The following is a 106,570-nucleotide window of genomic DNA, read 5'->3' on the forward strand; positions in this document are numbered from 1 at the left end:
TGCCCTTCAGGCACATACAGGGTATGTTTTTGGCCTTTAGCCAATTTACCATCCCATACGTTTAATGGGCTAAAGGTCGTTGCTGCACCTTTTGCATCTGCATATTCACCTGCAATCACACGTAAATGACTACCGTGCTCGTCTAGCGCGATGTCTGGAATATCTTTGGCTTCAATCGCTTGATATTTTCCCGGGGTCATTTTTGAATGTGAAGGTAAATTTACCCACAATTGCACCATTTCAAACAGACCGCCATGCTCTGCAAATTCAGGAGAATGGAACTCTTCATGTAACACCCCTGCACCCGCAGTCATCCATTGTACGTCACCAGTTTTAATGGTTCCGCCGCCGCCACTTGAGTCTTTATGTGTTACTTCACCTTGATAGGCAATAGTCACAGTTTCAAAGCCACGGTGAGGATGTGAACCTACACCTTGTTGTTCGGTGGTTGGTGAGAAGTTATAAGGCGCTGCATAATCCAGTAACAAAAATGGGCTTAGGGTTTGGCCTAAACGGTCATAAGAGAACAGGTTATATACAGGGAAACCATCACCAACCCAATGCATGTGGTTATTTTGATATGCACCAAGAAATTTCTTCATCTGATCTCTCCTATATATGTAGGATTTTCTTGAACTGAGATTGATTTTACGCCTCAATAATTGCAGTTTATAGATGAGGATTAGCAACACATTATTTCATATATGAGACAATCTTAAAGTTTGAGGTATTCTTTAAAAGATCGTCCTATTTTTAAAATTCTTAATCCTATTTTTTAGACTTAATCACGACAACAAACTCAACTAGCATAATTTTAGGCACTAACGACCTACTTATTAATTTTTGATTATTTATTTTGATAACATGAGGATATAAAAATGGCTCAAGATTACGTACGTTTAGACAAGGATAATGCTGCGGTTCTTTTAGTTGACCACCAAGCAGGTTTACTTTCTTTAGTTCGAGATATCGATCCAGATAAATTTAAAAATAACGTTTTAGCGCTTGCAGATGCAGCAAAATATTTTAATTTACCGACTATTTTAACGACCAGTTTTGAAAATGGCCCAAACGGTCCTTTAGTTCCAGAATTAAAAGAACTTTTTCCAGATGCACCATTTATTCCACGTCCTGGTCAAATCAATGCATGGGACAATGAAGACTTCGTAAAAGCGGTTAAAGCGACAGGTAAAAAACAACTGATTATTGCTGGTGTAGTCACTGAGGTTTGTGTGGCATTCCCTGCACTATCTGCACTCGCAGAAGGCTTTGAAGTGTTTGTGATTACTGATGCATCTGGTACTTTCAATGAATTAACACGTGATGCTGCTTGGGACCGTATGTCAAAAGCAGGTGCTCAGCTGATGACTTGGTTCGGTATGGCATGTGAGTTACACCGTGACTGGCGTAATGACGTAGAAGGCTTAGGTGCCCTCTTCTCAAATCATATTCCTGATTACCGCAACCTGATGACCAGCTATAGCTTTAATACATCGCAAAAATAAGCTGCATTGCTAAGATTAGAGTGCTTAAGCGCTCTAATCTTAAATTTAAATGGATTGATCGGACATTGATAAGCTCTTTTGATGATTTTTATTATTTCTATTTGGTCGTAAAGCACGGCGGCTTTAGTGCGGCCAGTGAAGCTGAAAATATTAGTAAATCTAAGCTCAGCCGACGCATTATTGACCTTGAAAATAAATTTAATGTCAGCCTCATTCAAAGAACAACCCGTCATTTTAAAGTGACCGATTTAGGCCAAGAGTTTTACGAGGAATGCTGCAAAGTCATTGCTCAGGTTGAATGTGCAGAAAACGTTTTGTTAAAACAAAAAAGTGAGCCTCAAGGGCTAGTAAAAGTAAGCTGCCCACCGCTCATGATGCATTTTCAAATTAGAAAAATTTTAAATCAGTTTTTAAAAACCTACCCTAAAGTTGAAATATCGCTTGAGCTGACCAGCCGTCGAGTCGATATCTTGCATGATGACATCGACCTTGCGATTCGAACCAATTTTGAACCGAATGAAGATTCAAATTTAATTGTTCGTGATGTGATTAAAACCGACCACTGTCTGGTAGCTTCGCCTGAATTACTGCAAGGTCGCACCATTAAGCATTATTCAGAGTTACAGGACTTTCCAAGTATTAGCTTAGGCACACAAAAGCAAAATTATATTTGGCATTTATGCAATATTCGTAACGGTGAATCGGTTGATGTGCCTTATCAACCACGAATTAAAAGTAATGACTTGGCAGGTGTTTACTATGCCGTGATGGACGGTTTAGGTATTGCCGACCTTCCCTTTTTAACAGTTGAATCGGAAATTCGTAAAGGCACACTGGTGCATATTCTTCCTGACTGGAAGTCGAACATTGGCATGCTACAACTGGTTTATGTGTCTAGAAAAGGCCAACGTCTGGTGGTCGAGAAACTGATTGAAACGCTGATAGAAGAACTCAGACGTTTACCCGAAAGCCATGAAGGGTATTTGCCGACTTAAAATAAAAAACCGGTCATGAATGGGCATGACCGGTTTTTGTGAAACATCACATACAGCATAACTGTATGTTTTCGTTCAGAACAAAACGAACTCGCTTTGCTCCTTACTCAGATAAGTCTACGCAGAGGTATTTCATTTCGACATATTCTTCGATGCCGAATTTTGAACCTTCACGGCCTAGACCTGATTGTTTTACGCCACCAAACGGAGCAACTTCATTTGAAATTGCGCCTGTGTTAATGCCGACCATTCCATACTCAAGTGCTTCACCTACTCGCCATTGACGCGCTGTGCTTTGAGTAAATAAATAAGCAGCTAAACCAAACTCGGTATCGTTCGCCATTGCCACTGCTTCGTCTTCAGTTTTAAAGCGGAACAGTGGTGCAAGCGGACCAAAAGTTTCTTCTTTAGACACTTTCATGTCTTGCGTTACGCCAGTTAAAACTGTTGGCTCAAAGAATGTACCGCCAAGTGCCGAACGCTTACCACCAATACGAACTGTTGCGCCTTTCTCAGTTGCATCTGCAATATGAGACTGAACTTTTGCAATCGCATCTTCATCAATTAAAGGTCCTTGAGTTGAACCTTCTTGACGGCCATCGCCAACTTTCAGCTTAGACACAGCTTCAACCAAACGGTCTGCCAGCGCATCGTAAATACCGTCTTGAACATAAATACGGTTCGCACATACACAAGTTTGACCGCTGTTACGATATTTACTTGCCATAATGCCCTGAACTGCTTGTTCAAGATTGGCATCGTCAAATACCACAACTGGCGCGTTACCACCAAGTTCAAGCGAAAGTTTCTTAATGGTTGGCGCACATTGTTGCATCAAGATACGGCCCACTTGGGTTGAACCTGTAAAGCTTAACTTACGAACAATATCGCTTTCGCATAAGATTTTGCCGACTTCAACCGCATCACCACTAATGTTAATTAAAACATCTGCTGGTAAGCCTGCCTGTAACGCCAATACTTCAAGTGCATAGGCAGTTAACGGTGTTTGTTCTGCCGGTTTAACCAACATTGAACAACCCGCAGCAATCGCTGGACCTGCTTTACGCGTAATCATGGCAGCAGGGAAGTTCCACGGCGTAATTGCAGCAGTTACCCCAATCGCTTGTTTAATCACGAGCAAACGTTGGTTTGGCAACGTAGGTGTTAGGACTTCACCATCAATACGGCGCGCTTGCTCGGCAAACCACCGAATGAAAGATGCTGCATAACCAATTTCACCACGTGCTTCTGCCAATGGTTTACCTTGCTCAGCCGTTAAGATTTGAGCCAGATTTTCTTTGTGCTCAAGCATGAGGTTGTACCATGCCAATAGCACATCAGCACGCGCCAAGGCAGTTTGCTTTTTCCAAGCAGCCTGCGCTTTTGCTGAACGGTTAATTGCGGCTTCAACTCCTGCACGGTCATAGGTTTTTACCCATGCCAAAGTTTCACCCGTAGCAGCATCCTTCACCTCGATATAGTCATTTGATGCAGGTGCTTCTAATGAAATATCAGGATGTTTTAATAAATACTGCAAATTATTTTGAATCATGCAGATTGCTCCATTGCTTTTGCACTACCTGCTTTTAGAGTTGCAAAACCTTGTTTCAAGATATCAAGACCTTGGCGGAATTGCTCAGCAGGAATGGTTAATGGATATAAGAAACGAATTACATTACCGTATTTACCACAAGTAAGAAGTAACAACCCGTTTTCCATTGCATAGTTTTGTACAACTTTTGCTTGTTCAGCCGTTTCAAGCTCTACTGCAACCATTGAACCTAATGCACGAATATCAGTTACGACGTCGCCTGTTGCTTGCTGAATATCTTTAAGGGTAGCGACTAACTCTGCACCTAATTCATTTGCACGGTCGCATAGGTTTTCTTCTTCAATTGCATCAATTACCGCGTGCGCAGCAGCAACCGCAATCGGGCTACCTGCGTATGTACCACCTAGTCCACCTGGGTTTGGTGCATCCATCACTTCTGCACGGCCTACAACACCCGAAATAGGGAAACCGCCACCTAAGCTTTTCGCCATCGTAATTAAGTCTGCTTTAGTCTCGTAATAGTTCATTGCGAATAATTTACCAGTACGGGCAAAACCTGATTGCACTTCGTCAGCAACCAGTAAAATGCCATGTTTATCGCAAATTGAACGTAAACGTTTTAAGAACTCAGCTGGCACAACATTGAAACCGCCCTCACCTTGTACTGGCTCAAGCACAATTGCTGCAACATCATGTGGTGCAATATCTTCACTGAAAATATCTTCAACGCTTTCAATTGCCGCGTCTACTGAAATACCTTTAGCAGGCACAGGGTAACGTGCGTGGAACACACCTGCTGGCATCACACCGAAATCACGTTTGTAAGGTGCAGTTTTACCTGTCATTGCCATAGTCATAAATGAACGACCGTGGAAACCGTTACCAAAAGTAATAATGCCGTGACGACCTGTATAAGAGCGAGCAATCTTCACAGCATTTTCAACTGCTTCTGCACCTGTTGTGAAAAACGCTGACTTTGCAGGACCAGCAATTGGCGCACGCTCATTAATACGTTCAGCCAAAGCCACATAGCTTTCATAAGGTGTTACTTGATAGGCAGTGTGAGTAAATTTAGTAAGTTGTTCAGTTACTGCTGCAATCACTTTAGGGTGGCGATGGCCTGTGTTTAAAACCGCGATACCACCAGCAAAATCGATAAATTGGTTGCCTTCCTTGTCCCAAAGCGTGGCATTTTCAGCCTTTTCCGCGTACCACTGGCACATCACGCCTACACCACGTGGAGTTGCTTGCTGTTTACGTGCGTTAAGTGCAGAATGTTGATTATCCATTTGATTCCCTCATATTTTCATCATCAGTTGTAGCTTTGGTTTCTTGCATCCTGTGCTTAATTTTCAGGGTGCTTTACAACGATTGCCTATGCATGTAATTTCGCTCGTCTGACGCCAACTGACGAGAGCCACTTTTTAACTGTAGGAGAGAGCCAATTGCGTAGTTTACTTGGAGATCATTTGCTACAACGACTCCAACAGGACACTGAAGGGAAACTACATCAACGCCTTTTCCGTTGCCTGCGTGGTGCCATTATTGATGGAGTCATCCAACCCAAGACTCGTCTACCTGCGTCACGCGACTTAGCCAGTGAAATTCATGTTTCAAGAAATACAGTGCTTAGTGCCTATGAACAGCTACAAGCTGAAGGCTACTTAGAAGCCCGTACGGGGCACGGCACATGGGTTGCCGAAAAATTACCAGAGAGTTTTTTAAATACACAAAACAAGAAAAAAGTAGTTTCAAGCCCGAAAGTTCAAAATTCTTATGCGCTATCACAGCGTGGTTCCAACTTATTGGGCTATGCCGCAGCCTCGCCACACCAATGGGGAGCTTTCGTGCCGGGAGCACCAGATGTGACTGAGTTCCCACATCATATTTTTAGTCGTATTCAAGCACGTTTAAGCCGAGAGCCTGACATTAACCGCCTGATTTATAGCAATGCTGGTGGATGTATTGAGCTTCGAAGTGCATTAGCAGATTACTTACGTGTTGCGCGTTCAGTCCAGTGCGATGCAGACCAGATTATTATTACCGAAGGCATCCACCAAGCGATTGACTTAGTTTCGCGTGCGCTTAGTGATATTGGTGATCGCGTCTGGATTGAAGATCCGGGCTATTGGGGAATGCGCAACACTTTACGTATTAATGGCGTAGACATTCAACCCATGCCAGTCGATGCCGAAGGCATTATTCCCGAAGAAAATCCAGTTAAACCACCCAAATTAATTTTTGTCACGCCATCACACCAATATCCACTGGGTTCACATTTAAGCCTAGATCGTCGACGCAAACTGATTGAAATTGCACGCCAGCATAATAGCTGGATTGTAGAAGATGACTATGACAGTGAGTTTCGTTTCTCAGGCCAGCCTTATCCATCTTTGCAAGGCTTAGAAAATGATGCGCCTGTGCTGTACATGGGCACATTTAGTAAAACCATTTATCCATCTTTAAGAATTGGTTATTTGGTCGTACCTAAGCCGTTATTTTCACCATTACGCATTGTGGCAGCCGAGCTTTATCGTGGCGGCCATTTGCTTGAGCAAAAAGCCTTAGCTGAATTTATTCGTGAAGGCCATTACGAAGCGCATATTCGCCGTATGCGCCTACTTTATGGCAAGCGCCGCGACTACTTAGTTAGCCTAATTCAACGCTACCTTGGCCCCGAATTTATTCATGAATATGATGAAGCCGCAGGGTTACATCTGGTTTTAAAACTACCGAACGCTTGTGATGATGTCGCGATTGCGGCGACTGCGCTTGAACGTGGTGTCAAAGTTCGACCACTGTCACAATACTACATGCAGTCGCATGCACATGCCGAACGTGGATTGCTCATGGGCTTTGCCTGTGTAAATGAAAAAGATATGGTGATGGCTTTTGGTGTCTTGCTTCAATGCTTACGTGAAGCAGGTGTACCTACGCTAAATTAACTATTCTCTCGTATCAAAACAAACAAAAAGAGCCTCGCAGTGAGGCTCTTTTTTATTTAAAAATTTAAACTAACTTTTCTTCATGGCTATGAGTTAAATGAGTCGCTCTACGCTCTTTACCCCAACCTAGTTTTTCAGACAGCAAACCGAAGAACACAATAATGCCGAATAGAGCTGTAGTGTAAATCACTTCTTTAAAATAGGTGCCTTCAATCAACATGGTAAGAATTGCACCAATAATTGCAAAGATCACCACGTAAGTTAAGTAAGGGAACATCCACATTTTAAAGTCAATTTTCACGCCTTCAGCTTCTAACTTTTTACGCATACGAAGCTGAGAATAAGCAATCGTCAGGTATACATACAGTGTTGCTGCACCTGTTGTTAGCATAAAAAAGTCATACACATCCATACTCTTGGTTGCAGTTAAAATCACGGCAATTACAGAGAAGAAGCATGACACAATCACGCCCACCCACGGACTACTTTTACTGTTTACAGAGCCAAAGCTTTTCGGTGCATCACCACGTTTAGATAATGAGAACAACATACGTGAACACGTATAAAGCGCTGAGTTAAAGCAACTACATACCGAGGTTAGAACCACAAAGTTTACGATATGGCGCGCACCCGGAATACCAAGCGCAGATAACGTAACGCTATAAGTACCCCAAGTCGAATCTTTCAAAAGTTCATTGTTATGAGGAATGAGACATACCGCCACAAACATTGAGCCTACATAGAATAAAATAATTCGCCAAACCACCGAGTTTGATGCTTTACGAATTTCTTTAGATGGGTTTGCAGACTCTGCCGCTGCTACAGTCACAATTTCAGCGCCAATATAGGCAAACATGACACCAAGCAAGGCGGTAATAACGGATGAACCACCATTAGGCATAAAACCTTGAGAGGTTAGATTACTGATACCAGATGCAGCTGGATTACCCCAAGGCCACAAATGCATGATGGCTAAGCTACCAATCACCAAGAAGATCACAATCGCAATGACTTTGATGAGTGCAAACCAGAACTCGAATTCACCATAGTTCTTTACGTTCTGCAAATTGACTGCAACCAGTGCACCAATCACAACGGTCATATAGACCCAAATCGGTATAAACGGGAACCAATTATTTAAAATTTTACCTGCCACATAAGCTTCCCAGCCCATGAGCATTGCGAGCGTACACCAATACAACCAGCCAATTGAGAAACCTGCCCAACGACCAATCGCACGGTCAGCATATGTTGAAAAAGAGCCACTGTCGGGATTTAAAACGGCCATCTCGCCTAGCATACGCATGATGAACCAAACGAGTAGTCCACCTAAAGCATAGGTTAAGAAAACCACAGGACCTGTGTTGTAGATGATACTGCCTGAGCCAACAAAGAGAGAGCCACCAATAACCCCTGCAATCGAGATCATGGTCAAGTGGCGTGATTTAAGTCCATGTTTTAAACTTTGGGAGTGATTGGCTTCAGAACCATTTTGATGAGCTGCCATATCATTTTCCTTAATATATGGAGGATATCGGCTAGACTCGGAAATCCTCCGAAGCCAAAAAATATCCCCTAAAAATTTAGCCGTTTTGCTCAATTCCTAAAACAGAAAATTCACTGAGCTTATCCGGCGCTTCCGTATGCATACTTCCAATGGCTTTAATTTGTCGTTTCGGCACTCAAGAAACGAGAGCCATTTTTGTAATAAAAGAGAGAGCCAATTGCAAAATTTATACGCAAAATTGGCCCTTTTTATAGGGGAAGCTGGTAAATGGCTTTTTGTTTTTATTTTAATGAGCTTGAAATTCTTTAATTTTGTTCAGAAATTAATAACGCCTTTGTGCCTGTTTCTAAGGCTCTAAATATATGCTTTTCATCGGCTGGATAACAAATATAGTCTCCAACACCAAGCTCAACCGCCTCATCAATTAAGCCAACCAAAGCTTTACCTTCGACCACAATAATATGTTCTACAGAACCAACTGGATGTGGTTCTGAAAGTCGGTCTTCTCCCGGCTCCACAATCAATAAATACACATCTCGGCGTGCATGGGGTGGACAGGTCGCCAACAAAATTGCTTTGTAATTGGCAATCTCAGAACTCACCGTTGGCCCATCGCCACAGCGAATGACTTGTACCTGATTGCTCGGTTCTTCCATCAACCTTGCAAATGGAATATTGAGCGCCACACAAAGTGCCCATAAGGTTTCAATACTGGGGTTACCTTGCCCTGCCTCTAATTGAGAAAGAGTCGATTTGGCAACGCCCGCACGGCGCGCAACCTCTGCCAAAGAAAGCCCTGCTCTTTGGCGTTCACGCGTTAAACCTTTGGCAATAATTTCAATTGGCTGAGACATTCACCACATCCGTTCTATAAAAAAAACGATCGTTCGTTTTGACAAAACAATCAGACTTATTCATTATAATGGAAAATCGTTCGTTATATCATGCTATGTCTACATACTCTCTGATTAAAAAACTTAGTAAAGACACAACCCGCTCGATTTTCTTTGTGTGTCTAGCAACCAGTGTCGTTGGTATGTCTTTAGGTTCACTCGCTGCAAGTTATGGGTTAGCACTCTGGATCCCGCTTTGCCTATCTGTCTTTGTGCTCGCAGGAACTGCCGAATTTATTTTTATTGGTTTCTTGGCTGTAGGTGGTAGCCCAATTGCAGCGGCGATTGCAGGACTACTCGTCAATTTAAGGCACTTGCCTTTTGGTATTGCGGTCAATGAACTAATCCGAGGTAAATTCTCTCGATATTTCGGAGCTCATATCATGAATGATGAAAGCGTTTTGTTTGGTATGGCGCAGCCTGATTTTGAGACAAAAAAAGCCGCTTATTGGTTATGTGGTATAGGCATCATGCTGACTTGGCCACTCGGTGTCACTGCGGGTTATTTTATTGGAAGTGCTATTCCAGACCCAAAAACATTTGGTTTAGATGCCATTTTCCCAGCGATTTTAATTGCACTTACTTTTAATGCTTTAAAGAATAAATCTACTCGGAAAGCTGCATTTGCAGGGTCAACTTTAGCGCTGATAACTACACCCTTTTTGGCCTCAGGACTTCCGATTCTGATTTCGCTTTTTGGCTTGATATGGGGTAGAAAGAAATGAGTCAACAGTTACTTATTATTTTAGGTATAGCCCTACTCGCATTAGGTACGTACAGTATCCGTTTTGCTGGTTTCCACTTAGGTGCCAAGTTTTCATTTTCTGAAAAATACCAAGTTATACTCTCAAACGGCGCAACCGTTTTGCTCTGTGCCATTGCTGTGACCACTACATTTTTTGAAGGCCAACATTTTGCAGGTTTCGCACGTATATTTGGGGTGGCACTAGCGCTGTTCTTGGTTTGGAAAAAAGTTCCGCTTTTATTGGTGATTTGTCTGGCAGCGGCTGGCACAGCACTGGTACGTTTGCTAGGCATTGAGTAATAAAAAAGGCGAGATAAACTCGCCTTTTTTTGAAAATTTGATTAGAACGGTAAATCGTCGTCTAAATCAGCTGGTGCAGATGCTGGTTGTTGTGGCGCTTTAGGAGCGAAACCACCACCTTGTGGGCTATTGCCACCATTACCGAACCCACCTTGGCCACCATAACCACCGCCATTGTTTTGACCGTAGCCGCCACCTTGGTTGTTGTTTTGATAACCGCCACCTTGTTGAGGTGCGTTAAACCGTGGTTGGTTAAAATCATTACCGCCAGCGAAACCTTGTTCACCTTGTTGACGAGCATCTAACATTTGCATCTGGTCGCCACGAATTTCTGTCGTGTAACGTTCTTGACCATTTTGGTCTGTCCACTGACGTGTACGTAATGAACCTTCGATATAAACCTTAGAACCTTTACGCAAAAATTGCTGAGCAATTTCCCCTAAACGGTTATGCAAAACAATACGGTGCCATTCTGTTTGTTCTTTACGTTCACCTGACGTTTTATCGGTCCAAACTTCACTTGTCGCGATTGAAAACTGGGTTAACGAGCCCCCATTTGGAAAAGTTTTTGTTTCAGGATCACGACCCAAAGTACCAACCAAAATAACCTTATTTACACCACGCATTAGCTGTCTTCATCCTATTCATTTCTATGTTTTACTTTATAAGAGTTATGCTTAAATGGCTACCTCTTTACCAAACAACTGCGTTAAATCACGTCGTGCAGCATCATCAAGAGACTGTTTATCGACTTTAATATAAGCAACTTGCTGGTCAGGCATCACCACAACTTCTTCAATACCACGAATTGCCAATAGCTGTGTGGTCCACTCATTCACCTGTTGCACTTGCGGCAATGGCAACACAATCGATGACAAATACCGCGGCTGAGCTAAACCAAAACTAATTAGCAACCATATTATAGCAATCCCTGCTAAGACACTCCATCCAATCGCAGTATTATGTAACATCAATAATTGACCACCCAAGGTGCCACCAAAAAAAGCACCTAAGAACTGGCTACTGGCATTTACACCCATAGCGGTGGCCTTCGACTGAATTGGAGCTGACTTTGACAACCAAGAAGGCAATAAAGCTTCCATCACATTAAAAGCAATAAAGAAAATACCAAGGCCTGCAAGCAGGACATATTTAGACTGATAACCAAATATAAGTAATAGCAAACCCGCAATAATGCCTGTAATTGCCGTTAAGAAAATACCTCGCATTTTGCGGTATTTTTCAGCGAGGATAATGCTAGGAAATGCAAAAAATAAACTAATAACCAAAAGCGGCAAATACACTAAACCGTGGCTCGCTAAAGGAATATGTGCGAACTCGATAAGCTGTGAAGGCACATAAATAAACATAGCTGTCAACAATAAATGCAATGCAAAAACCGAAACATGTAAACGGTTTAAATCACCCATTTGAATGACTTGCTTAAGCTGTGCCATGTAGCCTTGCTGATAGTTACGATGATGGCGAGTTACTTTAGGTACAAGCAATAACATCGCAATCGCAATCAAGCCCATAATGGTCGTGACAAAAAACAGGCCAGAAATACCAACAATGCTGGTGAGCCAAGGTCCAAGACTAAAAGCAACTACAAAAGATAAGCCAATACTCATGCCCATGGCAGCCATGGCTTTAGTACGCTGCTCTTCACGTGTGACATCGGCTAAAAGTGCCATGACAACTGCTGAAACTGCACCAGCACCAGCGATGGCACGGCCAATAATCACGCCATAGATGGTGTCTGATAAACCCGCAATTGCACCACCAATCGCAAACAGTAACAGGCCAAATACCACAAGCGGTTTACGACTAAAACGGTCAGCCAGTAAGCTAAATGGAATTTGTAAAATAGCCTGACTTAAGCCATATACACCCACAGCTAAACCAATGAGTGCCGGAGTCGCATATTGATATGACTGCCCGACTACAGAAAAAACCGGAATAATCATGAACAAACCCAACATGCGTAGCGCAAAAATACTACTTAAAGCAAAAGTTGAGCGGCGTTCCAAAGCATTCATCATATCAATACACGTTATCAAACTAGGCAAATTATAAGCCGATTCGTTTCTAAAAATACGGGAGAGATGATTTAAAATAACGATTTCGGCTGAAAAAAATAAAGAGGCATTTAGCCTCTTTATTCTATCGAACTTTACTGAAAATTAGCTTAAGAGGACTCTTGTTCGCGTTTCGCATATTGAATAGATGCAATCACTGCCCATGCAATAAATGCAACACCAATGAGGCCTGTCACAACTTCCGGTATATGTAAACCTGTACCACTTGCAATCATAATGAAAGCCAAAGCACCAATCGCATAATGGGCACCATGCTCTAAAAACACATAAGCGTCTAAGGTGCCCTTTTCAACAAGATAAACCGTCATTGAACGAACGAACATCGCACCAATTGCAAGACCCAACATAATCACGACAACGTCGCTGGTAATTGCAAATGCACCAATTACACCATCAAAACTAAATGATGCATCTAACACTTCAAGGTATAAGAAACCGCCCAAACCGGCTTTAATCACACCAGAAGCAGCGCCTGAACCATCTTGCATGACTGCATTACCATCTTCATCAATTTCAGGTTCACCGCCCAATAAATGGCTAAGAACTTGCACACCAATGTAAACCACAATGCCCCAAACGCCAGCCATGGTTACAGCTAAACGTTCATGATCTTCAACATAGCCCGCCATTACAATTAAAGCGATGAGTGCAATAAAAACAGACATTGCCGGTACGTTTGCCAAGTCAGATAATTTGACTTCAAGCCATCTAAACCAATGCGTTTCTTTCTCTTCGTCAAAGAAGAAGTTTAAGAAAACCAACAATAAGAATGTTCCACCGAAAGCTGAGATTTCAGCATGGTGCGCCATTAAACGTTCCGAGTAAGTTTTTGGATCATTGAGTGCCATTTTAGCAACTTCAATAAAGCCCATATCTGCGGTTACAGCAACAATCACAACAGGGAAAATCAAACGCATACCAAAAACGGCGATTAAAATACCCACCGTTAAAAAGATCATTTTCCAGAACGGATCCCAATTACGCAAAACCGATGCATTCACGACAGCATTGTCAAAAGATAAAGAAACCTCCATTACAGCTAAAATTGCGGTAATGGTTAAAGCTTTAAGCATGGTAGACACGCCTGCTTCAGGTCCATGGGTAAAACCCCAGTAAGCGGCGAGTGCTAAACACACCACCGTAAAAAATATCGAAAATCGGAAATGCTTCATGGATCAGACCTATACCAAGAACTAAATTTAATCTTTCTTAAAAACCGCGGCTATTATATCGATAATTAACCACAAAACGATGTTGTTTTATGCCGTTATTACCTTTACTTTATCCCTATGTTTAATAAAGAAATTTATAATATTTAATTAACTTATTAATCGTATTAAATATTTTCTTGCGATATATCTACCATTATTATTTTTGTATTTTAAAATTGATTTAAAATCCGCTTCAGCTGTCTTATTTTAAATGGAATGATTTTATGCTTTTTTCTCAAGAACTCTGGCAACGTAATTTAAATTTATATCAAAAAATTCTCGACCTGCCTTTTAATCAGGAACTTGCTAACGGTACTTTAGATAAAGAAGCTTTTTGTCATTATGTCATTCAAGATGCTCAATACCTTGTGGCTTATGGCCGCGTACTGGCTGTTGCGGCAGCTAAGGCATTCGAGGCTGACGATATTATGCAATTCTCAGACGCAGCTAAAATTGCAATTGTGGTTGAACGCAGCTTGCATGATGACTTCATGAAGAACTTTGGTGTCACCAAAGAAGAATTTAAAAATACGCCTTTGACCTTGGCAGGCCATCATTACACTTCATTTTTAACAGCAACGGCTTGGTCTGAGAGCTACCCTGTTGTACTCGCTGCGCTGTTACCTTGCTTCTGGATTTATGCCGAAGTCGGTAAAGATATTGTAAGTAAATCAATACCAAATAATCCTTACCAAGCATGGATTGATACCTATGCAGGCGAAGAGTTCCATACTGCTGTTCGTAATGTGATTGCCACAGTAGACAAAGTCGCAGCACGTTGTGATGCAGACACTTTAGAGAAAATGCATGCCGCGTACACCATGGGTGCAAAACTTGAGTGGTTATTTTGGGATAGCGCCTACCACCAAAGACAATGGCTAGGTTTAGACCATATTTAAAACTTTAAAAGAATCGATCAGTATGTTCATACCTGATCGATTCTTAATAAATGCGAGATAAATATGTATATCGGCGAATTAGCATCTTTAACTGGAGCTACTCCTAAAGCCATTCGACATTATGAAAAATTAGGCTTGCTCCCAGTTGCAAAAAGAAAAGGAAATTATCGTGTTTATGAAGAGATTGATGTCAAATCCGTTAAGATGATTCGCCTTGCACAAGCTGTTGGATTTAGCCTTTCCGAGCTTTATGACTTGTCAGCTTTAAAATATAAAAATAATCGATTTCCGGTAGAAATCGCACAGCAGCTTATTCAAAAAAAGAATCAACAAATTATTGAGCAAAAAGAAGCATTAAATCGTTTACAAGAAGATTTAAAACAGCTGGAAGATGAGATTATTGAAACTTATATTACCAGTAAAATTTCTGCTTAAAATGATGCATAAAAATCTAAAAATAGCTTTTGAATTTAGCGCTTGACTCTGCCCTTAGGGACAAGGTTTATCGTAAGGACTTCATGTATTACGGATAAATAAAATGAGCGCTCATCTTTCTACATTTAAAAATTCAACAGCATTAATAACAGGAGCATCTTCAGGAATAGGCAAGGCCTATGCTCAAAAAATTGCATCTTTAGGAATTCACCTGATTTTAACAGCGCGCTCCGAACAAAAACTAAATGATTTAGCCGATGAACTCAGAAAAAAATATAGCGTAAATGTTGAGGTGATTGTTTTAGATTTAGCTCAACCCGATTCAGCTCAGACCTTATTTAATGAAGTGCAAGCTAGAAAATTATCGGTAGAAATTTTAATTAACAACGCAGGGTTTGGGAAATGGACTAAATTTCTAGATCAATCCATTTCTACCTATCAAGAAATGATCACGCTAAATATCAGCAGTGTAACGTCTTTGTGCTATTTATTTTTGCCACATATGCTTTCGAACAAAAAAGGCGTCATGATTAATATTTCGTCGACAGGTGCCTTCCAACCTCTCCCTTATATTGCTGTCTATGGCGCAACTAAATCTTATGTATTGCAGTTTACTGAAGCGCTTGCAGGGGAATATGGCTCTTCGGGTGTTAAGTTTATCGCTGTTTGCCCAGGCAATACCGAAACCAATTTTACTCAAGTCGCAAATGCCGATACCAGCGGTATGAAAAGCTCTACGGTAGATGACGTTGTCTCTGCAACAGTTAGAGCGTTAGATAAAAATAAAGCAACGGTTGTGGTGGGTTGTAGCAATTATTTAACGTCTCAATTGCCCCGCATTCTTTCCCGCAAAAAAATGATTAATTTAGTCGAAGGCATGCTCAGAACGCGTATTGTTGAGCAATCATAAAAAATGCTTCAATTTAAAAGATTAAGGGATTTCTCTTAATCTTTTAATGCTGAAATAGCTGCCAGCCATAAATTAAACCTGCCGCAGCGACCACCCAACAAAGGGTTGCCAACCCTAGACACGACCACATCGACATGCGTGTTGCCAGCACATAAACAGCCACTAAATAAATGGCATAAGGAATAAGTGACCATAGACCAAACAGAGCCGTTTTTTGTAATGCCTCGGCCCCTTTTTGCTGATAGACAATCACATGAGCAATCAAAGCAAAGGTAGGAAAAAGCGGGACTAAACCAGCAATATAAAATGCCTTACTTTTCGATAAAATCGAAATAATGAGGACAACCCCAGCCCCCAACATACATTTTAAAAATAACGCCCACATACACTGGTCCTACCTGATCATTTCCATTTCAAAACGCTGTATTTTGCGCTTTTTAAAGAAAATTAACAGCGACTAAAGCAATCAATGCAGGAACTGCCTGAATATAAATAATCTTTTTACTGGCAGTCAGCCCACCATAAATACCCGCAATCAGTACACAGCCTAAAAAGAAGTTGGCAATTGATGTCGCAAACGGTGCATCAGCCAATAAAGACCAAAATAAACCCGCCGCTAAAAAGCCATTATAAAGACCTTGATTTTGTGCCATCACTTTGGTGAGTTTTGCTTTTTCAGCATTATTCCCAAAGGCTTTCATGCCATAAGGCTTGTCCCAGAAAAACATCTCTAACACTAAAATATAGACATGTAATATGGCAATAAGCGCAATGAATATTTGTCCGATCATATAGTTTTCCTTTTTATTTTAAAGATATGAAAAAAGACCAGTCTCTCGACTGATCTTTTAATGTTTTACGGTTTTAACAATACTTTGCCTTGTCGAGCACCTTGTGTTGCTTTTTGAGCAGCTGTTTTAATCTCATCAAAACTAAATACACCTTCTACAGGCAAAATTAATTTTTTCTGAGTCGCTAGCGTTAATAACTCAACAATCAGTTCCTTTTTACGTTCTGCTGGCATTTCTTTATTGACCACACTCGCCCAGAAACCTTTTACTGTCGCTTGTTTGAAAATTAAATCGCCCGATGAAATCTGCATGGTTTCGCCAGTCATACTGCCAAACGAAACGAGCAAGCTATTTTCACTGAGTAAATTCAGCATTTCACCACTTGCGCTACCACCAATCGAGTCCACACCAGCAATCAGCGGTTGATCGCCATGAATCTGTTTAACTTGCTCTTTCCAGTTCGGCTGATCAGTTGCAACAACATGTTGAATACCTAAAGCTTGCATCTCTGCAACCGCATCAGTACGACGAACCAGATTAATCACAGGTAAGCCACGTGCCTGCGCAATCATCGCAACTGTTTTACCTACTGCACCATTTGCCGTGTTTTGAATGAGCCATTGACCTGGTTGAACATTTACAAAGTCTAATAGCATGAGGGCACTAATTGGCATACCAATCAGCTGTGCTGCTGTTTCGTCATCAATTTCATTATTGAGTGGAATAAGGCCTTGCGCTGGTGCAATAAAATATTCAGCCCAACTGCCATGCACAGATGCAACTGCGATACGTTGCCCTACCTGTACATGAGTAACGCCTTCGCCCAATGCATCTACAACACCAACCGCTTCACTACCACCAATCGCGGGTAAAGTTGGCTTGTAGCCATAGCTTCCACGTACTGTCCATACATCATGATTATGAATCGGAGACATGATGGTTTTAATACGCACTTCGCCTGCTTTTGGTTCCGGCTTTGGCATATCCGCCTGCTCTAAAACGTCTACAGGTTCGCCAAAATTACCATGGATAATACTTCGCATTCTTTATTCCTCTATCGGTTTTAAGAGTTGTTGGGTCGTTTCTAAAGCTAGATGTAAATGCGCTTTGTCTTGGGACAATTTTGTGAGTAAAGCAGCACCTAACCATAACTGATACATGACTTGCGCAGTTTTCAAAGGATCAATATGTTTTGGAATTGACCCTTCCTGTTGCCCTTCTTTGAGTAGCAAAGCTAGACGCCGCGTTAATTTGTACACACCGTCATTGAGAATTTGGCGCATATCTTCCGACAAATCAGAAACCTCTGCCGCCAACTTCACAATCAGGCAATTTTCAGCCCAGCTGCCATATACGGGATCATCAATCCACGCCTGCCACAACGCCATTAAACGGGCATGGGCACTTTGCTCAGTGTGTTGCCAAAGTTGTTCCATACGAACTTTATAGTCCGCCATGTACTGCTCTAGCAACGCACAGCCAAATGCCTCTTTTGAAGCAAAGTAGTGATAGAACGAACCTTTGGGTACGTCACAAGCCTTTAAAATTTCTTGCAAACCAACACCAACAAAGCCTTTATGTAATACCAGCTCAAAGCTAGTATCTAAAATGTGTTGTCGCGTGGTTTCGCTTTTGTTTAATCGTTTCATGAACACATCATAGACAACTATTAGACCAGTCGTCTAGTAAAATTATGTAGCTTGTAAAAATATGCGAGAGTAGAAATGTAGAGTGAGGAATGTTAAAAATACAATCTGCTTATTTAAACAAATTTTGTCGATTGTCGTTTAACCGTCACAATTTGTCGCTTTAAATCATTTTGTACTACTTGAACAATTTTAAATCGTTATCATATAGGGTCTGTTGTTTATAAATAGCCATATCTCCCTGTGACTAATCAAACAACACCTAAATTTTCATCAATACATAATTGAGATGTTTTATGAGCCAAAGTCATATCCGTATTCGAGGCGCACGTACCCATAACTTAAAAAATGTGTCACTCGATATTCCACGCGACAAATTTGTGGTGATTACGGGGCTATCAGGTTCAGGAAAATCTTCTCTTGCCTTTGATACCTTGTACGCCGAAGGACAACGCCGTTACGTCGAATCGCTTTCAGCGTATGCCCGCCAGTTTTTATCGCAAATGGAAAAGCCTGAAGTCGACTCGATTGAAGGTTTGTCACCAGCGATTGCCATTGAACAAAAATCTACCAGTCATAACCCACGTTCAACGGTGGGTACGATTACCGAAATTTATGACTATTTACGTTTGCTTTATGCACGTGTCGGCACGCCCTACTGCCCTGAACACGACTTGCCGATGGTTGCGCAAACCGTTTCTGAAATGGTCGATGCGGTAAAAAACCTTGAGGAAGGCACAGCACTCATGTTGCTTGCTCCAGTGGTACGTGAGCGTAAGGGTGAATACAGTAACCTGTTCGAACAACTACAAGGTCAAGGTTTTGTTCGTGCCCGTGTTGATGGTGAAATCATTGATATTGATACGCCACCAGAACTCGACAAAAAGAAAAAGCATACCATTGAAGTCGTTGTTGACCGCTTCAAAGTACGTGATGACTTAGGTAACCGTATTGCGGAATCATTTGAAACCGCACTACGTTTAGGTGGCGATATTGCTGTTTTATCATGGATGAATGGCGAACACCCAGATCGCGTTTTTTCTGCAAAACACTCGTGCCCTGAATGTGATCGCGCAGTCGCAGAGCTTGAGCCACGTTTGTTTTCATTTAACAACCCGTTCGGTGCCTGCCCTGTTTGTGATGGTTTAGGTACCCGTAGCCACTTTAGCTCTGAAAAGCTCATTCCAAATCCTGAGTTGGCAATTAGCGAAGGTGCTATTCGTGGATGGGATCGCCAGCGTCCTTATTATTATTCAATGCTACAAAAAGTTGCCGACCATTTTGGTTTTCAACTTGATACGCCTTGGAACCAGTTAGATAAAGATACACAAAAGAAATTCTTACAAGGTACTGGCAAAGAAAAAATCGATTTAAGCTATATCGATGAGCGTGGCCGTAAACATACTCGCGTACAACCGTTTGAAGGAATTTTACCTCACCTTGAACGCCGTTACCGTGAAACTGAAAGTAACTATGTACGTGATGATTTAGCTCAGTATTTATCTAATGCAGCGTGTGATGCATGCGGTGGTTCACGTCTAAATGAAATTTCACGTCATGTTCGTGTAAAAGATAAAACAATTGCCGACATTACCCGCATGTCGATTGGCGATGCGGAAAGCTACTATCAAGATTTAAACCTTGAAGGTGCTAAAGGCGAAATCGCAGATAAAATCTTTAAAGAAATCCGTGAGCGTCTACACTTCTTGGTGAGTGTTGGTCTGAACTATTTAAGTTTAGCTCGTTCTGCCGAAACGCTCTCTGGTGGTGAAGCACAACGTATCCGTTTAGCCTCACAAATTGGTGCAGGTTTGATGGGCGTCATGTATGTACTCGATGAACCATCAATTGGCCTACATCAACGCGATAACGATCGTTTATTACAAACCCTCATTCGCTTACGTGATTTAGGTAATACGGTATTAGTCGTTGAACACGACGAAGATGCCATTCGTGCGGCTGACCATATTATTGATATTGGTCCAGGTGCGGGTGTACATGGCGGCGTGATTATTGCTGAAGGAACTTATGATGAATTGGCTGAACATGCCGACTCACTCACAGGACAATACCTTTCTGGCAAACTCAAAATTGAAGTGCCAAAAAAACGTACTGAATCGCCACGTCCAGATGAAGTCATCAAACTTTCAGGTGCAGCAGGCCATAACTTAAAAAATGTCGATTTAACCATTCCACTTGGCATTATGACCTGTGTGACTGGTGTTTCAGGTTCGGGTAAATCAACACTAATCAACCGTACTTTACTTCCATTGGCTGCAACACAGCTCAACGGTGCAACGACTTTAACGGCTGAAAAGTTCGACTCAATTGATGGTCTACAACATCTAGATAAAGTCGTTGATATTGACCAAAGCCCGATTGGACGTACGCCACGTTCTAACCCTGCAACGTACACAGGGCTATTTACACCAATCCGTGAGTTATTTGCTCAAACGCCAGAAGCGAAAGCTCGTGGTTATAGTGCAGGCCGTTTCTCGTTTAACGTGAAAGGTGGACGCTGTGAAGCCTGCGAAGGCGACGGTATGATTAAAGTCGCAATGCACTTCTTACCAGACATGTATGTACCTTGCGATGCATGTCATGGCAAACGTTATAACCGTGAAACGCTTGAAGTGGGTTATAAGGGCAAAAACATTTCTGACGTTTTAGAAATGACGGTTGAAGATGCTGCCGAGTTCTTTAGTGCAATTCCAGTCATTCACCGCCGCTTAGAAACCTTAACTCAGGTCGGCTTAGGCTATATTCGTTTAGGTCAGGCTGCGACTACACTCTCTGGTGGTGAAGCGCAACGTGTAAAACTGGCACGTGAGTTAGCAAAACGAGATACGGGTAAAACCTTATATATCTTGGATGAACCTACAACAGGTCTACATTTCCACGATATTGCTAAGTTGCTCGATATTTTGCATGAACTACGCAACAAGGGTAATACCATTGTGGTGATTGAACATAACCTTGATGTCATTAAAACAGCGGACTGGGTTGTGGACTTAGGCCCTGAAGGTGGTTCGGGTGGTGGTATGATCATTGCCGAAGGTACACCTGAACAAGTCGCTGAGGTCGAGATTTCCCATACGGGACGTTTCTTAAAACCAATGTTGAAACAATAAAACAAAAAACCGGAAATCATTTTCCGGCTTTTTTTATCCCTCAACTACATTTCGTCCCCGAGCTTTAGCTTTTAAAAGTGAACGGTCTGCTTTTTCTAACAGTTCCATCCAGCTTGCTGCTCCAATCGCAAAACCAATACTGACCGATACATGCAATTTTTCATGTGTATTAGATAAATCGACTTCTTCTAAAGAAATCGCAATACGAATTTTTTCGGCCAAGAGACGTGCATCTAAAAATGGTATCTGCTCTAACAAGATTAAGAACTCATCGCCACCATAACGAACGATTAAATCCGAAGCGCGCACATTCACTTTTAATTGATCTGCAATACGTTTAATCACTTGATCACCGACAATATGACCATATTGATCATTCACATCTTTAAAGCGATCTATATCAATAATCATTAAACAAGTTTGTGAAAATTTTTGGGGGTAGCTCTCTACAATTTTTAAATATTCAGATAAAGCCAAACGATTGGATACACCTGTTAAAGGGTCTGTATTTGCAATATTTTTAAGTTGGAATTCGAAAGCATCTCGCTGCTTAAGCATTCTTTGTAAACGGTCAATCGCTTCAAACAGTGAAATAAACTCACCCTTTTTAGGGTTCAACTCATCTACCGGATAATCTTTGCTATGAGACAAATCAAGAATTAAGGTACGAGCCTGAATAAGAGGCTCAAATACCCTTCTCTTTGCATAAATTAAGGTAAGTAAAGCAGCCGCTAACGATATGCTAGAAATGAGTAAAGTCAGAAAGAATTTCTTTTTTGCCAAATAATTTTCTTGAGAAGCAATAAAGACACTTTTATTAAGTAGAAAGTTTTGTAAATCAATGACTGTTGTAAATTTATCAACAATTTGGTCTGTCAGTTCAGTTCCATTTAAATGATAAGCCTCATGCTTTTGGCTTTCTTCTAAAAGTTGACCGACAATAGGCACGCCTTTATCTAAAAATTCAGTTTTAACTCTCGCATAAAGGCGATGATATTCTGGGGTCTTGGCCTGCTCAGACTGTAACGTATCTACAAGTGCCCATAAGTACCGAGCTTGCTGTTGAGTCTGTAAAGAACGCGCCCGATTATCATTGGGTATAGTTTCTTTAAACGTCACTGGTGCAATAACATTAGATGCGGTGCGACCAGCTTGATCACGCATATCGGTTAATACAACAATCAAAGTAAAATAATTATTAATTTGGCTATCTTTACTTTTTAACTGCAACATGAGCTTTTGCAAAATTTCTCGGCAACTATCCCAAGCACCGAACATCCCCAAAATTGCATGATCGAATTGCATAGAGGTTCGTGCTTGTTCAGGTGTTGCAGCATAATAGTCGACGACAGCCCGCGCCTGCTTCAAATCATCTCTAAATTTAGTATCTAAAGTATTTGCTAAATCAGAGTAGCCTTCTTCCTTTAAAATACGAATAGTTTCATTAATTTGCTGATCGACAGTAAGTCGATATTCTTTTAGCTTCTTCTGATTTTTTAAAAAGTCGGCAGCGTTACTCGACATTAATTTATTTGCCGGTGCACGTTCTTTAGATACCTTATTTGCAACTTCAGCAATCGATTTTAAGCTTTTGATTTCGACCAAAGCTTGTTTAGTTTTTAAATACTCTTGATAACTGCTGACAATAAGAGGCACAGCCATAAACAGTAAGGACAGAATAATGACCAACATGAAGAAAAATAGTCGATTACTGATATGTTCTGAACGTAATCCTGACATTTCTAGCTGGTACTCCGTAAATGTCCTACCATCATCACTACTATAGAATGAAGTAATTAACTCGCATCCTAGCACTTTAATGAGCAGAAGTTCAGCAACAAAGTTTGAATAACGCAATATACGCATTCATTGTTGGTATTTCATAAAAATCTGATCGAAAGAGCAAATGATGGCTATAGCAAAACTCCATTTTACAGCTGAAGTAAATTTCGCAATCCTATAAAAAGATTCTTTTTCCTCTTGGATGCAACTCCCAGCATCCGAAACCCAGCGCTAAGCTGGGTTCTTTTTATACAAACTAAAAAGAAGAAATTTCATGTAATTTTTTTAACAAATGTTAATGTTTTCTTATAGATAAAAAAAAGCTCAACCTTGGGGAAAGCTGAGCTCGTAAAGTCTGATGTGATAACACATCGTATCTGGGAAAGCACTGCTAACTATAAAAATGTTAGATAGTGAACTTTGCAATTGAATTGTGTGACTTATCTCTAATTTTGTAAAGTTGATTAAATTGATCAGAATTAATTTTTTAATCGTTTTTTTTGATTTAAAAACGTATTTTTTTTGCCTTATTCAATTATATAATAATTCAAAATAGATAGATTATTTAGATAAACTTATCAAAATAATGTTAACTATTACTCAAAATATATAAAAATTGAAACAAAAATAATGTTTGAGAGACTATTTATTAATCAGATCGACAATTTTACTAACGTTAAATCCGATTAATAAGATCATTTTTTCCAATTGCGAATGTAATTATTTTTAAACTATTTATTGTCAAATCCTTAGGAAACTTAAGGTTTAGCTGCTTGTTAATGTTCATTTTTTTAGCAGGTTGACATAAAATACTTTAATTGGTGGTTTTTTAACCATTTTTAACATAAGTGTCAAATTTCCTTAACATTACGTTTCATCTATTATTGACTTCATAAATTGTTACAATACAATGACCCCAGCTTTATCTCTTGTTAATGCTGGAAATGATTATGAAAAAACTTGGTTTAGCCACTGCTGTATTATTAGCCATGACCGGTGCTCATGCTTATCAATTTGAAGTTCAAGGTCAATCTGAATATGTTGACACAACTGCAAACGATAAAAACTACACTGGTGACGTTGCTGGTACATTCTATTTGAAAAATGTTGATACAGCTAAGGGTCCTTTAGCTGAAGCAGCTTTCTTAAACCAAGCTTCTAGCGTGTCTTTAGGTTATAGCTATCAACAATATGACCAAAACAACGGTTTAAACTACCGTGTAGGTACATACGGCGTTAAAGGTGAGGCATACGTTCCAACTCCTTACCTTCCTGTATACGCTAGCGCTACTTATAACCACACTGACGTTGACGGTAAAAACGCGATTTCTCGTGATGACCAAGGCGACCGTTATGCTTTAGAAGTTGGTGCAATGTTGTTACCTAACTTCTTGATGGCTGTTGGTTACACAAGCGTAGCTAACCAATTTGCTTTAGATAACTTCGGTATCATGGGCAACGGTATCTACTCTGCTGTTAACCAAACTGCTGCTATCCAAAACGATCAAGATGCTGTTACAGCACGTGCTAAATATGTAGGTCCAATCGACGGAACTAACATGGCAATCGGTTTTGAAGCTGCTGGTGCTTTCGGTCAAGAAAACCAATACGGTTTAAAAACTGACCTTTACTTAACTCCTAAGTTAAGCGTTGGTGCTGCATTCATCGGTAACGACGGCGTAGCTAACATCAAAGGTAATGACCTTGGTGAATTCCGCCAAGCTTGGGGTGGTAACGTAAACTACTTCATCACTCCTGCTCTTGCAGTTGGTGCGTCTTACATGAAAGCTGACGTTAAAAAGTCTAGCTACGACACACAAACTATCGGCTTAAATGCTAAATTCCGTTTCTAATTTAATTTAGAAATTGAATTAAAAAAAAGGACTCAATTGAGTCCTTTTTTTATGGCTTTTAACTACGTACGATATTTAAGAAATGTAAGTGACGTTCGTACTGATCAATAATATCTTGGATCAAATCTTCCTGCGTCCAGTCCATTACATCATAGTTTTGTCCACCCTCTCTCAAAAACACCTCAGCTTGGAAATATTGACCATCTTCGGCTTCAGTACGCCCAATTAAAAAACTTGGTGGCACTGTTTCACGTGAAACAACTTTATAAATAAAATTAATTTCATGGTGATGATCGACTCGAAGTTGCATACCGTCCTCAACTTCACTAATTGAAACCTCAAGATGACGGCGTTTAAACTCATGCTGAATATTTTCAAAAGCACGTGAAACCTGCTTTTCAATATATTGCTTAACCTCTTCTTCGCTATGAGGATAGTGCATAATTAAGCCAAGACGTTGTTGCCAACTTCTAGGGTTATGAATAGCACGTGGAGTAATGCGAGCTTCCTGAATTGCTTGCATTTTCGTGACATCGAGATGTAAAGCTTTTATAAGTCCCCAGCTCATCAGCAGCATGACTACAGTAAATGGCAATGCACTCATAATGATTGAAGACTGAAGCGCGGCAAGGCCACCCACCAAGAGTAAAATAATAGCCAGCACCGCCATAAGCACTGTCCAGAACAGGCGTTGCCAAGTAGGTGAATTTTCAGTTTTTGCAGTTAAGTAGTCAGTAACGAGTGCCCCTGAGTCAGCAGAGGTCACGAAGAATAAAACCACTAAAATAGTAGCCAGAATATTCATGACACCTGACCATGGCAGGTGCCCTAAGAATTCAAACAGTGCAACTGATGAGTCTTGCTGAACAGCCTGAATGAGAGTGGTTTGATGTTCATGAATAATGCTAAATAACGCAGCATTTCCTAAAAAGCCCATCCAGATAATGGTAAAGCCTGTTGGAATAAGAAGAACGCCTACAATAAACTCTCGAATGGTACGACCACGTGAAACCCTCGCGATAAACATGCCCACAAATGGTGACCATGAAATCCACCAAGCCCAATATAAAATAGTCCATCCCCCAATCCATCCATTTGGCTGATAAGCATATAAATTGAATGTCATGGTAAAAAGGTTAGATATATATTGCCCAGTGTTTTGAATAGTGGTTTGAAGTAAATAAATACTAGGGCCAGCAATGAAGACAAATACTAATAATATTAAAGCTAAAACTAGATTTAGTTCTGATAAGCGTTTGACCCCTTTATCTAGGCCTAAGAACACAGATAATGAAGCTAAAATGCTCACAAAAATAATGAGCAAAACTTGGATATTGGTACTTTGCTCGACACCAAATAAGTAATGTAAACCAGAGTTAATCTGGGTGACACCAAATCCGAGAGAAGTCGCTACACCAAATACCGTACCAATGGTCGCAAATATATCGATGCTGTCGCCCCATGGCCCATAAATCTTTTTACCAATGAGTGGATAAAGAGCTGAACGGGTCTTTAGAGGCAAATTATGACGATAAGCAAAATAAGCTAATGCTAAACCGACCACAGCATAAATTGCCCATGCATGTAAGCCCCAATGGAAAAAGGTCACACGTAGAGCTTGTTGTGCTGCATCAATGGTCTGTGGCTCACCGCTTGGTGGGTTGACATAGTGCATGACAGGTTCAGCAACGCCAAAGAACATTAAGCCAATACCCATACCGGCAGTAAACAGCATGGCAAACCATGAACCGTTACTGTATTCGGGCTGGCTATGGTCAGGGCCTAATTTAATCCGACCTATCGAAGAACAGGCAATATAAATCAGTAGGATAAGAAAGAAAGCAACCGATAAAACATAAAACCAGCTAAATGAATCAGTGATCCACTGTTTTAACTGCTGCGTGAGAAGTTCAAAAGAACTCGGAGCGATCACAACAACTGCTAGGAATAAAGCAATAATGATGACCGTACCCAAAAAGACATTGGGATTAACATTTGCGAACCAACTCGATTGTTTGGAAGGCATAAATCCTCCATATTATTTTAATGAAAATGACAGGCTTAAAGCCAATAAAGACATTCAGGAATGAACAAAGTTATATCTTTCAATAGAGAAAGCCGATAATACTTTAAGTAAACTTAAATAATATTGCAGTTACAAAGGTGTAAATAAACTCAACACCTCCTTCTTTATTTATCAGAATTCTTTTTAGGTGCGTGTGAGATGTACTGTAAAGCGATTAAACGTGTAACAATTAATGCCAAGTACATAACGCCACAAAACATTTGTAACATCGCTAGAACACGTGCTGGTGGGCTAAGAGGCATGAGGTCAGACAGCCCTGTTGCTGACTGCAAACTAAAGCTTAAAAACAGTAAATCTAGCCAAGTTTGTATGTGATGGACATGGTTTGGATTTTGAAAGCTATTGGGAATTAATAGCTGACAAATGTTGTATAAAAATGCAAAACCCCAAGCGATTAGGGTAAAAACAGCTGCTGCTGCAAACAATTCATCCCGTGTTAGATATCGGTCGGCAAACATATAACGAAATAAACCATAAGCTGCCGAGAAATAAGCTAACGCTTCACAACTATGGGCAAAAATCTGGATCGTTAAATTGCTGTAGCCTAATAAAATAAAAACTGAAGATACAATTGCCCCACTTACAAATGTGAGGCCCAGAAAAGTGAACATGGGGGTCTGACGAATAACCTTAGCAATAATGAGTAAAGCGAGAACTCCTAATGCCCAAGTGAAGGTTCTATACGCCTCATTATCAAAAGTCAGCATGGCAAGAATAAGTAAAATGAACTGCACAAACAGCAACCATGCCGAAGGCAACAATCGAAAGCCTGCCCAAAACTCGATGATAGATCGCATTTAATTATTTTCCATTTTTTCTTTATGTTTTGAATTATAGAAAATCATACTGTACAAAAAATAGGATAAACAAGTTGTTCTTTATTAAGGAGCTTCTTTTGAGTAAGCCATACAAGAGAAACAAAAAAAGCCCCGTAGGGCTTTTTATGAGATGTTCAATATATTTTGATTAGTGATCCGATGCGCCAGAAGCCCCAATACCTGTCATTGAACGTACATATTGTGCATCGAAAGAAGCGCGTTCTTTTTTCGCACGTGCTGAGTTGTCAGTCACTGAGAAGAACCAGCAGCAAAGGAACGACAATGGCATCGCAAATAATGCAGGACCGTTAAATGGATTGATTGGTGTATCAGAGATTTTTAACGTATCAACCCACACTGCTTTAGACAAGATGATCAGTACAACCGCTGTTACCAAGCCAACCACACCACCGATAACTGCACCACGTGTAGTCAAACCTTTCCAGAACATTGAAAGAACAAGTACCGGGAAGTTTGCACAACATGCTACAGAGAATGCCAAACCTACCATGAATGCTACGTTTTGTTTTTCAAACAAAATACCCAAAATCATGGCAAAAACTGCTAAACCAAGTGTCGCGATTTTTGACATACGAAGTTCAGAAGCTGGAGTTGTTTGACCTTTCTTAAATACGTTAGCGTATAAGTCGTGCGAAATTGCAGATGCACCTGAAAGTGTTAAACCAGCAACAACAGCAAGAATCGTTGCGAACGCTACTGCTGAAATGAAGCCCATGAACAAGTCACCACCTAAAGCGTCACTTAGATGCACAGCCGCCATGTTGTTACCACCAACCAGCTCAAGCTTGCCTGACACTGCCATTTTTGCAACATCAAGGAATTGCGGGTTGTTTGATACGAACAAGATCGCACCAAAACCAATAATGAAAGTTAAAAGGTAGAAGTAACCAATGAAACCTGTTGCTACCACAACCGACTTACGTGCTTCTTTTGCATCTTTTACAGTGAAGAAACGCATAAGAATATGTGGAAGACCTGCGGTACCAAACATAAGCGCTAAACCAAGAGATAAAGCATCAATTGGATTTGCAGCAAGTTTACCTGGCCCCATAATTTTTGAAGCATCTTCAAAGCTTACGTTATGAACTTTACTAAACACTTCAATAGATTGGGTAAACATGTTGCTGAAGCTAAAACCAACCGCTTTCATTACCATGAATGCCATGAAGGTTGCACCGCTCAGTAACATCACCGCTTTAATGATTTGTACCCATGTGGTTGCCAACATGCCACCAAAAATTACATAGGCCATCATTAATAGACCAACGATGACTACAGCGATGTTGTAGTTCAAACCAAATAGCAATTTAATGAGCTGACCTGCACCCACCATTTGCGCAATCAAGTAAAACGCGACAACAACAAGCGAGCTAAAAGCAGCTAGAGTACGAACCGGTTTTTCTTCAAGGCGGAATGACACGACATCGGAAAGGTTATATTTACCGAGGTTACGTAAACGCTCTGCTACCAAGAATAAAACGATTGGCCAACCTACCATGAATCCGAGTGAATAGAGCAAGCCATCAAAACCTGAGCTAAATACCATTGCGGAAATACCAAGGAATGACGCCGCTGACATATAGTCACCCGCAATTGCCAAACCGTTTTGGAAACCGCTGATTCCACCACCCGCAGTATAGAAATCTTGTGCAGATTGGGTTTGCTTTGCAGCCCATTTAGTAATGAACAGTGTGAAACCAACAAAGATGACAAACATGATAATGGCATGCCAGTTGGTTGCTTGTTGCTCTGCTTCACCTAAATCTGGGCTTGCCATAGCAACTGTTGAATATAGCGATGCTGCACCCAATAGGGCTTTCGCTTTTAATGAGTTCCATTTCATATTAGTGTAATCCTTTCTCGTGCGTGATGGCTTCAACTTCCTTCAGCGCTTCTTCACTCAACTGGTCAAGGGTATTATTTGCGATATAGGAATAGACACCACAGAGTAGGAAAGATAAAACAATAATTCCTAAACCAAGCGGGATACCCCATGTCGTTACACCACCACTAAAGGAACTCATCAAAAATTCTTTGTTGTAGCCCACAAGTAGCATAAAGCCCACATACAGCACTAACATGATGATGGTGAGCGTCCAGCTTAATGCACTTTTTTTCTTGACCATTTTTTGAAACTTTGGATTGCGTAGAATCTGTTCTACTTGGCTCTGATCCATAACCAAACTCCTTACCTAGTGCCCAACCTTGGTCACTTTTTTTTAATGTATTTTTTCATAATTAAAGTTAGCAAGATTCCAGCTTAGTCGTAACTTAGACTTTGGTCGTTAAAATTTAATCAATTTATAGCTTTGTTTCGGCATAGGTTATGATAGACACAAGGTTTCACTTATGTAGGTCATATGAACAGCTGGCTGATTATTGGGGTTCTCACTCTTTATATTGCGCTTTTATTTGTCTGTGCTTTTTTTGGTGAGAAGCATGCCAGTCGTCTCGGCACACGTGGCCGCATGTTTTTATTTAGTTTAACTTTAGGTGTCTACTGTTCTTCATGGACATTTTATGGTGCAACCGGCGCTGCCGTACGTGAAGGCGTTATCTTTTTACCTATTTATTTAGGTCCACTTTTATTTGTCTGGTTTGGTTATGATATCTGGCGGCGTTTAGGTCGAGTTCGCCAGCATCATGCGATTTCCTCGATCGCTGACTTTGTCGCAGCACGCTATGGTAAAAGTGGTGTACTCGCCTCATTAGTGACTATTCTTGCCGTTATTGCGATTATTCCCTATCTCGCCTTACAGCTCCGTGCGATTGCTTTAAGTACCTCTGTCATTATGGAGCAAAGCTCGCATATTCATACGACGACTAACAGCGTGTTATTGCTCACCAGTGTACTCGCAATTTTGGCCATGATTTTTGGTACACGGCAAATTGCAAACACGGAACAACACGGCGGACTCATGCTAGCAGTTGCATTTGAGTCGTTCGTGAAGTTATTTGCTCTACTTTGTGTGGCTTTATTTTTTATTTTTGAATCGCCAGCTAACCTCAGCCAAATGACCTCTGATGTAAATCAGACTTTTCAAGAAGTACAACTCTTTGGTGTACCCGAAACTTTCTGGATTCAAACCTTACTGGCAGGCTTAGCCATTATTTGTTTACCACGTCAGTTCCACGTGGCAGTGGTTGAACTACGCGATGAAAAACATATTCGCGGTGCTCGTAAGTGGTTCGCGGTTTATCTCATTTTAACTATTCTTGCGATTATTCCAATCGCAAGTTGGGCTTTACATGCCGCACCAAAGTTCCTGACTGTGCCCGATGTGGCTGTACTGTCCTTGCCTTTAAGTTATAACCAAGAGTGGCTCGCCTTACTGGCCTTTTTAGGCGGGTTCTCTGCATCAACAGGTATGTTACTGGTGTCATCAGTTGCTTTGTCTATCATGCTCAGTAACGACCTAATTATGCCAGCCTTGTGGCGTTTTAAGTTGCTGTCACGTCACGACAAACATTTACCTAAAGTTCTTAAATTTAGCCGTCGTATCAGTATTGTTGCGGTGATGCTGCTTGGCTTTTTATTCTTCCATTTCTTTAATGACATTAACCAACTTTCAGTATTTGGATTATTAGCGTTTAGTGCGGTAGCTCAATTTGCACCTGCACTGATTGGGGGGTTGTATTGGCGAGGTGGAAGCCGCCAAGGTGTTTATGCAGGACTCATCATTGGATTTTTAATGTGGAGTTATACTTTACTATTTCCAACGATTTTACGTAGCTTGCCTGAAGCCTATCAGGATGCTGCTCAAAGTATTTTGCTTTTTGGTCCTTTTGGCATTAACGCCTTACGTCCAGAGTCTCTATTTGGTTTTGAGTCATTTGCACCTTTAACTCATGGCGTGATTTGGTCACTTGGTTTAAATATTCTTTTATATATCTGGATTTCTAAGCTTTACCGTCCAAGTGTGGCCGAACAAATTCAGGCAGAAAGCTTTTTTTATTATGAAACCAAGCCTCTACCTTCACCGCATACATCTACCGATTTAACCTACCTCCCCCATGATGCAGCTCGCTTAAAAGTGGGTGATTTATTTGCCTTAGCCAAAAGAATTACGGGTGAGCAACCCACTACACAAGCGTTCGAAAACTTTTGTGAGCAAAACCACCTCACCCTTAACCCGAATAGTATTGCCAATGGCATGTGGTGGCGTTTTACCGAGCAATATCTGGCAGGTATTATCGGTGCCGCTTCTGCACGTACATTGCTGACTACAGCAATGATTAATAACGGTCTCGCTTTAGGACAAGTCGCTAATATTTTAGACCAAGCCTCACAATGGCAACGTTTTAATCAGAACCTACTTATGACCATGATTGACCACATGACCCAAGGAGTAAGTGTGGTTGATAAAAATATGTGTCTGGTCGCGTGGAACAACCAATATTTAAAACTATTTGGTTATCCAAAAGACCTTGTTTATGTCGGCTGCCCAATTGCCGACCTGATTCGTTATAACGCTGAACGCGGCGAATGTGGCCCCGGTTCAGTCGAAGAGCATGTACGCAAACGTCTTCACTGGATGAAAGTCGGAAGTGCCCACGAGTTTGAACGTATCCGTAAAGATGGCCGTGTGATTCAAATGCGAGGCAATCCTATTTCAGGTGGAGGCTTTGTGACGACATTTGCTGATATTACCGCTTTCCGTGCGAACGAAGCAGTCCTAGAAGCTCGTGTAAAAGATCGAACCCAGCAGCTTGCCGATGCCTTAACAGAACAACAGCTTGCACGTGAACAAGCTGATATGGCCAATATGTCAAAAAGTCGATTTATTGCAGCGGCAAGTCACGACTTATTGCAACCTATGCATGCGGCTCGTCTGTTTAGTACTGTTCTTGAGCAAAGTATTTCGACAGAAGAAGACCGTCAAACCTTACAACAACTTGACCGAGCACTCTATGGTGCCGAAAGTATGCTGTCTGCCCTACTCGATATCGCTCGTTTAGAAGGGGGCAGTATCCAACCGAAAAGACAGCCTTATCCTCTACACGATTTATTAAGCGATCTCGAACTACAGTTTAAGTCGATCGCTGCACAGCGGAACATTTCACTAAAAGTTCATGATGTATCGTTCTGGATTGATACCGATCCACAGTGGATTCGTCGTATTATTCAAAACTTTGTCAGCAATGCTTTACGCTATACCGCCAAAGGTCGAGTGGTGGTTGGTGTACTCCGTTCCGCACAACAGCCGAATCATATTCGAATTGGCGTTTGGGATACCGGACCAGGTATTGCTGAAGAACAACGAATTAAGCTTTTCCAAGAATTTGAACGTTGTGGACATTTGTCACCTTGGGGTGAACAAGGTTTAGGATTAGGGCTCGCCATCGTCCAACGTATGACAGGTTTGCTAAATTACCCAGTTCATGTGTACTCAGAGTTGGGCAAAGGCTCATGCTTTATGATTGAGGTGCCTATTGTGGAGCCACCAAAAGTTGCAACTCCGACTGTACAAGCAGTGCCTTTAAAAACTAAAGCTTACCGTATTTTATGCTTAGACAACGATGAAACTATTTTAGAGGGTATGAGTAGTTTATTAGGTCGATGGGGTTATCAGGTGTTCAAAGCTACCGAACCTGAGCAGGCTTTAGAAATTATTCAAAAAGAAAATATTCAGGTTTGGCTCATTGACCAACACTTGAATAACAATCAGCTAGGCGTTGATTTTATTAATCAAAATCGTCAAGAAGATGTTCCAGTGGCTTTAATTACAGCAGATTCTCACCCAGAATTACCACAGCAACTCAAAGAGCTGAATATTGTTTTACTTAAAAAACCACTTAAACCTGCCTCATTAAGAGCTTGGTTATCTGGGCTTAAAATTGCCAGCACAGCAGACTAATCTTTTTTCGCTCCTCAACCTTTCATAGGTTTGGGAGCGATTCTTGGCAAAAATGTTTGGCTAAATTTAAGCCAATAGGCAGAACTGCTCAAAAAGTCTACTTTTACCTAATAAAGTATTGACCAAAATTTCCAAAGACTCTTTTTCTATGGCAAAGCCCACCTTTTTTGTAAGTGAACACGTGTACACCTAGTTACAATTTAATAAACCATTGTTTTTATAATTATTTATTTACTAAAAACCACCATATACGACTTTAGTCGTATTCTACTTGCTTTCTGCATGACACATAAATATTCAAAACGCATTTTATTTGTCTGAAAATTTATTTTGCCTTATCGCCCCCTGCTCATGAATTAACGCAAAGGACCACTGCCATGAATATTTCTGATAACAACCCGCAAGGGCAACTTTCGTCTCAACAATTTTATCGCCAATACAGTGCCAATGCCTTACTTCCAGAATTAGATTGGCAGAGTATTTTTCCACATAGCAAACTAAGCGAAGCACATATCAAAGCACTTAACACAATTTATCAGTGTGCTGTACCTCTCGCGCTTAATGTATTTCACGATCTAAATTTTGATGTATTTGCACCTGCTGCTTATCATCCACAAGGCTTGGGCTTATTCGACAAGTTAGCGCAACAAGAAGAAAACTTCTTAAAAGTCCTTACTGCTGAGAGTGAAAATCTTGATCACGACACACGCCATCAAATCTGGAGCATGCTTCTCCGTGGCGGTGCTGTTCTGGTTTTCAAGGCTTGGCTTGGTCATGTCAAACTTGGAGAAAACCAGTTAGATATGACTCAGTTTGATGAGCTTTCTGACTTGCTCTTTATTAAGACACCTCCACATCAACTTGCTGAACGTTTGCATGTAGATGAAAAAGCAAAACTTGACCATATCTTCTTAATGTATGGCAATGACATTTTCCTTGATCGATTCAATAGTCTGGAAACTGCTGCTCTGTTCGTTGATTTAGGTGTTTATGATGCAGCTTTCTTAAGCTTACGTGATGACCGGGTAGCTGAATATTTAAAAAGCAAAGGCTATGTGACCCAAGAACAAATTGATGATTTGCAATGTGCGCTTAACCCACTGTACTGCGACAGCCTAACACCAAAGCAAGATTGCCTTGCCTAAGTGGAACATATAAAAAAAGACCTCAATTGAGGTCTTTTTTTATTTTTAGATTTTCTTATCTTCAATATTTAATGCACTAATTGCCAATACAGCCTGAGTACGATTTTGCACACCTAATTTTCTAAAAATAGCAGTTACATGGGCTTTAATAGTGGCTTCTGAAACATCGAGCTCATAAGCGATTTGTTTATTTAACAAGCCTTCAGCAACCATCATCAAAACACGAAATTGCTGAGGCGTTAAAGACTGAATACGTTCAGCCAAAGCTGTTTCATCTGCTGCTCTCGGGTCAAGATTAATATTTGATGGTAGGTTTGGTGGTAACCAGATTTCGCCATCTAAAACTTGACGAATCGCTTCACCAATATGACTTGGATGAGCCGATTTAGGAATATAACCCATTGCACCATGTGCAATCGCACGTTGAATAATTGAAGCTTCTTCGTGTGCAGAAACAACAATAATAGGAATAGCTGGATATTGTGCTCTTACATAGACCAGAGCCGAAAAGCCTGAAGCACCCGGTAAATTTAAATCGAGTAATACCAGATCAGGTTCTGCCCCATTTTCCAAACGCTCATAAAACTCATCAACCGAAGCTGTTTCATGAATTTGTGCCTGTGGCAGGCTATAACGTACTGCTTGAATTAAAGCATGACGAAACAAAGGATGATCATCAACGATTAAAATATTCATAAGCGATTAAAGTAATCTTGAGCATAAGTATGGCCTATTGTAACCCTACTATTTAGATGAAAGATATGCTCATGTTATCCATTTTTATGCAAAATGTTGATAAATTCTGAACTTAGCCTCAATTTTCAGATGTTTTTACCTTTTAATCAAAATTAATCTGTTTTTTATATAAGCTTACTTTTTATTATAAAAAATATATCACCTATAATTATATGAAATAAAAACAGCAACTTAAATAAATTACAAAGTATAAAAATCAACTATTTAGGTTTTATATTTAAAACTGATAAGGTTGACCAATTTCGTTATTTTACAGTTTGCCGTCATTGTTGATTAATAAGTCCAATGTTGTTTTTTAGGCTTAGGAACCAAATCATGACTGGTATCGCATCATCAAAACCTTTAAATATTGTTGCCGTTTCTGGTGGCTTAAATACCCCATCTAAAACCGAAAGTCTGGTTCAGGCCATTCTTGATGAATTATCTGAAGCAATTGATATTAAAGTTCACTTTATTAAATTAAGTGAAATCGGACCATTATTAGGCGGTGCATTTTATCGCAACCAACTTCCACAGCGTGTACAAGATGACCTTGCAGCAGTTGAAGCAGCAGATGCTCTCATTGTGGGTACTCCTGTTTACCGCGCCTCTTTTACAGGTCTTTTCAAACACTTTTTCGATTTTGTTGAACAAACGGCATTGGTCGATGTGCCTGTACTTTTAGCTGCATCAGGCGGTAGTGATCGTCATGCGCTCGTACTCGAGCACCAACTCCGCCCATTGTTTAGCTTCTTCCAAGCGCAAACTTTACCAATTGGCGTATACGCGACAGATCGTGACTTTACCCCTGAATACACGGTGAAAAGTGAGCAATTAGCTGACCGTATTACACTAGCAGTAGCGCGTGCGTTGCCAATTTTAGAATGGGCGCCAGCAAAAGGTAAACGTGCCGAGGTGATCAAATCTAAGACCCAGCAAGCGAATCAAGAGCTAGGTATTAACAAGCAAATTGAACAAGAAGAAGTATTACCTTCAGCGGCTGTACCAAATCTTGATGCAGCAGAGTCTCGTTTGCATCACAAGTCTGGCAAATCATTAACGCATGTTGCCTAAGCTCAACATGGCTAAATAAAAATAACGAATGGGGAGAGCGTACCATGACGCAATTACAACAACCGATTAAATTTGCTTATTGGGTACCAAATGTAAGCGGTGGCCTTGTAGTAAGTAACATCGAACAGCGTACAGACTGGAGTTATGACTACAATGTTCGACTTGCACAGGCTGCCGAAAACAATGGTTTTGAATATGCGCTCACTCAAATTCGTTTTACGGCGGGCTATGGGGCAGAAAACCAGCATGAATCTGTGAGTTTCAGTCATGCATTACTTGCAAAAACTGAAAAACTTAAAGTGATTGCGGCGATTCTGCCCGGCCCTTGGAAACCGGCACTTGCAGCTAAACAGCTGGCTACAATTGACTATCTAACTCAAGGCCGTATTGCGATTAACGTGGTAAGTGGCTGGTTCAGAGGCGAGTTTGACGCGATTGGTGAAGAGTGGCCTGAGCATGATGAACGTTATGTCCGCTCCGAAGAATTTATTCGCACGCTAAAAGGAATCTGGACCACCGACAACTATAGTTTCGATGGTAAATACTACCAGTTCCAAAACTACACGCTTAAACCGAAACCTTTGCAAAAGCCTTACATTGAAGTTTTCCAAGGTGGTAGCTCACGTGCTGCACGTGATATGGCTTCTCGCGTTTCTGACTGGTATTTCACTAACGGCAATACCGTCGAAGAAATTCAAAAACAAGTAGAAGACATTCGTACCAAAGCAAAAGCCAATAACCATCAGGTTAAAATTGGTGTAAATGCGTTCATTATTGCTAGAGATACCGAAGAAGAAGCAAAAGCGGTACTGCAAGAAATTATTGATAAAGCCAACACTGAAGCCGTAAATGCGTTTGGCGATGCAACTCGTGAAGCAGGTGCAGCTTCTCCAGAGCAACAAGGTAACTGGGCAAAATCAACTTTTGAAGATTTAGTGCAATACAACGATGGCTTTAAAACCAATTTAATTGGTACACCTCAGCAAATTGCAGAGCGTATTGTGGCGCTTAAAAATGTAGGTGTCGATTTGGTACTTTCCGGATTCTTACACTTTATTGAAGAGGTGGAATATTTCGGAGAAAAAGTTCTGCCGCTCGTTCGTCAGTTAGAACTTCAACAGGAAAAGGAGGTAGAAATCCAAGCGAAATCAGCCTAAAAAACTCCAGTTAAAACAGCGCAAGATAATAAAAACAACAAATTAAAATAAAGTTTTATTGGCTCCAAGACTCGGCTTGGAGCTTTTATTTTTTAAGGTTTCTCAACTTCTCGAACGACTGTTTCAACCGAATATCGGCACCATTTTGAAAGAACCTCAATAAATTCATTTAATGCTGCAGGTTCAAAATGACTGACAATCATATAACAAGCATTGCCCATGACTTTAAAGCATTCATCGATTTGTTCGTATTGCTTCACTAAATTTTCAATTTCTTCAAAAGCGCGTTGTTCATTTAAATGCAAATGAATAAATTGTTTATACGAATAGTGAACGGCAATGGTGTAGTTTTTGATAACCCCAGCATCCATTAATTGAGCAATTCGAGCACCCACAGCCTGCCCCGTCCGGTGAACTCGCTGCCCGATTTCTTTATTTGTCAGACGAGAATCTTGTTTGAGTAATGCAATAATTTTTAGATCAATCGGGTCTAATTCAATATTCATTTTTCATGGCGAAAGAAAACTAGCGTTAATGCTTTCATAGGACTATAGCCGATTTTACTGACAGAGAATAACCTTGTTTTATCTTATATGAACAAGAGTGTTCTCATGAAACAAGCACTGTTAGTTATCGATGTTCAAAATGATTATTTTAAAAATGGCAAAATGGAATTGGTTGGGCCAGATCAAGCGCTCGATAAAATAAAGCAGCTGGAACAATATTTTAACGAGAAAAACTTACCCATTATTTATGTGCAGCATATTAACCCGCCACAAGCCAGCTTCTTTCAAGAAAATACAGATGGAGTGTTACTTCATCCTGAACTCAATGTTCACAATGACTCATTGGTTGTAACAAAGCATTATCCAAATAGTTTTTTAGAAACCAATTTAGATGAACTTTTAAAAGCACATCAAATTGAGCAACTCGTGATTACAGGTATGATGACTCATATGTGTATTGATTCAGGGACACGCGCAGCGAAAGAACTTGGCTATCAACCCATCTTAATTGCAGACGCTACCGCAACACGTGATTTAAGCTATGCTGGAAAGACTGCAAAAGCTGAAGATGTACAAACTGCGTTTTTAACTGCGCTTAGTACGTTTGCAAATGTACAAAATACTGCTGACTTTTTAGCAAACTATTAATCGAGCTTAATAAAAAAAGCCCCATTTGGGGCTTTTTAAAATTAGTTTTGCTTATCGGGATAAACCGTTGCAATTAACTGATCTACCACAGCAGGTTCCGCCAAGGTTGAAGTATCGCCTAAACTATCAAGCTCGTTTGCCGCGATCTTTCTTAAAATACGGCGCATAATTTTACCCGAACGGGTTTTTGGTAATGCTGGCGCCCAGTGCAAGGCATCTGGCGAAGCTACTGGCCCAAGTACTTTACGTACCCAGTTGATTAACTCTTTACGCAGCTCTTCCGACTCTGGAACTCCCGCTTGTAAGGTCACAAAAGTACAAATACCCTGACCTTTAATATCATGCGGCATACCTACTACGGCTGCTTCTGCTACCGATTCATGCGAAACAAGAGCACTTTCAATTTCAGCCGTACCTAAACGGTGGCCTGAAACGTTTAAGACATCGTCAACACGGCCTGTAATCCAGTAATAACCATCTTCATCACGGCGGGCGCCATCACCTGTAAAATAAGTATTTTTGAAGGTTGAGAAATACGCCTCAATAAAGCGGTCTGGATCACCCCAAATGGTACGCATCTGACCTGGCCATGAATCTTTAATCACAAGGTTACCTTCAGCTGCACCTTCTAACTCATTACCTTCACCATCTACAATGGCTGGTTGAATACCAAATAAAGGACGCGTTGCCGAACCTGGTTTTAAAGCTGTTGCACCCGGTAATGGCGCAATCAAAATACCACCTGTCTCAGTTTGCCACCATGTATCAACAATTGGGCAACGGCCTTCGCCGACAACATTGTAGTACCAGTTCCAAGCCTCTGGGTTAATAGGTTCACCCACTGAACCTAACAAACGCAGGCTACTACGGTTACTTTCACGTACATACGAATCGCCTTCTCGCATCATGGCACGAATCGCGGTTGGCGCTGTATATAGAATAGAGACTTTATGTTTATCGACCACATGACCAAGACGTGCCCATGTTGGATATTGAGGTACACCTTCGAACATTAAGGTGGTCGTACCATTTGCCAACGGACCATAAATCAGATAACTATGCCCTGTAATCCAACCAATATCGGCTGTACACCAATACACATCGTCTTGTTTTAAATCGAAGACTTCTTTAAAAGTACTGGTTACATAGACCAGATAACCGCCTGTGGTATGCAATACCCCTTTGGGTTTTCCTGTTGAGCCTGAGGTATAAAGAATAAATAAAGGGTCTTCTGCCTTCATTGGTTCTGGAGGACAGTCAGCGTCCACCTCCATAATAATAAGGTGATACCACAAATCACGGCCTGGCTTCATTTCAATTGGGTTTGCATTGCGGTAAACCACAATTACGTTTTCAACGCACTCGGTACCCGGCAATGCTAAAGCCAAATCGACGTTTTCTTTCAGGGGTAATAGTTTGCCAGCACGTAGACTTGAGTCTGCGGTAATCACCAGTTTAGCTTGGCTGTCTTCAATACGACTTGCCAATGAGTCTGGCGAAAAACCGCCAAATACCACGCAGTGCACCGCACCAATACGAGCACAGGCTAACATGGCAATTGCAGCTTCTGTCACCATTGGCATATACAACACAACGCGGTCACCTTTACCAATGCCATATTTCTTTAAAACGTTGGCAAAGCGGCAGACTTCATCATGTAATTCTTTATAAGAAACAATTTTATGACGAGAAGGATGGTCTCCTTCCCAAATAATTGCAGGTTTATGAGGATGTTCTTTAAGATGCCTGTCCAAGCAGTTTGCTGATACGTTCAACTCACCATCAGCAAACCATTCAATCTTGAAATTGTCTTTGTCAAAACTAGTATTTTTAACTTGGGTAAATGGCTTTATCCAATCGACAATTTTAGCTTGCTCTGCCCAGAATGCATCTGAGTTCTCGATAGAGTGTTGATAACGTTTAAAGTAGTCTGCTTCAACAGTACGAGCTGTTTTTTTAAATTCCTCTGGTACTGGATAGATCTCATTCATACGCAACTTCCTTGATCTTGTGCATCCCATCTCGAGACTGTGGCTATTATTTTACTGGATCTTATTTGTATGCCTTTTCAGTATGATGACTCTTTTAAAGCCTAGACAATCCGACTTTGGTCATATATTAACCACTTACTCAAGCATACGAAATTTTGAACATTTTTATAAAATTAAGTTGATTTAAAACATTTGTCTATAGCTTTTACTTTTATAATTTTTTTAAGTTTTGATGGTTTTGACCATCAACAAAGATTATTTTAACTTTTAGACGCAGCACAGGAATAAAATAATATGTTTGCCGAAACGCCCTCTTCACGTCCACCACAACTTCCATTTAAAGACAGCCCTTTTTCAATTCATGGTCGCTTTAACCGCATGAGTTATTTGGGTGGTTATGGCCTAATTTATTTAGTCACCCTTATAGGTTATTTCATTTTGGCTTCATTTCTTGGAAGTTTTCAGCTTTCAAGTAATCTATTTAATTTTGAGTTTTACAGTTCTCTTTCTGGCGTAAGTGCTTTAGTCGTCTGGGCTTTTTGGCTATTTTTGATTTATTTAAATATTGTTCTGGTTGTTAGACGTTTGCACGATTTAAATAAAAGTGGCTGGATGGGGCTGCTGCTATTTATTCCAGTCGTACAGTTCTTTTTCATGATCTATCTACTGCTTGCCTCTGGTACAGCAGGCGCCAATCAATATGGTCCAGCTCGACCTTCAACATTTATAGAAAAACTGATGGCTTGGCTTATTTTGTTAGCTATTTTAATTAGTCTCATTTCCACAGCAGGATTTTTTTATTATTTCTCTGGGACCGATACCCTAGAAACACCAACACAAATCTTACAAAAAGGAACGCAATACTTTTAATTAAAAAACACTTTATTATTTAGTTGAACTCATTATAGTAGGCGCACATTTTATCTCCTACTATGATGGAAGCTGAAAAATAGCTTTCATGAATTTATTCAATCGAGACTTGTCGTGGCTGATGAACAAAAATCCTTAACGGATGTTGCAAAAAATACAGGCGAACTGTTACAAGAAGCGGGTACTAAAACCACTCAAACGGTTTTAGCACATACCGAGAAATATCATGATGCCTATACCACTATCGACAAAATTGTAGATAGTTTCTGGGAACGTGTACCTTATATCTGCATTGCGATTACCGTTTTTATTATTTTTTGGCTACTGACCAAATTATTTAAGTTCTTTGTTCGTAAGACTTTAGAAAATCGCTCTTATACTCGCCAAAATCTGGTACTTGTTTTAAACCGTGTCGGCAGTACAACAATTTTATTCTTTGGTTTCTTAATTGCTCTCGTCATTATGATTCCAGGGTTCACACCGGGCCAACTCATGAGTGCCTTAGGTATTGGTTCGGTCGCAATTGGTTTTGCGTTTAAAGATATTTTCCAAAACTTGCTCTCGGGTATTTTGATTTTATTAAGCGAGCCATTCCGTATTGGTGATTCAATTGTTGTAAATTCGCTTGAAGGAACTGTTGAAGATATTCAGATTCGTGCAACCTTCTTACGCTCACCAGATGGCCGTCGTATTGTTATTCCAAACGCAACTGTTTATACAAGTGCCTTAACGGTAAATACAGCCTATCAACAACGACGCTGCGAGTTTGTGGTTGGAATTGGCTATGACGACGATGAGCAAAAAGCGAAGCAAATTATTTTAGATATTCTCAATAATGACCGAAATGTACTGAGTCAGCCTGCTTTTTCGGTTAACGTGACAGCTCTAGCCGACTTCTCGGTTAACCTTACGGTACGCTGGTGGATTAATACCACTGAGACAGATATTTCGTCATCTACAAGCACTATTCAAGCCGAAGTAAAACAAGCCTTCAATGCAAATGGCATTAATATTCCTTACCCTATTCAGGAATTAAAAATGGCTGCAAATCATTTGCCATTGAATGCTGATAACTCAGCTAAATAAACGCCCTAAAATATAAGAAATAGACGTTTCGGTTCTTAAAATACGGTTGCCTAAGCTCACAGCTTGGCAGCCGTTTTTTGTGAGTAAATCAATTTCATAGGGAATGAAGCCACCTTCGGGCCCCACGACAATACTGCAAGCATGGTCAATGTTACTTGGCATACTCTGCTCAGCATAAGGATGAGCCACATAGACAGGAGATTCTTCTGAAATGAGTGTTGGCAAAACGTCTTCAACAAAAGGTTTAAAACGTTTATACATCTGAACTTCAGGAACGATGGTGTCACCCGCTTGTTCAAGTCCAAGCGTAACGTATTGATCAATTTGTTGTAAAAAAGGGGTTTGCCAATAGCTTTTATCAACGCGATAACTATGAATTAGGCTTATCTTTTCAACACCTAAAGTCACGCTATCCATAATTAAACGGCGTAAAACCTTAGGTCTTGGCAAAGCCACAATTAAATGAACTGGAAGTTTTGCCGGTACTGCTTCTTTAAGAATGGGGCGTACACCAACTTTTTGCTCATCAATCGAAATAATTTCTGTGACATAACGAGCACCATTACGAATACCAACTTTCAGATTTTGGCCAACCGTAATATCAAGATGTTCACGTAAATGTTGTAATTGGCGCTTTGAATGAATCGACCAGATTTCTGACTGAGTATCTTCAGGTTCTAGTAAAACAATATTCATGGTTTTTCGGCCAAATACCGGTTAATTACCCCAATATGTTTTTGTAATGAACCTTGGTTACGCTGTAATACTTTATGCGCCTGTACCACTAACTGTTCAGTGGCTTCAGGTTCTGCCAGACAAGCCAACCAGATATCAACGACCTGCTGTGCATCTTGAGCAATCAGTACGCCATTTTCATCAATGAACTCATCAACAATTGTTTGAAAGTTGAAATAACGAGGTCCAACCACTGTAGGTACATTTAAAACCATAGGTTCTAAAATATTATGTCCACCACCCGGCTCATTTAAAGAACCCCCTACAAAGCACACCTGACTTAAGGCGTACCATAACCAAAGCTCCCCCATGCTATCGGCCAAGTAAACCTGCGTGCTGGCATGAATACTCTGCCCCATGCTTCTTCGATGAGTGACTAAATTTAAATTTTGGCAAACCTCAAATACTTCATCGAAGCGTTCAGGATGGCGCGGTACAACTATACATACCAACTCACGATCTGAATTTAAATGAGGTGCAAGTGCCTCCAAAATTTGTTGTTCTTCGGGTGCATGTGTACTGGCAATCGTCACAACCTGACGATTTGCCAAATACCACTGCTGATGCAATTGGGCAGCTTGCTTAATAAAAGCCTCAGGCGCATGAATATCAAACTTAATATTTCCAACAACCTGACTTTTATGCTCGTCTAAACCAAGCTCGACATAACGCTGACGGGTTGCACTATCTTGTGCTAATACCCAATCGATTTGCTTTAACATACCGGCAGTTAAACTTGAGACTTTGCTATAACCTTTTGCTGACTTTTCAGATAAGCGAGCATTAAGCAACAAACAAGGCACATGCTGCAACTTGGCTTGATCGATTAAATTTGGCCAAAGCTCTGTTTCAACTAGTGCTAAAAGTCTCGGTTGGTATGACTCGAAAAATTGTTTTAAAAGCGGTTTTTGGTCTACAGGCAAATAAACCGCTTGGAATAAATCTAGATAGGGTTCTTTTAAAAAAAGTGACTTGGCACGAGCCTGACCTGTTTTTGTAGTATTGGTCACTAAAACTGGCTGCCCAAGTTTGAGATAGTGCTCAATGAGTGGCTGTGCAGCATTGGTTTCCCCGACTGAAACAGCATGAAACCAGATGGCTTTTACATTCTTCGGATCTTCAAACGGCCCAAATCTTTCCAGACATTCCTGATGATATAATTCCAGACTTTCTGCACGTCTTTTTATCCGCCAGCGATAAAACGGTTTTAATAAATGGAGTGCTGTGTTGTACCAAAATGGGGTCGCCAAGCGGTTTGCCTCAAATAGTCAAAATTTAAAAACTGGGGAAAATATAACATAGATAAAAAAAATGGCAGAGTTTCGATACCTAAACTCTACCATATACAAAAAAAGTCACTGACTGAACTCACAAAAGAGTAAGTTCAGCAAATAATAAATTTAAATAAAATAATGATTTTATGAAGCTTCTAAAGCAGGATAGTCCGTATAACCTTCAGCTCCTTTAGCATATAAAGTCGTTGGTTGAAGTTCATTTAATGGTAGACCTTGCTCTAAACGTTGTAAAAGATCTGGGTTCGCAATATAAGCCTTACCAAAAGATACTGCATCTGCCTGCCCTTCACGCAAAATACGTTTTGCTGACTCTGGTGTCAGGTTCTCATTGGCAATCCATACACCATTAAATTTTTCGCGAAGTTTAGGGCTAATACTATCGGCAGCTTCATATTCACGAGAGAAAATGAAAGCTACATTACGTTGACTCAATTGCTCAACCACATAACCGAATGTTGCTAATGGGTTTTCATCACCCATATCGTGTGAATCGCCACGCGGTGCAATATGTACACCTACTCGGCCAGCGCCCCACACCTCAATAAAGGCATCAACTACTTCTAATAATAAACGAGCGCGGTTTTCAACCGGACCACCATACTCATCATCACGCTGGTTGGTATTACTTTGAAGGAACTGGTCAATTAAATAACCATTTGCAGCGTGTAACTCAACACCATCAAAACCTGCTGCTTTAGCCAGCTCTGCTGAATGTTTATACTGAGCAACAACTTCTTGAATTTCTTCAATTGAAAGCGCACGTGGTTTTACATATGGGCGCTTAGGACGTAATAAACTCACTTCACCCGCAGGTTGAATCGCACTTGGTGCAACAGGAATATCGCCATCCAAAAGTTCAGGATCTGAAATACGGCCCACATGCCAAAGTTGAACTACAATTTTTGAACCTTGCGCATGAACTGCTTCAATAATCTTGTTCCACGCTTGTGCCTGCTCTTGTGACCATAGTCCTGGAGTGTCTGCATAACCCACAGTTTTTGAACCAATCACTGTTGCTTCAGTGAGAATGAGACCAGCATTTGCACGTTGCTGATAATATTCCACCATTAAGTCGTTTGGAACACGGCTTTCGCCACTACGTGCACGTGTTAATGGGGCCATTACCAGTCGATTTTTAATTTCAAAATCACCAACTGTTAAGGGAGTATTGAGTTCAGCCATGATCGCCTCGACTTACACTTTATTTGTTTTAAAGTGTTTGTTTTAAATGTTCGATATATTGCTGAATCAAAGCTTCGTTACGTGAAAAATAAGACCATTGTCCATATTTTTGGACCTGAATGAGACCTGCCTGCTGTAATACAGACAAATGATTGGACATGGTAGACTGAGCTACTTTACCCAAACGTTCAATATGACCTGCGCAAACCCCTTTTTCAAAACTACCACCACACTCTTCTACCGGTAAATAATGCGCAGGTTCTTTTAACCATTGCAGAATCTGCCGACGCAGAGGATTGGCTAGGGCTTTGCTAATTGCATCAATATCCATAGGCTCAACACGTCTTTTAAACGAACAAAGCTTCGTTCAGCATTTCGAAAACATAATATCGCATTTTTTCGATATTCATATCCATTTTTTTCGATATTCATATCGTATTTTTCCGATTAACTTCCGATCACTGAACTGCTTTGCCGTTTTAATCGCTAAAAATTTAAGAGTATTAGAGAACTAAAAGTTCAAAAGACTCTTATAACCCCTGCTTTAAACTCGCTTCAATGAAACGATCAAGGTCACCGTCAAGAACTGCACCAGTGTTTGAGTTTTCAACACCTGTACGTAAGTCCTTAATACGAGAGTCATCAAGTACATAAGAACGAATTTGGCTACCCCAACCAATATCAGACTTCGAGTCTTCAAGTGCTTGAGCTGCTTCATTACGTTTTTGCATTTCTAGTTCATATAATTTTGCACGTAACTGTTTCCATGCATGATCACGGTTCGCATGTTGTGAACGTTGGTTCTGACATGCAACCACAATACCAGATGGAATGTGCGTCAAACGAACTGCTGAATCTGTTTTGTTAATGTGCTGACCACCTGCACCGGATGCACGGTAAGTATCAGTACGAACATCCGAAGGATTAATATCGATTTCGATATTGTCATCAACTTCTGGTGAAATAAATACCGCAGAGAATGAAGTATGACGACGGTTACCACTGTCAAATGGTGACTTACGCACTAAACGGTGTACACCAGATTCTGTACGTAACCAACCGTATGCATATTCACCTTCAACGCGAATCGTTGCAGATTTGATACCTGCTACATCACCATCAGATACTTCCATAAGTTCTGCTTTAAAACCGTGACGTTCAATCCAGCGCATATACATACGTAATAACATTGAAGCCCAATCTTGTGCTTCTGTACCGCCTGAACCTGCCTGAATCTCGACATAGCAAGGATTCGGGTCCATTGGGTTGCTAAACATACGGCGGAATTCAAGTTTTGCTAATTCTTCTTCGGCAGCGCCAAGCTCAGATTGCACATCTAACAGCAAGCTTTCATCATCAGCTTCAACAGCTAAATCGAGCATTGCTTTGGCATCTTCAAGCTGTGTAGATAAGCCATCTAATACATTAATAACGTTTTCTAGTTCGCCCTTTTCTTTTGCCATTGCCTGAGCACGGTTTTGATCATTCCAGATCGCAGGGTCTTCTAACTCACGTAAAACTTCTTCTAAACGTTCTTTTTTCAGATCGTAGTCAAAGATACCCCCGTAGTGTTTGGCTACGATCAGTTAAGTCTTTCAATTGGTTTAGATAAGGATTAATTTCCACGCGAGTGTTCCCATAAAAACAGATAAACAGTCGAATATTTTATCATAGCTTGTCAGTATCGAACAAAATCAACGAGACTTATTATTTTTTTATTATTAAACTAATAGTTAAAAATATAATATTATTGTTTAATTTTAAAAAATATATTAAAATTAATAACTTAAAATCTTTATAAATTTATAACACTTATTCTAAGAGTCTTATCATGAATAAATCAAATTTTTTACTTGCCCTCGTTACGACCATTTGTGCTTTCAATGCTAATGCCTATCAAACCGAAGTTGGTACTATGTATGAATTTACAGATATGGATGGTGGAGAAGTTAATAGCTTTGGAATTAATGGCAAATATTATTTTAATCCAGTTGAAACCAAAAATTATCCTTTAGCTGAAGCCGCATTTTTAAATAAAGCCTCTAATATTGGTGCTGGTTATACATATAGTAAAGTAGAAGATGATCAAGATTATGCAAAACTTGAATATAATTCTGTAGGGGTGGCAGGAGAATACTTTATTCCAAATAGCCAGTTCTACTTATCTGGAGCATTTAACCGGACAAAAAGAGAAGTTACTGTAAATAATTACGGTTCAGCTGATGAAAGCGGTAATGGTTACGCTCTAGAAGTTGGTTTCCTACCAATAGATGGCTTATTAGTGGCCGCTGGTGTAGCTGATCTTTCTGAAAGTTTTGACCCAATTCAAGCAGCTAAATATGGTTTCCTTACTTCTTTCACTAATGCAACAACAGTCACTGGTGAAGATGATGATAAAGCCGTAACACTGCGCGCAAAATATGTTACTCAAATTGGTAATTTTTATACTAACTTTGAAGGACAAACTTACATTGGCGATGAGACAACTTACCGTTTAGGTGCAGATATTTATCTAGATCCTACTTTAAGTATTGGTGCATCTTTTGCTAACTCAACGGCAGATGATTCAGATACCATTTTTAGTGTACGTGCCCAAAAATTCTTTACTCCACAAGTAGCAGTAGGTTTGTCTTATACAACAGTTGATGATGCAGATTCTTTTGGTATTAATGGAACCTTCCGTTTCTAATGAATAAGAATTTATAATTTTTAAATATAAAAGCTCAGATAGAATTTATCTGAGCTTTTTTTCATTTCATTTTAAGCTTTACTCGTAACATCCCCATACAAAATTGGGTACTTTTCCAGCATTTTTGAGTTTCTACACAAAATCTCCTCAATTTTAATAAAATAAAACATTATGTTTTTATATTTAAAAATCAATAAGTTAAATTAAATATATTTACAAAAAAAGCACATGGTTACAGTACGGTTACTTGTGCAAGATTGACGCTAAGTGATTTTGCTCTAGACTAAAAGTTGTAACAAAACATTTATAAAATCGTTTTTAGAGGGGAGAGATTCCATGAAAAAACTAGCAATTGCATCAGCTCTTTTATCTGCTCTTGCAGTAAGCGGCGCAGCAAACGCTTACCAAGCTGAAGTTGGTGGTTCTTACACTTATCTTGATCCAGATAACGGCAGCAGCGTAAGCAAATTCGGTGTTGATGGGACTTATTATTTCAACCCTGTTCAAACACGTAATTCACCGCTTGCTGAAGCAGCATTCTTAAACCGTGCAAGCAACGTTAACGCACACGTTAACTATGGCGATAACAGCGGTACTAAAGATACTCAATATGGCGTAGGTGTTGAATATTATGTTCCTAACACTGACTTCTACCTTAGCGGTGATGTAGGTCGAAATGAGCGTGAAGTCGACAACACCAATATTGACAGCAAAGTAACTACTTATGCTGCTGAGGTAGGTTACTTACCAGCACCAGGTTTGTTACTTGCTTTGGGTGTTAAAGGTTATGACGAAAAAGACGGTAAAGACGGCGCAGATCCTACCGTTCGTGCGAAATACGTAACTCAAGTTGGTCAACATGACGTAAACCTTGAAGCGTATGGCGCGTTTGGTGACCTTGACGAATATAAAGTTCGTGGTGACTACTATATCGATAAAACTTTAAGTTTAGGTGTGGACTACTACAACAATGACTTAACTGATAAAGACGAATGGGGCATTAATGCTAAAAAATTCTTGAATCAGCAAGTAAGTCTTGAAGGTCGTATTGGTTTCGGTGATAACGACAACACTTATGGTGTTCGTGCAGCATACCGCTTCTAATCTTACCTAGATTAAAAAAAATCCGCTCAATTGAGCGGATTTTTTTTATTGATTTAAATGCACAATTCGCAGCTGTAAGCTCACATTGCCATTAAAAACATTACGGTCTATTTCATAGACCAAATGTACATGGTCATGCATTGGATCAAACTCGAAGCGGCCTGCTGCGTTAAAAGCAATTGCATCGAAACTATATTGATCTAAAGCCAATTTAAGTTTTAAGTGTGTCTCTTTGAGCCAACGGAAATCGATAACTTTAAAATATCCTTCAAATTGAGGCAGTGGAAATTTTTGTCCCCACGGGCCTAACTGCTCAATCCAGTTTAAGGTATCTAACTGCAAAGCAGAGACAGGTAACTCACCATCGGTCCATAAAGTCGCTTGAAAGATTGATTCATCCATCGCAGCGACACAATCATTAAATACCGTTTTAAAGGCTTCAAAGTTTTCTTTACGTATAGTCAAGCCCGCTGCCGCCGCATGACCACCAAAATGGCTCACCAATTCAGGATGTTGTTCGGCAACTTGTTCAATGGTATCTCGAATGTGGACACCATCAATTGAACGTGCAGATCCTTTAATATGGACACCATCTTCATCGGGTGCAAAAACAATTGTAGGCCGATGGAACTGTTCTTTTAGACGGCCCGCGACTATACCAATGACGCCTTGGTGCCAATTTTCTTCAAATAGAACAAGCGCCGCAGGAATATCTTGCTGTGAAAGTTGCAGAGTGTCTAAGGCCGATAAAGCTTGTTGCTTCATCTCCCCTTCAATTTGGCGGCGATCTATATTTAACTGATTTAATTGCTGAGCAATCGGATATGCAGTTTCCATCGTCTCTGCTAATAAACACTCGATTCCGATGCGCATGCTCTCCATGCGCCCTGCTGCATTAATGCGTGGCCCAAGCACAAATCCTAAATCTTGCGCACGTATTGAAGTTGCTTCACGACCAGCAATATCCAGTAAGGCTAAAATTCCAACTCGACACTGATGTTGCTGAATGCGTTTTACACCTGCATCGACCAATATACGGTTGTTATAGTCTAGAACAGCAACATCTGCATAAGTTCCCAAAGCGACTAAATCTAAATATTGGGTGACTTTACTTGTGCTTTTGCCTTGTCTATTGCGTAGGCTCGCCAGATTGGCAAGCACATAAAAAGCAACGCCAACACCTGCAAGTGCCTTACTTGGAAACTCACAACCTAATTGATTTGGGTTCACCACCGCTTCAGCAAGCGGAGTTTCTTTAGTCGTTAAATGATGGTCGGTAATAATTACTTGCATGCCTAGGGCATGTGCTGCATCAACACCAGCATGGCTAGAAATTCCATTATCGACTGTAATTAATAGATCGGGTTGATAAGTTTGATGAGCAAGCTCAGCAATGGCTGGAGTAAGACCATAACCATATTTAAATCGGTCTGGAACCAAATAGTCGACTTGTGCTCCCATGTCGCGAAGCACGAGCATCATTAAAGCTGTGCTGGTTGCACCATCAGCATCATAGTCCCCCACAACCACAATTTTTTTCTGTTCATCAATGGCTTGATCCATTAATGCGACAGCAGCATCCAATCCTTTGAGCTCTGGAGCAAGCAGATTCTTAAGTTTTAGCTCTAGTTCTTGTTCAGACTGCACTCCACGTCTTGCCAAAATCTCGGCAATAAACGGAGGCACGCCCTGAAACTGTTCAGGGCGTGTCAATAAAGGTCTTTGTTTAATTTGTATTTTTGTCATTTAAGGCATCAGTCGGTGCAATGTCCATTGACCGTCGATTTTTTCATAACTCAAGCGGTCATGTAAACGATTTGGTCGTCCTTGCCAGAATTCATAATAATCCGGTTGCAGACGATATCCGCCCCAAAACTCTGGCTTATCGAGTACTTCACGGCTTTGAACTTGTTGTTGCAAGTCTTGGAAACGCTGCTGTAACAACTCTCGACTTTCGATCTTTCCGCTTTGAGGCGTACTGATATGAGCTGCAATCTGGCTATCGCGTGGACGTTTATGGTAATAGTCCGTAGATTCCTGTTCAGGAATCTTCACAACATACCCACCCACTCGTACCTGACGCTCTAGACTTGGCCAATAAAATAACAGCTCAGCATATGGATTTTCTGCCAAATCTGCCCCTTTCTGGCTGTCATAGTTGGTATAGAAATCATACCCTGCTTCTGTCGCACCACGTAACAATACAGTTCTGACATGCGGACGACCGTTAGCACTGGCAGTTGCCAACGACATCGCATATGGTTCGTGCAAGTTAGCAGCTAAGGCATGATTAAACCAACCTAAGAATTGCTCATGTGGATTGCTAGCTACTTGTGTCTCGTACAATTCACCTTGTTCATAGCTTAAGCGTAATTCACTTAAGTCTTTAATGACATCACTCATGCCATACACCTTATGCGACTTGTGCTTGTGAACGGACTGCATTTGCTAAATGTTCAGCCAAAGCATTCACTTCTTGTTCGTCATCACCTTCAACCATGACACGAATGACTGGCTCAGTTCCAGACTTACGAACTAAAATACGTCCACGACCTTTAAGTTGCTCTTCTGCTTTATTAAACTCAGTCACTAATGCTGGAATAGAATATGGATCAAGCATTTGTTCTAAACGTATATTTACAAGTACTTGTGGGAATAATTTAAAGCCCTGAACCAATTCATGGAGCGCTTTATTCTGCTCAACCATGACCGTTAACACTTGAAGTGCTGCAATAATCGCATCACCTGTTGTGCTCTTGTCTAACGTTAAAATATGACCAGATGGCTCACCACCTGTAACCCATCCATTTTCATCTAATGCTTGTAATACATAGCGGTCACCAACTTTTGCACGAACAAAGCCAACATTTGCTTTTTCAAGTGCCACTTCAAGTGCCATATTACTCATGACAGTACCGACAATACCTACTGGCTTATTTTTCGCCTGAGTCGCTAAAATATATAAGATATGGTCACCATCAATTAAGTTACCAAACTTATCAACCATTACGACACGGTCAGCATCACCATCAAAGGCAATTCCTAAATCGGCTTCTTGTTCAACCACTGCTTTTTGTAAGCTTTCTGGATGCGTAGAACCACAGTTTTCATTAATATTTAAACCATCTGGTTCGTTGTAGAGAGCCACAACTTTGGCACCTAACTCACGGAAAACTGAAGGCCCAACGCTATAAGCTGCACCATGTGCACAATCCACAACAATTTTTAAATTATTTAAATCGAAGTGGTATGGGAATGTAGATTTACAAAATTCGATGTAACGGCCATTTGCGTCATTTACACGAACACTTTTACCTAAATTCGCTGTGTCTTCAATAAACAAATCTTTTTCTAATTCTTTATTAATTTCTTCCTGCAATGAATCTGGTAATTTTTTACCTTCACTTGAGAAGAACTTAATCCCGTTATCAAAATATGGGTTGTGCGATGCAGAAATAACAATGCCTGCGTGTGCATGTAAGGCACGGGTAAGATGTGCAATTGCCGGAGTCGGTAATGGACCAAGCAAATGAACATATACGCCAGCCGCATTTAACCCCGCCTGTAAAGCAGACTCTAAAATATAGCCAGATAAACGAGTATCTTTTCCTAATACCACAAGCGGTTTATTTTTTGGACTCGTTCGTTTTAATACCTTCCCTGCGGCAAACCCGAGTTTTAAAGCAAACTCTGGTGTAATCGGCATTTGCCCAAATTTTCCACGAATACCATCCGTTCCAAAATAACTCATAGCTTATCTCATTTTACGCCACTTCAGCCGTGGCTCATTTCATATATGGCCATTCTGCCATATCTCTTTTCATTAGATTTACTTTACACCAAAAACAAAAAGCCGTCAGTGTACTGACGGCTTTCTTGATTGATTTGGTTACCAAAATCTAACCAACACGATAGTTCGGAGCTTCTTTAGTAATCGTTACATCATGGACATGTGACTCAGACATACCCGCTGAAGTAATTTTCACAAATTTCGCATTTTGACGAAGATCTTCAATCACTGATGAACCCGTATAACCCATAGATGAACGTAAACCACCCATCATTTGATGAACAATGTTACCCATTGGGCCTTTATATGGAACACGACCTTCAATTCCTTCTGGTACTAACTTTTCAGCGCCTGCTTTTGAGTCTTGGAAGTAACGGTCAGCAGAACCTGTTGCTCCAGCCATTGCACCTAATGAGCCCATACCACGATATGCTTTGTAGTAACGGCCTTGGAAGAATTCAACTTCACCTGGTGCTTCTTCAGTACCCGCTAGAAGTGAACCAACCATGATTGTGCTTGCGCCCGCACCGATCGCTTTTGCCATATCGCCAGAGAAACGGATACCGCCATCTGCAATTAAAGGAATTTGATCTTTCAGTGCATTAGCAACGCTGTCAATCGCAGAAATTTGCGGCATACCAATACCTGCCACAATACGTGTCGTACAGATAGAACCAGGGCCAATACCTACTTTTACAGCATCTGCGCCTGCATCTAATAATGCTAATGCAGCATCACCAGTTGCGATATTACCGCCAATCACTTGTACTTGAGGGAAGTTTTGTTTTACCCAACGTACACGTTCAATAACACCAGCAGAGTGACCGTGTGCTGTATCAACAACAATAACGTCAACACCAGCTTCAACCAACGCTTCCACACGACTTGGTGTTTCAACGCCTGTACCTACCGCAGCACCAACACGTAAACGACCAAGATCATCTTTACAACTGTTTGGATAACTCTCAGCTTTACGGAAGTCAGTTACCGTAATTAAACCTTTGAGTTCGTTGTTTTCGCCAACAACCAAAACTTTTTCAATGCGATGCTTTTGCAATAATGCTTGAATATTTTCTTTAGACTCGCCTTCACGCACTGTAACCAAACGATCTTGGCCTGTCATGATGTTACTAACAGGTTGTTCCAAGTTAGTTTCAAAACGCGTATCACGGCCTGTCACAATACCAACAACCTTGCCGTCTTTAACAACAGGTACACCGCTAATGTTATTAGCGCCGGTAATTGCAATAAGTTCACGTACTGTAGTTTCTGGGGTTACAGTGATTGGATCTTTCACCATACCCGCTTCGAATTTTTTCACACGGCGTACTTCTGCAGCTTGAGCAGCAATATCCATGTTTTTGTGCAAAATCCCGATACCACCATTTTGCGCCATTGCAATCGCCATACGTGACTCAGTCACTGTATCCATTGCAGCTGAAACTAATGGGATATTTAAATGAATGCCGCGAGTTAAACGTGTCTTTAGAGAGACATCTTTTGGGAGAACAGTAGAGTAGGCAGGAAGTAATAAGACATCATCGAAGGTTAGCGCTTCTTGAACGATGGTCAGCATAACAATCTCACTGGTAAATTCCGTGAGCTATTATAAACAAATTTCAATGCAATTTTCATATTATCTTTGCCTTTTTCAGCAATAGATATTCACCTACTCTAAATATTTCTCACTTATTATCGTGTTAGCTCATATTTAACTCACCTGATCATAGTCATGATCATTTTCTGAATCTGCTGGGCTTACCTCAATTAAAGGGATCAACTGGTGGGCTAGGCGCGCTTTGTTACACTGTTCATCAGCAATCTGTACCTCTCTACAGGTAGAACTACGCACCGCATATATAGAACAGCCCACCTCTTTACCAATTTCACCCGTCAAAGCCTGACATCGTGGCTGAGCCTGATTGGTTCCACGCATACACGAATAAACGGGTGTCAAAGGTTCAACGAGATGTTCATCTATTAACTCGGCCTCAGCCCAGTAAAATGAAACCCGAAAATGTGCACAACATGCCCCACAGCGAAGGCACTCATCTGGAGTCGCAACTTGAGATAACATTTTTATTCAAATTCTCGTCATCAAAAATTTTTCTGTGACGCAAAATCCTAAAAAAATTTCAAATTGGACTCAAGATATTGAACTTAATTTTTTTATGTTGGACAGCTGAAAATTTGTTCAGTCATTAAATCTACACCGCATGGCAAGGTCTCAATCCAGTCTAAAAACTGGTTAATCATTTCTTTGCCAATAAATGGAGTCCCATGCTGAGGCACAATCATCTCAATATCCATTTGACGAACCATGTTGACCCATAAACGGATGACTTTATTGGAACACATATAGCGTTGGTGAAAAGCTTTCATTTTCAGCACATGGGCATCGAAATCTTTGAGAGGCTGACTTGCATCTTCAACAATAGAAGCCCCCATATCACCAGAAAATAAAATTTTGGCAACTGGATCATAAAACTGAAAATTACCCACCGAATGTAGAAAATGTGCCGGAACCATGACAAGCTTTGATTCACCCAATTGAATCACTTGACCACGATCTGGCAACTCAATGAGACGGTCTTCCCAATTTCCTTTCATACGCTCACTCATAAATGATGAATTTAAGTGAGGTAAAAATCGCGCCCATAATTTAGAGGCAACCACTTTAGCATCGGTATAAACCAACCAACGAGGCATTGAAGTAATAATATCTGGGTCTTGATGTGAAGCGATTACATAGTCCAGATTTTTAAGACGAGTATATTTATTAAGTTCCATCGTCAATGGAACATAGGTCAAGTCACCACCTGGATCAATAACAGCTGCCCTTTCATGATCAATAATTAAAAATTGATTGGCTTGTATACCTTCCCCTTTCACCAAACTGGTAAAACTAATACATTTATGTACGCCATTATCAAATAGTATCTGCGATGTTGTTTTTTCAAACCCCATACAATTCCCCAAAAAAACTTTAAATATTAGATATTTTTATATCCCTACTAAAATAAAGGGATTCTAAAGCACTTGCAATGAATTGATTGATATTTCTCATAATATTTTAAAATTGATTTTACTTTTCTTATTCTATAAATGAATCATCAATAAATTGAGTAACCCTCTAGCATCTCCTTAAATAAACAGTATCGTGAAGTTTAACTACTTAAACACTCAATAAAAAACGCACTCTTAATGAATGCGTTTTTATATAAAGCGAAAAGTATTTTAGAAGAAATAATGTTGTACTAACGTAGAAACACCTACAATAAAGAAAATAGCTGCACCAATTTTATGAATGAGCGAGATAGATAAACGTTCAGCCAATTTATTACCAATAAATACAGCTGGTGCATTCGCGATCATCATCCCTAGTGTTGTACCCAGCATCACCCAGAAAATACTGTCATAGCGTGCAGCTAAAGCGACAGTTGCAATCTGGGTTTTATCACCAATTTCTGCCAAGAAAAATAAAATAAAGGTTGCACCAAAAACACCAAATTTTTGCCATTTATTAATACTATCAGTTTCATCATCGAGCTTATCTGGAATAAGCATCCAGAACGCCATACCAATGAAACCAATGGCGAGTACCCAAACTAAAATTTCAGGACTGAGCACGGTCGTAATCCACTGCCCAAGCACAGCAGAAATACCATGGTTAATGAGTGTTGCTAAAAGAATTGCAATGAGAATAGGAATTGGCTTACGGAAACGCGCAGACAATAAAAGTGCCAACAATTGAGTTTTATCACCCATTTCAGCGAGGGCAACAATCGAGGTAGAAATCAGAAATTCTTGCATGTCGGTTCTCTGGCTAGCATAAATGCCTATGACCTACCCCTCCTGCTAGCCAAATATCATAAAATGATTGCAGAGTGGTAAATCAAAGGTCTTGCCAACTCAGGAACGATGAGACGTTTAAGCTATGATGACCATGTTCTGTTGAACAATTATGTTGACCATCACCTATTCACATTTGCTGTGAATAGCGGCTACTCCCCAATGAAGTATGCGTTTATTATATTCAAGTCACTCTATTTTTCAAACATTCATGCAACAAATTTTACCCACGCCCACACCAATAAACGCGCAAGACCTAATAACACTGCAAAATAAGCACTTATATGAATGAAACCAATATGGCTACTGCTCGTTCCAGCCTGATATTCAAAGGGCAAAATCAAAGTAGCGACAAACACCTCAAAACCCATCACCACATAAGTCATCCATTCCCACGGGAAGTGTAAAATACTGACCCATATTCCCATCAATAAAAATACAATCAACAGTAAGGGCAACATAATTTTCAGGAAACCCAACATTTACTATTTCTCCTTTACCTGATAACGAGAAATTTCTCCTCACGCTCAATAAGCCTTGCTTAGCCTGTAGATTAACCCAAAATTTAATTAAGGAGATATCAAAAACAAAACCCCGCCGAAGCGAGGTTTTAGTTAATTATTTCAAAGTATTAGATTAATAAAGTACGAATATCTTTAAGAAGTTTCGTAAGTTTATTTGTAAAGCGAGCTGCATCTGCACCATTAATTACACGGTGGTCATAAGACAATGACAACGGCAACATTAAGCGTGGATCAAAGTCTTTACCATTCCAAACCGGTTGCATCGTTGCAGGTGAAATACCTAAAATTGCAACTTGTGGCCAGTTCACAAGAGGTGTAAATGCTGTGCCACCTATTGCGCCTAAGCTTGAAATGGTGAAATTCGCACCTTGCAAGTCTTTCGGTGATAATTTCTTATCACGCGCTTTTTGACCTAACACACCCAATTCAACTGCAATTTGCTTAATTGATTTTTGGTCTGGGTTACGAAGTACTGGCACAGTTAAACCATCAGGTGTTGCTACTGCAATTCCCATATGGATTTCATTGCGCAAGAGCACTGATTTACCGTCATCAGATAGATGACCTGCGAACTCACGCTCTTCTTTCAACAAATGCGCAACCGCTTTGATAATGAATGCCATAATCGTCAGGCTGATACCTTCTTTTTTGAAGTTGCCTTTCAGTTCATTACGCCAATCTTCTAACTCAGTAATATCAGCCAAATCAAACTGGGTGACTTGCGGAATAAAATTGTTCAGCGACAATTGCGGAATTGATACTTGCTGCAAACGCGTCAGTACTTTTTCTTCCACGCCACCAAATGCAGTAAAGTCAGGAAGCTTTGGCAAACCTGAAACCGCTGGTGCAGCCGCAGCAACTGGCGCCGCCGCTTGCGGTGCAGTTAAACGACTCTTCACATAAGCAAAGATATCTTCTTTAACAACACGGCCATGCTCACCAGAAGTTTTAACTTGTGACAAAATCACGCCAAGTTCACGAGCCAGCTTACGAACAGCAGGGCCTGCATATACTTTAGCATTTTCAGCTTCTTGCTCTTTCGTTAACTTATCAGCACCAGATGTTGACGCTACAGGTACAGACTGAGTCGCAGCAGGAGCTGCCGCTTTAGGTGCTGCTGTCTGCGGAGCCGGTGCAGCTTCTGCTTTTGCCGCTGGAGCTGCTGCAGGTGCTTGACCTTCAGCTTCAATTGTTGCGAGCAATACGCCTTGTGAAACCTGTTGGCCTGCTTGTAAGTGAATTGCTTTTACAACACCAGCAACAGTACTTGGAACTTCTACAGTCGCTTTATCAGATTCAACTACAACAAGGCTTTGGTCTACATCAACTTTATCGCCAACTTGTACTAAGATTTCAGCAACAACTGCTTTATCTACACCCAAGTCAGGAACATTGATATCAACTGGACCAGATTGAGTAGCAGCTGCCACTACAGTTTCTTGCTTTGCAGCAACTGGTTCAGCGGCCGCAGCTGGAGCTGCTGGAGAAACAGGAGCTTCTGCTTGTGCACTTGATGCAGACGTCGTTTTCACTTGAATAAGAACAACACCTTCTTTAACGGTATCGCCTTCTTTCACTTGAATACTTTCTACAGTACCAGCAACACTGCTTGGAACTTCTACAGTCGCTTTATCTGACTCTACAACAACAATACTTTGTTCAACATCAATTTGGTCACCCACTTTAACGAGGATTTCACCAACCAATGCTTTTTCAACACCGATGTCAGGTACAGTCACGTCAACAGTTGCAGTTGATGTAGCGGTAGCAGGTTGAGCTGAAGCTTGAGTTTGTTGTGCAGGTGCTGGAGCAGCTGGTTTTTCAGCCGCAGGAGCCGGTGTTGGCTCTGGTGCTGCTTGTGCTGCACCTTCTGCTTCGATCTCAATCAAAGCAACACCTTCAGTCACATCATCACCTTGGTTAATCAAGATGCTTTTTACCACACCTGCTGAAGTGCTAGGCACTTCAACAGTTGCTTTATCAGACTCAAGCACAACGATACTGTCGTCAACTTCAACGCGGTCGCCAACTTTTACTAAAATTTCAGCGACGTTTGCTTTATCTACACCAATATCAGGGGTCTTAATTTGCATGCTTAGTTCCCCTCACCTGTTTGCGTTTCATTGTATTCAGCAACTGGCTGAACTTCCGGATGTGCTTGTGGAGCCCATGCAACCGGACGGTCAGTATCTAACTCAAAGTTAGAAATTGCATCTTTCACTAAACGTGCATCTACTTCACCTTCGTCAGCTAGTTTTTTCAACGTAGCAACAACGATATGTGCAGCATCAACACCAAAGAAACTACGTAAGTTCGCACGTGTATCTGAACGGCCATAACCATCTGTACCCAATGCAACAAATGGACGACCATCTGGAAGGTACGCACGAATTTGTTCGCTATAAGCACGCATATGGTCTGTAGCAGAAACGACAATACCTTCTGTACCACGTAATTGCTTAGATACCCAAGATTCTTTCACTTCTTCAGCAAGTGGGTGTAGGCGGTTGTATTCTTCACATGCCATACCATCACGAGACAACTCATTGAAGCTTGTTACACTCCAAACGTTTGAATGGATTTGGTATTCATCACGTAAGATTTTCGCAGCTTTAATCACTTCACGAAGAATGACACCTGAACCAAGTAATTGAACAGTTGCTTTTTCATCTTTTTCGAACAAGTACATACCACGTTTAATACCTTCCTCAGCGCCTTCTGGCATTGCAGGATGCTCGTAGTTCTCGTTCATTACTGTTAAGTAATAGAACACACGTTCTTGGTTCACATACATACGTTTTAAACCGTCATGTACGATTACAGCTAACTCATAACCAAAACATGGATCATAAGATACGCAGTTTGGAATCGTGTTTGCCAAGATATGTGAATGACCATCTTGGTGCTGTAAACCTTCACCGTTCAATGTTGTGCGACCAGCAGTTGCACCTAACAAGAAACCTTGAGCTTGTGCATCACCAGCTGCCCATGCAATGTCACCAATACGTTGGAAACCAAACATTGAGTAGTACATGTACATTGGAATCATTGGCAAGTTATTCGTTGAATAACTTGTCGCTAACGCAGCCCATGCACTCATCGCACCAGCTTCGTTAATCCCTTCTTGAAGCATGTGACCGTCACTTGCTTCACGATAATGCATTAACTGTTCTTGGTCTTCTGGAGTATATTTTTGACCGTGAGCAGCATAAATACCAAGCTGACGGAACATACCTTCTAAACCAAAAGTACGTGCTTCATCTGGAACGATTGGCACTACGCGATCTTTAATTGCTTTTTCTTTAAGTAAAGCTGCAATTAAACGCACCATTACCATCGTAGTAGATTGTTCTTTACCACCTGAACCGTTTAATACAGCATCAAATACAGATAATTCAGGAATCGCTAAAGTTTCACTCTCACGACGACGTGCAGGTAGGTAACCACCTAATGCTTCACGACGCGCCTTCATGTACTTCATTTCTGGAGAGTTTTCACTTGGGCGGTAGAATGGAAGCTCTTCTAACTTATCATCTGTAAATGGCAGGTTAAAACGGTCACGTACATATTTCAAAGAGTCGATCTGCATTTTCTTGATTTGGTGAGTTTTGTTCACCGCTTCAATTTCTTCAGACAAACCGTAACCTTTAACAGTTTTCGCAAGAATAACTGTTGGTTGACCTTTAGCTTTCATTGCTTCTGCATATGCAGCAAAAACCTTGTACGGGTCATGACCACCACGGTTGAGATTATCGATGTCTTCATCGCTTAAGTCTTTTACAAGTTCCGCAGCTTCTGGGTACTTGCCAAAGAATTTCTCACGTGTATATGCGCCACCTTTTACTTGATAGCGTTGGTACTCACCATCAACAGTTTCTTCCATTACCGCTTTTAAAGCGCCTGTGCTGTCTTTTGCAAGTAGTGGATCCCAATGACGACCCCATACTACTTTAATGACACGCCAGCCTGCACCACGGAATAAAGATTCTAATTCTTGAATAATTTTACCGTTACCACGTACAGGACCATCTAGACGCTGTAAGTTACAGTTCACTACCCAAATGAGGTTATCTAACTTTTCACGACCAGCAAGTGAAATTGCACCAGTACTTTCTGGCTCATCCATTTCACCATCGCCGAGATATGCCCAGACTTTACGATCTTCTTCTTTGATCAAGCCACGGTTCATCAAATATTTTTGAATGTGTGCTTGATAAATCGACATGATTGGACCAAGACCCATTGATACAGTTGGGAATTGCCAATAGTCCGGCATTAAATATGGATGTGGATAGCTTGGTAAACCGTTACCGCCAACTTCACGGCGGAAATTACTTAACTGTTCTTCAGTTAAACGTCCTTCGAGGAATGAACGTGCATAAATACCAGGAGCACAATGCCCTTGGTAATAAATCATATCTCCGCCAAAGTTATCGCTGTTTGCGCGGAAGAAATGGTTAAAACCTACGTCATATAATGTTGCACTTGATGCGAAACTCGCCAAGTGACCACCTAAATCATCACCTGTTTTATTCGCGCGAAGTACCATTGCTAAGGCATTCCAACGAATCAATGCACGAATACGGCGTTCCATATCTTGGTCGCCTGGCATTGCAGGTTGTTCTTCAACAGAAATTGTATTTAAGTAAGGTGTATTGAGACGTTGAATTGGAACATGCTTAGCAATTGCTTGTTGGTAAAGTTTTTCCAACAAGAATGCCGCTCGCTCAGTTCCCATATGTTGTAAAACTGAATCGAATGCATCTTGCCATTCTTGGGTTTCTTGTGCGTCGGAGTCACCGTAAAACGCCATAATTCACCTGTTCCTTGTTCTCTAATCTACTTTGTATTTTTACCACGTTTTGCCCCTCTCAAGTTATTGCCACGGGTGAATGTGAGGGGGCCCTATTATTTTCTGAATGAATAGTCATTGACCGAGCATGAGTCAAAATAACAAAAAAACGCCAATATTGGCGTTTTTTTATACGATCATTGCGTTAAGAAAGGTTTATGTTCATTTTCAGATTCACAAATTCAATAACCTTGATCTTTTAAGAAATGTAATTAAGGCAACATTGCTAAGTAAGTTGATGGATTCTTACGTTGACCATCTTTAACTACTTCATAGTGTAAATGTGGTCCAGTACAACGACCTGTACAACCCACATTAGCAATATGGTCACCAGCAGAAACCTGATCACCCACACGAACCATTAAACGTGAAGCATGTGCATAGCGTGTTAAATAACCATTACCATGGTTAATTTCAACATATTGACCATAACCTGTCCCCCAACCTGATTTAGTTACAATACCAGGACCTGTTGCATAGATTGGTGTACCACTTGGCGCAGACATATCTAAACCACCGTGATGCTCTGCACGACCACCCATGGTACGGCCACCAAAGTTAGAAGAAACACGTACGCTATCCGGAAGAGGGTGAGAAACTAACCAAGAATAAGGATTTGAAGAAGAGGCATTGAAAGAGCTTTTAGCGGTCGTATGACCATATTTTTTTGCCAGTGAGTCATTGTTGAGCTCAACTGTTTTTGGGCGTAAAGTGACTGAAACTTTAGCACTTGCCGGAAGATCTAAATCATCAGGATGCGTATATGAACCTTGAGATAATGTTTTTGATAACTGTTCCAATCGATCTGAGTCAGTAGATTGGTTAATATTTTGATAATCTGCAAAAGCAACCGATGCTGCCGAAGCGGCAAGTGAAAACGCTAATAAAATACGACGCGTGTGCATAAAAACCTCTTGAAACTGTTCTTACTCAAGTTCCTTATGATCTCTTCCTTGATATCGGTTGAAATGAACGCTTAAGATTAGGACAAGAAACCATTCGAGAACGATCAATGTCTAAACCCGATAACGTTTTTCAACAATCCGGAAAACACATAAAAACAGGAAACCTTACGTTTCTAACAACGCAAGTCGCGCAATGGCAAAGACTTACGAAAATAATCCAACCCTTATTGCCCCAACCGGAACAATGGCAGGTCGTGTGTTATCAAAATGGCACTTTAATTATTACTGGTGAAAATCAGGCAATGATTAGTCAACTCAGCTATTTACAGAGCCAATATATATCTAAATTATCTCAACTTGAAGGATTAAAAGACCTACAAAGAATTCAAGTTCGCCTAAGAAATAAAACTATTTCTACAGCGCCCCCATCTGAGCCTTCTAAATCCATCCCCCCGGAAACACAAGAAATGTTACGTAGTGCTGCCGACTTCGTGAGCGACCCTAAGCTTAGCCAAGCTTTACTACGTTTGGCAAGCAATAAAAAATGATGAGCTTTCTATTCCTTAATTAGAATCGTTCTTATTATGTGACTAAAATCACAATTTTCATTGTTACATTATAACGTAGCCAAATAAAGACAATGACTTATGTCACACTCACGTATGGAATTGGACAGTCTTTCTCGTCATTAAATGTTACAATTTCATAATTACTCGGATCACTTTGAACATTGCGTAATAACTGATTATTTAAAGCATGTCCTGACTTATAACCATCAAACTTGGCAATAATTTGATGACCAAGTAAATACAAATCACCTACTGCATCTAAAATTTTGTGTCGGACAAATTCATCAGCAAATCGTAAACCTTCTTCGTTCACAACCCCTGTATCATCTACACCAATGGCATTATCTAGACTTGCACCTAAAGCCAAATTATTTGCTTTGAGGTAATCTAAGTCTTTCATAAAGCCAAAAGTTCGTGCTTCACTGACCTCATACACAAATGTTTCGGTCGAAAAATCGATAGTCGCAGATTGATATTCTTTGGCAAAGGCAGGATGATCAAAATCAATGGTAAAGTTAAGTTGAAAACCATTATGCGGTCTAAAAATTGCTTTTTTATCATCAATTAAAGCTTCAACTGGCTTTAATATTCTTATAAATTTTTTCGGAGCATCTTGTTCACGCAGACCACCTTGCATGAGCAAATAAATAAATGGTCCAGCACTACCATCCATAATTGGAACTTCAGATGCTGATACTTCTACGATTAAATTATCGATTCCTAAACCCGCAATCGCACTCATTACATGCTCAATTGTCCCGACCTTAATATCACCAGTGACAAGGTTTGAACACATAAATGCTTCTTGAATGAGCAATGCATTGGCAGGAATATCGACAGGTGGATCTAAATCGATACGGCGAAATACAATACCTCCATCCACGGTATGTGGAATGAAATTGATCATCACTTTTTGACCGCTATGAAGACCTATTCCACTCGCTTTTACCACACGATTGAGAGTACGTTGTTTCACCATGCTTTGTAACTTCTTTTTTAAAACCGCTATACGTTAGCATATTTAGTCATTGATCAAAAATAAAAAAGGCAGTGTTTATACACTGCCTTTTAATAGATTGGACGCTAAATTACTTACGTTGCTGATTTTTCAAGTAATCTTGAATACTCATTGGCGAAGAACGCGGTGATGAACTTGGTGCATTATTCACATCATTTTCAGCATTTTGACGTTTATTAATTGCAGGAACATCATCTTCATCTACAGATTGTGCAGATTGAGTTGCAGTATGGCTTACTGTATTACGCTTTCTTGGTTCTGCATCAGCTGCATTACGTGTTAAACCAGTCGCTATAACAGTTACACGTAATTCATCACGCGCATCTGGATCAAATACCGTACCGTAGAAGATTTCACCTTCATCAAGGTCAACAATCTGGTTAACTACATCAGTAATGATTTCAGTTTCGCGTAACGTGATGTCATCACCACCTGTAATGTTAATTAACACGCCTTTCGCATTAATAATATTCACATTATCAAGTAGTGGACTACGAATTGCCTGTTCAGCAGCTTGACGCGCGCGGTCTTCACCACGACCTAAACCAGCACCCATCATTGCATAACCGCGAGTACTCATTGCAGTTTTCAAGTCGGCGAAGTCAAGGTTAATGTGACCACGGTTAACCACAAGGTCAAAGATACTACGTACAGCGTTTAACAATACATCATCTGCCTTTTTATAGGCATCTTTCATTGAAATATCACCATACACGCTTAATAAACGTTGGTTAGGAATAATGATCAATGAATCAACATGTGCTTCAAGCGCCTCAATACCACGCTCAGCAGATTTTTGACGACGACGACCTTCAAAGTTAAATGGAGTTGTTACAACACCAACAGTCAAAATCCCCATTTCTTTAGCAACTTCGGCAACAACCGGAGCAGCACCAGTACCTGTACCACCACCCATACCAGCGGTTACAAATACCATGTCAGTTCCTTCAAGGTGCTGACGAATAATTTCACGGCTTTCTTCTGCGGCAACCTGACCTACTTCAGGGTTAGCACCAGCACCTAGACCACGTGTACTTTGCTCACCTAACTGAATTTTGAAAGGGGCATTCATACAATCAAGTGCTTGTTTATCTGTATTGGCACAAACGAATTTAACACCCTGAATATCAGACTGTACCATGTGCTGAACGGCATTACCGCCACCGCCACCTACACCAAATACAGTGAAACGGGCTTGACCGTTGCCATCGTTTAGTTCATCTTCTATAAATTCAAATGAGGCCATGACCTTTAGGGTTCCTAATACATTATGGCAGTCACTTCAGCCCGTATACTGCCTTGATTTTCAAAAATAACTAATTTTAAGAATGCTGTGCAATACAAACCTTGTCAAGTACAGTGGTTTTCTCTTACAACTTCCTAACAATTCTACCAATAAATCCATACATCCTAAAAAATGGCTTTAAGTTTGCTATTAAACGCATTCCAGCCATTCACCATTCGTTCCCATACCGAACGGTCATTCCCCTCTTCAGGTTCCTCAACAGCTTCTTGTAATTCGCTTTGGCTAAACATAAGCAAACCAGCTGCTGTCGCATACATTGATCGGCGTAATGCAGCTTGATGCTGATCATCAGCATACACCTGTAACGGTGGATTACCTAAATGAGCAGATACACCTAGCATACGACGCGCTAAACTCACCATACCTTCAATCTGGCAAGCATCACCTGTCAATACAACGCCATGATATAGGCCATGGATTGCACCGCTTTGTTCGAGTTCTTCGCGAATTTGGCTAAAAATCTCTTCATAACGAGCAATAATAATTTCTGATAACTCAATACGACTAATCGTTTGAGGCCCATCAATACCCTGTACCTGAATCATATGGTCAGGCTTAACAGCACTTAGATCAACACAGCCATGCAGAATTTTAATGCGCTCAGCTTCTTCAGTAGTTGTTTGCAACACAGCAGCAATATCACGTGTCACATGCTCACCACCACGTTGTAATGTACGTGCTAAAGCCAAACGGCCATCTAAATAAACTGCTAGGTTGGTAATACCTGCACCAATATCAACTAGACAAACGCCATATTCTTTTTCATCTTTCAGCAAACTTGCTTCAGCCGTAGCCAAACAAGAGACCACCATTTTCTCTACACCAATGTTCGCACCTTTCATGGCACGATCAAGGTTTTGCATAGTGGCAATCGGCATCATCATAAGTTGATAGTGGCCAGTCATACTATGAGCGGTCATATTGATTGGGTTTTGAACCCATTCAGCAGAGTCGCCTAACTCAAACCCTAACGGGACAGCACTTGCTAAATAGTAGTCAGAAGTCACATGGCTTGCTTTTGCTAACTCTAATGCACGTACAACTTCATTGGTTGTAATCACATGTGCAGGATTAGCAACAGGTGTGCGTCCAGAAGCATAGAAACTTTGCAGCTCGGTACTCGGAATTGATACCCACGCACTATGAATGCGACATTCGGCCATATTTTCCGCTTCAGCAACGGCATTTTTAATCGCAGCAATGACTTTATCGAGACTTACAATTTTTCCTTTGTTCATGCCTCGATTGCGAGCAGTTGCCATACCGATAACCTGAATGTTATCCGGCGCATGAATTTTTCCAATCAAAACTGAAACTTTATGCGTCCCAATGTCAATCGCAACAACTGAGGGAACAGCTTCACTCATCACTCATACCATTTCTTTGTTGTCTAATACCAGGCAAATTGCCTATTTTAAAGCCACGTATTATGGCTTTGCTTTTGCACCACCTGCAATGCTTGTGTCATCACTCGTTACAACAAACTGACCATTCACAATTTTAGGTGGGGTTGCATTCTTCCATTGAATAGATAATCCATTACGATATCGTAAATCAATGGCTGAGATTTTCGTCCACACAGGTTTTAGGTCAGATTGTGCCAAGTGACTTAAACGTTGCAATTTATTCATTGTTTGGTCTTGGTCAACAATAATTCGTAAACCAGAGTCAAACTGCATAAACCAAGTCATTCGCTCTGTTAGATATAACTCTTTTAAACGCAAATTAACAGGATGGAATAACTGATTAATTTCATTATAGCGTCGCATCATCATTTTCGACTGGCTTACCGGACCATGTAACAGCGGAAGCTCAGGATGAAGTCTCGGTTCTGCCTCACTAAATACGTCACCACCATCGCTTAATAAGCGACCTGTTCCCCAACGGGCGATCGCATGTCGAGGCATCACACGAACACGAATACCATTTGGCCAGGCACGAGATACGACAACTCGGTCTACCCATGAAATTTCTAATGCTTTATCACGAATCTGCTCTAAGTCAGACGTAAAATAATTATCTTTTACAATCGGTTGCACATATCGCATCACTTGCTGATTCTCAACCGGAGTTGTTGAACCTACCACTTCAAGTTTTGCGACAGTTGCATCAGTAATAACTTTATATAGACCGTAAATTCCGGCTGCCAAGACTAAAAAGGCAATAACCAGCAACACCCATCCGCCAGCATTGGCAAGCTTTTGCTTGCGCGTAGGCGGTTTTTCATGAATGGAGGTAATCGCCGCACGTTTACGGCGCATGGAAGCCGGAAGTTGTGCCATATTTAAGCCGTACCTTCCAATGTTTGCTCAAGAATTGCAACACACAATTCATCAAAGCTATAACCCACAGCTTTAGCTGCTTTTGGCACAAGCGAGTGGCTGGTCATACCTGGTACGGTATTTACTTCTAAAAGCCAGAAGTTACCTTGCTCATCCTGCATTGCATCAATACGGCCCCAACCTTCTGCACCTACGGCTTGGAAAGCACGTAAACATAAGGCTTGTAGGTTTTTCTCTTCGCTCTCGCTAAGACCGCAAGGAATGCCATACTCGACATCATTACGTTGATATTTTGCTTCATAGTCATAGAAAGCAACATCTGCTGGTGGCTGCAAACGAATAACAGGTAAAGGCTGACCATTTAAGAATGAAATCGTAAATTCGCGACCCGTAATCCATTTTTCTGCCATCACTACAGCATCGTGCTGAGTTGCTTTTTCAATTGCTGCCGCAAAATCTTCAGCTTTCTCAACCTTACTCATGCCTACACTTGAACCTTCATGTACAGGCTTGATAATGACAGGTAAACCTAATTCAGCAATGACTGAATCTAGGTCAGTTTCTTTAGTAATAATGCGATACGGTGCCGTTGGTAAGTCACTGCCTTGCCAAATTTGCTTGGTTTTGACCTTGTCCATACCAATTGCGGAACCTTGCACACCTGTTCCTGTATAAGGAATGTTTAACCACTCAAGTGCGCCTTGGATTTGACCGTCTTCACCACCACGACCATGCAAAACAATGAATGCGCGGTCGTAGTTTACAAGTTCAGTTACGCTACGGTCTTGCGGATCAAATGCCTCAGCCTGAACACCTGAACGTAACAAAGCGTCCAGAACTGCCTGACCACTATCTAAAGACACAGCACGCTCAGCCGATTTTCCACCAAGTAACACAGCAACTTTGCCGAATTTTGTAGCATTTGACACGTTTAAATCCTTAACCCGATAATTCAATATTTTTTGTTTATTTCACATACAAATGATGCTGTGCAAGTTCTACTGAAATTGCTCCCACGTTACCTGCACCTTGCGTTAATAACAAGTCATTTGGTTGTAACACATTTTGCATGATGTTTTGCAAATTACCGTCAACCGGATCAATCAAAATCGGCTCCACCTGACCACGCAAACGAATACTACGCGCCAAAGTACGGCTATCTGCACCAACAATTGGTTTTTCCCCAGCCGGATAAACTTCTAGTAATAATAATTGGTCGACTTGAGATAAAACTTCAATAAAGTCATCAAAACAATCACGAGTACGAGAGTAACGGTGTGGTTGGAAAAGCATTACTAAACGACGGTCAGGGTGACTCTGACGAGCAGCTTTAATTGTAGCTTCCACTTCTTTCGGGTGGTGTCCATAGTCATCAACTAATTTCACATTACCTTCACCAAGCTCAAATTCACCTTGTACTTGGAAACGACGTCCAACACCACTAAAGCCTTTTAATGCACGGCTAATTGCTTCATCTGAAACGCCTTCATCGGTAGCAACACCAATTGCAGCCAAAGCATTTAAAACATTATGTAAACCAGGCTGATTAATCGTTAGACGTAACGGTTCACGGCCCTTACGTAACACCGTAAAGTGCGAACGCATGCCATCTTGCTCTACATCAATCGCACGAATGTCATTATCTTCGTTAAAACCATAGGTAATAACCGGACGGCCTACACGCGGCAAAATCTCACGAACGTTTGCATCATCACCACAAACTACCGCTAAACCATAAAACGGTAAGTTATGTAGGAATTGTACAAACGTATCTTTTAATTTATCAAAGCTACCTTCATAAGTGTCCATATGGTCAGCATCGATGTTGGTTACAATCGCTGCCATTGGCTGTAAATAAAGGAAAGATGCATCTGATTCGTCAGCTTCAGCAACAATAAAACGGCTTTCACCAAGAGCGGCATTTACACCAGTACTGTTAAGTAAACCACCAATCACATAAGTTGGGTCAAGGTTTTCTTCAGCCAACATAGTGGTTAACAAACTCGTTGTTGTGGTTTTGCCATGTGTACCTGCTACTGCGATACCATGACGGTAACGCATAAGCTCACCGAGCATTTCTGCACGACGTACAATCGGAGTACGTTGTTCAATTGCTGCTTTAATTTCCGGATTCTCCGGATCAATTGCAGTTGAAACCACAAGCACATTGGCATTTTTAATATTTTCTGCTTCGTGTCCGATATAGACTTTAATGCCATTTTCTTCTAATTGTTGTGTAGTTTTAGAAGCTTTAATATCTGAACCGGAAATTTTATATCCTTGGTTAGCTAACACCTCAGCAATACCACACATACCTGCTCCGCCAATACCCACAAAATGAATATGTTTGATACGGCGCATTTCAGGCACTTTAATCAATTTTTTTGCTTGGTTTGCAGCTGTTATTGGAGACATAGTAAATCCGATTACATTTTTTGAATAAGATCAACCACATGCTGAGTTGCATTTGGTTGGGCATGTTGACGCGCTTTCACTGCCATTTCTGTAAGTAATGGGCGGTTCATCAACGTGGTAAACAATTGATTTAAAACTTCTGATGTCATGGTCGATTGCTGGCAAATTTTTGCAGCGCCGACATCGGCCAGAAATTTAGCATTTGCAGTTTGATGGTCATCTACCGCGATTGGAAGCGGTACAAAAACTGCTGCAACACCAGCGGTTGCAACCTCTGTCACTGTTAACGCCCCAGCACGACAAATAATCAAGTCTGCTTCGCTATACGCCTTTGCCATATCTTCAATAAAAGGCAAAACCTGTACAGTTAAATTTGCTGGCGCATCTGCATACAAAGCTTGAGTCGCCTCAACTTGTTGCTGACCACACTGATGGAAAATATTCAGTGGAACTTGAAGTTGTTTTAATGCTGGAGGTAAGCGTTCATTGAGTGCTTTTGCACCTAAAGAACCGCCTACAATTAAAATATTTAAGGGTTTACCCGCTTGCTCACGCTCATCGTAACGCCACTTTGGGCTTAAGATATCAGTGATCTCGCGACGTACCGGATTTCCAGTCGTTACCACTTTTTCGCTAGCAGGAAAAGTATTTGGAAATGCTTCACACACCACTTTAGCCACGCGTGATAACTGTGCATTGGTAAAACCGGCAACTGCATTTTGTTCATGAATGAGAACAGGAATACCTAATAAGCGAGCCGCCAAGCCACCAGGGCCTGCAACATAGCCGCCAAAGCCAGCTACCGCGTCAACTTTAAGCTGTTTCATATAGCGCATTGCGCTAAAAGTTGCTTTTAAAATTTTAAAAGGTGCAGCAAGTTTACGGATGACTCCATTTCCACGCACACCTTGAATATCAATTTGATATATTGGAATATTTTGATCTTTTAATAACCGATTTTCCATACCTGTTGGCGTGGCTAACCATGAAACCTGACAACCTTGTTGTTGAAGTTGTTTGGCTACGGCGAGGGCTGGAAAAACATGTCCACCAGTACCGGCAGCCATCATCATGACATGTTTAGGTTTGCTTTGCTGTGAATCTGTCACGGTCTAATTCTTCAACTCAAAAAACAATGGAAATTGTCATCTATTTTTGTAGCCGTTTATTTTAATCCTAAAGCTTCATTAACGAAAAGCGAATTTCACTCGTTTATAACAGAAAGATGTGCTTTTTTGAAAATATGCCTACAAAGCGCTAGCGTATTTCATATTGTGGTTTTATTAATTCATATATTTTTAGGTGATTTCCCAATATTCGCTTAGGAAATCACCCAAAGTAGATTATTAAGCAGGACGGCCAGTTTCTAATACGTCAAATAGATCATCGGCAATTGAAGTACCAAATTGAGCATCAATTTCACGAATACAGGTTGGGCTGGTGACATTAATTTCAGTGACATAATTACCAATTACATCAAGCCCAACAAATACCAAACCTTTTTCACGCAAGAAAGGACCAATTTTCGCTGCAATCTGCTTATCGTTTTCAGTAAGTGGTCGTGCTTGACCTAAACCACCAGCTGCCAAATTCCCGCGCACTTCACCATTTTGTGGAATACGAGCAAGACAATAAGGAACAGGCTCACCATTTACCATTAAAATACGCTTATCCCCTTCTACAATTTCAGGAATATAACGCTGAGCCATAATTGGACGAGTGCCTAATTCTGTCAACATTTCTAATGTAGAACCAATATTTACACCATCTTGGTATAAACGGAAAATTCCCATCCCACCCATACCATCAAGTGGCTTAACAATCACATCGCCATGTTCTTTAATAAATTCACGAATCAAGCTCTGCTGTGATGTCACAAGTGTAGGCACTTGTAGCTCTGGAAACTGCGTTGCAAAAAGTTTTTCGTTGCAATCACGCAATGACTGAGGCTTATTAATAATCCATGAACCTTCACGCTCAGCTTGTTCAAGCACGTAAGTCGTGTAAACAAAATTCATGTCAAATGGTGGGTCTTTACGCATAAGTACAACATCGTAAGCCGCGATAGATTCTTTTTTCTTTTCGCCTAACTCATAATAATGGTTGTAATCTTCGAAAACTTTTAACGGAGAGATGAGACCGTAAGCCTTACCTTGATCGATATATAAATCTTGTTGTAATGCATAGCCTAACTCATGTCCACGACGGCTCGCCGCCCACAACATTGCCATGGTTGAATCCTTTTTCAGATTTACGGTTTCAATCGGATCCATGACGACAAGTACACGCATGCTCAAGCTCTTCTTAAAATTTAAATTAGCATGAGTATAGCTGAGATTTTTCACTCGTTTTTCTTAATTTTAGTAAAACCTTATCGGTTATTTCTTTATCTTGAATTAAGGTAAATTCAGTTAAACTACTCCCATAAAATATTATTTTTAAAGGCTAAAGATGAAACTTTATCGCTATTTAACCGGACCTGATGACTCTGCTTTTTGTGCACGAGTGACTAAAGCACTTAATCATGGTTGGGAGCTCTATGAGGCACCTACTATGACTTTTAATGGCTCTCAAGTTATTGTAGGCCAAGCAATTTGCAAAACAATTGATGAAAATTATGATCCAGAAATGGATATTTTAGATGTTCTCAAAAATAATGCTTAACTCCAAGGGTGCTTTTAGCCGTAGAGCACCCTCTTCAAAACCCTATTCATAAATAAAACTAATCATTTCATTCAATCGAATTTTTAATAAATAAATTATATTTTAAAAATCAATTATTAAAAAACAATCAATGTAATTTTGCAGGCAATAGTTCTTTTATTTTAAACAATTAAATGATTATAATTATCATTTATACTTTTATTTTTGTTAACTGATTTTATTTTTATGTTAAGAATTTCTATATCATCTCCCCAAATTAAGCGTCTTTTCCCGCTGAGCTTACTCAGTTTAATGATTTTGAATATTCAAGGTGCCTATGCAGAGGAATTAGCTGACTCATCTTCAAAAGTTGCAGCAGTTATGCCAACTATAAAAATTGAAGCGATGAGTGAACTCGATCCCATCAAAAGTTATATCGACTACGACAAAGCCAATGTCACACGTAATGGTTTAGACAAAAAAGATATTCCGCAAACTATTGATACTATTGATGTTCAAAAATATAAAATTTATGGATCAAATGACTTAAGCGTCATGCTGCAAGGTACACCAGGCGTATCAACCAGTTACGATATGCGCGGCGATGGGATCACGATTCGTGGTTTTGGTGCCGACACAGGCGATATTTACCGTGATGGTATACGTGAAAGCGGACAAGTACGTCGTAGTACAGCCAATATCGAACGTATTGAAATTTTAAAAGGCCCCGCCTCTGTTTTATATGGCCGTAGTGCTGGCGGCGGTGTTGTGAATATGGTGAGTAAGTTCGCCAATTTTGACTCTAAAAGTTCAGTTGGTGCGTATGCTGGTTCATATGATAACTACGGAACAACGGCTGACATCAACCAAGTACTTAATGACAATTTAGCAGTACGTTTAACTGGAGAATATGGCGAGTCAGGCAGCTTCCGCTCTGGCATTGAAAATAAGATTGAAATGTTTTCACCAAGCTTTAGCTATAAAAATGACGATGGAACACTCACTTGGACTACACAATATACTTATGACAAATTAGGTCGAGTTCCTGACCGTGGGCCAACGCGTGATAATCTACCTGCAGGTACATCTATCAAAACAGGATTTGCCCAAGATGGCGATTATGTTGATGATATTTTGCAAGTGGTACGTACCGATGTGAATTATGAATATGCGCCTGACTGGAACTTCCACTGGGCAGCGAGTTACCGTCAAGCAGAACAAAACTTTGATCACTTTTACTTTGGGACTTATTGTGGGTTAGATGGAAATGACCTAAAAGGTAAAGCATGCACCACTAAAAAAGGCTACATCAATCAAATTTACTACTGGCAACAAACCAGCAACAAGACCACAACCAATACCTTTGATATTAAGGGCAAATTCAAAACAGGCTCGCTTGAGCACCAAATTATGGTTGGTACAGACTGGACCTACGAGCAACGAGAACCACGTCTAGCCAATAAGACTCAAAACGGTTCAGCCATTTATGGTTATGTTAATCCGCTCACTGGTGAGCGTGAATATAGCCGAGGTAATGGCCCTCTTTTAATTAGCCAACATAACTATAATGAAGGCACCACTTATGGGGTATTTGTTCAGGATTTAATTGGTCTAAATGACCAACTCAAACTCATGATGGGCCTACGTTACGATTACTTTGACTTTTCAACTACTAACAAAATTAAGAATGAACATCGTAATGTAAAAGACAGTACTTTTAGCCCAAATGTTGGCTTGGTATGGCAACCAGTTCCTGAACATAGCTTTTATACATCTTACTCTAAAAGCTTCGCACCGTTTGGTGGACAAATGGGTGTCAACCAAGTTACTGGAAGTACCGATGTCGCGAAAATGGATAAAGAGCCTCAATATAACGAGCAATATGAAGTTGGGGTAAAAAGTGAATGGTTCGATAATCGTTTAAATACTCAATTTTCTGTCTTTGATATTCGTAAAAATAATATTCGCTATAAACCGAACCCTGACAGTGAACCAGAGGTATGGGCAACTGCTGGTCAACATCAATCTCGTGGTCTCGAATTTAGTTTTATTGGCCGTGTACTTGATAATGTCTTTGTTCGCGGTGGGTATGGCTATACCGATGCCAAAGTTAAAGAAGACAATCAAAACCCTGAGCGAGAAGGCAATTATTTAGCCAACACTTCTAAAAATACGGGTAATTTATTTGTTCGCTATTTACCAACTGAACAGTGGTATACCGAAGTGGGCGTGACCTATGTCGGGTCTTATTATCCAAATATTAATAATCAGGTAAAAATGGAAGGCTTTAACCGTGTCGATGCAGCAATTGGGTATAGTGCAGAGCCGTGGAATGTCACACTTGCGGTAAATAACCTAACCAATAAAGAATACTGGCGTTCGGACAGTATGCCAGGCACACCACGTAATGTGTTATTGCGTTTGAATTATCAGTTTTAAGTAAATATTAAAAAGGCATACCCTTATTTTAGAGGTATGCCTTTTTCTTTTTAGATCCCATATTTCTCGCGATAAGCTTGCATATTGGCTAAAGCTTCTTTTTCGTCTTTGATGCTGACTGAACAAGGTCAACAAGACAAGTTGGGTATGACGATGAAGTGGAAGAAATGTGAGGTGAAGGTCGGCTTTTTTAAGGTGAAAAATTTAAATATTTGATTTAAAATTAAAATTAAAGAGTTTCACATAACATTCTATTATATTGAATAAACTATTTTATTTACATCACGTTAACACCTTTAATAACTTAAAAATTATTTGGAATTTTATGAAATTAAAAAAATATCATTGGTAATAAAATGCTTTTTGACATCTTTATCTTTGTCAAATTGTACAAAGGCAGATGATTTACAAAAAACAAGACTTTTAGCAGAACAAGGGCATTTAGGTGCTAAAAAGAATCTAGGGTATATATGTTTTTGGGGATGGAATAAATCAAAATGATACTACAGCAGGGTGTAAATAATACTCAATTTATTGGGTGTTTTATTGCGGGTACTCTAGTGCGTGTACAGAGGGATCTAAATTTACCACGTAGAATTTGGAAAAAAATCGAAGATATACAGGTAGGTGATCTAGTTTTATCCAGACCAGAAGAAGGTACAAAAATACAGGACTATAAACCTGTAGTTAATACTTTTAAACTCGAAAAGAAACCAATTTGGTTGTTAAGTGCTTTAGAGCTAGTCGATGATTTTAGAAATAATCCAACTTATCCGAAAAACATAATTGCAACACCCTATAATCAATTCTGGGTGTGTGGCTGGGCATCTATCTCAGGTGAATTGAATAGTCTTGAACTTTATGATCAAGGAAAATGGTGCCAATTGGATCAGTTAATGGATGGTGATGTAATCCAATCTGATGATAAATATTATGTTGTACATTTTGCAACACCATTATATCAGACAGAACAACCACATATTGCATGGGCGATAGATCCAGAAAATAGAATGGAAGAGTGTGGTTGGAATTTTGATCTTGAGGAAATAAAACAAAGCGGTCAAATCATAGCGGATTTTTCTTACAATGCATATTCTCCAGAAAATATACACAGTGAAAGGAAATATTTACCCTATCTTTCTGATGTTTATAATTTTGAAGTTCAGGATTACCATACCTACTATGTAGGTGGTGCATGTCTATGGGTACATAATACGAATTGTGGTGAAACTACGAGTTTAAAGAATAAACTGCAATCAATGGGATAAGAATCCTTGCAAAAAACTCAAAAAATATTTATATCAAATGCACTGAAACAGTTTTTTTACGATTTCCACACCCCACGATTACAATTCAACCAACTCAATAATTTGATTAAATTATAAAAAAAAAGGAAGCCACAGCTTCCTTTTTCCATACCTAACTCTTAGATACCTACTTCTCACGATAAGCTTGCATATTTACTAACGCTTCTTTTTCGCCTTTCGCTTCTAAATAATCCATTAAATCTTTCATGGTAATCAGTGCGTGCACAGGAATTTCTAATTCTTAGAAAGCTTACCTTGGCCACGTTCTTGACGATCTAATGCCACCAACACACCCGCAATAGTTGTATCAGCATTTTTAAAATAGTGCAGTCATACTTGCGGTTAATAATCTAACCAATAAAGAGTACTGATATTCAGACAGCACACTAGACACACCACGTAATGTGCTATTGGGTTTGAATTACCGGTTCTAAGTAAAAAATATTAAATATAGAAAGGCATACCCTATTGAGAGGCATGCCTTTTTGTTTTTAGATACTGTTTTTGTGTCATCTTAAGGCTGACGAAGTCCATAAAGATCAATTTTCCAAAGAAGATTCTGTGTAGTGGCAACAAAAAGCATGGATTCTACAACTGCCAGACCAGCAGAGTAATCACAGTGATGAATATATACCCAAGCAGTACTTTCACTAATATAGTCAGAATTCGAACGTAACAAGCGATTATCTGTAGTCGAAGCAAAAAGGATATCCCCATATGCAGTCATTGCATTTATGGTTGCATCTTGCGTAAATGCTGTCATCGCTACCCATGATGGTGCTGTTCTGGTTGCAGGCGCTCTCCACAGTGTTCCTAGATTATCAACCGCATAAAGCATCCCACCTGTGGCAGCCAATGCCTTGGTTCCGCCACTAGGTCCAGCCCCCATCGAAGTCCAAGCTTGCCCCACCTCAGAAGCAGGATACCACCAAAGTTGATTATCAGTTGTAATGCAGTAAAGGGTATCTCCAAGGGCTGCCATTGCACTAACATAATTCGCATAACTAATATCACGCCAAGGTATATCTGCGCCAAGTGGGTAACGTTGAGCAAGCCTATTCTGCGATGTGGCTATGAAAATTTTTCCATACAGTGCTGTAAGGGCACGAGAATTATACGCATAACCAATATTTTCCCAATCCCATGTTATACGTTGTTTGAGATGAGAAAATACGTTACGTGTGATCGTAGTTACAACAGAATCACTTCCCAATACAGATAACCAATCCGTTGTCCCAGCATTAAAAACTGTGCCATTGTGAGAAAATATACTCATTGTCGCGCGTCCAGGTTTGCCAGTCCATGAACGCATGTCTGCCGAAGCCAGTACAGTCGTAGTCAGAGGCGTATTTTGATCGCCTGTAACACGGGGATAACCCTCTACTTCATCTACATAAGCCGCAGCATCAACCTCATAGGTCATGAAAGCTGATGTTGTAGTTGCAGGTGAAACACCGTTGAACACCCAATGTCCTGGAAACCGAATAGTATATGCTACTGTTGGTGATGTCCCACTATAAGCTCCATCAGCAAAACCACTACCAAGAAATGAATTTTGCGGCCGGTTTAATGGCGGTTCTGCCCATGCTACAGTTGTATCATAAGCATTTAAGTTAGGATCATTACCAGCATATTTGTAGAAAACAACCATACGATTCCCTTGTTCTAACCTTACAGCTCGATAACAAGTATTCCCAGAGAGTACGATCACGTTCCCCCCATTGGCAATAAACTGCTCTGTCTGGTCTCTCATTGCTCGCGTCCAGTACTCATCATGTCCTGCAATGATCAAACAATCATAATTAGTGAGCAGAGTTGAGATACTATGAAGGTCCACACTCGAACAATATTCGATCGGTATCCCTTCTGTTTCAAGCCAGCGAATAAGTATGGACTCAGGCCCATTACTTGCAGGAGTGCCACCTGATCGATTAAAGGAAACTTTGCTCGCACGAGTTCCCGCCCCACCACTATTATAATCATATAAACTCTTACCACCCGCTGCATTATAAGCAGTTGGCGTTAAAAACGAGATTTGTAAAAGAACTTTTGAAACCGCTGCTTGAGTGGCTGGTCGAATCACAAAAGTAAGTACGTCCTGTCCCGAATAAGCTAGCCTATATAGCCCAGGAGGCCAATTCGAAGGGATATTAAACGTTACTGAAACTGGCCATCCGAATCCTTCCCATGGGTTTGTTGCAGGAAGTGATCGGGTAAAAAGAGTTGTAGAGAGTGTTGATGATACTGTAGTTGTTCCTATACGCTCTACGGTTAAACTGGTTATCCCAGGTGAATCAGTACTGAGATAAAAACTTATTGAACTTCCTGGTAAAGCGGAAGTTGCTGATGAATATCCTGAAACTGCCATATCTCCACCTCGTATCCTTATGAAATGAAAAACTGGAAAATTTTCTACATCTTTTAAAGCTTTTATATATAAATGAGCTGATTTCTAGCATTCGTCAAGATCAATAACTTAGGACAATTTTTTAAAAATAAAAATTATTAAATTTTATTATTCATCAGTAATTTATATATTTTACCAAAAAGAAAAAAAACACTTCAAATTATCAATTTTAAGTCTTAAATATTGATATATGTTTCATATGAATTTTATAATAAAAATGGACCAAAAAATAAAAAATCAAAAGGTTATTTAGTAATAAAAATCAAATTATTAGTTAATAGTTTATGTTCTTTAACAGAGAAACAAATATTTCGTAGGGTTTTTACTGCATTATTCATATTTCATTTAAGAAAAATTAATAATGAAAAAGGAAGCTTTATGCTTCCTTTTTAAATTATTAAAAATCAAATTCCGTATTTTTCGCGATAAGCTTGCATATTGGCTAAAGCTTCTTTTTCGTCTTTTCCATCTAAATAATCCATTAAGTCCTTCATGGTAATAAGGGCATGCACAGGTATTTCTAATTCTTTTTGAACTTCCTGAATTGCAGAAAGCTCACCTTGGCCACGCTCCTGACGATCTAATGCCACCAACACACCCGCAATGGTTGCACCAGCATTTTTCAAAATCGTTACCACTTCGCGAATCGCTGTACCTGCGGTAATCACGTCATCAATAATCCAGACTTTTTTACCTTCAACCGCAGCACCAACTAAAACACCGCCTTCACCATGATCTTTTGCTTCTTTACGGTTAAAGCCCCATGGCACACTCTTATTATGTGTTTGCGACAAAGCAACAGCAGTCGCAGCTACAAATGGAATACCTTTGTATGCTGGCCCAAAAATCACATCAACATTTTCGCATTGTGTTAATTTATCGGCATAGCCTTGTGCTAAAAGAGATAAAGCTTCACCATCGTTGAGTAGGCCTGCATTAAAAAAATAAGGACTCACACGTCCAGATTTTAAAGTAAACTCACCAAATTTAAGCACACCGCGTGATAATGCGAGTTCGATAAATGCTTGCGGGTTAAATGACACAGGCGTTGTCATGAGGTGCTCCAAATTCACAATTGAGGTTAAATTTTCGCATGATACCAAAGGATCAGTATCCAAGTGATGTAAAAATTCTTCGAGTCGTTTCCATTAACGTAAATGGCTTACGTTCTTCAGTAACGAAAGGCTTACTTGAATGGTTAGAACAATCCGATGCCGATGTCGTATGCATGCAGGAAAGCCGCATTACCCATGAACAATGGACTGAAAAGTTTAGACCCGAAGGATGGCATACCCATCTTTTTCCAGCAGAGCGTGCAGGTTACGCAGGTACCGCAATTTATAGCCGCTTACCCTTTGTCTCTATTAAAGATGGTTTAGGGTTCGAGTTGGCCGATAGCCAAGGCCGCTTCATTTCTGCCGAATTCGATTTAGGTTTGTCACATCCCGTACATATTGCATCATTATACTTACCTTCGGGCTCAAGTGGTGAAGAAGCGCAAGCACGTAAAGATTTATTTTTAGGTGAATACGCAAAAATCTTAAAACAATGGCGTGATGAGAATAAGTCCATCATTATTTGTGGCGATTACAATATCGTTCATAAACGAATTGATATTAAAAACTGGTCGGGTAATCAGAAGTCGTCTGGCTGTTTACCGCATGAGCGTGCATGGCTTGACCATATTTATGATGAACTTGGCTATGTAGACACTTTCCGTGTTGTGAGAACAGAAGCAGAGTTGTATTCATGGTGGTCAAATCGCGGTCAAGCGCGTGCGAAAAATGTAGGTTGGCGTATTGACTATCAAGCTTGTTCACCAGACTGGAAAACACGTACAACAAACGCATGGGTCTATAAAGATCAATGGTTTAGCGACCATGCCCCTGTGATTATCGACTATAAAATTCAAGAGTAAGTGAACAAGTGTTCACTTACATTGTCGTTTTTGCTTACAACACATGTCGTTTTTGAGTATTTTTCTTACACACGTTTGACGGCATTATAGCCCCACGGCACAGGGAAGCAGTCAGGATGACGCAAAAGGATAGGACGCCGTAGGAAGATAAAATAAACTTAGATTAAGTTTATTTGCAAGGATGTGACAATGGACGTTGAAATGAGACCCGCATGATCAGGATGATTAAATGCGGGTTTTCTCTTTTCTATCTCTTATTTTTTGCGCTAAGTTCTTTTAGTTTTCTAGATTCTTCTTATTGAGTTCATTATTACCTTGTCTTATGACAATAACATGACATTCTTTATTGTTTTAATCATTATTTTTCATTTGTTTTAAAAGTATCGGTATAAAGTAGTGCTCAAATGCATTTTGGGTTAGGCTGTGTGTTCTTTCTTTTTGACATGGTCCGATAAAATGTTAAAAATTTATGGTATTAAAAACTGTAATTCAATGAAAAAAGCATTTGATGCCTTACAAGCAAAAGGTTTGAGCTACGAATTTCACGATTATAAAAAACAAGGGATTGATGCCGACACCCTAAAAATCTGGTTAAAAGAAATTGGACAAGATACCGTTCTCAATAAGAAAGGCACCACGTGGAGAAAACTATCTGAGGATGAACAGACTCGTGCATTAAGCAGTGAAGATCATCTTATTGAAGCACTGATTGCTCAACCAAGCTTAATTAAACGACCAGTTCTACAGACCTCTAAAGGTTTTCTGGTCGGTTTTGATGAAATTGCCTATCAAAACTTAAATGCATAAAAAAACGAGCCAAGTGGCTCGTTTTTTTATTTAAACTTTTAGTTCGCACGAATCCAAGTTTGATTGCGGCCCAATGCTGAAACACCAATATAACCACGCAATTTAAGCTTTTTGCCACCCTCAGCCAACTCACCTTTTAATTTGTAAGTTTTGCCAGATTTCGGGTCTAAAATTGTACCGTTTTCATAACTGGTACCACCTACATTTTTTAGATTATGTACAATGGTCACACCTTTAAGCGGTTTGTTTTTATACGGACCTTCACATTTTGTACAAGAGTTTTCTTCACCTGGTGTCAAAATGTTTTGAATGGTTGCAGTTAAGGTTCCATCCTTCTGTTCCGTAAACTTTACTACGGCTTTGGGCTTATTGGTTTGGTCATCAATCGTTTTCCATACCGTTCCGTTTAGTGGGTCAGCCGCATTGGCAAATGCAGCCATACCAACAAGTCCTAAAGCTAAAGCAATCTTTTTCATTTTTGTAATATCCTTGGGTCTTTCAAGACTTCAGTATTCAAAACTCACAACGATATTGCAATTTTTGAATGTGACTGTTTCGTGTAACCTTGTAACCTTGAAAAATAAAATTTATAGGGAAACAAGTTATTAACATAAGCGGATACTATATGAATATACCAAGCGTTTTAAAATATTATTTAACAGAAACATTTCTTAAAACAGCAATTCGCAAGCCAAGTCAGTTGAATTTACCTCCAACTGCCCTGCGTCCTATGCTTGAACAACTTTGCCGAGCATTTCCAAAACAAAAAAATGTAACTGTTCGTCCGATCCGACTTGCGGGTGTCAAAGGTGAAGAGATTAAAGCTCAGGATTCAGCAACCCAGCTTATTTTTCATATTCACGGCGGCGCTTTTTTTCTTGGCAGTGTCAAAACACATCATGCATTCATGACGGATTTAGCAGCCCGTACTCAAATGCAAATTATTCATGTGGACTATCCGCTTGCTCCCGAACATCCATATCCTGAAGCAATCGAAGCATTATATGACGTATATCAATCATTATTAGTTCAGGGTATCCAACCCAAAGATATTATTTTATCGGGTGACTCATCTGGGGCCAATTTAGCTTTGGCACTTTGCTTACGCTTAAAAGAACAACCTGAACTCATGCCAAGCGGTTTAATTTTATTATCACCTTTTTTAGATTTAACCCTAACCAGTGAATCTTTAAGATTTAACCAAAAACATGATGCCCTACTTTCTCTTGAAGCCCTGCAAATTGGTATTCAACATTATATTGGCAACCATATTGCAGCAGATGACCCACGTGTTTCGCCCATTTTTGATAACTTAGAAGGTTTACCGCCAACATTAGTTCAGGTCGGTTCAAAAGAAATTTTATTAGACGATGCAAAACGCTTTAGAGAAAAAGCTGAAGAAGCAGGTGTCAAAGTACATTTTAAGCTTTACACAGGTATGTGGCATAACTTTCAAATGTTTAATGCGTGGTTCGATGAGGCAAAACACGCAATGGCCGATATTGCTGAATTTGCTCATGAACTTGATAAAACTTAATTAAAATAAATGAAGTGATGAGTGCGAAATACTTCTCACTTCATATTATTTATAAAAACCTTAATCTTAGGGTTTAATGAATAAATCATGATATGTTTAGGTTATGAATCATTCAAACTCTCCCACTTTAGGATGATCTAGAAAAGAGACATCTCTATTTAGGAGTTCCTTTATTATTATGAAAATTCGTTTAATCACTCATCCTATAAATAAAATAAAACAGGTGGTTCTCGAATTCATCCATAACAACCATATTATTAACTGGACGCCTTTACAAAAAAGTGCACTGATGCTTGTACTCGCCTGTGCAATGAATTTCAGTTGGATTTTATGGAAAGGTTATATTTTAATAACGCCCAGTGTTTGGCGATGGGCAAATTTGCCTTTAGTAGAGTCACAGCTCTGGCTGAATTTATTGACTTTATTTTTATTAGCATTACTGATTATTCCGTGTTATCGCTACAAAGACCAACAGTGGGCACAAAGAATTGTTCCTCTTATTAGCGTACAAGTCTTTATGCTCATGCTGTGCCATGATGGATATTTAATTGGTAGCATCAGCCCTGCCACAATGGTTGGTTATGTCGGCACCATTGGTGTAGGTCTGGTTTTATTTGAAAGAAAAATTGTTTATAGCGCTTTTATACCAGCAACAATTATTTTAGCCGTATGTACTTATTTAAGTATGAATGGCGTTATACCCTACGCTCCACTATTTAACTTCACGGCAATCCGACATGCTCAAACCAATCCTTTTTGGTTAGGAAGTATGCTGTTTTTTATTATGCCGATTTTAGTCGCCTGTTTTATTTTATTTGAAATATTGCTGACCCAATGGCGCCAACGAGAAACTTATATTCAACGCTTAAGCCAGATCGACCCATTAACCAATGTATTAAACAGACGCAGTTTAAATACCCATCTTGAGGCACTTCACGAACAACAATTCGATTATGCTTTAGTACTTCTCGACATAGATCATTTTAAAAAAATTAATGATGTATATGGACATCATCAGGGCGATCAAGTCCTAATTAAAATTGCTCAATGTCTTTCTGAGAACTTACGTAATGAAGACATTATTGGTCGATTTGGTGGAGAGGAATTTATTTTAGTACTTCCGCATACTGATATTATTCAAGCGGAAAAAATTGCAGAGCGTTGCCGACTTGCCTTACAAGAGTTATCTATTTTCAACAATCAAAATATTCAGATTCATGTAAGTGCAAGCTTTGGAATTAGCTGTTCCGCTTTTGCAAACGATCCCTACCTTGTCATTCGGCAGGCAGATGAAGCGCTTTACGCAGTAAAAGCTTCAGGGCGCAATCAAGTGCGCACTTTTCACCAATTACCACATATAGAGTCCATTTAACTATTTAGCTTTCGATAAGCTTGCAAGCTGTTGCAACAGCTCTTGTTGGCTAAATGCACCAGTTAAACGTAAAGAACGAATTTCTTGTTGATGCTCATTTAAAAACAGATAAGTCGGTGGCCCAAGAATATTCCACTGCTTGAGTAGAGCTTCATGTGACTGATCATAATGACTCAAATCAAGTTTAATGAGATAGTAAGGCGCAAGAGCCGTCTGAACCTCAGGTGCTTTTAAAATACGATGTTCAATAGGCTGGCAAGCCACACACCAATCTGCATAGACATCAACCACAATAGCCCGATCAGTAGGGGCTGCTGCTAAAATTTTTTGAAAGTCCGCAGCTGTTTTCGCAACGTGCCATTCAGCCATGTGCTCGGAACTTTGCAAACTGCGATTTTGAATATGCTGATACTGGTTATAGGCAACAAACGGAGTAACCAATAAAAGTAGGAGTGCATAGAGCCACTGTAACTGCCCTTTTTTCCAAAAGAACTGATAAAGTGCGTAGGCAATAAAAGCCAGCCCTAGCAATAAACTAAGCACTTGCATGCTCCAATCTGGCAATAAAGGGCGAATAAAATAAAGACTTAATCCCAACATCAGAAAAGCAAAAATCACTTTAATCTGATGCATCCAGTCGCCTGCTTTAGGTAAAAATCTTGCACCTAAAACACTCGCGATGAGTAAAGGAATTCCCATTCCAAAGCCTAGACAAAATAAAAGCAAAGCACCTTGCCATTGGTTTTGAGTTTGAGAAATAAATAATAAAGTTCCAGCCAAAGGTGCGGTCATACATGGACCAACCAAGAGCGCAGAAACCACGCCCATAACACCCGCACCAACTAAAGTACCGCCTTGTTGCATAGACTGAATACGATCAAGTCGATTTAACCATGTTTGCGGTAAACGAAGCTCAAACAGTCCAAACAGGTTCAATGCAAAAACTACAAACAGTAAACTAAACGCGATAAGCGTAGCAGGCTGTTGTAGCCAACGTTGGAAATTTAGCCCTGCTGAAGAAGCGATTAAACCTAGACCCGCATAAACCAATGCCATACTACATACAAAGGTAAGCGCAATCGTCCACGCTTTTAAGCCTTTATGCTCTCGAATAATTAATGAAGTTAAAATCGGCAGCATTGGTAAAGAGCATGGCGTGAATGCGAGCAGCATGCCTAAGCCTAAAAATAATAAAACACCATACCAAAGCGAGTGTTCAATGAGTTTCGCCGACCAGATCTGATCTTCTGCAATTTGTGGAGTAGTCGCGTCTGTTTTAGTTTCTGAACTTGTTTGATTAGTTAAAGTTTCTTGAGACGCTGCTTGTGTATTTGCCAAATCTAATAAGCGTTTCGGCGCTGTTCCTGCTTGGTTTTGCACACCAACCAAACCATCTGCATCGGTTTGAAACTCAATGGTTTGTGGCGGATAACAAATACGGTCTTTGGCACAGCCCTGCCAAGTTACAGTGTAGTGCTCTGAAGGCTTGGTCTTAATTTGAAAATTGACTTGATGATAATAAACCTGACTTTGCCCATAGTTTTCATCATATTGAGAAACGGCTTTAGGTAAATTTAAAGCTAAAGGTTGAGTACCCTGCTGTACAGTAAATTTATGCTGATACAAATAATAATTCGGCTGAATCTGCCACGATAATTTCGCAGTATGCGATTGTGGCGACTCAACCGAAAATGAAAAAGCCTGTTCTGGTGAAAGTAGCTTATCTTCTGCAAAAACAAACTGGCTCAATACAAAACTAGCAGCTGCTAGAAAATAAATAATTCCCTGAGAAATAAGCTTTTTCATTAACATCAATCAAGTTGGTTTTATCAGAATAAGAATGCCATACCCAAGCCACCATGGTAGCCTTTATCTTGACCCTCTAAATCGACACCTACACTTGCATCAAGTTGAGTACGTTTATTAACTGCATACACTAAGCCTGTACCTAAACCATATTGGTAGTCTTGGCTTTCAGCTTTACGGTAAACAAATTCAGAATAACCAGAAAGCTTGCCGGCAATTTTATAGTTGATTGTTGGAATGGCCGTTACAGCCCAGTTGCTGTTTTGCACTTCGTAACGCATCGTAATTGCAGTATTGATCAAATCATCATACTGGTACGCTACTGCTGAGCTCAGGCTATAAATGTCGTCATGTGCGGTAAACTCATCATTACCCGTTGCAATGAGCGCTTGAGCCAACACAGCCATTGTTAAATTTTCATCATTTAAATCAATCGCTTTTTTTAAGCCGATGCTTACATCACCTAAACCAGAAGTATCTGTTTTTTTACCAGCACGTTTGGTTTGAGTCCAACCCGGACCTTGCCAACCTAATTGTAATTCTAAGTCTTTAGCCAAACCTGTACGGAATAACATATCGCCATGTACAGTTACGGTTTTTTCTTTCACGCCATCAACAGTTGATTCTGTATAAGTTGCACTTGGTAAACCTTGTTCCCAAGCTAACTGCCCCACTGGAGTAATACCTGTTCCAAAGCCTGAACCTGGACGGTCAAACGAGAACTCTGCGGCAAAAGTACTTCCTGCAGCAACAGTGGTCAGAGCAAAAGTTAAAATTTGAAATGTTCTCATTCTATATTCCAATCAAGTAGTTAGTTCTTTTGACATTTTTGCTCCATGATGGCGCAATAACTCTAGTGTTTCACGCTCTTCTTGAAGCGCTTCTGACCAATCTATTTCATCAAAATCACAATCAAAGAACAACTGACTTATTGAAGATAAAATGGTGAGTCCTTCTTCATCACGTGTGTTTGGATCAACTTTTTCATCAAGTAAACGTTGAACCGCTGGTGCGCATGCCGAACTTGCTGCATCCCATAGTGGGCCATAAAATTCTTCTGCATCCCAAAGATGAACATTTGCCTTAGCCTGAATTAAGGCTTCAAGGATATCGAGATAAACTTGTAATGATTGTTGCTTTTCTTCTTTTGATAAGGGAGTACCAGCTTCATAAGCTTCTGAGACGTCTTCCCACCATTTAAAAATTCCATCACAAATAATTGATACGGGTGGCCCTTGTTCCGGATCAATGAAATTCGGATCAAGCCCCTCAGCAAGTAATTTTTGTACTTGCGTAAGTTCTAATTCTTCTATGGCTTTAATTAAAGCCTGCTGCTGGGTGGTTAACATGACCATCTCTCAAAAATATATTAGCGCTATTATGCCTAATCTCTGATGAAGATTTTAGAGGTCAATGCTATTGCATTGCAAACCAAAAGTTGTGAAGAGTTTTTATCCGTCTTTTTATGCTCCATAAAAAAAGCCCCGAAGGGCTTTTTAGCATTTTTTTAAGCTTCATCATCAATGAGTTCTGGTTGACCACCTCTCGGGTGCTCTTTTTTCTCAAAGGTATGTTCAAGACTACGTTTTAATTTTTCAATCGCGCCATGAATTGAGGCATCAATATTTCCTGCTTTATGGTGCACTGCAACTGGTTTCAAGCCAGCAGGACGTGCTTCGATCATACAGTGGATATCTTTATCGCCACCTTTGTCCCCATTTTCATCACTAAAATGAACCGAGAAATGCGTAATACGTTCGCTATGACGTTGGAATTCTTGAGTAAGTTCTGCACGTACATAAGTAATTAAACGTTCACTATTATGGATGTTTTTATCTGTGCGGATTTCAATATTCATAAATACCATCCTCTCTTTCTTACTGTGGATCTTTTCTATGCAAAACTTTTTTATGTTGGCATGTTTTAAGCATGCATGAACTGACTTCAATTGTACATTTTGATGGTGTAATGGTTTGTTATCTCCTGACTTAAACGTACTGCTTTTAATTTATTTTGAAGATCTTCATACCTTCAATATCAGTCCATCTATAAAAATATGCAAGCTGATTTTTTAAATTTTTATGAAAAATTGAACAAAAGGAGAGCAATTGTGACCGAATCTTATCTATCTGGAGCAGAACTTATTGAGCAGATTCAAAAGTCTCCTTATTCACGTGATTTAATCGGTTATCACGGTCAGCCTCCACAGGTGAAATGGCCTAACAATGCTAAGGTTGCCGTGCAATTTGTCCTGAATTATGAAGAAGGTGGCGAAAAGCATATTGAGCATGGTGATGAGGGTTCAGAGCAGTTTTTATCAGAAATTATTGGTGCTGCAAGCTATCCAGCCAAGCATATGTCGATGGACTCTATGTACGAATATGGTTCACGTGCTGGTTTTTGGCGCATCCATAGTGAGTTCCAACGGCGCAAGCTTCCAATGACTATTTTCGGCGTTGCCATGGCGCTGGCTCGCAACCCATATATTGTCGAAGCGATTAAGCAAGCTGATTATGACGTGGTCTCGCATGGCTACCGCTGGCTTCACTATCAAGACACCGACATTGAAGTCGAAAAACAGCATATGAAACAAGCCTTATCAGTTTTAGAAAACTTGTTTGGAAATAAAACTATAGGTTGGTACACCGGGCGCGATAGTCCCAATACCCGTCAGTTACTCGCAGAGTTCCCACAAATACAATATGACTCAGATTATTATGGCGATGACCTGCCTTTTTGGACAACGCTGACCAATGCGGCTGGTGCATCACGTCCTCACTTAATTATTCCTTATACGCTCGAATGCAACGATATGAAATTCTGTTCACCGGGTGGATTTAATAGTTCAGAACAGTTTTTTCAATATTTAAAAGATAGTTTTGATGTGTTGTACGCAGAAGGTGAAACTGCACCAAAAATGATGTCGATTGGAATGCACTGCCGTATTTTAGGGCGTCCGGGTCGTTTTAAAGCCTTACAAAAATTCCTCGACTATATTGAAATGCATGATCGGGTCTGGGTGTGTCGCCGTCAGGATATTGCCGAACATTGGTATAAAAATCACATAACTCGATAGTTGGTTATTAATTTTGCAAATTCATTAGCGAAATATTAACCACTCTTGGCACTGTTATTGCTAAAACTCTATATCAACAACAATGAGTTTAGGAATAACAGTGTTTTTAGCCGAGTTTAATCAAGCCCCACCCGACCAACTAAAGACTCTGTTAAACAACTGCGTCCATATTCCTGCTTGGGCTGAAAAAATTATTTCAGAACGGCCCTACTCATCGACCTCAGTTCTTTTAGGGCATGCAGAACAATTAAGCCACACGTGGTCATGGCAAGAAATACAAACAGCTTTAGCCACCCATCCAAAAATTGGGGAACGACAGGCAAAAAAACAGCTTAATGCAAAAGAACAAAATTTTTCAGCTCAAGAGCAAGCTGGCATTTCCTTAGATGAACAAACACAACAAGCTCTGCTACAAGGCAATCTCGATTATGAACAGAAGTTTGGCTTTATTTTTTTAATTAAAGCAGCGGGCCTTAGTAGCAACGAGATTTTAAAAAAACTTAATCAACGTCTTCAAAACAACTTAGCTATAGAAAAAGTCATTGTACACGAGCAACTCGCAGCAATTGCTCTATTACGTCTATCTCAGGAATTACACACATGATCAGCACTCATATTTTAGATACAAATTTAGGTAAACCCGCTGCACAGGTAGAAGTGAAGTTGTTCCATGCAGCAACTCATGAACTGATTGCGACCGCAACCACCAACCTAGATGGGCGCGTGAGTGATTTTGGAATAAAAAACTTAGGTGAAGGTGCTTATCAACTTGAATTTGAAGTTGCGCCTTATTTTTCATCACAGCAAATCAAAACTTTTTTCCCACGTGTTTGTATACAATTTTTCATAGAAGACATCAATCAGCATTACCACATTCCATTACTCATCAGTCCGTTTGCTTACTCCACTTATCGCGGCAGTTAACTGAAATAAAATAGGAGAAAAATATGAATCATCGACAAAAGAATGCGATTTCTCCAGAGCATGAATATTTAGGAATTTCCAAAAGTTTTGCTTACGGTTTGCAGCATGTGCTTACCATGTATGGTGGCATTGTGGCTCCGCCCCTCATTATCGGAACAGCTGCTGGTTTAAGCTCGGCACAAGTGGGAATGCTCATTGCAGCCGCCCTATTTGTCGGCGGATTAGCAACACTCATACAGACCATCGGAACCAAATATCTAGGTGCAAAATTACCTCTGGTACAGGGTGTGTCTTTTGCGGGTGTGGCAACTATGGTGGCCATTATCACCACGGGCGGTGGTTTGCCTGCTGTCTATGGCGCGGTGATTGTAGCTTCTCTAATTGGACTTTGCCTTGCACCCTACTTTTCAAAAATCATTCGTTTTTTCCCACCTGTTGTGACGGGATGCGTTATCACAACTATTGGGCTATCGTTGTTACCCGTTGCAATTCGCTGGATGATGGGTGGCAACGATAAAGCACCGAACTGGGGAAGCGTCGAGAATATCTCTTTAGCTTTGCTGACTTTAGGCATTGTGATTGTTTTAAACATGCTGCCACAAGCCAGTATTCGTCGTTTATCCATATTATTAGCGATCGTGGCTGGTACCATACTGGCCTACTTCATGGGCTTTGGTGACTTCAGTCAGGTCAGCTCAGGTGCATGGCTGCAATTTCCACATTTATTTGCATTTGGTTTACCTACATTTGAACTGAGTGCCATTTTATCAATGTTGATTGTGACCTTAGTAATTATGACGGAAACCACAGCTGACATTATTGCTGTCGGAGACATTGTAGGAACTGAAGTCGATTCAAAACGTATTGCCAATGGCGTTCGTGCAGATATGTTCTCAAGTGCTATGGCACCGATCTTTGGTTCATTCATGCAAAGTGCTTTTGCACAAAATGTAGGGCTGGTAGCAATTACAGGTATCAAAAGCCGATTTGTTGTAGCAGCAGGTGGTGTCATTCTGATTATTTTAGGTCTACTACCTGTTATGGGTCGCCTTATTGCCGCAATTCCTATGCCTGTACTTGGTGGTGCAGGTTTGGTCTTGTTTGGGTCGGTTGCGGCGAGCGGAATCCGCACTTTGGCAAAAATTAATTATAACGATCAGAAAAATTTAATTATTGTCGCGACTGCTTTATCGGCAGGAATGATCCCAATTATTAACCATGAGTTTTATGCACATTTTCCAGTTTGGGTACAAACTTTGTTCCATTCAGGTATTAGTTCAACTTGTATTTTTGCTATCTTATTGAATTTATTATTTAATCATTTGCCTTCATTTCGTAGCTCATCTACCCCGCATTTAAGCCAAACCATAAACACTAGAAATACACATTAATAAATTAGTTTTTAGCGCCCCACTTCGGTGGGACTTTTTTTAACCGTTGATCAAATTTGGCTTCATTTTTGCTTAAGACCCTGTATCCTTAGCGTGCTTTATTTGGGGGGAGATCATTTAAATGCAATTAAAGCAACTTGCGGCTACTTGTGCCTTGTTATCTGCAACTGCCATGGTTCAGGCAAAACCAATTTGGCAAGATTTTAGCGTGACTGGTCTTTATGGTGAAAACTATGAAGTTGTAGACGCAAAAGAAACCACCATCACTTTGGAATATGCAGCAAAAGTTAAATATGCTGATGTGTTTTTCTTTATGGACCGCATGCGCGGTGAAGATGATCACAAAAGTACATATTTTGAGTTATCACCACGTTTAAGCTTGGGCGAAGTATCTGGCAAAAAATTGGCTTATGGTCCAATTAAAGATGTGCTCATTAGTACCACTTGGGAAAGTAACAGCGAAAATGGCAATAACTTCGATAACTTCTTATATGGTTTTGCTGTTGATTTAGATATTCCATATTTTAAATATGCGAATTTAAACTTCTACCGTGCAAACAATGAGAAAACTGACGATGATTATCAAATGACGTTCGTTTATGGTATTCCATTTAATATTGCATCTGAAGAATTCTTGGTTGATGGCTTCCTAGATTGGTCAACTGCTGAAGGCGACCATGCGAGCGAGTTGAACTGGACAACTCAGTGGAAATGGAATGTAGGTAAACACATTTCTCCTGATACACGCCTATACCTCGGTATTGAGCACTCTGTGTGGAATAATAAATTTGGCCTTCAAGGTCGAGACGAAAATAACGTTAGTGCATTGGTTAAATACCACTTCTAAAATCCAAATTTAGAAGATAAACAGCAAGGAAAATTCCTTGCTGTTTTTGTTTTTAATCAAGTGGATTACCCACAATATTACTAATAATCCCCTGCATAATATGTCCACCTTGTTCACGGCGTAATTCTTCATACCATGCTTGTGTAACGGCTTCATCTTTCATATGTGTCACATCACAACGTTTGCGCGCACGAAGTACCAATTCATTAGCACGTTCATTGCGCTTGTTTTGATAGCGACGTAAAGCATCCTCTAGCCCCAAAGTATTAATTTGCAGAGAACGCGCTAAATAAATCGCGTCTTCCATGGCTTGGCAGCCGCCTTGCCCAATATCAGGTGTCGTGCTATGTGCAGCGTCACCCAAAATCACTACACGACCTTTATAAAACTGTGTAAACGGTTCAATATCATGGATTTCTACCCGATTGGTTTTTTGCGGGTCTAAGCGTTCAATAAGCTGCTGTACGGGTTGGCACCAATCAACAAAATATTGTTTTAAAAGTTTTTTATAGTCATCTCGATTATTATCTAACCCTGCTGGTAAAGGCACATCTAAAAAGAAATAGAACTTTCCATCTGCAACTGGCATTAAAGAAGCTCGCTTGCCTTCGCCCACATAAGTCGTCCATTGTTGGGCTGGAGCCAACTCTTCAGAGATCTCAACCAAACCATTCCAATTTACATAACCTGCGTAACGGCGCTGTACTTGCTGCCCCAACACATAGGTCCGTGTAAGTGAATGAGTGCCGTCCGCCCCAATTAATAGATCGGCCTGCGTTGAGCTACCATCTGCAAAATGAACCTCTATATAATCAGCTTTGTCTTCAAGGCTGACCATTTTTTTGCCTAAATAAATCTGATCACGACAAAATTCATCCATCAACATATTTTGTAAATCAGCACGTGCAACCGGATAAGGTCGTTGACCCACTTCTTCAATTAATGGCAGTAAACTGAATTGTGTCATCACATCTCCAGTTAAACCATCCACATAGGCCAAATCATCCATTTGTCCACCAAGTTTGGCGATTTTGTCAGTTAATCCTAGATAGTTCAGACATTTCACACCATTCGACCAGAGCGAAATTGCCGCGCCGACAGGAAGAATTTTTTCAGTTTGCTCAAAAATGCGAACTTGGTGACCAAATTTCTTTAATGCAATGCCTGTGGTTAGACCTCCCATTCCCGCACCAATAATCACCACATTCATAACACGCTCCTATAGATATTCACCTATAGGGTGCTTATGCTAAAAACATGCCATCGTTCAAAATTTATTTAGCTTTTCCACAAAACTGGCATGCACCATGCTTATATATTTATGTATAAAACTCGTCTCAGCACGCTCTGTGTTGGCGCAGTTTTAAATGAAAAATCATGTTTTTAACAAGAAATACGGATACTCCATTATGGCAACATTGCACGCTCCAGCTTTTGAACTTCCTGAGATTTTGAATACTAAAACCAATTTGGCAGATGCCCGAATTGGTGCACAAGTCATTGAGTGTTCAGATGATTTCTTTGCAGAAGCAAAGCGTATGCTGCAATTTGAAGCACCTATTTTTGTTGAAGATAAATTTGATGACAACGGTAAATGGATGGATGGATGGGAAACGCGTCGTAAGCGTCATGCGGGCTATGACTGGTGTATTGTGAAGCTCGGAGTGAGTGGAAAAATTACTGCACTTGATATCGACACCAGCTTTTTTACAGGAAATTACCCTGCATCTGCCTCATTAGAAGCGTGTTATGCACCAAATGGTGACCTTACAGGAGCAAAATGGGAAAATGTTTTAAGTAATACTGAACTTGGCCCAAGTCAGCATCATATTTTTATGGTCAATAATGATGCACTTTTCACCCATATACGCCTCAATATTTTCCCAGATGGTGGTGTTGCCCGTTTGCGTGTTTATGGGGATGTTCATATTCAGGTGGCTGATAGTGAGCAAACGCTTGATTTATTGGCCCTAGAAAATGGTGGTCGCGTAATTGCCTATAGCGATGCGCATTTTGGACATCCACGTAATTTGATTAACCCCGGCCGTGGCGTCAACATGGGCGATGGCTGGGAAACTAAACGCCGCCGTGCACCGGGTTATGACTGGTGTATTCTTGCGTTGGGTAAAAGCGGAAAAATTGAAAAGCTTGAAATTGATACGGCTCACTTTAAAGGCAATTTCCCTGCCCAAGTATCTATTCAAGCGGTTTACCTTGAAAATGCAACCGATGCACAGCTGATTCCACAAAGTATGTTCTGGTCTTATTTACTTGAAGCTCAATCAATGCAAATGGACCATATTCATGAATATGTGAATGAGATTTTACAGCATGAAAAAATCTCTCATATTCGTATTAACATGATTCCAGACGGTGGTATTAGTCGTGTTCGTTTATGGGGAAAAATTGCCAAGTCATGATCATACATACTGTTCAAATTCAGCCCTTAACCATTGAAAACTTTCAGCCCTTCGGAGAAGTCATTTGTTGTGATGGGCATGATTTTTTTCATATTAATGATGCTCATACCGAGCGCTACCATGCGCTCGTTGAAACTGAAATTGAAGGGGAAGCAAAGGCAGGAATTAGTATTTTTCGCAATATTAAGGCCAGTGTGCTACCTCTGGAAATTTCAATGCTAGAGCGTCATCCAAAGGGGTCTCAGGCATTTATTCCATTACAGCAACAAAAGTTTTTAATTATTGTAGCGCCCGCTTTGGATGAAAACACTCCTGATATTTCAAAGCTCTGTGCTTTCGTTTCAAATGGAAAGCAAAGTATTAATTATCGGGCAGGTACATGGCATCATCCTTTGCTTACCTTTGAAGCGCCGAGTGATTTTGCGGTAGTAGATCGAATTGGAAGTGGCGCAAATTGTGATGTTTTTCAATTTCTACTTGCTATAAAAATTACGACTTAAATTAAAATATACAGATCTGTCTATTTTAATTTAATGGCCGAAACACCAATAGCAGCAACTGTTGTAATGATTACCTAAAATTTAGGTTTATATAAAAAATCCCCGTCTATTGAGCGGGGATTTTTTTAATTCTTTTTAAACCGTGATATCAGCTAAGTTACCTTTCTGCTCAAGCCACTGCTTACGATCTGCCGAGCGTTTTTTTGCAAGCAATTTATCGAGCAAACCTGCTGTTAAATGTACATCGTCTAAATCAAGCTGTACCAAACGACGCGTGTTTGGATCCATGGTTGTTTCGCGAAGCTGAATCGCGTTCATTTCACCCAATCCTTTGAATCGGGTAATTTGCGGATTACGATTGCCTTTAACATTTTTCAAAATGCCTTCAAGTTCATCATCATCAAGCGCGTAATAAACATCTTTACCAATGTCGATACGGAACAATGGCGGCATTGCTACAAATAAATGACCTTCTTCGACCAAAGCAGGAAAATGCTTAACGAATAAAGCGCAAAGCAAAGTCGCAATGTGTAAACCATCCGAGTCGGCATCGGCCAAAATACAGATTTTGCCATAACGCAGCTCTGATAAATCATCACTGCCAGGGTCTACACCAATGGCAATCGCAATATCGTGAACTTCTTGAGAAGCAAGTACTTCATCTGAAGAGACTTCCCATGTGTTTAAAATTTTCCCACGAATTGGCATGATGGCCTGAAAGTTTTTATCACGCGCCTGCTTGGCACTACCACCCGCAGAGTCACCCTCGACAATGAATAGCTCACTTTCCTCACGCGTTTGGCCGACACAGTCTGCCAACTTACCCGGTAAAGCTGGGCCAGAAACAATCTTTTTACGCTCAACCTTTTTCGCGGCTTTTAAACGACGACCTGCTTTAGAAATCGCCATTTCCGCAAGTTGCATAGCAATTTCAGCATGCTGATTTAGCCAGAGTGCAAAGGCATCTTTAGCAATATTTAAAACAATATTTGATGCTTCACGACTTGAAAGACGCTCTTTGGTTTGACCAGAGAATTGTGGTTCTTGGAACTTAAGCGACAAGATATAGTTCACGCCATCCCAAACATCTTCTGCCGAAAGTTTAAGATTACGAGGTAATAAATTACGTAACTCACAGAACTCACGTAACGCCTCGGTCACCCCCGAACGTAAACCGTTCACATGCGTACCGCCTTGTGCGGTCGGAATCAAGTTGACGTAACTTTCTTGAACCTGCTCACCGCCTTCTACATTCCAGCAAATTGCAAACTCACAGGCTGCGCGGTCTGCTTGTCCACTACTTACAAATGCAGGGTTTGGCAAAATTTCGCGGTCTTGTAATTCATCCATCAAATAATCGACAAGGCCATTTTCAAATTGCCATTCGATTTTTTCATCGTTAATTTGATCGATATAAGTAATTTTTAAACCAGCTGCTAAAACAGCTTTAGCTTTTAAATTATGTTTAAGTGCTTTTAACGCAAATTTTGGACTATCAAAATATTTAGCTTCGGGCCAGAAACGTACCGTTGTACCAGTCGCGCGTTTTGGTGTTTTGCCTTCTAGCACTGCCAAAGGCGCAACAGGTTCACCTTGCTCAAAGGCCATCTGGTATAAATTACCCTGACGCTGAACCTCTACCTCAACACGTGTAGATAAAGCGTTTACAACCGAAATCCCCACACCATGCAAACCACCTGAGAACTGATAGTTATCGGTACTGAATTTACCGCCAGCATGCAGCTTGGTTAAAATGATTTCGATACCACTTTGGCCATATTCAGGGTGAATATCGACTGGCATACCACGGCCGTTATCTTCAACAGATAATGAACCATCTTTATAAACCGTGACACAGATTTTGTCGGCATGACCAGCTAATGCTTCATCGACAGCATTATCAATAACTTCTTGGGCTAAATGGTTTGGACGAGAAGTGTCGGTATACATCCCCGGACGACGACGAACAGGGTCTAAACCAGAAAGAACTTCAAGCGATTGAGCCGTATATTGTGTCACGTTGTACGTTTTCCTTATTTGATGGTGTGCGCAAAGAATTCGATCACTAAGGGTAATTTTTCTTCAAAATCTTCCATGGCATGATTGCCATGAGCATCCGTCAAAATCAATGAGGATGGTGTTGCAGCACTATAATAGCGTTGTGCTTGACGATAATCCAAAATTTCGTCGCCTTGTTGCAATAAGACGAGTATTTTGTCAGCATTTTCAGGTTGTTTCAGTTCCAGTTGTTCTAACTGTCGTAACTGAACATGATCAATTGACCATTGATCATTTACCTTATAAGGCATGCTTTCAACTTGGAAGAGCTCATCAAACAGCTTCCATGGTTGCATAGCAGGGTTAATCAGTACAGCCGGAACATTATATTTCGCGACAAAATATGTCGCAAAAAACCCGCCAAGGCTACTGCCGACTAAAGCCACATCATGTAAAGACTCTATCAGCTCTGAAACTTGCGCTACGACCTGATCTGGAGATCTATTTAAATCTGGCAAATGCACATTTATGCCCAATTCGCTACAATACTGCTTAAGGCTCAGCCCTTTAATCGAAGAAGAGCTGCTATTAAAGCCATGGAGGTAGATAATATTCATATATTTCCCTCTTAAATTGAGAATAAACTCACATTTTTGTTCTCAGTTTGTATATAAAAACACTATTGTCAGACAAGAAAAACGACTCAACTTACCATTCATCAGTATTTTAAAAACATGTGTTATTTAAACTACTAAGATGGAAACGTTAGCTGCCGTTCATAAAAAGTACAGCTTAAAACGTCGGTTATAACGTAAATGGGGAAAAGATATGCCGAGCTTAACACCGTTACATGAAACTTATTGTAAATGGGATCGTACGCCACCGAGTCAGGCCGACGTACTAGAAGGTTTAGCTCAACTGTTCAGCACCAGCTTAAATGGTGTACATGAATTAATACAAGTCATTAATATTGAAGTGTTAAAAAATGCTTTTGGTATTAGTGCCCAAAATGCTAATAATTTTCAAAAACGCCCTTCTGTGCAAAAGGTATATCAGTTTTCTTATGGTGCCTTACAAAAGTATGGACGTTATTTTTTAGCGCCCGGTTTACGTCGTATTATTGAAAAATTCCCGACCCTTCATGAAAAGCCATTAACACCAAGTCTTCATTTTTTGGTGGGCATTTTAAATGGTATTTTCGGAGACTATTTACTTAAACAACATAGTCCCCTTGCCTTGCCAATGGTGCTATACGACCACTACGGTGCAATCCAGCAAGGCGAACTTGCAGGCCGTATCGTAATTTTAGTTCATGGTTTGTGTATGAACCATCTGACTTGGTCAAATGCACACTATGGCGGCATTGGTGAGCGTCTGTTAGCACAGCGTGACCACAACACTATGCTGTATTTAAACTACAACACAGGTCGCCGCATTTCAGCCAATGGCCGCAGTTTCTCTAACTTATTAGAAGATTTGGTACAACGTAATCCAAGAATTACCAGTATTGATATCATTGGTCACAGTATGGGTGGACTGGTTTCCCGTAGCGCGCTGTTTTACGGCAAACAAAATATGTACCAATGGATTCATATGGTCGAGAACCTTGTCTGTATTGGTTCTCCCCACCATGGTGCAGTACTTGAGCGCTTCGGCTTTGCTATACAAGATAAGCTCGGGGCCTTCCCATTTGTTGGGTTACTGGGTCAACTGGTTAATATTCGTAGTAATGGCATTTTAGACCTACGCCACGGTAGCGTTCGTGACGACGACTGGGAATATATGGATGCCCGTATCGGCATGATGGATGACAACCGTGCTCCGGCTCCTCTACCTTCCCATATCAATACCTTTTTAGTGGCAGGAACACTCGAGTTTGAAAAAGTGCGTAATAAAGCACTTACCGTGATTGGCGACTATTTGGTGAGTGTGAAAAGTGCACTGGGTGAACATCCAAATCCACGTTTTCAGCTCAAAGTTCCAGACTCACATAAAGCCGTTTTTTATGGTTTAAATCACTTTGAAATTCAGTATCACTCGAGTGTTGCCGAACAGATCACTCGCTGGTTATATCCTCATGTGAATGATTATGTGCAAGACGGTATTCAAACCCATATTATTGATATGCCGAACTATACGCTTGAAGATTTGGAAGGAATTGTAGAGACGTAAATAGAGCCCAACTTTTGTTGGGCTTTTTAATTTTAAAAGGATAAATTCAATCTTAGTATAATATATACACTAAAAAATTTATAGTTTAAATAAAAAACAATTATCTAAGAACCAATACTTTTATTAATTGATAAATATTAAAATTTTCATATAATATACAACTATATTATTTAATATCTTAATTTTTTCATTAAATAATCATTTTTGATATGCAATTTTTTATAATTTAATCTATTGGGGAATAAAAATGCATGAGCATAAAGTTTATATCTATGTCGTAGACAAAGAATACCAACCAACACAAGTTCAAAAAAACCAAGCTATATCTTTTTTTGAAACAATTCTACCAGAAGCATAACACTATCCATGTGGTTGGGATAATGCCAAAATTACTCTCGATAGTAAATTTATAGAAAGTCCTTTTGCATTAACGGCTGGATCACCAAGTGGCTCAAATAAATATTGGCTTATTTATGAGGATGAAAGTGCAGATGACTCAGATGAAGATGATTATGATGAGTTAGCTTTGGATACTCAAATTCGACCAGAAATAATAAAAGAACTAGAAAACATATTAGGAACAGAACTTGCCTTAGTTTGGGAAACTGATTACTAATTTTTAAATTAAATAAATAGGATACTTTTTAATATCCTATTTATTTTAAGATTATTAAGATAATCTTTAGATATTACTAATCTTTATACAATAGATTATCTTTGATATCTAAAACTTCATCAGAATAAAGATAGTATTTTCCTTTCTTAAAGACAACCTTTCCTAACTTTTCACCACTTTGAACTTTAAAGAAATATAGCTCGTTATTTTTCTCTTTCACTTTGCATATATAAGATTTATCAACCTGAAAGCCAGCAATAGAATACTCACACTTTTTTGGTGTTAGTGTTAAGACAGATTCTATCGTCGCAACATTTCCACCTGGTAGTTCTTCTGAACTATAATAATGATAAGTACCATTCCACTTATCTGTATTTGCAAATGTGTTAGCAGAAAGAATAAGCAATAATAAAAAAATTTTTTTCATTTAATTAATTTATAAATAATCAAGTCAAACTATTATAACCAAATTACAATACAATAAAATATTTTATTATTTTATAAATCAACCCTTAAAAATACTATTTTGAAATTAATGCTTATCACTATTACCAAATATAGAGAAATATATGAAAGAAATTGTTGTTTTTGACTTGGATGGGACATTACTATCCGGTGACTCTACAAAGGCATGGTTAACAGATAAATTGAAATCTAATATTTTTAGATTTATCGCTGCACTTATTGTTACGCCCATCGCTTTACCTCTTATGAAATTTAAGAAATATAAATCTAAAGGTGCTTCATTGTATTTATGGATTGCAACGTATAGCTTGAATGAAGAAGAATTAGAATACAGCTTTAAAAATTTCTCAAAGAATATCAATGAAACTACTTCCGGTCCATTATATTGGTTTGAGCAAGGTATAGCCGAAGTTAAAGATCATTTAGCCAATGGAAGAATTGTGTTTATTGCCACGGCTGCACCAGAAAAGTTAGCGAATGTTTTACTCGAGTCTATCAATCTAGATGTACGAATTATTGGTACTCCTCTACAAAACAAGCTGGGAGGATGGATAAGTGGGATACATTGCAGGTCTGAAGAAAAAGTAAGAAGATTGAATAAGCTTGATATCAAACAACCTTGGTTTGCAACATACAGTGATGATATTGATGAAGACTTACCTATTTTGATGGGCGCCAAAAAGCCCTACTTAATTAATAGTGATAACAACAAAATTAAAAATATTAAAATCAAAAATTTAAAGCTATTAAATTGGTTTTAAAGTTATGATATGAGTATTGTTTATATAAGCTTTCTAACGACTAAATAAAGATAGTATAGGCACTTTTATTACTAAAAGGGCCTATAAAAGTGATTTTTACCGGTTAATTTGGCTCTAAATTAAATATAATTACACATTTAAGAATTAAGTAAAATATTAAAGCTCTATTTTATTTGATGAATTTGCATAAAACCTTCATTGCATTCTAAAGTTGAACCTTTTAAATTCTCACATTTAATTTTATTATCTTTTGTTAATCTAAATTTAAAACCATCATTAACTTTATAGCCTGATTTAAATTCTTTTGACATCACTCCCCAAACAGTAGGATTGTTTTGAACATATATAGAATTTATAGCATAAATATTTAAAGAATCATCCACAGTAATTTTCTTTATATGATTTTGATCAAGAAAATTATAATCATATTGTCCTTTTTTATTTGGCAAAACACTTGTATCCATTAGTTTAACAACAGCAATTTCTTTTGCTTTTTTATTAAAAATATAAAATTTCTTTATGATATAAAAATCACCTCTTAATACTTTTTCCGTATATTCCACAAAACCAATAAAATTATTATCTGAAAAATATGGTGAAATAATATATCGATTCAAACCATATATTTTATTATTATCCAAAGTATATATATTATTTCCTTTCCTCAAAAGAATACTATAAGAATGAGAATTTTCATCACTAGAATTAAAATAATTTTCTTTAATTAGAATTTCGTAATCTTCATCTATTTTTACAGATTGACCAAGTTCATTAATACTTTTATATCCTTGAGAAATAAAACTATTTGAATCATCATATAGAATAATATTTTTTGCCTGCGAAAGGTCTGGTATTAATAAAGCTAATGTTAAAAATATTTTTCTTGAATTCATATTTAATCTCATCGTATGTCTTTAGTTGGAGGTAATGGGTTGTTAAGCAAAGGGATGGATCAAAACGACCAACTAAACCACTACCAGCTGGATCATTTGTTGGTAATGACTTTTTAACTTTCTCAAGATCCTATAAATACTAAAATTAAAAACTTTGATCCTTTTCGAATTCAATCACTAACAATAAATATTTCCACAAAAACCAATCTCCCTTAAATCTTAAAGGATTGCCAATCCCAATTTATACTTCGTGACTTAAATAACTAAAAAGGGAATTCTATTTTTCAGATAACATTCCCAAGTTAAATTGATTTAAAAAAACTATCAGACTATTAGTTCTAAAGTAATCGAAAGACTTATTAAAACTTATTTAAAAATATAGATTAATCCTCATAGCAACTTATATAATCTTTAGAAAACAATCCTATAGAATCTATTTTACCTTGGTGATTAGCTGTGTAAATATAATAGGAATCAGAATGCTGCGAGAGAATTTTATATTCATAATAACTACCTCCTTCTTCCGCATCCATTTTTTTTGTTTTGGTAACATTTTTCAGCTTAAATAATTTTTTTTCATTTTCCCCAACGCTTATTCCATTAGCATCTATAGCATTAGGATTTGTTGTATTTATTGCTGTTACTACTCCTCTTTTATCAACATCTATATTAGTTTGATTATCATTAATAATAATATTTTTTGATTTTTCACATTCTTTCACATTACTAATATCTTTATAATTTTGCACTATTATATTATTTTTATTTTTTTTAAAAATATCATCAAACTTATCTCCTAAATGAATACCATCAAGTTGATTAAAAGCTAAATTGCTATTACTTAAAGCATGAACTTCTTTTCCTGCACTTCCAGCAAAAAAAAGTATCAGAACAAATAAATTCTTTTTCTTCATCCTAAAATATCCTCTATATCTGCTAACAATCCTTGCATATGCAAATGGTTATTATGTCTTAGCTTTTTAATTGAAATTACTTCGAAAGATATAATCACATTCTAAACCTGACTTCATATTAATAAAATATTCACTTATCATTAATTTAGATCTACCCACCCGAAACTTATAAAATCATTTACTAGTTCTCAGCTTTTTTAACGACCATATATTTCCTAAAGTTAATTTTTATTTATTAAGAAGTTCTTTTAAATATATCAATAAATAAAAATACATATTATTGCTGCAAGATCTTAATCAAATTAGTATTATTATCATATTTTATATTCTTAATAAGCTTACATTTTCCTTTATTTTCTATCAAAAAATCAATAAACTCACCATGTGTGGGCGTATCAAATTTAATAGTAACAATATTATCTGTAGCTTGCAATATACTAAATTTACCTATATCATCTTGTGCATTGCTTAAAATATTAAAATCTATATTGTACACTCCATTTAAACTACTACACTCATAATCTTTTACTAACATATTCGTTAATTGGTTAGAAAAAAATCTAGAAATAGTTTTTCTACCAGCACTCTCAATAATTTTATTTCCATCTACAGGATAATTTTTATATAAGTTCGTGATTAAACTTTTTGAGTCTTCAAAACATTTCTCATCATTATTTGCATTTGTAACACTACATAAAAATGATAGAAAAATAAATGTAAATAATTTGTATTTCATAAATTACACCTAAGCTGGTGCTTTATTTTATAAGAAAACTTACAAAAAAACATCATAACAATATTTTTATTTAATTCATCTATAATTATTTTTTCATATATTTTTAGAATTACACATTTTATCTTATACTTTTTATTAAAAACCAATTTCCTCATAACAATAAATTAAATAAAGTATTTCACCCATAGGGAATACAATATATAAAAATCTCCATTAAAATTTATAAAATATTTAAAAGTCTTTAAATACCTTAGAGACCTTATCTTAATAACACATAATTAATCTTCATCATCATGACAATCATTTTTCTTGTTTTTTATATTCACATCAGTTGTATAATTAATTGCAAAATTTAAATTTATTAAATCTTCTTTTCTAAAGATTTTCGGAACTATATTCCAAACATTTTTACCGTTAGTAACGAATGCCAAATTAAATTCCGGAACTTTATTATTATTCGTATCAATTTGATATTCCACAGAAAATCTGTCTTTTTTCTTGCCAATAATATTATATATACGTGGCTCCTTTAACCCTTGATCACAAGCTTGATATATATAAATTTTGTTTTTTAAAATTTTAATTGTACTTTCACTACAATAACATCCACCTGTTTTTAACTCTTTCACAATACCATTTGTGTATTTAAATGGTTTTATTAGATTTCCCTCTAAACTATCAAGGTCCAAATATGACTTTTTCAAATCTTTTATTTTAGAATTATTAAAATCACTTAAACATTTATAGTTTTCACTACTTGCTTCTTTCCCATTAAAATTACATTTTAAATTTCTATCTTTCAACCAAGAACGTTGAGTATCTACCAGATACTTAACTTCATTTTTATTATCACTGATATAGCTTTTTATATCTGAATATATACTATTCAGATCATGCTCACTATTACTA

The 106,570-nt window shown here is 39.6% G+C and carries 95 protein-coding genes, 1 pseudogene and 1 riboswitch (1 of these 97 running past the window's edge); of the genes and pseudogenes, 36 read left to right on the forward strand and 60 right to left on the reverse strand.

What is annotated here, in order from left to right:
• Positions 1-602, reverse strand: the 5' portion of a protein-coding gene (locus ACG59Z_RS07730; protein ID WP_227062560.1) for a pirin family protein. 271 nt of this gene lie to the left of the window's left edge; only the first 602 of its 873 coding nucleotides appear in the window; the start codon lies at positions 600-602; the stop codon falls past the left edge of the window.
• Between the two features lie 276 nt (positions 603-878).
• Between ACG59Z_RS07730 and ycaC the strand changes: the two genes are divergently transcribed.
• Both ycaC and ACG59Z_RS07740 read left to right on the forward strand, forming a co-directional pair.
• The gene (gene ycaC / locus ACG59Z_RS07735; RefSeq protein ID WP_002052204.1) at positions 879-1,505 is read left to right on the forward strand and encodes an isochorismate family cysteine hydrolase YcaC; all 627 of its coding nucleotides are present in this window, start codon (positions 879-881) and stop codon (positions 1,503-1,505) included.
• Between the two features lie 20 nt (positions 1,506-1,525).
• Positions 1,526-2,500 carry a LysR substrate-binding domain-containing protein gene (locus tag ACG59Z_RS07740; protein ID WP_400198757.1) on the forward strand — a complete coding sequence of 325 codons (975 nt, stop codon included), beginning with the start codon at positions 1,526-1,528 and terminating at the stop codon, positions 2,498-2,500.
• A gap of 103 nt (positions 2,501-2,603) precedes the next feature.
• Here the strand turns inward: ACG59Z_RS07740 and ACG59Z_RS07745 are convergent, their stop codons facing one another.
• Entirely contained in the window at positions 2,604-4,052 is a 1,449-nt protein-coding gene (locus ACG59Z_RS07745; RefSeq protein WP_400198759.1) for an NAD-dependent succinate-semialdehyde dehydrogenase, read from the reverse strand.
• Positions 4,049-5,341 (reverse strand): 4-aminobutyrate--2-oxoglutarate transaminase, encoded by a 1,293-nt coding sequence (gabT, locus tag ACG59Z_RS07750; protein WP_002117401.1) that lies wholly within the window; start codon positions 5,339-5,341, stop codon positions 4,049-4,051. The genes ACG59Z_RS07745 and gabT overlap by 4 nt, the downstream gene beginning before the upstream one ends.
• A gap of 156 nt (positions 5,342-5,497) precedes the next feature.
• Here gabT and ACG59Z_RS07755 point away from each other — a divergent pair, with 156 nt between their 5' ends.
• Complete coding sequence (locus tag ACG59Z_RS07755; RefSeq protein WP_400198762.1) at positions 5,498-6,997, forward strand: PLP-dependent aminotransferase family protein; 1,500 nt, start codon at positions 5,498-5,500, stop codon at positions 6,995-6,997.
• 64 nt (positions 6,998-7,061) lie between these two features.
• Here the strand turns inward: ACG59Z_RS07755 and ACG59Z_RS07760 are convergent, their stop codons facing one another.
• Both ACG59Z_RS07760 and ACG59Z_RS07765 read right to left on the reverse strand, forming a co-directional pair.
• Positions 7,062-8,504, reverse strand: coding sequence for an amino acid permease (locus tag ACG59Z_RS07760; protein WP_004705034.1), 1,443 nt, complete (start codon positions 8,502-8,504; stop codon positions 7,062-7,064).
• A 305-nt stretch (positions 8,505-8,809) separates the two neighbouring features.
• Positions 8,810-9,358, reverse strand: a complete 549-nt coding sequence (locus tag ACG59Z_RS07765) for a helix-turn-helix domain-containing protein (RefSeq protein WP_400198764.1) — start codon at positions 9,356-9,358, stop codon at positions 8,810-8,812.
• Between the two features lie 68 nt (positions 9,359-9,426).
• Here ACG59Z_RS07765 and ACG59Z_RS07770 point away from each other — a divergent pair, with 68 nt between their 5' ends.
• Together ACG59Z_RS07770 and ACG59Z_RS07775 are read left to right on the forward strand one after the other, a co-directional pair.
• On the forward strand, positions 9,427-10,122 hold the full coding sequence (locus tag ACG59Z_RS07770; RefSeq protein WP_031982243.1) for an AzlC family ABC transporter permease: 696 nt from the start codon (positions 9,427-9,429) through the stop codon (positions 10,120-10,122).
• A complete protein-coding gene (locus tag ACG59Z_RS07775; RefSeq protein ID WP_400198767.1) occupies positions 10,119-10,442 on the forward strand; it encodes an AzlD domain-containing protein in 324 nt (107 codons plus the stop codon). The genes ACG59Z_RS07770 and ACG59Z_RS07775 overlap by 4 nt, the downstream gene beginning before the upstream one ends.
• A gap of 41 nt (positions 10,443-10,483) precedes the next feature.
• Here ACG59Z_RS07775 and ssb read toward each other — a convergent pair whose 3' ends face one another.
• From ssb to ACG59Z_RS07790, 3 genes are all read right to left on the reverse strand, one after another.
• Positions 10,484-11,068 carry a single-stranded DNA-binding protein gene (gene ssb, locus ACG59Z_RS07780; protein WP_002053972.1) on the reverse strand — a complete coding sequence of 195 codons (585 nt, stop codon included), beginning with the start codon at positions 11,066-11,068 and terminating at the stop codon, positions 10,484-10,486.
• A gap of 51 nt (positions 11,069-11,119) precedes the next feature.
• Positions 11,120-12,484: an MFS transporter gene (locus ACG59Z_RS07785; RefSeq protein ID WP_331422604.1), complete on the reverse strand. Its 1,365-nt coding sequence runs from the start codon at positions 12,482-12,484 to the stop codon at positions 11,120-11,122.
• Between the two features lie 146 nt (positions 12,485-12,630).
• A complete protein-coding gene (locus tag ACG59Z_RS07790; protein ID WP_400198770.1) occupies positions 12,631-13,713 on the reverse strand; it encodes a DUF475 domain-containing protein in 1,083 nt (360 codons plus the stop codon).
• Between the two features lie 263 nt (positions 13,714-13,976).
• On the opposite strand from ACG59Z_RS07790, the gene tenA reads away from it, so the two are divergent.
• The 3 genes from tenA (at position 13,977) to ACG59Z_RS07805 (ending at position 15,996) form a co-directional block, all read left to right on the forward strand.
• On the forward strand, positions 13,977-14,651 hold the full coding sequence (tenA, locus tag ACG59Z_RS07795) for a thiaminase II (RefSeq protein WP_049837506.1): 675 nt from the start codon (positions 13,977-13,979) through the stop codon (positions 14,649-14,651).
• A 63-nt stretch (positions 14,652-14,714) separates the two neighbouring features.
• Positions 14,715-15,086: a MerR family transcriptional regulator gene (locus tag ACG59Z_RS07800; RefSeq protein WP_311087234.1), complete on the forward strand. Its 372-nt coding sequence runs from the start codon at positions 14,715-14,717 to the stop codon at positions 15,084-15,086.
• Positions 15,087-15,189: 103 nt separating this feature from the next.
• Positions 15,190-15,996 carry an SDR family oxidoreductase gene (locus ACG59Z_RS07805; RefSeq protein ID WP_148356560.1) on the forward strand — a complete coding sequence of 269 codons (807 nt, stop codon included), beginning with the start codon at positions 15,190-15,192 and terminating at the stop codon, positions 15,994-15,996.
• A 43-nt stretch (positions 15,997-16,039) separates the two neighbouring features.
• Here ACG59Z_RS07805 and ACG59Z_RS07810 read toward each other — a convergent pair whose 3' ends face one another.
• From ACG59Z_RS07810 to ACG59Z_RS07825, 4 genes are all read right to left on the reverse strand, one after another.
• On the reverse strand, positions 16,040-16,381 hold the full coding sequence (locus ACG59Z_RS07810) for a GlpM family protein (RefSeq protein ID WP_004789991.1): 342 nt from the start codon (positions 16,379-16,381) through the stop codon (positions 16,040-16,042).
• A gap of 52 nt (positions 16,382-16,433) precedes the next feature.
• The gene (locus tag ACG59Z_RS07815) at positions 16,434-16,787 is read right to left on the reverse strand and encodes a DUF1304 domain-containing protein (protein WP_400198773.1); all 354 of its coding nucleotides are present in this window, start codon (positions 16,785-16,787) and stop codon (positions 16,434-16,436) included.
• A 65-nt stretch (positions 16,788-16,852) separates the two neighbouring features.
• The gene (locus ACG59Z_RS07820; RefSeq protein ID WP_400198774.1) at positions 16,853-17,830 is read right to left on the reverse strand and encodes a zinc-binding dehydrogenase; all 978 of its coding nucleotides are present in this window, start codon (positions 17,828-17,830) and stop codon (positions 16,853-16,855) included.
• A gap of 3 nt (positions 17,831-17,833) precedes the next feature.
• The gene (locus ACG59Z_RS07825; protein WP_400198775.1) at positions 17,834-18,436 is read right to left on the reverse strand and encodes a TetR/AcrR family transcriptional regulator; all 603 of its coding nucleotides are present in this window, start codon (positions 18,434-18,436) and stop codon (positions 17,834-17,836) included.
• Between the two features lie 293 nt (positions 18,437-18,729).
• On the opposite strand from ACG59Z_RS07825, the gene uvrA reads away from it, so the two are divergent.
• A complete protein-coding gene (gene uvrA, locus ACG59Z_RS07830; protein WP_400198776.1) occupies positions 18,730-21,564 on the forward strand; it encodes an excinuclease ABC subunit UvrA in 2,835 nt (944 codons plus the stop codon).
• A gap of 33 nt (positions 21,565-21,597) precedes the next feature.
• Here uvrA and ACG59Z_RS07835 read toward each other — a convergent pair whose 3' ends face one another.
• Complete coding sequence (locus ACG59Z_RS07835) at positions 21,598-23,304, reverse strand: GGDEF domain-containing protein (RefSeq protein ID WP_400198806.1); 1,707 nt, start codon at positions 23,302-23,304, stop codon at positions 21,598-21,600.
• A 992-nt stretch (positions 23,305-24,296) separates the two neighbouring features.
• Between ACG59Z_RS07835 and omp33-36 the strand changes: the two genes are divergently transcribed.
• The gene (omp33-36, locus tag ACG59Z_RS07840) at positions 24,297-25,199 is read left to right on the forward strand and encodes a porin Omp33-36 (RefSeq protein WP_002054064.1); all 903 of its coding nucleotides are present in this window, start codon (positions 24,297-24,299) and stop codon (positions 25,197-25,199) included.
• Between the two features lie 58 nt (positions 25,200-25,257).
• Here omp33-36 and ACG59Z_RS07845 read toward each other — a convergent pair whose 3' ends face one another.
• The 4 genes from ACG59Z_RS07845 to ACG59Z_RS07860 all read right to left on the reverse strand — a co-directional run bounded on the left by ACG59Z_RS07845 (position 25,258) and on the right by ACG59Z_RS07860 (position 30,301).
• Positions 25,258-27,225: a BCCT family transporter gene (locus ACG59Z_RS07845; RefSeq protein WP_400198777.1), complete on the reverse strand. Its 1,968-nt coding sequence runs from the start codon at positions 27,223-27,225 to the stop codon at positions 25,258-25,260.
• Positions 27,226-27,389: 164 nt separating this feature from the next.
• Positions 27,390-28,082, reverse strand: a complete 693-nt coding sequence (locus ACG59Z_RS07850; protein WP_311069932.1) for an ion channel — start codon at positions 28,080-28,082, stop codon at positions 27,390-27,392.
• Between the two features lie 169 nt (positions 28,083-28,251).
• The gene (locus tag ACG59Z_RS07855; protein WP_311087242.1) at positions 28,252-29,967 is read right to left on the reverse strand and encodes a cation acetate symporter; all 1,716 of its coding nucleotides are present in this window, start codon (positions 29,965-29,967) and stop codon (positions 28,252-28,254) included.
• A 1-nt stretch (position 29,968) separates the two neighbouring features.
• A complete protein-coding gene (locus ACG59Z_RS07860; RefSeq protein ID WP_000372818.1) occupies positions 29,969-30,301 on the reverse strand; it encodes a DUF485 domain-containing protein in 333 nt (110 codons plus the stop codon).
• Between the two features lie 183 nt (positions 30,302-30,484).
• On the opposite strand from ACG59Z_RS07860, the gene ACG59Z_RS07865 reads away from it, so the two are divergent.
• Complete coding sequence (locus ACG59Z_RS07865; RefSeq protein ID WP_031955591.1) at positions 30,485-33,982, forward strand: PAS domain-containing hybrid sensor histidine kinase/response regulator; 3,498 nt, start codon at positions 30,485-30,487, stop codon at positions 33,980-33,982.
• A 377-nt stretch (positions 33,983-34,359) separates the two neighbouring features.
• Positions 34,360-35,127: a hypothetical protein gene (locus ACG59Z_RS07870; RefSeq protein WP_209045261.1), complete on the forward strand. Its 768-nt coding sequence runs from the start codon at positions 34,360-34,362 to the stop codon at positions 35,125-35,127.
• 45 nt (positions 35,128-35,172) lie between these two features.
• Here ACG59Z_RS07870 and ACG59Z_RS07875 read toward each other — a convergent pair whose 3' ends face one another.
• Positions 35,173-35,823 (reverse strand): response regulator transcription factor, encoded by a 651-nt coding sequence (locus ACG59Z_RS07875; RefSeq protein ID WP_031955588.1) that lies wholly within the window; start codon positions 35,821-35,823, stop codon positions 35,173-35,175.
• A gap of 375 nt (positions 35,824-36,198) precedes the next feature.
• Here ACG59Z_RS07875 and msuE point away from each other — a divergent pair, with 375 nt between their 5' ends.
• Both msuE and sfnG read left to right on the forward strand, forming a co-directional pair.
• Positions 36,199-36,936 (forward strand): FMN reductase, encoded by a 738-nt coding sequence (gene msuE / locus ACG59Z_RS07880; protein WP_031955587.1) that lies wholly within the window; start codon positions 36,199-36,201, stop codon positions 36,934-36,936.
• Positions 36,937-36,980: 44 nt separating this feature from the next.
• Positions 36,981-38,093 (forward strand): dimethylsulfone monooxygenase SfnG, encoded by a 1,113-nt coding sequence (gene sfnG, locus ACG59Z_RS07885; RefSeq protein ID WP_311069935.1) that lies wholly within the window; start codon positions 36,981-36,983, stop codon positions 38,091-38,093.
• A gap of 92 nt (positions 38,094-38,185) precedes the next feature.
• Here the strand turns inward: sfnG and ACG59Z_RS07890 are convergent, their stop codons facing one another.
• The gene (locus ACG59Z_RS07890) at positions 38,186-38,599 is read right to left on the reverse strand and encodes an Lrp/AsnC family transcriptional regulator (RefSeq protein WP_263614804.1); all 414 of its coding nucleotides are present in this window, start codon (positions 38,597-38,599) and stop codon (positions 38,186-38,188) included.
• Between the two features lie 105 nt (positions 38,600-38,704).
• Between ACG59Z_RS07890 and ACG59Z_RS07895 the strand changes: the two genes are divergently transcribed.
• Positions 38,705-39,247 (forward strand): cysteine hydrolase family protein, encoded by a 543-nt coding sequence (locus ACG59Z_RS07895; protein ID WP_400198778.1) that lies wholly within the window; start codon positions 38,705-38,707, stop codon positions 39,245-39,247.
• A 41-nt stretch (positions 39,248-39,288) separates the two neighbouring features.
• Here the strand turns inward: ACG59Z_RS07895 and acs are convergent, their stop codons facing one another.
• On the reverse strand, positions 39,289-41,238 hold the full coding sequence (gene acs / locus ACG59Z_RS07900; protein WP_400198779.1) for an acetate--CoA ligase: 1,950 nt from the start codon (positions 41,236-41,238) through the stop codon (positions 39,289-39,291).
• 294 nt (positions 41,239-41,532) lie between these two features.
• Between acs and ACG59Z_RS07905 the strand changes: the two genes are divergently transcribed.
• Together ACG59Z_RS07905 and ACG59Z_RS07910 are read left to right on the forward strand one after the other, a co-directional pair.
• Positions 41,533-42,108, forward strand: a complete 576-nt coding sequence (locus ACG59Z_RS07905) for a DUF805 domain-containing protein (RefSeq protein ID WP_400198780.1) — start codon at positions 41,533-41,535, stop codon at positions 42,106-42,108.
• Between the two features lie 114 nt (positions 42,109-42,222).
• Positions 42,223-43,194: a mechanosensitive ion channel family protein gene (locus ACG59Z_RS07910; RefSeq protein WP_191012300.1), complete on the forward strand. Its 972-nt coding sequence runs from the start codon at positions 42,223-42,225 to the stop codon at positions 43,192-43,194.
• Here the strand turns inward: ACG59Z_RS07910 and ACG59Z_RS07915 are convergent.
• The 5 genes from ACG59Z_RS07915 to prfB form a co-directional block, all read right to left on the reverse strand.
• Positions 43,183-43,890, reverse strand: coding sequence for a 16S rRNA (uracil(1498)-N(3))-methyltransferase (locus ACG59Z_RS07915; protein ID WP_400198781.1), 708 nt, complete (start codon positions 43,888-43,890; stop codon positions 43,183-43,185). The two genes, ACG59Z_RS07910 and ACG59Z_RS07915, sit on opposite strands and share 12 nt — an antisense overlap.
• On the reverse strand, positions 43,887-45,179 hold the full coding sequence (locus ACG59Z_RS07920) for a 3-deoxy-D-manno-octulosonic acid transferase (protein WP_343568925.1): 1,293 nt from the start codon (positions 45,177-45,179) through the stop codon (positions 43,887-43,889). Before ACG59Z_RS07920 ends, ACG59Z_RS07915 begins: the two co-directional genes overlap by 4 nt.
• Before the next feature lie 168 nt (positions 45,180-45,347).
• Positions 45,348-46,406, reverse strand: coding sequence for an alkene reductase (locus tag ACG59Z_RS07925; RefSeq protein WP_400198782.1), 1,059 nt, complete (start codon positions 46,404-46,406; stop codon positions 45,348-45,350).
• Positions 46,407-46,434: 28 nt separating this feature from the next.
• The gene (locus ACG59Z_RS07930) at positions 46,435-46,737 is read right to left on the reverse strand and encodes a helix-turn-helix transcriptional regulator (RefSeq protein WP_002053977.1); all 303 of its coding nucleotides are present in this window, start codon (positions 46,735-46,737) and stop codon (positions 46,435-46,437) included.
• 199 nt (positions 46,738-46,936) lie between these two features.
• Positions 46,937-48,032, reverse strand: a protein-coding gene (gene prfB / locus ACG59Z_RS07935) for a peptide chain release factor 2 (protein WP_134262610.1) whose coding sequence is annotated in 2 segments (ribosomal slippage) — positions 46,937-47,959 and positions 47,961-48,032 — 1,095 coding nt in all. Because the reading frame shifts where the segments join, the coding sequence is not laid out codon by codon here.
• Between the two features lie 205 nt (positions 48,033-48,237).
• On the opposite strand from prfB, the gene ACG59Z_RS07940 reads away from it, so the two are divergent.
• Both ACG59Z_RS07940 and ACG59Z_RS07945 read left to right on the forward strand, forming a co-directional pair.
• Complete coding sequence (locus ACG59Z_RS07940) at positions 48,238-49,095, forward strand: putative porin (protein ID WP_077168845.1); 858 nt, start codon at positions 48,238-48,240, stop codon at positions 49,093-49,095.
• A 336-nt stretch (positions 49,096-49,431) separates the two neighbouring features.
• Positions 49,432-50,199 carry a putative porin gene (locus ACG59Z_RS07945; protein ID WP_311069944.1) on the forward strand — a complete coding sequence of 256 codons (768 nt, stop codon included), beginning with the start codon at positions 49,432-49,434 and terminating at the stop codon, positions 50,197-50,199.
• A gap of 45 nt (positions 50,200-50,244) precedes the next feature.
• On the opposite strand, the gene recJ is transcribed toward ACG59Z_RS07945, so the two are convergent.
• The 11 genes from recJ to ACG59Z_RS08000 form a co-directional block, all read right to left on the reverse strand.
• Positions 50,245-51,945, reverse strand: a complete 1,701-nt coding sequence (gene recJ / locus ACG59Z_RS07950) for a single-stranded-DNA-specific exonuclease RecJ (protein WP_400198783.1) — start codon at positions 51,943-51,945, stop codon at positions 50,245-50,247.
• Positions 51,946-52,602, reverse strand: a complete 657-nt coding sequence (gene pdxH, locus ACG59Z_RS07955; RefSeq protein WP_046879663.1) for a pyridoxamine 5'-phosphate oxidase — start codon at positions 52,600-52,602, stop codon at positions 51,946-51,948.
• 10 nt (positions 52,603-52,612) lie between these two features.
• Positions 52,613-53,950: a phosphoglucosamine mutase gene (glmM, locus tag ACG59Z_RS07960; protein ID WP_046879661.1), complete on the reverse strand. Its 1,338-nt coding sequence runs from the start codon at positions 53,948-53,950 to the stop codon at positions 52,613-52,615.
• Between the two features lie 148 nt (positions 53,951-54,098).
• On the reverse strand, positions 54,099-55,565 hold the full coding sequence (gene guaB / locus ACG59Z_RS07965; RefSeq protein WP_311069946.1) for an IMP dehydrogenase: 1,467 nt from the start codon (positions 55,563-55,565) through the stop codon (positions 54,099-54,101).
• A 135-nt stretch (positions 55,566-55,700) separates the two neighbouring features.
• Positions 55,701-56,066: a YkgJ family cysteine cluster protein gene (locus tag ACG59Z_RS07970; protein ID WP_311069947.1), complete on the reverse strand. Its 366-nt coding sequence runs from the start codon at positions 56,064-56,066 to the stop codon at positions 55,701-55,703.
• Positions 56,067-56,158: 92 nt separating this feature from the next.
• Positions 56,159-56,956, reverse strand: a complete 798-nt coding sequence (locus ACG59Z_RS07975; protein ID WP_263614816.1) for an MBL fold metallo-hydrolase — start codon at positions 56,954-56,956, stop codon at positions 56,159-56,161.
• 270 nt (positions 56,957-57,226) lie between these two features.
• Complete coding sequence (locus ACG59Z_RS07980) at positions 57,227-57,802, reverse strand: TMEM165/GDT1 family protein (protein WP_396520309.1); 576 nt, start codon at positions 57,800-57,802, stop codon at positions 57,227-57,229.
• Between the two features lie 15 nt (positions 57,803-57,817).
• A riboswitch (yybP-ykoY riboswitch) is annotated at positions 57,818-58,014 on the reverse strand.
• A gap of 36 nt (positions 58,015-58,050) precedes the next feature.
• Positions 58,051-58,323, reverse strand: a complete 273-nt coding sequence (locus tag ACG59Z_RS07985; protein WP_400198784.1) for a hypothetical protein — start codon at positions 58,321-58,323, stop codon at positions 58,051-58,053.
• Between the two features lie 149 nt (positions 58,324-58,472).
• Entirely contained in the window at positions 58,473-60,458 is a 1,986-nt protein-coding gene (locus ACG59Z_RS07990; protein ID WP_400198785.1) for a 2-oxo acid dehydrogenase subunit E2, read from the reverse strand.
• A gap of 2 nt (positions 60,459-60,460) precedes the next feature.
• On the reverse strand, positions 60,461-63,178 hold the full coding sequence (aceE, locus tag ACG59Z_RS07995; RefSeq protein WP_263614819.1) for a pyruvate dehydrogenase (acetyl-transferring), homodimeric type: 2,718 nt from the start codon (positions 63,176-63,178) through the stop codon (positions 60,461-60,463).
• Positions 63,179-63,429: 251 nt separating this feature from the next.
• Complete coding sequence (locus tag ACG59Z_RS08000) at positions 63,430-64,122, reverse strand: M23 family metallopeptidase (protein ID WP_263614820.1); 693 nt, start codon at positions 64,120-64,122, stop codon at positions 63,430-63,432.
• A 107-nt stretch (positions 64,123-64,229) separates the two neighbouring features.
• On the opposite strand from ACG59Z_RS08000, the gene ACG59Z_RS08005 reads away from it, so the two are divergent.
• Positions 64,230-64,670 carry a DUF721 domain-containing protein gene (locus ACG59Z_RS08005; protein WP_263614821.1) on the forward strand — a complete coding sequence of 147 codons (441 nt, stop codon included), beginning with the start codon at positions 64,230-64,232 and terminating at the stop codon, positions 64,668-64,670.
• A gap of 97 nt (positions 64,671-64,767) precedes the next feature.
• On the opposite strand, the gene lpxC is transcribed toward ACG59Z_RS08005, so the two are convergent.
• From lpxC to gshB, 8 genes are all read right to left on the reverse strand, one after another.
• The gene (gene lpxC / locus ACG59Z_RS08010) at positions 64,768-65,670 is read right to left on the reverse strand and encodes a UDP-3-O-acyl-N-acetylglucosamine deacetylase (protein ID WP_031982274.1); all 903 of its coding nucleotides are present in this window, start codon (positions 65,668-65,670) and stop codon (positions 64,768-64,770) included.
• A 109-nt stretch (positions 65,671-65,779) separates the two neighbouring features.
• Complete coding sequence (gene ftsZ, locus ACG59Z_RS08015; RefSeq protein ID WP_002053783.1) at positions 65,780-66,955, reverse strand: cell division protein FtsZ; 1,176 nt, start codon at positions 66,953-66,955, stop codon at positions 65,780-65,782.
• Positions 66,956-67,119: 164 nt separating this feature from the next.
• Positions 67,120-68,382 carry a cell division protein FtsA gene (gene ftsA, locus ACG59Z_RS08020; protein WP_002053865.1) on the reverse strand — a complete coding sequence of 421 codons (1,263 nt, stop codon included), beginning with the start codon at positions 68,380-68,382 and terminating at the stop codon, positions 67,120-67,122.
• Positions 68,383-68,442: 60 nt separating this feature from the next.
• Complete coding sequence (locus ACG59Z_RS08025; RefSeq protein ID WP_002053744.1) at positions 68,443-69,297, reverse strand: cell division protein FtsQ/DivIB; 855 nt, start codon at positions 69,295-69,297, stop codon at positions 68,443-68,445.
• 2 nt (positions 69,298-69,299) lie between these two features.
• Positions 69,300-70,226: a D-alanine--D-alanine ligase gene (locus ACG59Z_RS08030; RefSeq protein ID WP_002053928.1), complete on the reverse strand. Its 927-nt coding sequence runs from the start codon at positions 70,224-70,226 to the stop codon at positions 69,300-69,302.
• A 37-nt stretch (positions 70,227-70,263) separates the two neighbouring features.
• Positions 70,264-71,712: a UDP-N-acetylmuramate--L-alanine ligase gene (gene murC, locus ACG59Z_RS08035; protein WP_033855553.1), complete on the reverse strand. Its 1,449-nt coding sequence runs from the start codon at positions 71,710-71,712 to the stop codon at positions 70,264-70,266.
• 11 nt (positions 71,713-71,723) lie between these two features.
• A complete protein-coding gene (gene murG / locus ACG59Z_RS08040; protein WP_400198786.1) occupies positions 71,724-72,821 on the reverse strand; it encodes an undecaprenyldiphospho-muramoylpentapeptide beta-N-acetylglucosaminyltransferase in 1,098 nt (365 codons plus the stop codon).
• Positions 72,822-73,058: 237 nt separating this feature from the next.
• Positions 73,059-74,003, reverse strand: coding sequence for a glutathione synthase (gene gshB / locus ACG59Z_RS08045; protein ID WP_304400904.1), 945 nt, complete (start codon positions 74,001-74,003; stop codon positions 73,059-73,061).
• Between the two features lie 160 nt (positions 74,004-74,163).
• Between gshB and ACG59Z_RS08050 the strand changes: the two genes are divergently transcribed.
• The 3 genes from ACG59Z_RS08050 (at position 74,164) to ACG59Z_RS08060 (ending at position 78,062) form a co-directional block, all read left to right on the forward strand.
• Positions 74,164-74,376 (forward strand): DUF1737 domain-containing protein, encoded by a 213-nt coding sequence (locus ACG59Z_RS08050; protein ID WP_000781166.1) that lies wholly within the window; start codon positions 74,164-74,166, stop codon positions 74,374-74,376.
• Positions 74,377-74,601: 225 nt separating this feature from the next.
• Complete coding sequence (locus ACG59Z_RS08055; RefSeq protein ID WP_400198787.1) at positions 74,602-76,794, forward strand: TonB-dependent receptor; 2,193 nt, start codon at positions 74,602-74,604, stop codon at positions 76,792-76,794.
• Between the two features lie 497 nt (positions 76,795-77,291).
• Entirely contained in the window at positions 77,292-78,062 is a 771-nt protein-coding gene (locus ACG59Z_RS08060) for a hypothetical protein (RefSeq protein WP_400198788.1), read from the forward strand.
• Positions 78,063-78,228: 166 nt separating this feature from the next.
• On the opposite strand, the pseudogene pyrE (ACG59Z_RS08065) reads toward ACG59Z_RS08060, so the two are convergent.
• From pyrE (ACG59Z_RS08065) to pyrE (ACG59Z_RS08075), 3 genes and pseudogenes are all read right to left on the reverse strand, one after another.
• Positions 78,229-78,419: pseudogene (pyrE, locus tag ACG59Z_RS08065) on the reverse strand (orotate phosphoribosyltransferase); the annotation flags it as partial.
• 196 nt (positions 78,420-78,615) lie between these two features.
• Positions 78,616-80,469, reverse strand: coding sequence for a N,N-dimethylformamidase beta subunit family domain-containing protein (locus tag ACG59Z_RS08070; protein ID WP_400198789.1), 1,854 nt, complete (start codon positions 80,467-80,469; stop codon positions 78,616-78,618).
• A 443-nt stretch (positions 80,470-80,912) separates the two neighbouring features.
• Positions 80,913-81,563: an orotate phosphoribosyltransferase gene (gene pyrE, locus ACG59Z_RS08075; protein ID WP_159137701.1), complete on the reverse strand. Its 651-nt coding sequence runs from the start codon at positions 81,561-81,563 to the stop codon at positions 80,913-80,915.
• Between the two features lie 38 nt (positions 81,564-81,601).
• Here pyrE (ACG59Z_RS08075) and ACG59Z_RS08080 point away from each other — a divergent pair, with 38 nt between their 5' ends.
• The gene (locus tag ACG59Z_RS08080; RefSeq protein ID WP_049066069.1) at positions 81,602-82,426 is read left to right on the forward strand and encodes an exodeoxyribonuclease III; all 825 of its coding nucleotides are present in this window, start codon (positions 81,602-81,604) and stop codon (positions 82,424-82,426) included.
• 456 nt (positions 82,427-82,882) lie between these two features.
• A complete protein-coding gene (locus ACG59Z_RS08085) occupies positions 82,883-83,233 on the forward strand; it encodes an arsenate reductase (RefSeq protein ID WP_400198790.1) in 351 nt (116 codons plus the stop codon).
• Between the two features lie 38 nt (positions 83,234-83,271).
• On the opposite strand, the gene ACG59Z_RS08090 is transcribed toward ACG59Z_RS08085, so the two are convergent.
• Positions 83,272-83,709, reverse strand: coding sequence for a DUF2147 domain-containing protein (locus ACG59Z_RS08090; RefSeq protein WP_004704906.1), 438 nt, complete (start codon positions 83,707-83,709; stop codon positions 83,272-83,274).
• A 149-nt stretch (positions 83,710-83,858) separates the two neighbouring features.
• Here ACG59Z_RS08090 and ACG59Z_RS08095 point away from each other — a divergent pair, with 149 nt between their 5' ends.
• Both ACG59Z_RS08095 and ACG59Z_RS08100 read left to right on the forward strand, forming a co-directional pair.
• Complete coding sequence (locus tag ACG59Z_RS08095; protein WP_400198791.1) at positions 83,859-84,770, forward strand: alpha/beta hydrolase; 912 nt, start codon at positions 83,859-83,861, stop codon at positions 84,768-84,770.
• Between the two features lie 178 nt (positions 84,771-84,948).
• Positions 84,949-86,142, forward strand: coding sequence for a diguanylate cyclase domain-containing protein (locus tag ACG59Z_RS08100; RefSeq protein ID WP_400198792.1), 1,194 nt, complete (start codon positions 84,949-84,951; stop codon positions 86,140-86,142).
• Here the strand turns inward: ACG59Z_RS08100 and dsbD are convergent, their stop codons facing one another.
• From dsbD to ACG59Z_RS08120, 4 genes are all read right to left on the reverse strand, one after another.
• Complete coding sequence (gene dsbD / locus ACG59Z_RS08105) at positions 86,143-87,954, reverse strand: protein-disulfide reductase DsbD (protein ID WP_400198793.1); 1,812 nt, start codon at positions 87,952-87,954, stop codon at positions 86,143-86,145.
• 17 nt (positions 87,955-87,971) lie between these two features.
• On the reverse strand, positions 87,972-88,739 hold the full coding sequence (locus ACG59Z_RS08110; RefSeq protein WP_263614833.1) for a transporter: 768 nt from the start codon (positions 88,737-88,739) through the stop codon (positions 87,972-87,974).
• Positions 88,740-88,751: 12 nt separating this feature from the next.
• A complete protein-coding gene (locus tag ACG59Z_RS08115) occupies positions 88,752-89,297 on the reverse strand; it encodes an ankyrin repeat domain-containing protein (RefSeq protein ID WP_263614834.1) in 546 nt (181 codons plus the stop codon).
• A gap of 158 nt (positions 89,298-89,455) precedes the next feature.
• Positions 89,456-89,806, reverse strand: a complete 351-nt coding sequence (locus tag ACG59Z_RS08120) for an HPF/RaiA family ribosome-associated protein (RefSeq protein WP_263614835.1) — start codon at positions 89,804-89,806, stop codon at positions 89,456-89,458.
• Between the two features lie 252 nt (positions 89,807-90,058).
• On the opposite strand from ACG59Z_RS08120, the gene puuE reads away from it, so the two are divergent.
• From puuE to ACG59Z_RS08145, 5 genes are all read left to right on the forward strand, one after another.
• Positions 90,059-91,024: an allantoinase PuuE gene (puuE, locus tag ACG59Z_RS08125; protein ID WP_396463007.1), complete on the forward strand. Its 966-nt coding sequence runs from the start codon at positions 90,059-90,061 to the stop codon at positions 91,022-91,024.
• Positions 91,025-91,124: 100 nt separating this feature from the next.
• Entirely contained in the window at positions 91,125-91,628 is a 504-nt protein-coding gene (gene uraD / locus ACG59Z_RS08130) for a 2-oxo-4-hydroxy-4-carboxy-5-ureidoimidazoline decarboxylase (protein ID WP_400198794.1), read from the forward strand.
• Positions 91,625-91,948 carry a hydroxyisourate hydrolase gene (gene uraH, locus ACG59Z_RS08135; RefSeq protein ID WP_174744295.1) on the forward strand — a complete coding sequence of 108 codons (324 nt, stop codon included), beginning with the start codon at positions 91,625-91,627 and terminating at the stop codon, positions 91,946-91,948. Before uraD ends, uraH begins: the two co-directional genes overlap by 4 nt.
• 23 nt (positions 91,949-91,971) lie before the next feature.
• Positions 91,972-93,339, forward strand: a complete 1,368-nt coding sequence (locus tag ACG59Z_RS08140; protein WP_396463006.1) for a nucleobase:cation symporter-2 family protein — start codon at positions 91,972-91,974, stop codon at positions 93,337-93,339.
• Positions 93,340-93,460: 121 nt separating this feature from the next.
• Complete coding sequence (locus tag ACG59Z_RS08145; protein WP_263614839.1) at positions 93,461-94,186, forward strand: outer membrane protein OmpK; 726 nt, start codon at positions 93,461-93,463, stop codon at positions 94,184-94,186.
• 52 nt (positions 94,187-94,238) lie between these two features.
• Here ACG59Z_RS08145 and hpxO read toward each other — a convergent pair whose 3' ends face one another.
• A complete protein-coding gene (hpxO, locus tag ACG59Z_RS08150; protein ID WP_400198795.1) occupies positions 94,239-95,396 on the reverse strand; it encodes an FAD-dependent urate hydroxylase HpxO in 1,158 nt (385 codons plus the stop codon).
• Positions 95,397-95,595: 199 nt separating this feature from the next.
• Between hpxO and alc the strand changes: the two genes are divergently transcribed.
• A complete protein-coding gene (gene alc, locus ACG59Z_RS08155; protein ID WP_400198796.1) occupies positions 95,596-96,606 on the forward strand; it encodes an allantoicase in 1,011 nt (336 codons plus the stop codon).
• The gene (locus tag ACG59Z_RS08160) at positions 96,603-97,106 is read left to right on the forward strand and encodes an ureidoglycolate lyase (RefSeq protein WP_400198797.1); all 504 of its coding nucleotides are present in this window, start codon (positions 96,603-96,605) and stop codon (positions 97,104-97,106) included. The genes alc and ACG59Z_RS08160 overlap by 4 nt, the downstream gene beginning before the upstream one ends.
• A gap of 135 nt (positions 97,107-97,241) precedes the next feature.
• Here ACG59Z_RS08160 and parE read toward each other — a convergent pair whose 3' ends face one another.
• Together parE and ACG59Z_RS08170 are read right to left on the reverse strand one after the other, a co-directional pair.
• Positions 97,242-99,125, reverse strand: coding sequence for a DNA topoisomerase IV subunit B (gene parE / locus ACG59Z_RS08165; RefSeq protein WP_400198798.1), 1,884 nt, complete (start codon positions 99,123-99,125; stop codon positions 97,242-97,244).
• Positions 99,126-99,139: 14 nt separating this feature from the next.
• Positions 99,140-99,721: a YqiA/YcfP family alpha/beta fold hydrolase gene (locus ACG59Z_RS08170; protein WP_396479891.1), complete on the reverse strand. Its 582-nt coding sequence runs from the start codon at positions 99,719-99,721 to the stop codon at positions 99,140-99,142.
• A 211-nt stretch (positions 99,722-99,932) separates the two neighbouring features.
• Between ACG59Z_RS08170 and ACG59Z_RS08175 the strand changes: the two genes are divergently transcribed.
• Complete coding sequence (locus ACG59Z_RS08175; protein WP_002054038.1) at positions 99,933-101,276, forward strand: alpha/beta fold hydrolase; 1,344 nt, start codon at positions 99,933-99,935, stop codon at positions 101,274-101,276.
• 692 nt (positions 101,277-101,968) lie between these two features.
• On the opposite strand, the gene ACG59Z_RS08180 is transcribed toward ACG59Z_RS08175, so the two are convergent.
• Positions 101,969-102,319: a DUF5991 domain-containing protein gene (locus ACG59Z_RS08180; protein ID WP_400198799.1), complete on the reverse strand. Its 351-nt coding sequence runs from the start codon at positions 102,317-102,319 to the stop codon at positions 101,969-101,971.
• A gap of 142 nt (positions 102,320-102,461) precedes the next feature.
• Here ACG59Z_RS08180 and ACG59Z_RS08185 point away from each other — a divergent pair, with 142 nt between their 5' ends.
• Complete coding sequence (locus ACG59Z_RS08185) at positions 102,462-103,118, forward strand: haloacid dehalogenase-like hydrolase (protein WP_400198800.1); 657 nt, start codon at positions 102,462-102,464, stop codon at positions 103,116-103,118.
• A gap of 164 nt (positions 103,119-103,282) precedes the next feature.
• Here the strand turns inward: ACG59Z_RS08185 and ACG59Z_RS08190 are convergent, their stop codons facing one another.
• The 4 genes from ACG59Z_RS08190 to ACG59Z_RS08205 all read right to left on the reverse strand — a co-directional run.
• Positions 103,283-104,011, reverse strand: a complete 729-nt coding sequence (locus ACG59Z_RS08190; RefSeq protein WP_400198801.1) for an RND transporter — start codon at positions 104,009-104,011, stop codon at positions 103,283-103,285.
• A 383-nt stretch (positions 104,012-104,394) separates the two neighbouring features.
• Positions 104,395-104,925 carry a hypothetical protein gene (locus ACG59Z_RS08195; RefSeq protein ID WP_400198802.1) on the reverse strand — a complete coding sequence of 177 codons (531 nt, stop codon included), beginning with the start codon at positions 104,923-104,925 and terminating at the stop codon, positions 104,395-104,397.
• 277 nt (positions 104,926-105,202) lie between these two features.
• Positions 105,203-105,661, reverse strand: coding sequence for a hypothetical protein (locus ACG59Z_RS08200; RefSeq protein WP_400198803.1), 459 nt, complete (start codon positions 105,659-105,661; stop codon positions 105,203-105,205).
• Positions 105,662-105,939: 278 nt separating this feature from the next.
• On the reverse strand, positions 105,940-106,570 hold a 631-nt coding region (locus ACG59Z_RS08205), incomplete at its 5' end, for a lysozyme inhibitor LprI family protein (RefSeq protein ID WP_400198804.1).

This window comes from Acinetobacter sp. ABJ_C1_1, assembly GCF_044684115.1.
Lineage (GTDB): Bacteria > Pseudomonadota > Gammaproteobacteria > Pseudomonadales > Moraxellaceae > Acinetobacter > Acinetobacter nosocomialis_A.

Coding starts and splice junctions, on each gene's coding strand:
- ycaC (WP_002052204.1), top strand. CDS start 879: ATGGCTCAAGATTACGTACGTTTAGACAAGGATAATGCTGCGGTTCTT.
- ACG59Z_RS07745 (WP_400198759.1), bottom strand. CDS start 4,052: ATGATTCAAAATAATTTGCAGTATTTATTAAAACATCCTGATATTTCA.
- gabT (WP_002117401.1), bottom strand. CDS start 5,341: ATGGATAATCAACATTCTGCACTTAACGCACGTAAACAGCAAGCAACT.
- ACG59Z_RS07760 (WP_004705034.1), bottom strand. CDS start 8,504: ATGGCAGCTCATCAAAATGGTTCTGAAGCCAATCACTCCCAAAGTTTA.
- ACG59Z_RS07765 (WP_400198764.1), bottom strand. CDS start 9,358: ATGTCTCAGCCAATTGAAATTATTGCCAAAGGTTTAACGCGTGAACGC.
- ACG59Z_RS07770 (WP_031982243.1), top strand. CDS start 9,427: ATGGAAAATCGTTCGTTATATCATGCTATGTCTACATACTCTCTGATT.
- ACG59Z_RS07775 (WP_400198767.1), top strand. CDS start 10,119: ATGAGTCAACAGTTACTTATTATTTTAGGTATAGCCCTACTCGCATTA.
- ssb (WP_002053972.1), bottom strand. CDS start 11,068: ATGCGTGGTGTAAATAAGGTTATTTTGGTTGGTACTTTGGGTCGTGAT.
- ACG59Z_RS07785 (WP_331422604.1), bottom strand. CDS start 12,484: ATGATGAATGCTTTGGAACGCCGCTCAACTTTTGCTTTAAGTAGTATT.
- ACG59Z_RS07790 (WP_400198770.1), bottom strand. CDS start 13,713: ATGAAGCATTTCCGATTTTCGATATTTTTTACGGTGGTGTGTTTAGCA.
- tenA (WP_049837506.1), top strand. CDS start 13,977: ATGCTTTTTTCTCAAGAACTCTGGCAACGTAATTTAAATTTATATCAA.
- ACG59Z_RS07800 (WP_311087234.1), top strand. CDS start 14,715: ATGTATATCGGCGAATTAGCATCTTTAACTGGAGCTACTCCTAAAGCC.
- ACG59Z_RS07805 (WP_148356560.1), top strand. CDS start 15,190: ATGAGCGCTCATCTTTCTACATTTAAAAATTCAACAGCATTAATAACA.
- ACG59Z_RS07810 (WP_004789991.1), bottom strand. CDS start 16,381: ATGTGGGCGTTATTTTTAAAATGTATGTTGGGGGCTGGGGTTGTCCTC.
- ACG59Z_RS07815 (WP_400198773.1), bottom strand. CDS start 16,787: ATGATCGGACAAATATTCATTGCGCTTATTGCCATATTACATGTCTAT.
- ACG59Z_RS07820 (WP_400198774.1), bottom strand. CDS start 17,830: ATGCGAAGTATTATCCATGGTAATTTTGGCGAACCTGTAGACGTTTTA.
- ACG59Z_RS07825 (WP_400198775.1), bottom strand. CDS start 18,436: ATGAAACGATTAAACAAAAGCGAAACCACGCGACAACACATTTTAGAT.
- uvrA (WP_400198776.1), top strand. CDS start 18,730: ATGAGCCAAAGTCATATCCGTATTCGAGGCGCACGTACCCATAACTTA.
- ACG59Z_RS07835 (WP_400198806.1), bottom strand. CDS start 23,304: ATGTCAGGATTACGTTCAGAACATATCAGTAATCGACTATTTTTCTTC.
- omp33-36 (WP_002054064.1), top strand. CDS start 24,297: ATGAAAAAACTTGGTTTAGCCACTGCTGTATTATTAGCCATGACCGGT.
- ACG59Z_RS07845 (WP_400198777.1), bottom strand. CDS start 27,225: ATGCCTTCCAAACAATCGAGTTGGTTCGCAAATGTTAATCCCAATGTC.
- ACG59Z_RS07850 (WP_311069932.1), bottom strand. CDS start 28,082: ATGCGATCTATCATCGAGTTTTGGGCAGGCTTTCGATTGTTGCCTTCG.
- ACG59Z_RS07855 (WP_311087242.1), bottom strand. CDS start 29,967: ATGAAATGGAACTCATTAAAAGCGAAAGCCCTATTGGGTGCAGCATCG.
- ACG59Z_RS07860 (WP_000372818.1), bottom strand. CDS start 30,301: ATGGATCAGAGCCAAGTAGAACAGATTCTACGCAATCCAAAGTTTCAA.
- ACG59Z_RS07865 (WP_031955591.1), top strand. CDS start 30,485: ATGAACAGCTGGCTGATTATTGGGGTTCTCACTCTTTATATTGCGCTT.
- ACG59Z_RS07870 (WP_209045261.1), top strand. CDS start 34,360: ATGAATATTTCTGATAACAACCCGCAAGGGCAACTTTCGTCTCAACAA.
- ACG59Z_RS07875 (WP_031955588.1), bottom strand. CDS start 35,823: ATGAATATTTTAATCGTTGATGATCATCCTTTGTTTCGTCATGCTTTA.
- msuE (WP_031955587.1), top strand. CDS start 36,199: ATGACTGGTATCGCATCATCAAAACCTTTAAATATTGTTGCCGTTTCT.
- sfnG (WP_311069935.1), top strand. CDS start 36,981: ATGACGCAATTACAACAACCGATTAAATTTGCTTATTGGGTACCAAAT.
- ACG59Z_RS07890 (WP_263614804.1), bottom strand. CDS start 38,599: ATGAATATTGAATTAGACCCGATTGATCTAAAAATTATTGCATTACTC.
- ACG59Z_RS07895 (WP_400198778.1), top strand. CDS start 38,705: ATGAAACAAGCACTGTTAGTTATCGATGTTCAAAATGATTATTTTAAA.
- acs (WP_400198779.1), bottom strand. CDS start 41,238: ATGAATGAGATCTATCCAGTACCAGAGGAATTTAAAAAAACAGCTCGT.
- ACG59Z_RS07905 (WP_400198780.1), top strand. CDS start 41,533: ATGTTTGCCGAAACGCCCTCTTCACGTCCACCACAACTTCCATTTAAA.
- ACG59Z_RS07915 (WP_400198781.1), bottom strand. CDS start 43,890: ATGAATATTGTTTTACTAGAACCTGAAGATACTCAGTCAGAAATCTGG.
- ACG59Z_RS07925 (WP_400198782.1), bottom strand. CDS start 46,406: ATGGCTGAACTCAATACTCCCTTAACAGTTGGTGATTTTGAAATTAAA.
- ACG59Z_RS07930 (WP_002053977.1), bottom strand. CDS start 46,737: ATGGATATTGATGCAATTAGCAAAGCCCTAGCCAATCCTCTGCGTCGG.
- ACG59Z_RS07940 (WP_077168845.1), top strand. CDS start 48,238: ATGAATAAATCAAATTTTTTACTTGCCCTCGTTACGACCATTTGTGCT.
- ACG59Z_RS07945 (WP_311069944.1), top strand. CDS start 49,432: ATGAAAAAACTAGCAATTGCATCAGCTCTTTTATCTGCTCTTGCAGTA.
- recJ (WP_400198783.1), bottom strand. CDS start 51,945: ATGACAAAAATACAAATTAAACAAAGACCTTTATTGACACGCCCTGAA.
- pdxH (WP_046879663.1), bottom strand. CDS start 52,602: ATGAGTGATGTCATTAAAGACTTAAGTGAATTACGCTTAAGCTATGAA.
- glmM (WP_046879661.1), bottom strand. CDS start 53,950: ATGAGTTATTTTGGAACGGATGGTATTCGTGGAAAATTTGGGCAAATG.
- guaB (WP_311069946.1), bottom strand. CDS start 55,565: ATGCTGACCATCGTTCAAGAAGCGCTAACCTTCGATGATGTCTTATTA.
- ACG59Z_RS07970 (WP_311069947.1), bottom strand. CDS start 56,066: ATGTTATCTCAAGTTGCGACTCCAGATGAGTGCCTTCGCTGTGGGGCA.
- ACG59Z_RS07975 (WP_263614816.1), bottom strand. CDS start 56,956: ATGGGGTTTGAAAAAACAACATCGCAGATACTATTTGATAATGGCGTA.
- ACG59Z_RS07980 (WP_396520309.1), bottom strand. CDS start 57,802: ATGCAAGAATTTCTGATTTCTACCTCGATTGTTGCCCTCGCTGAAATG.
- ACG59Z_RS07985 (WP_400198784.1), bottom strand. CDS start 58,323: ATGTTGGGTTTCCTGAAAATTATGTTGCCCTTACTGTTGATTGTATTT.
- ACG59Z_RS07990 (WP_400198785.1), bottom strand. CDS start 60,458: ATGCAAATTAAGACCCCTGATATTGGTGTAGATAAAGCAAACGTCGCT.
- aceE (WP_263614819.1), bottom strand. CDS start 63,178: ATGGCGTTTTACGGTGACTCCGACGCACAAGAAACCCAAGAATGGCAA.
- ACG59Z_RS08000 (WP_263614820.1), bottom strand. CDS start 64,122: ATGCACACGCGTCGTATTTTATTAGCGTTTTCACTTGCCGCTTCGGCA.
- ACG59Z_RS08005 (WP_263614821.1), top strand. CDS start 64,230: ATGTCTAAACCCGATAACGTTTTTCAACAATCCGGAAAACACATAAAA.
- lpxC (WP_031982274.1), bottom strand. CDS start 65,670: ATGGTGAAACAACGTACTCTCAATCGTGTGGTAAAAGCGAGTGGAATA.
- ftsZ (WP_002053783.1), bottom strand. CDS start 66,955: ATGGCCTCATTTGAATTTATAGAAGATGAACTAAACGATGGCAACGGT.
- ftsA (WP_002053865.1), bottom strand. CDS start 68,382: ATGAGTGAAGCTGTTCCCTCAGTTGTTGCGATTGACATTGGGACGCAT.
- ACG59Z_RS08025 (WP_002053744.1), bottom strand. CDS start 69,297: ATGGCACAACTTCCGGCTTCCATGCGCCGTAAACGTGCGGCGATTACC.
- murC (WP_033855553.1), bottom strand. CDS start 71,712: ATGTCTCCAATAACAGCTGCAAACCAAGCAAAAAAATTGATTAAAGTG.
- gshB (WP_304400904.1), bottom strand. CDS start 74,003: ATGCGTGTACTTGTCGTCATGGATCCGATTGAAACCGTAAATCTGAAA.
- ACG59Z_RS08050 (WP_000781166.1), top strand. CDS start 74,164: ATGAAACTTTATCGCTATTTAACCGGACCTGATGACTCTGCTTTTTGT.
- ACG59Z_RS08055 (WP_400198787.1), top strand. CDS start 74,602: ATGTTAAGAATTTCTATATCATCTCCCCAAATTAAGCGTCTTTTCCCG.
- ACG59Z_RS08060 (WP_400198788.1), top strand. CDS start 77,292: ATGATACTACAGCAGGGTGTAAATAATACTCAATTTATTGGGTGTTTT.
- ACG59Z_RS08070 (WP_400198789.1), bottom strand. CDS start 80,469: ATGGCAGTTTCAGGATATTCATCAGCAACTTCCGCTTTACCAGGAAGT.
- pyrE (WP_159137701.1), bottom strand. CDS start 81,563: ATGACAACGCCTGTGTCATTTAACCCGCAAGCATTTATCGAACTCGCA.
- ACG59Z_RS08080 (WP_049066069.1), top strand. CDS start 81,602: ATGATACCAAAGGATCAGTATCCAAGTGATGTAAAAATTCTTCGAGTC.
- ACG59Z_RS08085 (WP_400198790.1), top strand. CDS start 82,883: ATGTTAAAAATTTATGGTATTAAAAACTGTAATTCAATGAAAAAAGCA.
- ACG59Z_RS08090 (WP_004704906.1), bottom strand. CDS start 83,709: ATGAAAAAGATTGCTTTAGCTTTAGGACTTGTTGGTATGGCTGCATTT.
- ACG59Z_RS08095 (WP_400198791.1), top strand. CDS start 83,859: ATGAATATACCAAGCGTTTTAAAATATTATTTAACAGAAACATTTCTT.
- ACG59Z_RS08100 (WP_400198792.1), top strand. CDS start 84,949: ATGAAAATTCGTTTAATCACTCATCCTATAAATAAAATAAAACAGGTG.
- dsbD (WP_400198793.1), bottom strand. CDS start 87,954: ATGTTAATGAAAAAGCTTATTTCTCAGGGAATTATTTATTTTCTAGCA.
- ACG59Z_RS08110 (WP_263614833.1), bottom strand. CDS start 88,739: ATGAGAACATTTCAAATTTTAACTTTTGCTCTGACCACTGTTGCTGCA.
- ACG59Z_RS08115 (WP_263614834.1), bottom strand. CDS start 89,297: ATGTTAACCACCCAGCAGCAGGCTTTAATTAAAGCCATAGAAGAATTA.
- ACG59Z_RS08120 (WP_263614835.1), bottom strand. CDS start 89,806: ATGAATATTGAAATCCGCACAGATAAAAACATCCATAATAGTGAACGT.
- uraH (WP_174744295.1), top strand. CDS start 91,625: ATGATCAGCACTCATATTTTAGATACAAATTTAGGTAAACCCGCTGCA.
- ACG59Z_RS08140 (WP_396463006.1), top strand. CDS start 91,972: ATGAATCATCGACAAAAGAATGCGATTTCTCCAGAGCATGAATATTTA.
- ACG59Z_RS08145 (WP_263614839.1), top strand. CDS start 93,461: ATGCAATTAAAGCAACTTGCGGCTACTTGTGCCTTGTTATCTGCAACT.
- hpxO (WP_400198795.1), bottom strand. CDS start 95,396: ATGAATGTGGTGATTATTGGTGCGGGAATGGGAGGTCTAACCACAGGC.
- alc (WP_400198796.1), top strand. CDS start 95,596: ATGGCAACATTGCACGCTCCAGCTTTTGAACTTCCTGAGATTTTGAAT.
- ACG59Z_RS08160 (WP_400198797.1), top strand. CDS start 96,603: ATGATCATACATACTGTTCAAATTCAGCCCTTAACCATTGAAAACTTT.
- ACG59Z_RS08170 (WP_396479891.1), bottom strand. CDS start 99,721: ATGAATATTATCTACCTCCATGGCTTTAATAGCAGCTCTTCTTCGATT.
- ACG59Z_RS08175 (WP_002054038.1), top strand. CDS start 99,933: ATGCCGAGCTTAACACCGTTACATGAAACTTATTGTAAATGGGATCGT.
- ACG59Z_RS08180 (WP_400198799.1), bottom strand. CDS start 102,319: ATGAAAAAAATTTTTTTATTATTGCTTATTCTTTCTGCTAACACATTT.
- ACG59Z_RS08185 (WP_400198800.1), top strand. CDS start 102,462: ATGAAAGAAATTGTTGTTTTTGACTTGGATGGGACATTACTATCCGGT.
- ACG59Z_RS08190 (WP_400198801.1), bottom strand. CDS start 104,011: ATGAATTCAAGAAAAATATTTTTAACATTAGCTTTATTAATACCAGAC.
- ACG59Z_RS08195 (WP_400198802.1), bottom strand. CDS start 104,925: ATGAAGAAAAAGAATTTATTTGTTCTGATACTTTTTTTTGCTGGAAGT.
- ACG59Z_RS08200 (WP_400198803.1), bottom strand. CDS start 105,661: ATGAAATACAAATTATTTACATTTATTTTTCTATCATTTTTATGTAGT.